The organism is Acidobacteriota bacterium, assembly GCA_016716715.1.
Taxonomy (GTDB): domain Bacteria; phylum Acidobacteriota; class Thermoanaerobaculia; order UBA5066; family UBA5066; genus Fen-183.
Genome location: JADJVE010000006.1, coordinates 229,801 through 334,799, shown reverse-complemented (window position 1 = coordinate 334,799; position 104,999 = coordinate 229,801). Strand labels below are relative to the sequence as shown.

Below are 104,999 nucleotides of genomic sequence, written 5' to 3'. Positions count from 1 at the left end.
CCCGAAAGGACGTTCATGACTCTCACCGGAAAACGACTCGATTTCCCGTCGCCGCCCCGCAGGAAAGCGCCGCTTGGCGCCTGGCCTGCCTTCGAGAGGAAGCTCGCCGAGACGCTCGGCGCGCTGGAAGAGGATCAGTATCTGGTCGTCTCGGCCAAGCGCGGCTGGGCCTACGTGCAGTTCGCCGCGCAGGGGTCGTTCGGGCTGCGCGCCGAGTGCGTCGGCAACAACTACCTCGACGAGGCTCACGCGCTGAGCGCCGGCCAGATGGCGCTGCTGCGGAGGATCGGCTGGTCGTCTCCCACGGGGGACGCGTGGCTCCCCGAACTTCTTCCGGGACTTCGACCGGCCGGTTCCGTGCGCCGACGCGGCCGGATGGCCGTGCGCGCGCTGACCGAGGTGTTCGAGATCCCGCATCCGGGGTCTCTCATGTACAAGGCGTTCGACAAGAAGCACCGGACGATCCTGGTCCCGACGCTGGGGCTGAAGCGAGAGGAGCCCGCGCCGCCGCCGGAGAAGCCCCGCGAGGACACGGTCGAGGGGCTGCGGAAGCTCGTTCTGGAGGCGATCCGGGAAGGGTCGGGGAACACGGACCTCGGGTTCACGCGGGACGGGGACGTGGCGCTGCGATTCGGGAGCGCCGCCGTGTACGTCCGCGTGCTGGACGATCCGCCGTGCGTGAGGATGTTCTCCCCGGTGCTGGAGGACGTGGAGGCCGACGACCGGCTCCTCGACCGCCTCAACGAGCTGAACGCCGAGATGCGCCTCGCGCGGTTCTTCGTGGTGGAGGGGAGGGTCATCGTGGCCGCGGAGATGTTCGTGGCGCCGTTCGTGGCCGAGCACGTGAAGAGGGCCTGCGTGGTGGTGGGCAGCCTCGCCGACGAGTTCGGCGGGATGCTGCAGAAGGAGTTCGGGGGGCGAAGGGCGTTCGAGGAGGGGGGAAGGGGGGGGGTGCAGTAGGGGTGGCCAGGCCTGGGCCTCTTCACCCGCCTTGCTTGCCGTCCGGGGTCCACCACGGTCCGCCTGCCGGCCAGCGTCCGGCGAATTCCGCTTTCCGCGAGAGAGCCGTCAGAGACCGGGCCGGCGAAGAAGGCGCAGCGCAGGACCCAGGCCTCGAACCCCATCGCGGCATCGATTCGGTTCTTTGAAACGAACGCCTCCCATTGCCGCTGCTTTCCCGCGTCACGGCCGAAACGACTCGTCAGGCCCGCCGGCATTGCGACGATGGGGGTGTTTCTTCGTTCGAATGTGTCCCGGATCGCACGGGCCATCGCCGCCCCGTCGAATTCCCGAATCCGCGCGAGCGTGGCCACATCGAAGTAGTCCTTCATTCTGGTGTTCGACTCGCCCAGAACCACCATCGCGTGGAGCTTCTCCGCAATCGACGTCTCGGCCTGATAGGTGCGGAGCATCGGCCTCGGGACGTCCAGAAGGGACGGGAACTCGAGCCATTCCGGTGGCGGATACACGGCGTCGCCGACGCCAACATCGACTTGGAGCGAGCTTCACGGTGCCGAGCCGCCCCCCGGCTCTTACCCTCTGACCTCCGTATTGGTCGGTTTCGCGGATCGCCGAAGCGGCGACAGTGTCAGGCAGAAAAGCCACGCCGTCGTCCGGGTCGCACGGGATGACGGCGATGTCCCGGAAGATCCGTTCGAGCTTCTCGGACGTGATCTCCCCGAAGCCGAGGAGATCCGCATCACGAGTCGCACGCACCGATTCGCCCGCCCAGACAAGCATCATGAGCGCACCCTTGAGGACGAACGAGTCGGCGTAGGTGGATTTCGACAGGCGATAGAGAAACCGCTCCAGCCCGAAGCGTGTGAAGAGGAGTGTGGGCTCGACCCGAAGCCCTTTCGCATGATTGACGATGCGCGCATGGAGGGACTGGACGAGGCCCGAGTTCGGCTGACTCATTCCACAAGCGCCTCGAGGTACGGACGCATCACCTCTCGAACCCTGCAGATGCGGGCGAAGGGGTCGATCTCACCGGGCTTGACCTTTCTCGACCTGATCGATTCACGGAGGGCCTCCACCGCGACCTCCAGACCCACTTTGTGCCGGTATTTGAAGAGATCGGCGATGGTCTTCGCGAGGCTGTAGATGCGAATGTGGCGGCCTTCTCAGGCGATTCTCTCGACACCTCGCGTAAACGCTCGACCCGAAAAGCGGAATACGCGCAGGGGCGGGTAGTCGAGCTGCGGCGCGCGGGATCGCCGCTCGATCGCCAGCCAGACTTCCGAAGGGTTCTGGGTCGTGACGTCGTGAAAGCGGAGCGCGGACAGCAGGCAGACGACGCCCTTCGGCACGGCTGACGCCGCCAGCGCGAGGCCATGGTGTTCGGTGATCTCTGCGTCCGGGAGACGGTACCTGCCATGGCTCACGCGCTCGACCGCGCCCCGGTCGACGAGCCGAGCAAGGGTCTGCGGGTGCACGCCGGCCGCGACCGCTTCGGCCGCGGAGAAGATGCTTCGACGAGCGAGCGTGCGCGGAACGGCGGGAGCGGCGGCCATGTGAGAGATTGTTGACATATAAGATAAAAATGTCAACGCTGGCTCACGCAAGCCGGCGAAGGGATCGTTCGGGCTGCGCGCCGAGTGCGTCGGCAACAACTACCTCGACGAGGCTCACGCGCTGAGCGCCGGCCAGATGGCGCTGCTGCGGAGGATCGGCTGGTCGTCTCCCACGGGGACGCGTGGCTCCCCGAACTTCTTCCGGGACTTCGACCGGCCGGTTCCGTGCGCCGACGCGGCCCGGATGGCCGTGCGCGCTGACCGAGGTGTTCGAGATCCCGCATCCGGGGTCTCTCATGTACAAGGCGTTCGACAAGAAGCAGCGGACGATCCTGGTCCCGACGCTCGGGCTGAAGCGCGAGGAGCCCGCGCCGCCGCCCGAGAAGCCCCGCGAGGACGCCGTGCAGGACCTCAGGGCGCTCGTCCTGGAGGCGGTCCGGGAAGGGTCGGGGAACCCGGACCTCGGGTTCACGCGGGACGGGGACGTGGCGCTGCGATTCGGGAGCGCCGCCGTGTACGTCCGAGTGCTGGACGATCCGCTGTGCGTGAGGATGTTCTCGCCGGTGCTGGAGGACGTGGAGGCCGACGACCGGCTCCTCGACCGCCTCAACGAGCTGAACGCCTCTATGCGCCTCGCGCGGTTCTTCGTGGTGGAGGGGAGAGTGATCGTCGTCGCGGAGATGTTCGTGGCGCCGTTCGTGGCCGAGCACGTGAAGCGGGCCTGCGTGGTGGTGGGCAGCCTCGCCGACGAGTTCGGCGGGATGCTGCAGAAGGAGTTCGGGGGGCGAAGGGCGTTCGAGGATGGGGCGGATGGGGTGGGGGTGCAGTAGGGATATGGCTGCGGGGGCGTGCGTAGAATGACCTTATGTCGAGGCAGCGAGCCCTCCTCGAGAAGATCCTGCGTGGGGATTCCGATGCGACGATCGGGTTCAATGACCTCTGCCGGCTTCTGGCGGGGCTGGGGTTCGACGAACGTACGAGCGGAAGTCATCACATCTTCCGGCAAGCAGGGATCGAGGAGAGAATCAACCTGCAGCGCGACGGAAAACATGCCAAGACTTATCAGGTCCGTCAGGTGCGTGCCGTGATCCTGCGCTATCGTCTTGGGGGAGACCTCTGATGCACCGCTACGAAATCATCATTTTCTGGAGTGCCGAGGATCGGGTGTTCGTGGCCGAAGTGCCGGAGCTCCCGGGCTGCGCGGCGCACGGGAAAACCCCCGCCAAAGCGCTGGCCGAGGCGCAGCATGCGATCTCCCTTTGGCTCGACACGGCGCGCGAGTTCGGAGATCCGGTTCCCGAGCCAAAGGGCCGGCGGCTCCAGTACGCCTGAGGCGAGCGCTACGATCGTTTCGTGACGCGTGAAGACCTTCTCGCCGCTGCCTTGAAGCTGCCTCTGGACGAGCGAGCCGCACTTGTGGAGCGCCTCCTGAGGAGCCTCGACGAGCTGCCAGTGCCCGAGCGGAAGAAGCTCTGGCTCGAGGTCGCGGACCGGCGCCTTCAGGAAATGCGAGAAGGAAAAGTACGCGAGATACCGGCAGACGAGGTATTCGCCCGTGGCCGGGCCGTCACGTCCCGCTAAGGCTCGCTTTCACCCCGAGGCGCAGGCCGCCCCCGGTCCCGGGGTTGGCGCGGCGCTTTACTTGCCCTGATTTCGAGCGATAGGATTTGCCCCGCCACCGGGGGTACATCGATGAAGCGGTCGCTCATATCGGCCTTGGCTTCGCTTCTCCTCGCAGTGGATGTCCGGGCGGCCGAGCCCCGCTGGACGGTCGAATTCAAGGAAGGCGCGTACACCTTCCTCACGGCGACGGGCCTCGAGGTCGGACAGAAGACAGGTCCCGGGGCGATCGCGGGATACCTCGTCGTCAAGCTTCCCGCCGACGTCGACCCCGCCACCACGAACCGCGGTGTCTTTCTCGGCCGCGTGCGCATCCCCGAGCGGCGCGTCACGTGGCTGAAGGGGGACGAGTTTGCGGCCGGCGAGCTGCTGCCCGCGCACCACCTCATCGCAATCACCCCGAACGCCGGCTTCGAGCCCGGGCTGTGGGCGGTGAAGGTCCGCGACACCGTCAAGGACCGGAGCGGGCGCCCGGTCAATTCCACCAACGCTACGTGGACGGTCGAGATCGGAGAACCGCGGCCGCGCCCGGACGACTCCGGCCCGGCGCGCAACACGCTCAAGCTGAAGTTCACGACCGAGGTCGACCCGGCGACGTACGCGGACGGGATCGTCGTGGAGAAACAGGTCGCGGGCGGCTGGGAGGAGGAGCCGCGGGGGAGCGCGACGATCGCACCCAGCGCGCACGGGGGCTCTGTCAACGAGATCGGACTGCGGCCCCTGGGCGGATGGGAGCGTGGGGCGACGTACCGCGTGCGCGTCACGGACGCCATCCGCGACGTGCGCGGGCAGCCGCTGACGAACGCCGAGGACTTCAGCTTCACGGTGCCGAAGTCGGGGCCGTTCGACACGCGCCACGAGCCGCGGCGGCCGGTGGCGCAGGCGAGCGTTCAGGCGACCTCGGCAGGGCCGGCGTTCCCGGGCGGGCAGGCGCTGGGCTGGCATGGGCACTGGACGGACCCCGTCACCGGCCTCATCTATATGCGCCACCGCTGGTACGACCCTCGGACGGGAACGTTCCTGTCGCCGGATCCGCTGGAGGACATCGACTCGCCGAATCAGTACCTGTTCGGTGGGGGCAGGCCGCACGAGGTGGTGGATCCGTTGGGGCTGTGCGTCGCGTGGGGATGTCAGCAGCAGTTCCGGTTCGCGTACCAGGATCCGAACCTGACCGCGGAGGTCCGGCAGGTCCAGGCCGCGGCGACAAAGGCGAACGCCGCAATGACCGCCGTCGCGAGACGCACCGTTCAGACGACCGCAGTCGCTTCTGGGGCGGCCCTTGCCCTCGGGGCCGCGCCGGTAGCGCCCCTGTTGTTAGGTGGCGGCCTCCTACTCGGGGGACAGTCGTTCCACGAGCGTTATGACATCCGACGCACACAGCAGCTGGCAGAGGGGCGCGGTAATCGGGCAGAAGCGTTCGGACTATCCGTTGCCGATGCAACGGGGCTGACCGGAGTTGCAGAAGGAGCCCTCGAATTCAGGGTTGGTTCCGGCTACGGAATGTCTAAAGCCGAGGCCGGGGACGCGTTCGGCGGTGGCGTAGCTGACCTCGGCCTGTCCGCTGCGGGAGTACTGTCCGCAGCTCGCCCCGGGGCGTCGTCAGCTTCGTACGTCGGAAACCTGGCCGCAGATACCTATCGTGGCATCAGCCTCAATTTCATAGTTCGAAAAGCGACAAGAAACGTGGATTCAGCGATTGCATCGGGGAGCATCGATTCGTTGGTGCGGCTCGGAGCAAAACCAGGCATGGCGGAACAAGCACTCTCGGGTGGAGATCTTGCTGGCGCGGCAAGGGGCACGGTCATTGACCTCGTTTCTAAATCGCGCGCGCAGACGCGATTCGGGCTCAGAGGTTTGCATTACACCGTTCCTTTCGAATACGGTCCGGACATGTGGAATCCAGGAACGAACCGGGGGTGGGACATCACGACGCCGGGTCAGTGGGATCGCCACATGCGGCAGTACGTGACCAGCCCGCCCCCGGGGAGGCCTGCGTGGCTCAGTCTGGATCCGCTCTTCACGAAATGAACGGTCTGACGGACCGCGGCGCCTCCATCGCAATGAATGGCACGGCGGCCGTGCAGCGGGTCAGATTTCCCGGGGGCTTTCGCTGGACGAGGCGGGTGAACGCGAACCGCTCGTTCGACGACACGGACCTCGGCGACGTACACGCCCGCCCGCGGCTCTGGGGTCATGCCTCCTTCGAAGGCTGCACGTTTCAGGGCCTGACGCTGGATGGGGCGCGGCTCGAACGAACGTCGTTCACGGGATGCCGGTTTGATCGTGTCAGATTCGGGCGTCGCCTGATGGGGCTTATCAAAGGCTGTACGTTTGAGCGCTCGACGTTCTCGGATGTGGCGTTCGGTGGGGCCCAGGTCATTGATTCCAGCTTCGTGGCATGCGAATTTGACCGAGTGGATGCGAGAGACCTCACTTTTCGGCAGACTCATATTCAGGGTCTCACGCTGTCTGGCAACGTGTCGTCCTGCAACTTAGTCGACTGCACTGTGTCGGATCTCGACGCCGGCAGAGCCTACGTTGAAGACCTCGGAATCGTCGGGGGCAGCCTGAGGGACGTGACTTGGCCACACCACGACTCGAACTTCGCGGTAGCCCCGTCCTCATTGATCGAGGTAATGGCAGAGGTGGAGCCGAAGCTCCGATTGGAGTCCCGGGCCCGCTACGAGGAAATGGCGCGTCTGTATTCCGCGTCATCGAGTCCGGTCGTGATGATTGCGAAGTCGGGCTTTAGGGAAATGACTGACGTGGAGTCGGACGCGGTCATAGGGGCTCTTCGGCGTTTCGGAGTCTCAAAGTCACCCGAGCCCAAGTGACTAAGCCAAACGTTCCCGCGCGGCACGCGTTCGCTCTTGCCACGTAAATATATTTAAACCATATTAACGTGGCTCAAGACATATGAGCGAAAAGACGGACAAGACTGGGTACGGCCAGACCGGGGGCTTGGGGATCCTGGGGGAGCTCGTGGATTCGGGCCGACCTATCTTCACCTCCGAGGAGGCGCCAGGAAGCCGGCAAGGGGAGGCGTCTCGACCCGGCTCGAACGAACATTCTTCTCGCCCTGATGGCCGACGCTGGGCTGATTCGCCGGCTGAAGCGGGGGCTGTACACCGTGACCGGCAAGCTGCCCGGAAGCCGCGCGCCTCACGACTTCGCGATCGCGACGGCGATGTTTACTCCGTCGGCCATCAGCCACGCCTCGGCCCTGAACTTTCACGGGCTGTCCGAACAAGCTCCGCAAGCCATCACGTGCATGACGACGAAGAAGATCATGACGCCATCCATGCGCGGCAAGGGGTCGCCCGCTCACGCGCCCCGGAAAACGCCGGGCGGGCCCCCGGGGCCCCCCCCCCGAAGGCGCCCCGGGGGGGGCCGGGACCCCGACCCCCAAAAACCACAGAACGAGGACGGGGCGCCGCGATTGGGGAGCCCCCCCCGTCCTGGGTGGTCGACGATCTCCGCATCTTCTTCTTCTCGGTGGCCGTCGCGAAGTTCATCGGAATTGAACAGGTGTGGGTGGACGCCGAGAACAAAGTGCCGATCACGGACAAGGAGCGGACGGTCCTGGAGATGTTCCTTTCTCCGAGAGCGTTCGGCGGTCTGGCCGAGGCGGTATCCGTGCTGGACGAACATCGCAAGGCGTTGGATCTGGAGAGGCTCGCTCGGTACGCCGTCGAGATCAAGGTCGCTGTCACAGCGAAGCGCCTCGGATGGGCGCTCGAAGCCGGAGGCGCCCCGCGCGCAATCCTCAATCGGCTGAGGGCGGTGCCGGTGACTGGGGTGCAGCGGCTGGACCCGGCGAGGCCGGCGCAGGGACCGGTCATCCGTGAGTGGATGCTGCAGGACAACTTCACGAGCGCCCGGTCGCGATCATCATCGTCATCATGATCCCGCTCCAGAAGACGCTCCAGCAGCGCGCACGCAAGCTCGGCCTTCCGCTCGACACGGTCGCGAAGGACTACGTGATCGGCCACCTTCTCGCGGCCGTAAGCGCGCAGCCCGGAGCTGAGATCAGCGCTGGTGTTCAAGGGCGGCACCGCCCTGAAGAAGCTGTACTTCGGCGAATATCGCTTTTCCGAGGATCTCGACTACACGGCGGTCGAGGCGCCATCCGGAAAGGCGCTCGAGGCGGTGCTGAGGGATGCCGTTGATGAAGGTGTGCGCACGCTTTCAGAGCGGGGGCCTTTCACCGCGGTCCTGGAGCGAGATGACCACCGTGATCCGCATCCGGGAGGGCAGAAGCGCGAGGAGAATTGACCCACCGCGGCTGTTCGCTATAATCACTATGTTTACGGAACCGTAAACACGACGATTGCGATGAACGCGCCGAGTATCGAAAGCCGCGGGCGGAAGGCCCTGGAGGCCTACCTTTCAGAGGCTGGCGCGGCCGTGCGCTGGGTGAAGGGGGGCCGCCATCAACAGTGGCGCCCCGACGCGGAGATGGAAGTCGAGCTTCCCGGCGGGGAGCGGAAGATGTGCGCCGTCGAGTTCGAGTCGAATGCGCGTCGTGTGCCGATCGAGCACGCGCTCCACCAGCTCCGAAGTCATTCAGAGCGTGAAGTGCAGCCCGTGATCTTTGCGGAGCATCTCGGGCGGCCGATGCGGGAGCGGCTTCGACAGGAAGGCGTGTGGTTTGGCGACCTGTCCGGGAACAGGTTCTTCAAGTCGCGCGGCTTTCTCGTGGACAGGGAGGTCGCGGAAAAATCGGCCCAGGCCAGGAGGCCTGCCGCGGGTGTTTTCGCGGATCGAAACTCGAAGTTGCTTCGCTACCTGCTCATGAGGCCCGCCCAACAGGTTGGTGTCCGAGAGCTTGCCGGAAGGATCGGCCTGAGTCCCTCGGCGGTCTCGAACGGCCTGGTCAGGCTGCGGGAGATGGGTTACCTGAAGTCGAATCAGCAACGGCTCGAGCTCGTCGCGCGAGAGGACCTTCTCGAAGAGTGGGTCTCCTTCTATCGGCCGCGGTTTCGAAGGCAGGACGAATCCCGGTACTACGTCCATGCGAGAAACGCCGAGGAATTGCTCGAGCGGCTGAAGGGGCTCCGGGGGGCTGCAGACCCGGCATGGGGTCTGAGTCTTCATGGGGGAGCGTCGCTCGTTGCAGGATTTGTTCAGTTCCGCGAGGTGCACCTTTACATCTCACCCGAGCAGCCGAAGCTCGAAGCGGAGTTCGCAAGAGCACTGCAGGCGAGACCGGCGGAAGGAGAGGCGAACCTCGTCGTCCTATCGCCCTTCTATCGGCACTCGGTCCTGTTCGAGTCGAGGGTCGTTGAAGGGCTCAGGGTGGTCAGCGACCTGCAGCTCTTCCTCGACCTGAGCTGCTTCGCCCAGCGAGGCAAAGAGCAGGCTGACGTCATCCTCGAACGCCGATTGCGGCCTGCGTGGGTGGCGAAATGAAGATTGGGGGATTCGTCCACGTCCTCAAGGCGCTCGAACCGCGGCTCGGCGAGGTGGTGATCGTCGGCGGTTGGGCGTGGTACCTCTATCGAAAGTATCTGACCGGTTCTGCCGGCTTGCCGGGCGAGTTCACGCTAGACGTCGACGTCGCGCTGCCGAGGCCGTTGCCGCATGGCCGCGGCCTCGATCTTCTCCTCGCGGAAGCCGCCTTCGAGGAAGAAATGGCCGGTGAGAACACCCCTCCTGTGACGCGATACGCATGGCCTTCGCGGGAGGCGCCCGAGGCGGTCGTCGATTTTCTGACCCCTGCGCGCGGAGCCGGAATTGAGGCGACGCTCAGGACGGGAGGCGTCGTCGCTCAGCAACTCAGGACGCTGGACGTTCTGCTCGAAGATCCGCTTGTCTTGCCCATCGACGAGAGGTCGGAGACGGAGAACTTCGTCGGAACCGTACGGGTGCCGCGGCTGGGCGCGTTCCTGCTTCAGAAGGTTCAGACGCTCTCGAGCCGGCGCGCGACCAAGCGAGACAAGGATCTTTTCTACATCTTCGATTTGGCCGACGAGGGCCGGGGGCTAAGGGAGAAGATGGAGGCCGACACCGAACAGATTCGCCTGAAACTCGGAGCGCCGAGCCTCGAGGCGGCGGCCTCGCTCTTGCGGCGCGATTGCGGCCAGGCGACTTCGTCGGCCGTGGCGAAAGTGATGGGGCAGATCCCGCGAGAGCAGCGGCCGTCGCGCGAATACGTCGCCGAGACGTTCAATCGGCTCGCCGTGATGCTCGAAGGCTGATCGCAGGAGGTGCCCCGGGGGCTCGTGCGGGTGGGGGCCGGGGAGGGGAGACAGCCGAAATCGCGCGCGCATTGAGCGCGATGGCCCAGGTTTTCGTCCAGCTTGAGCTTCAATGGGCGTCGCCGAGAGGTACCTCTACGTAGCGCTCGCGCGCCATTTCCGCCCCGTAGGCGATGCAGGCGCGGACGTCGGCCTCTTCGAGGTCCGGGTAGTCGCTCAGGATTTCTTGGCTGCTCATCCCGCTCGCGAGAAGGTCGAGAATCAGCGACACCCAGATCCTGTGCCCCCGGATGCACGGCTTTCCGAAGCAAACCTTGGGGTTGATCGTTATGCGGGAAAGCAACTCTTCTCTGGTCATGACGACACCGTCACCGTAAGTCTAGGCCCCTGCCTGCTTAACCGTAAGAGAGACGGACGAAGAGAGTGTCACCCGGCTTCGCCGAGCGCTGAAGAGCGTGTTCGACGACGACCCAAACGTGGACGAGATCACGGCGGCCGACCTCGGCGGGGACTAGGGGGGGCCGGGGCCGCCGCCGGGGGGGGCCCCGCCCGCGGCCGCGCGGCCCGGCGGCCGGCCGCGGCCCGCCCGGGGAAGGCGCGGCGGACCGCCCCCCGGGCGCCCCCGGCGGCCCCCCGCCGCCCGCGGGCCGAGCCCCGCGAAGGGCGCGCCGGGCGCGGGAAAACGCGAGGCCCTCCCGCGGTGGAGTACACGCCGCCCCACGGGCGGTATTCGATGGACATCCTGTCGCGCCTCGGCGAAGCGTTTCGCTACGAGGACCTCGAAGCGGAGGACGTGAACGTGGAGGGAGTCCGGGCGCGAGTGGCGACGCCGCGTATGCTTTACAGGATGAAGAAGGACACGGTCAGGCCGCAGGATCGGCTGGATGCCGAGACGATCCGCGTGCGCTTCGGCCTGAAGGACGAATGATGGGCGTGCGGAAGTTCCGCTCCGTGGAAGAGATGAAGGGCCAGCCGCCGCTCCGGCCGCTCGACCCCGAGAATCTCCGGATCGCCTGTGCGCTGTCGAGCCTCGAGAAGCTCGCGCCGGTGCGCCGCTCTCCGGGGGTTCGGAAGTTCAGGAGCATCGAGGAGATGTCCCGGCAGCGCGACCGCAACGCTGCCCGCTGACCGGGTGGACATTCGATGTCCGTTTCCTGACAGTATCTTCCGGGCAGATGTGGCTGATCACGACATCCGGCTTCCTCTCCATCGTCCGGAACCTGAATTCCACGCGCCCTGACGACGCGCTTCTCGTTCGTGGGCGCGTGCGGGCGGATCTCGAGCGGTTCGCCGACTTCGCGGCGCGGCGGGGCGCGCGGCCGACGGTGGTGGAGTCGCCCGACGCCGACTACGGCTTCCGGCTCACGACGTCGCGCGAGGTGCTCGCGGCCTTCGTCGCCGAGCGCGTGGCCGCGCTCGACTACCCGAACTTCAAGAGCGAAGTTGCAAAGGCGGACCCGCAGCGCGCGCACGCCTACATGGATGTCTGGTCCGCGCTCCGCGGGCTGCAGGGGAGGCGGGGATGAATCTCCCCATGCTCTCCGACCTGGAATCGCTCTACGGCAAGGACGCGCGCCGGGGCGAGGTCGTCGCGTTCGTGCGGCGCCGGCCTCTGCCGCCGGTGGAGCGAATGCGCCGAGCCGTCGAACGCGCGTGCCGTGGCATCGACCTCATCTGCGGCGACACCGTGTACGGCGATCCGCGACCTCGCGAGGAGGAATCGCCCGTCTTTCCCCGGCTCGCGGATCCCGACGAGTAGATCGGTCTGCCGGGTATCGACCCGCTAAACCTCTAGCACGGGGATTCCGGCGGCGATCGCCTGACGCGTCATGTTGCGCGTGCCCGAGGCCCCGGGGAAGGCCAGGAGAAGATCGGGCTTTCTGGAGATCATCGCCTCGTTGCGTCGGGGGCCCGCGGTCCTCCCGTATTTCTCCCAGTCCGCGGGGTACGCCTCCGTCGGGATGCCGAGTTCCCCCGCCACCTGTGCGGCGAGCGTGTCCGCGCCGACCGCGGCCCCGTGGAGGAGAAGCGTCGGCGTCGGATCCAGGCGGTACAGGGCGCGCCTGACCCGCTCGATGTCGTTGAAGTCTCTGCCCCCGGTGACGGCTACGATCATTCGGCTCCAGGATAAGGATTCCGCGAGGACAAGGACTGTCTGCGAGCGGACGCTTCTCGCGGCCGGCGAAATACCCCGACACGGGGCTGGCCGAGGGCCCGGGATTGCTGCGCCGCGGGGATACAATTCCCTTCGTGACGCGCGAAGACCTTCTCGCCGCCGCCCTGAAGCTGCCGTTGGACGAGCGGGCCGCCCTTGCGGACCGCCTCCTGAGGAGCCTCGACGAGCTGCCGGAGCCCGAGCGGAAGACGCTCTGGCTCGAGGTGGCGGAGCGGCGCCTTGCGGAAATGCGAGAAGGAAAAGTACGCGAGATACCGGCGACAGGTTCGCTGCCGGCCCGTCCGTCCCCAAGGCTCGCTTTCACCCCAGGCGCAGCACGACGCCTAACCAGCTTTGCCCCCACGTCCCCGCCAGATGAACCCCTTCTGAGGCTTGCCGCTCCTCCCGCCGGTCGATACTGTACGGGCAACACCGACGTCGGCTCGAGGGGAGGATGAGACCCATCGACAAGCGCACCCTGGTCGCCCAGTGGGCGTTCGACACCCGGCCGGTGCTTCTGCGTTTCCACCTGTGGCTGGAGGACGTCGAGCTCGAGCGCTCCCAGCCCGAGCCCGTCTCGGACCACTCGTTCACGCCCCGCGGCATCGCCCGGTGCCTCGCGATGACGTCGGCGGCCACGGCGCTCGGGACGCGCCTCTTCGGCGGCTACGGCGAGGGGGCCGGGGCCGACAAGGCGGCGCTGAACCAGGCGAAGAAGGCGGCGGACGCGATCAGCGCGTACGTGATGAGCGAGGGGCTCTGGCACCTGACGCGCACGCTGCCCGAGAACCACGCGATCATGGTCTGCCTCGGCGAGGGCCTGATGCCGAAGGCGGGCGAGACGGCGGAGATGGGCGCCAACCCGCTCCTCGGCTTCGGCCGCGTCTACGCGCGCCCCGAAGTCGCGCGCGTCGTGGACAAGAGGGTGCGCCGGCTGCTGAACGAGCCCGGGCACACGTTCGAGCACTTCCACGACTGGCTGAAGTCGCGCGGCATCACGATCTGGGGCGCCGCCGTGGACACGCTCGAGAACACGGTGCGCTTCGCCGAGGGGAAGAAGACGGGCCCGATGTCGGTCTTCCACCTCTTCGACTCGCCGCTCGTCCTCGCGCGGCCGTACGAGTCGTACATGGGCTGCCTCACGGTGCCGCGCCGCGTGGCCGAGGCGGCCGACCGCGCGTCGCTGCTGCTCGACTACCGCACGCCGCGCGCCGACGTGACGCGGGCGATCGAATCGGCCTACCCCGGCGTGAAGCGCGGGAACATCCACGTCTGGACGCTGCAGGGCAAGAACCGCGTGGCGCGCCTCGGTGCGCTCTGGGAAGAGTGGAAGGCGCTGGGCGTCCACCTCGTGGAGGACGGGTGGAAGGCGCCGTCGGGCCTCGAGGTGTTCACGGACTCGGGGACGTACGCGCCGACGTTCCTCATCGGGAGCTGGGCGGACAAGGCGGGAGAGACGCACGTCTTCCTCTGCGACGGCTACGCCGCGACGGCCGAGGCGATGCAGGCGGCCAGCCTCGCGGACGTGCTGGACGTGGACGCCTCGATGTCGCTCTTCTCGCCCGGCTTCGACTTCCCGTGTGGCGCCGAGGGAAGGCTCATGGCGCTCGACCCCGACAATTCCGATTTCGCACAGCGGGTGCGCGAGGTGGTGGGCGGCCGGGACGTCCAGGTGGGCCGGATTTCCTCGTACGCGGACGCGATCCGCGAGGCGAGGGCCTGCAACGTGCCGACGGGCCGCGCCGCGCTCAGGCCCGGCGACTTCGTCCCCGCCAAGAACTGGCGGGTGCTGGCGTCGACCGGCTACATCTGCGACGACCCGTACACGGGGACGCCCGGCGTCACGCGCGTCGCCGACGGGGTGTACAAGGTGACCACGAAGCTCGCCGCGCACCAGGCCTCGAGCCTCGTCACGTTCACGTTCCGGCTGATGGAGCCGCTCGACACGGCGCGCCACGTCTTCAGCCCTCTCCTCGTCCGCTTCATGTCGGGCGTGGACTACACGACGCGCCCGGTGAAGGTCTCCGACTCCGGCCGCATCCGCAACGAGCTGCAGACCATGCTCACCCAGGCGCTCGAGCACGACGGCGACACGATCCGGATCCACTTCGACCGCATCGACGACAAGGTCGTCCCGCGCGACAAGCAGAAGACGATCCGCAAGGTGCTGGAGTGGTACCGCGAGAACCACCCGGCGTGGTTCTCGTGGCTCGAGATCGGCGGGACGACGCCGCGGATCTGAAGTGGCGAACGTCAGCGTGAACAAGGGCTTCCTGATGGGAGTCGTGGCCGTGGCGGGCGCGGCGCTTCTCGCGCTGGCATACCAGCTGGGAAAGGCTTCCGCACCCGAGGCTGCTCCTGCGCCGCCGACGAAGATCGAGCGCATCGCCCCGCGAGCGCCGGAGCAAATCGTTCCACCGCCTGCGCGGGTTGCCGCGTGGAGCAACGATTACGATTCGCGCCCGGGCTCGGGGCCGACGCCGTCTGCCCCGGCGCAGGATGCCGCGCCGCAGGCGCCTGCCGGCCAGGTTCCGGCGGCGATCGAAGGCGAGCGGGGCGGCGGCGGGGACATTTCGATGCGAGCCGCCGTCGCGGCGTACTTCTTCGCGGTGGAGCGGATCCAGGTGGGATCGATGACGGGCAATGCGGAGAGCGTGGGCCAGGAGATGGCGGCGGCCCTCGCGAACGGCGACACGTCGAGCCTCGAGAAGATGATCCGGGAGACGGAGTCGGCAAGAGCGCGCCTTGCCGCGCTCAGCCCGCCCGCGCCGTGCGTCGCCCACCACCGCGAGAGCGTCGCGAGCCTCGACGACGCGCTGGAGGTGCTGCGATCGCTGAAGGCGGCGATGGAATCGCCCGAGCCCATCGGCCAGCTCGCGAACGTCACCACCCGCGCGCAGGCGCTGCGCTCGCGCGCCGAAGTGCTTCAGAAGGAAGAGCGGGCGATCAAGGAGCGGTACGGGCTGATGCGCTGAGCCCGTCGCCCGTCCGTCATAAACTCCCGTCATGAAGACATTCACGAGGTTTTTCGCGGCTCTCGCGCTCGCGACAGCCGCATCGGCGGCGGCCCAGACCGGCGACGATCCCTTCCAGTGGCTCGAAGACGTCCAGGGCGACAAACCCCTCGCCTGGGTCCGCGAGCACAACGCGAAGTCGACGGCGCTCCTTACGGCCCGCAAGGAGTACAAGCCGATCTACGCGAAGACGCTCGAGATCCTCGACTCGAAGGAGAAGATCCCGAGCCCCGAGCTTCTCGGCGAGACGGTCTACAACTTCTGGAAGGACGACGCGCACGAGAGGGGCATCTGGCGGCGCACGTCGCTCGCTTCGTACCGCTCGGCCTCTCCCGAGTGGGAGACGGTGCTCGACGTCGACGCGATCGCGAAGACCGACGGCAAGGCCTGGGTCTGGAAAGGCGCGTCCTGCCTCCCGCCGGCGAACGTCCGCTGCCTGGTCCGGCTCTCTCCCGGCGGCTCGGACGCCGCCGTGGTGCGCGAGTTCGACACGGCGTCCAAGCAGTTCGTGGCCGGCGGCTTCACGCTGCCCGAAGCGAAGCACCGCGTGTCCTGGCGGGATGAGGACACGCTCTGGGTCGGGACGGACTTCGGCCCCGGCTCGCGCACGGTCTCGGGTTACCCGCGGTTCGTGAAACTTTGGAAACGCGGCACGCCGCTCGCCGAGGCGAAGACCGTGTTCGAGGGCAGGACCGAGGACGTCTCCGTGGACGGCAACTCGGAGATCCAGGGCGACGGGCGGTACGACCTCGTCACGCGCACGCCCGCGTTCTTCAAGACCGAGGCGTACTTCTACCTCGGCGGCCGCCTCGTGAAGATCGACATGCCCGAGGACGCGCGGCTCCGCGGGTTCTTCCGCGACCGGGTCCTCCTTTCCCTGCGCAGCGACTGGACGACGGGCGGCAAGACGTACCGCGCGGGCTCGCTCATCGCCGGCACCGTCGACGACGTCCTCCGCGGCGTTCGCCGGTTCGACGTGCTCTTCGAGCCCGGCCCGCGTGTGTCGCTCGCGCGCGTGGATCGCACGCGCGACCGCGTGCTGATCCAGACGCTCGACAACGTGCGCAGCCGCATCACGGCGCTCTCCCTCGAGGACGGCGCGTGGAAGCGGTCCGAGGTGGCGCTGCCCGGCCTCGGCACGGCGTCGTTCGCGGCCACGAGCGACCTCACGAACGCGTACTTCTTCACGTACCAGGACTATTCGTCCCCGACGTCGCTGTGGCTGGCCGGAACTGCGGAGCCCGCGAAGGTCAAGTCCATGCCCGCCTTCTTCGACGCGACGGGAGTGAAGACCGAGCAGTTCGAGGCCGTGTCGAAGGACGGCACGAAGATCCCGTACTTCGTCGTGACGCCGAAGGGGTTCAAGGCCGACGGCACGGCTCCGGCGCTGCTCTACGCCTACGGCGGCTTCGAGCAGTCCGAGGTGCCGCGGTACAGCGGCACGCTCGGGGCCGCGTGGCTCGCGAGGGGCGGCGTCTACGTCGACGCGAACATCCGCGGCGGCGGGGAGTTCGGGCCCGAGTGGCACAAGGCGGCCGTGAAGGAAAAGCACATCCACAACTTCGAGGACTTCTCGGCGGTCGCCCGAGACCTCGCCGTCCGGAAGATCACCTCGGCGCGCCACCTCGGGATCATGGGCGGCTCGCAGGGCGGCCTCCTCGTGGGCGGGACGTTCACGCTCTACCCGGACCTCTTCCGCGCCGTCGTGGCGCAGGTGCCGCTCGCCGACATGCGGCGGTACAACAAGCTCCTCGCCGGCGCGAGCTGGATGGCCGAGTACGGAGACCCCGACAAGCCCGAAGACTGGGCATACATCAAGACGTGGTCGCCTTACGAGCTGCTGACGAAGGACGCGAAGTACCCGACGCCGTTCTACTGGACGAACACGAAGGACGACCGCGTGCACCCGGGCCACGCGCGAAAGATGGTCGCGAAGATGGAGTCCCTCGGCCACCCCGTCTACTACTTCGAGAACACCGAGGGCGGGCACGGGTCCGGCGCCGTCAACAAGCAGACGGCGCACGTCACCGCGCTCCAGTACGCGTACCTCTGGATGATGCTGCGGTGAGGGGCGATCCAGCGACCCCATGACGACAGACGACCCGATCGGCCTTCCTTCCGACGCAGAACCGACTCTCGACCGTGACCCGTCGCGCCCGCCCGCGGTCGCGGGTGCGGCGCCGTTGCCGAGCGAGATCGGCGGGTTCCGCATCCTCGGCAAGCTCGGCGAGGGCGGGATGGGGATCGTCTACGAGGCCGAGCAGCGGAATCCGCAGCGCCGCGTCGCGCTCAAGATCGTGCGCGGTGGGCACTTCGTCGACGATCAGTACCTCCGGATGTTCCGGCGGGAGACCGAGACGCTGGCCCGGCTCACGCATCCGAACATCGCGGCGCTCTACGAGGCGGGCCGCACGGATGACGGCCAGCACTTCTTCACGATGGAGCTGGTCCTCGGCGAAACGCTCGCCGCGTGGGCGCGACAGCACCTCGGCGGCGACCAGCCGAGCCCCTCGCAGATGCGCGAGCGCCTGCGGCACTTCGTCACCATCTGCCAGGCCGTCAACTACGCGCACCAGCGCGGCGTCATCCACCGCGACCTGAAGCCCTCGAACATCGTCGTCACGGACGCCGGCGCCAAGATCCTCGACTTCGGTCTCGCGCGCATCACGGACGCGGACGTGGCGGGGGCCACGGTGATGAGCGAGGTCGGGACGATCCACGGGACGCTCTCGTACATGAGCCCCGAGCAGACGCGCGGCGACAGCCGCGACATCGACCTCCGATCCGACGTCTACTCGCTCGGCGTCGTCCTCTACGAGCTTCTCTCCGGAAAGCTCCCGTACAACACGCGCGGCATGTCGGTGGTGCAGGCGATCCGCGTGATCTGCATGGAGCCGCCGAAACCGCTCGACCTCGACGCCGACCTTCAGACGATCGTGATGAAGGCGCTCGAAAAGGAGCCGGACGGCCGCTACCAGAGCGCCGCGGCCCTCGCGGAGGACGTGGAGCGGTACCTCGAGAACCAGCCCATCCTCGCGCACCCGCCGAGCACGATCTACCACCTCAAGAAGCTCGTCGCGCGGCATCGCGGGATGGTGGCGGCCGCGGGCGTGATCGCGGCGCTGCTGGTGGCGCTGGGCGTGACGATGGTGGTGCAGGCCGGGCGCGTGCGAAAAGAGCGCGACCGGGCGACGGCCGAAGCCGCGAAGGCCAGCGCGATCAACTCGTTCCTCATCGACGCGCTGGGTGCCGCGGACCCGTGGTCGAAGGGCTCGCGAAACGTGTCGCTGCTGGACGCGCTGCGCCAGGCGCAGGAGAAGGCGCTCGTCTCGCTCGCGAGCCAGCCGCTCGTCGAGGCGGCGGTGCTGCAGACGATCGGGACGACGTTCTCGAACCTCGCGGAATTTCCCGAGGGCGAGAAGGCGCTGAAGGCGTCGCTCGAGCTGCGCGTCAAGGCGGCGGGCGCAAAGAGCGCCGAGGCCGCGGAGTCGCTCTCCGCGCTCTCGGAGATGTACACGCTTTCGAAAAAGTACGCCGAGGCCGAGACGTGCGCCCGCGAAGCGCTCGAGATCGTGCGCGGCATACACGGCGCCGAAAGCGTCGAGGCCGCAGCGGCGATGTACGGCCTCGGGATGGCAGAGAGCGGAGGCGGGAAGATCAAGCAGGCGAAGGTGACGGCCGAGGAGATTCTCCGGATCGTCCGCGGGCCCGCCGCCGCCGGAAAGCCGCAAGCCGCGAAGGTGGAAACCGACGCGCTTCTCATCCTCGTCTATGTCGCCACCACCGAGGAGGACTATCCGAAGCTCCTCGCTCTGACGCGCGAGCGCCTGGCGCTGACGAAGAAGAGGCAGGGGGACCGGCACCCGGAGGTGGCCCAGGCCCTGAGCGATTTCGCGCTGGGGCAGATGTATGCGGGCGATCTCGCCGGCGCCGAGCGCACGTATCTCGACGTGGTCGACCTCGACATCGCGCTCCTCGGGCCGGATCACCCGGAAGTCGCGTCCGCGCGCGAGAACCTCGGGAACGTCTACTTCCGCAGCGGCCAGCTGGACAAGACCGCGAAGAACCTCGAGGTCGTGCTCGCGATGCGCCGCAAGGCGCTGGGCGACGACTCGGAGCCCGTGGCGCGGACGCTCGCGAACATCGGGACCGTCTACCTGCGCGCGGGGAACTACGAGGCGTCGGTGACGAACTATCGCGAGGCGATCGAGCGCCTCTCGAAGAAGCTCGGCCCCGACCATCCCGACGTCGGCACGACGCTCTCGGGCCTCGGCCAGGCGTATCGCAAGCTCGGGAAGTTCCCGGAATCCGAAGCCGCGTTCAAGCGCGCGCTGAACATCCAGGTGAAGGCCCTCGGCGAGGACCACGCGGTTTCGCAGAGGACGATCAAGGCGATCGCCGGCCTGTACACCGACTGGAAGAAGCCCGCCGAGGCGGCGGCGTACACGGCGAGGCTGAAGCCGGCGGAGACGAAGGCGGCGGGGAAGTAGGCGATTCCAACGCCTCGGCCTAAGAAGCCACCGAAATCCTGAAATTCCACCGGGGTTAAAAAGGCTTCGCCAGCTGTCGGAACTATTGGGGGGGCCTGCCCTTGGGGCCGGCTCGCCCCGCAGAATCACGATGCCTACATATTGGAGGCCTCCATGAAGAGAGTGGTCCTAGCCACCGGCTTGGCCCTGCTGCTGGCGGGGTGCACGGGGATCGAGTTCGCCCCCGTCCCGCTGAACAACGCACTTCCCCAAAGCTTCAAGGAACGGACGCTCTACCCGCGCACAGAGATCTTCCGACACCAGCTACCGGAGCTCGCCGGGTCAATCCTGTACCGCAAGGGCGGTACGAACGAATTCGACCGCGGCGCCCGTGTCATCAAGCCGGGCGTCGAGGTGCCACTTCAGACGATAAAGGAGACGGATGCAGCGGTGTATTCGTCCAAGATCGACCGGGGCGCGTCGGTCCAGGGTTCGTACCTCGCCTTCGCGGCGTCCCTTGGAGAAGAGCAAACCGCTTCCGTCGACATGCGGGACACGGTCATGGTCTTCATTCACTGGAACGACGTGCCACTGGACGAACTGTCGAAACTGGTGCAGAGCCCGAACCCGAATCCCGGCACGCATCGATACTGGGTGCAGGCGGCGCTGGTCACGGCCATCACGATTGACAACTACGCTGAAATTTCCACCAGCGCCTCCGGAGTCCTCGGTGAAACGTTCGGGGCGAAGGGCAACGCATACAACAAGCAGGGTGCGACGACTCACGATTACTGGATCTCGATGGAGCTGCTCGACCTCGAGAAGCTTCTCGGGAACACCAAAGGAATCGCAGCCTTACCGGCGCCTGGTTCGAGTGAGCGCCAGGAGTTCGTCAAGAAGCTCAAAGCGGATACGGTGAAGATCGAGAAGGTGAAGTGGACGAAGGCGAACTAAATTCCTCCCCTGCCTGTCCGCCTCAATGGCGGGCAGAGGGAGCCCCGCGCCGCTTCCCCGTCACCGCCCCGTCCCCATCTGCAGCACGATCGGTGACGCCTCCGCTTCGCCGACCGTGACGATCGCGAGGATGCGTTGGCCGTCGGCGGAGACGCCGAACGGGGTGTTTCCCGAGACGGAGGCGAGGCGCAGGGCGGGGTTCCGGAAGAGCGGCTTGGCGGTGCCGGCCGTGAGCGCGCCCTGCGTGAGCGTGATCGGGACGGCGACGAGCGTGCGGTCCGGGGCGAGGTAGAAGAGTTCCTTCCCGTCGCGCCGCCACATGGGCGAGGCGCCGCCGCCCGTGGAGACCTGCCACTTGGCCGTCGACGACGGGAAGGCGCGGACGAAGACCTCGGAGCGGCCGGACTCGTCGGAGACGTACGCGATGAAGCGCCCGTCGGGCGAGAACATCGATCCCCACTCCTCGGCGGGCGTCTGCAGGAACGGGAGCGGTGCTCCTCCGCCCTTCAACGGCAGGATCCAGATGTCCCGAGGCTTTCCGGGCTCGCTCTGTGTGTAGCTCAGGAAGCGCCCGTCGGGCGAGAAGCTCTCCGGAAACTTCCAGACTGGGTTCTCGAGGAACGGCGTCGCCTCCGCGCCGGAGCCGATGTCCCTCGTATACAGGTCGAACGCTCCCTTGACGTCGGACGCGAACGCGATCGACTTTCCGTCGGGGGAAAAGAGGCCCGCGGAATTGTTGGCGACGCCGAGCGTCACGCGCGTCGTCCCCGTGGCGGCGTCGATCACGTAGAGAGCGCTGACGTCGCGCACGGGGTCCGTGATGTCGACGAGGACGCGGCGATCGTCCCGCGAGAGGTCCATGTCCCCGAGGACCGACGGCGCCCCGACGGTTCCGAGCGGCCGCCCCTGGCGGTCGAACCACGTGAGTTGGCTCTTGAGGATGCCGCCGCGGCGGAACGCAAGCGTTCCGTCTTCCGCCACCGAGTAGGCCGTGAGCCCGTCCGTGTTGAGGTTGCGCCAGACGTCCTCGGCCGCCGGCGCCGGCTCGCCGGAGACCGCGAGAGTGCGGAGGTCGAACGCCTGGGCGAGGAGCGTCGCCTCGCGCACGAAGTAGAGGCGCCCGCGCGCGTAGGCGCCGCCGGTCGAGGATTCGACGAGACGGGTCCTCTTGCCCCCGTCGACGGAGCCTGCCTCGACCATGAGCCGGCCCGGAGGCTTGGGCCTGCGGCTCATGAAGAGGAAGCGCTTGCCGTCCGGCAGGAAACGCGGCCAGCGGTGCGAGGTCTCCGCCGTGGCCGGATCGAACGTCGTGACGGGTTTGGCGGTTCCGCCGGACGCGGGGATGCTGAAGATCGCTCCGCCGCCCTCCGGGGCGAAGACGATCACGTTCTGCGAGCCCCAGCTTCCGCCGCGATGCTCGGGCGCGTCGGCGAGTTCGCGCGCCGGCCCGCCGGCGAGGTCGACGCGTTTCAGCTTCCCGGCCGCGAAAAAGCCGATCGAGCGGCCGTCGGGAGAAAAGAAGGGCGCGTCCGCGTCGTCGGTGCCGGGCAGAGCCTTCGGCTCGAGGGAGTCGAGGCTCCGGACGTAAAGCTTCGTGTGGCCGTCGGGGCCGGCTGCCGTGAAGGCGATCTGCTGGCCGTCCGGCGAGAGGTCGATGGGTCCCGACGACTGCGTGCCGGCGGGCGGGAGGACCGCGAGCTTCAGGGCGCGCGCGGGCGTCGCCTCCGGCGCGCGAGCGCGAAGCGCGAGCGCCCCCGCAGCGGCCGCGAACGCGGCCGCAAGCACCCAAGAGAGATAGAGGAGGTTCTTGCTCCCTCTCGCGGACGTCGGCGCAGCGCTTCGACCTACAGTGGGGTTGGGCGCCGGGGGATTTTCTTCGAAGGGTAATTGGCCGGAGGAACTGGACGTTGCGGCGATCTCCTCCTCGAGGGTGATGCGCGCATCCCCGATGTCGCGCAGGCGCTGCTTGACGTCGCGCTGGAGGCACCTGCGCAGCAGCTCTCTCACCTTCAAAGAAATCGGCGCGCGAAGCGCGCTCCAGTCCGGTTCTTTCATCAGGACCGCCGCGAGGACGTCGCTCACGGTTTCGCCGTCGAAGGCTCTCTTCCCGGTGAGCATCTCGTACAGCACGCAGCCGAACGCCCAGACGTCCGTGCGCTTGTCGACGGGCTTGCCGCGCGCCTGCTCGGGGCTCATGTAGGCCGCGGTCCCGAGGATCATTCCGGCCGCGGTGCCGCGTGCCGTGAGCGTCGGGGACTCGGTGACGCCCGCCCCCGAGCCGGGCTTTCCAGGGTCTCCCTCGAAGATCTTCGCGAGGCCGAAGTCCAGCAGCTTCACCTTGCCGTCGGGCGTGACCTTGACGTTCGCGGGCTTGAGGTCGCGGTGGACGATGCCCTTCTCGTGCGCCGCCTCGAGCGCTTCGGCGATCTGCCGCGCGTAGGAGAGGGATTCTTCGAGGGGAAGAGGGCCAGAGGCGATGCGCTGCGCGAGGTCTTCGCCGTCGACGAGCTCCATCACGAGGAGGTGGCGGGAGGAAGAAGAAGAGGAAGAGGGGATTTCTTCGAAGGAATAGATGGCGGCGATCGCGGAGTGATTGAGCGCTGCGAGGAGGCGCGCCTCCCGCTCGAACCGCTGCCTTCTCTCTTCACCTTCGAAGAACTCTTCGGGCAGGACCTTGATTGCGACCTCTCTCGCGAGGCGCGGGTCCCTCGCCCGGTAGACCTCTCCCATCCCGCCGGCGCCGAGCGGGGCGAGGATTTCGTACGGTCCGAGCCGGGTTCCTGCGGTGATGGTCATCGAGGTGTGGCGGGAGTGTAGCCGGAGCGAATCCGCGACTTACTCCCCGTGCCCCTCCCCGTGCTGGCTCACGTTGTCGCCGTCCTCCGGCCTCAGCTCCCGGAACACGACGGCCGAGAGGACGGTCATCGCGCCGAGGACGAGGAGCGCGAGGTGGATGCCGTGGAGCAGCTCGTGGGGCTGCGACCGGAACCTGTCCGGAATGAAGATGGCCGTCACGAGCGAGGCGGCGGCGACGCCGAAGCTGAGGGACATCTGCTGCATGGTGCTGGAGATGGTGCTGGCCATGCTGGTGTCGGGCGCGGCGACGTCGGCGTAGGCGAGCGTGTTCATGCTGGCGTACTGCAGGGACGCCGCGGCGCCGAAGACGACCGAGAAGACGACGATGAGGACGACGGGGGTGCCGGTGCCGATCGTGGCGAAGAGCGCGATGGCCGCGCCCATCAGGATCGTGTTGGCGAGCAGCACGCGCCGGTAGCCGAGACGCCTCAGGATGCGCGGCATCACCGCCCTGATCCCCAGTGCCGCGATGGACTGCGGCATGAGCAGGAAGCCCGACTGCACGGCGGTATAGCCGAGGCCGACCTGGTAGAGGAGCGGGAGGAGGAACGGAATGCCGCCCGCGCCGAGGCGCGTGATGAAGCTGCCGGCGATGGACGACCGGAACGTGCGGATGCGGAAGAGGCCGAGGCGGAGGAGCGGGTGCGGGGCGGCGAGCGCGTGCCGGAAGTAGCTCGCGAGGAGGACGAGCGAAAGGACGAAGAGGCCGAGGATCGCGCTCGCGCCGAGCGCGTGCTCGCCGAAGACCTCGAGGACGTAGGAGAGAAGACCGATGCCCGTGCCGAAGAGGACGCCTCCGAAGACGTCCAGCTTCGGGACGCTCCCGGAGCGGTAGTCCGGGAAGCGGCGGAGGATGAGGGCGAGGCCGAGGAGGCCGATCGGCAGGTTGACGAAGAAGATGACCCGCCAGTGGAAGTAGCCCACGATGAGACCGCCCACCACGGGCCCAAGCATGGGCCCGATCATCGCGGGGATCGTCACGAAGGTCATCGCCTTCACGAGCTCGGACCGCTCGAACGTGCGCACGATGGTGAGGCGGCCGACCGGCACCATCAGCGCGCCGCCCATGCCCTGCAGGATGCGGCAGGCCACGAGGAAGTGGATGCTCGTGGAGAGGCCGCAGAGAAGCGAGCCGAGTGTGAAGATGCCGATCGCGGTGGCGAAGACGCGGCGCGTGCCGAACTTGTCCGCGATCCACCCGCTGACGGGGATGAAGACGGCGAGGCTGAGCGTGTAGCTCGAGAGGACCGACTTCATGGAGAGCGGCACGACGCCGAGCGCGTCGGCGATGGTGGGGACGGCCGTGTTGAGGATGGTGGTGTCGAGAGACTCCATCAGGAACGCCACCGCCACCATCCACGGCAGCAGGCGCTTGACGGAGGGGTCCTGGCTCAGCTCTTCCCCCTCCGGATCCCCTCGATCGCCTTTTCGCAATCGTCGTTGATGCGCTGGCGGTCGACGAGGTACTCGGCCTCGGCCTTCGCGCGCATCTCCGGGTCGGGCGTCTTCCTCATCGAGTCGCGGAACAGGATCTCGCGCTCGGCGAGGCGCGAGGAGGCGACACGCCGCGCCTCGGCGATGGCTTCCTTCTGCTTCGCGCTGAGCGGCGCCTCTTTCTTCGTGCCCGCCTCGCGGTCCTCGGCATTCAGGCGCTCCATCGCGAGATCGAAGGCGGTTTTCGGCTTGTCGCTCATGAAGTGGCTCCGGGAGCGTGCGTGCGCGAGGCGGCTTTTCGGGCTGCCTCGCGGCGCCCGAGGGGGGCGCGGGCTCGAACGCGGCGGCGAGGCTCGGGTCGCCGCGCGAGCCTGGCCTTGTTGAGTTCGTAGTCGGCCTCGAGCCGGATCCAGAGTTCCGCGCTCGTTCCGAGGGCGTCCGCCAATTCGAGGGCGGTCGCCCCGGTGATCCGTTTCCGGCCCCGGACGATCTCATTGACGGCCTGGAGTGGCCGATGCATCAGTTGCGCGAGGCGAGACTGGGTGAGGCCTCGCGCCTCCAGCTCCTCGGCGAGGACGGCACCCGGAGGAATTGCAACGTCGGGCCACGCGCGTTCAGTCGCCATAGTGCTTACTCACTTCCTCGACGCTGACGATCGTCCACGCGTCGTCTTCGAAGGCCACGATGAGTCTTTCTCGATCGCCGAGCCGAATCGCGTATTGGCCGCGACGGGCGCCCTTGAGAGGATGCACGTCCAGTGCCTTCAACGCGAAAAGGTCCCGTCCGTCCCTTGCCGCCCAGAGAGTGTTGACGCGCTGGATGTACGTCCTTCCCCCCCTCGAGCCCCATTCCCGCTGAGCCGTTCGGATCTCGTGGTAACAGCGCTCGAGCCGGCTGGTGACGAAACGGACGACCACTTCCGAAATATACCCTTTCACCCTAAAGGTGTCAATGCTTCTCCGGCGGTCGGGCCGGCGGGCCGTCCCAGGAACACTCTGGCCCGCCGCTTCAGCGCCTCGACCTCTTCTTTCGACCACGCGGAGGACGTCCGGAACGTCCTCTGGTCCTTCGTCACGACGTTCAGGGAGTAGCTCGGCGCGCCGTCGCTCCATTCGTGGGTCTGGATCTCGATGGCGGCGATCGCGTCGAGCGGGCAGCGGGACGTGTGCGTTCCCATCGCCGGAGCTGACGCCGTGTAGGTGAAGAGGCCGCGCGCGCGGTCGAAGCGCATGCGCGACCGGATTCCCGCGACGGCCGCGAAGACGAAAAAAGCCGTGACAGAGAGCGCCCCGAGCGAGATCGCCGCCGCGAAGAGGAAGAAAACGTTCGCGTAGCCGGTCCAGCGCGGCTTGAGGAGAAGCTCGTAGGGCGCGATCAGGGGGAAGAGGCCGAGGAGAAAGAAAAGGATCCTCTTCCCGACGAGCATCGGGGATTCGATCTCGAGGGCGTCCGCCGTCTCGACGACCGGAAGCTCGGGCGTGGCGGTCATCGCCGATATTCTCCGCCCGCGGGCGCGGAGACCTATACTCCTTCCGTTCGACCTCCCTTCCCTTGGCGGAGCGGACCGAGAACCGAAAGGTCCCCGCGACCCCAACCTGCCCCTCCCCACCATCTTCCAGCCGTGTCGTCCCCCGGGATGCGCGATCTCTCACAGAGGAATCTCATGAAGCTCTACGTTGGAAACCTGTCCTATTCCGTCAACGACTCCGTCCTCAAGGAACTCTTCGGCGCCTACGGCAACGTCGAATCCGCCCGTGTGATCTCGGACCGCGACAGCGGCCAGTCCAAGGGCTTCGGGTTCGTCGAGATGGCGGACGCCGACGCGCAGAAGGCGATGAGCGCCCTCAACGGCAAGGACCAGGACGGCCGTGCTCTGAAGGTCAACGAGGCCAAGCCCCAGGAAGCCCGCACCGGCGGCGGCGGCTTCGGCGGCGGCGGCGGCCGCCGCTACTGATCCGTATCTCGATCTGATTCTTCGGCGCCGGAGTGGAAACGCTCCGGCGCCTTTTCTTCAGGCGGCGGGTTCGGGCGAATCGCCCTCGGCGCTCGCCACCCGGTCCCGGCCCGCCCTCTTCGCCTCGTAGAGCGCCTCGTCGGCGCGCTTGAGGCAGGCCGCGAAGGTCTCGGCCGGGTCGTGGAACTCCGCGATGCCGATCGAGATGGTGGCCCGGGCGGGCGCCCCGTCGCGGCCGTCGACGATGGACTCGGCGAACGCAAACCTCCAGATCTCCGCGCGCTTCAGGGCGCCCTCGACGCTGGCGCCCGACATCACGACGACGAACTCCTCGCCGCCGACGCGGCACACGAGGTCGGAGGAGCGCACGTGACCAAGGAGCACCTCGGCGAGCCGCAGGAGGACGCGGTCGCCCACGGCGTGGCCGTGGGTGTCGTTGACGGACTTGAAGTGGTCGACGTCGATGACGGCGACGACGATGGACTCGCGGGTCCGCCGGGCCCGCGAGATGTCGCGCTTCATCGTCTGCTCGAGGTAGCGTCGGTTGTGAAGACCCGTCAGCGGGTCGCGCACGGCCTGCTCGCGGAGCTGCGCGTTCAGGTTCTCGATCTCCACCATGCGCGTGGCGAGCTCGGCCTGAATTCGGCGCTGTTCGGTGACGTCCTGCTTGATCGCGATGAAGTGCGTGATCGCGCCGCTCTCGTCGAGAACGGGCGCGATCGTCTGCTCCTCCTGGTACTCGGTGCCGTCCTTGCGCCGGTTGACGATCGTGCCGGACCACGACTCGCCGCGCGTCACGGTCCGCCAGAGGTTGGCGTAAAACCCGGGCTCGTGGCGGCCCGACTTCAGGACGCGCGTGTGCTTGCCCACGAGCTCTTCGGCGGAATACCCGGTGATGGCGCAGGCCGCCGGGTTGACCCACGTGATCGTGCCCTCGCGGTCGGTGATGACGACGCCGTTCGCGGCGGAGCGCAGCGCCGTGGCCTGGACGCGGAGCGCGTCGGGTCCGCGCGACGTGCCGCGCTGGTCGCGAATGGCGCAGGCGACGAAGGCGCGGCCTTCCATGGTGAACGGACTCAGCGAAATGTCGACGGGGATCTCCCGCCCGTCGGCGTGGAGCGCGAAGAGCTGGAGCCCGCGCCCCATGGGGCGCGGATGCGGGCGCTCGGCGTAGTGCTGCCGCTGCCGGACGTGGGAGCCGAAGCGGCCCGGCACGAGCGTTTCGACAGACCGGCCGGTGAGCGCGGCCGGGTCGTGCCCGAAGAGGGGGCCGCACGCCGGGTTGGCGAGGACGATCGTTCCGGAATCGTCGACGACCACGGTTGCGTCCGCGGAGCTCGAGAAGAGCGCGCGAAAGAACGTCCCGTCTGCGATCGCCTTCTGCGACATGGAGCGCGGATCTTAGCGTCGCGGTCGTCTGGTCGGCCGGCTTTTTGCGGCTCTTTGCGGGGCCGGCCCGCGGGCGATCTTCGCGGCGCTCTGGCCCGCGGCGGCGCCGCGGTACGCCTCGGCGAGAAGGCCCGCGAGCACTTTCCAGTTCGTCCTCCCGTCCAGCTTCACGCCCACCCATCCTCCCTTTCCGACATAGGGAGGGACATAGAAGCGCTTCGGGTCGGAGGCGACGAGCTCCTCCTGCGCGCCCTCGGGAGCCTTCAGCCACACGCCGGTAAAGCCGGCGCCGTGGTGGTCGTCCGCGAACATCGCGAACTGGCGCTCGCCCACCCGGAACGTCGGCGCCATCCACGCGACCTTCTCGTACGCCCCGGGAAATGCGAGACAGACGGCGCGGAGGCGGTCGAGGAGGTTCACGCGAGGACCCTGCGGCCGGTCAGTTCCCGCAGCCCGGGCCCGCCGCAGCGGACTTCGCCGGGAGCGCGAGGTCGAACGTGGCGTCCCACGAGTACTTCTCCCCGTCGCTCGTCTTTCCGCCCGTGGCGCGGCCGGAGATCCTGCCGCCCGGATCGATGGCGCCGGCGAGCTTCTGGAACGCGAGGTTCGCCTTCTCCGTGGGCAGCTTGAAGACCCACTGGCGGCTGATCATGACGGAGCCCGCGTGGTTGACGCTCAGCTCGACGCTCTTGACGGCATCCGGGCTCGCCTCGGGCTTGCCGGCGCCCGGGCAGAACGCCATGTGCATCATCGTGCGCGGCTTGCCGGCCTCGTCCTTGTCCTTCGCATAAGAGTTGAGGTGGAACATGTCGACCTCGGCGGCCGTGAACGGGGCGTCCGAGAACCAGAGCGTGACGCTGTGCTCGTCCTCGTAGACCGCCACGGCGCAGTGCTTCATCGTGACGGGCTTTCCGCCGAGGACCGCCTTGACGGTGCACGTGTCCTCGGCGAAGGCCGGGGAGGCGAGGGTGGCGAGAAACCCCAGGGCGAGGGCGCCGGTGCAGGACTTGTTCATGCACGGAGCCTATCCCCGGGCTAGACTGATTCTCAACCTGTGAGACGCGTCCTCCTCCATGACTCCCGGCGCCCGGTCCTCGTCGCCTTCGCCCTGGCGGCGGTTCTGCCCCTTGCGGCCGGAGCCGGGGACGCTCCCGCGCGGCTCGAGCCGTGGACGAAGGGCACGCTCGACGTCCACCAGATTTCGACGGGCCGCGGGAACGCGGCGTTCGTCGTCTTCCCCGACGGCACGACGCTGCTCTTCGACGCGGGCGACGCCGGGGACGGCATCCCGCTGGCCACCGCTCTGCCCGACGCCTCGCGCAGCGCCGGGGAGTGGATCGCGCGATACGTGCGGCGTGCGGCGGGAGAGAACGCCGTTCTCGACTACGCGGTCGTCTCGCACTTCCATCCGGACCACGTGTCCGGTCTCGGCAAGGTCGCCGAGCGACTGCCGATCCGAAAGCTCATCGACCGCGGCTACCCGGACTACGGCGAGCCCGCGGCGCCCAGGGGCGCCGTGTTCGACGGCTACAGGCGCGCCGCGGAGGACGCCGCGAGGAAGGGAACCGTCCGGGAGCGGGCGCGCGCCGGCCGCGCGGACCAGATCGTCCCCGTCCGCGCGCCGGGCCAGACGCCTGGGTTCGCGGTGCGCGTCGTCGCCGCGAACGGCGAGGTGTGGACGGGGAAGGGCGATGCGATCGCGCGCCGCTTCCCGGACCTCGCCGGCGTGCCCGCCGAGGACCGTCCGCCCGAGAACCCGTGCAGCATCGCGCTGCTGATCCGGTACGGATCCTTCTCGCTCTATACGGGCGGCGATCTCTACGGTGTTCCGGAGCCCGGAGCGCCCGCGTGGTGGGACGTCGAGACGCCGATCGCAAACGCGATCGGGAAGACGGACGTGATGGTCGTGGACCATCACGGCTCGATCGAACCCGCGAGCCCGTTCTTCCTCGCCACGCTCGCGCCGCGCGTGATCGTCGTGCCGGCGTGGTCGCCGACGCACCCGTCGCCCGACGTTCTGAAGCGCCTTCTTTCGAAGCGGATCTGGCCCGGCCCGCGCGACGTTTTCGTGACGAACCTCCGGGACGCCACGAAGGCGGCGATCGGTCCGCGCGCGTCGCAGGTCGCGTCGGACGAAGGTCACGTCGTCGTGCGCGTCGCACCCGGCGGGGCGTCGTACCACGTTTACGCCGTGGACGACCGAAGCGAGAGCGGCGCCGTGAAGTCCGTCCACGGGCCGTACGCGTCGTACGGCGCGCGCTGACGCGCCGACGGGCCCGGTCTCAGCGGCTGGCGGGAGGCAGCGGCGGCGGGTCGATCCGCGTGGCGGGAATCGGAGGCTCGGCCGCACCCATCTTGCGCGTCGCGAGGAAGACCGCGATCGTCCACGTGGGCGCGAGGTCGACGGCGGGGACGAGCTCGAGCGCGAACGCGGGCAGGAACGCCCAGTGCCAGCCGACGAGCGCGACCATGGCGATGCCGACGGCGACGTCGAGCACGGCGTCGAAGCCCGTGGCCGCACCGCCGGCGAAGAGCGGCAGGAGGCCGAGCTGCACGGCGTCGGCGGCGACCGCGAGGACGCGGGCGGCGAGGATGCGACGGCGGGACCGTTCCACGCGCCGACGTTAGGCCCGAACGCGCGGCACGGTCAACTCACGGCGCGTGACCCACCATGTCCGCGCGCGCGAACTGGGCGACCCCTGCGAGCGCCTCGCCGAGCGTGGACCCCGTCGCCTCCTCGTAGTCCTCGCCGCGCTTTGCTTCGGCGCGCCAGGCGAGGCCCCATTTGACCTTCCAGCCGTCGTCCTCGAGCTGCTTGAGCGTCAGCTCCCAGCGACGGTCCTTCTCCGCCCGGAGGGCGGCAATCGCCTGGAACGTGGCCTTCAGAAGCTCGAGGTCGAGGGCGTCGAGCTTCAGGTTGTCCGGAATCGGGACCTCGAGCGTCCTGCGGGCATGCATGGCGCCTCCTCCGGTCTCTGCCTAGAGGCCGTATCTCTCCACGATCTCGTTTTTCGACTTGCCGAGAATGTCGTGCTTCTTTCCCACCTTGCGGAACGCCTCGATGGCCCGGTCGAGCTGCGCGGTCGTGTGTGCGGCCGAGAGCTGCGTGCGGATGCGGGCCTGGCCCTTGGCGACGACCGGGAAGAAGAAGCCGACGACGTAGATGCCTTCGGCGAAGAGGTCGCGCGCGACGTCCTGCGCGAGCTTCGCGTTGTAGAGCATGACGGGGACGATGGGGCTCTCGCCCGCCTTGATGTCGAAGCCGGCCTCCGTCAGGAGCCGCCGCCAGGTCTTCGCGTTCTGCTCGAGCCGGTCTCGCCGCTCGGTCGAGGCCGAGACGAGGTCGAGCACCTTGAGCGTGCCGGCCACGATGACCGAGGCGAGGGTGTTCGAGAAGAGATACGGCCGCGCCCGCTGGCGGCACATCTCGACGATCTCCTTCCGGCCGCTCACGCAGCCGCCCGACGCCCCGCCGAGCGCCTTGCCGAAGGTCGTCGTGAGGATGTCGATCTTTCCGAGGACGCCGAAGCGCTCGGGCGTGCCGCGCCCCGTCTTGCCGATGAAGCCGGTGGCGTGCGAGTCGTCCACGAAGACCATCGCGCCGTGCTTCTCGCAGAGGGCCACGATCTCGTCCAGCTTCGCGAGGTCGCCGTCCATCGAGAAGACGCCGTCCGTGATCACGAGCCGGAGGCGTTTGTCCTTGTGCTCGACGAGCTTCTCCTCGAGGTGGCCCATGTCGGAGTGCTTGTACGTGTCCTGCGCCGCCTTGCAGAGGCGCATCCCGTCCACGATGGAGGCATGGACGAGGCGGTCGGCGATCATGACGTCCTGGTCGGACAGGATCGCCTCGAAGACGCCGGCGTTCGCGTCGAGGCAGGACGAGAAGAGAATCGTGTCCTCGGTCCCGAGGAACGTCGTGAGGCGGCTCTCGAGCTCGCGGTGAATGTCCTGCGTACCGCAGATGAAGCGGACGGAGGACATGCCGTAGCCCCGCCGCTCGAGGCCGAGGTGCGCGGCGGCGAGCACGTCGGGGTGGGACGAAAGGCCGAGGTAGTTGTTCGCGCAGAGATTCAGGACTTTCTTCGGCGGAGCGCCAGCGGGGAACTCGACCTCGATCTCGGCGCCCTGCGGCGCGTGGATGAAGCGTTCTTCCTTGTAGAGGCCGGCGGTCCTGAGGGCTTCGAGCTCGGCGCCGAGGACGTCGCGGAACGTGGCGGGGAGAGTTGCGGTCGTCATGTCACACCTTCACGGCGGTGAACCGCTCGACGAGGGCGGCGATCTTGTCGACGCTGTCGAAGGCGGCGGGAGAGGCGTCCGCGTCGGGGATCGTCACGGCGTATTTCTTCTCGATGAATCGCTTGAGGGAGACCATCGAGAAGGAGTCGACGATGCCGCCCGTGATGAGCGGCGTGTCGGTCCTGAGCTCGCGGTCGTCCCCCTCCTCGATGTACTCGCGGCGGACGTATTCGAGAATCGTCTTCTTGAGGTCGTCCATTCAGTCCTCCATGAGGGTGGAAAGGTCGCCGACGGGCTCGCCCCACTCCGGCGCGCGGAGGACCCGGCGCAGGATCTTGCCGCTCCGGGTGCGCGGGAGCGACGCCACGAAGGCGATCTCCTGCGGCATCGCGAGGGGAGAGAGGCGCTTGCGGACGAAGTTCATGATCTCGAGCTCGAGGTCGTCGCCGGCCGTGAAGCCGGGCTTGAGGGCGACGAACGCCTTCACGACTTCCATGTTCACGGGGTCGGGCTTGGCGACCGCCGCCGACTCGGCGACGGCGGGATGCTCGAGGAGCGCCGACTCGATCTCGAACGGGCCGACGAGGTGCCCGCCCGTGTTGATGACGTCGTCGTCACGGCCCACGAACCAGAAGTAGCCGTCCGCGTCCACGGTGGCGCGGTCGCCCGTGAGGTACCAGCCGTTCGCGAACTTCTTCGCGTAGCCGGCGGTGTTGTTCCAGTAGCCGCGGATCATCGAGGGCCACCCGGGCTTGAGGCCGATGACCCCGACGCGCCCCGGCGCCTTTCGGGGCTCGAGCGTCGCCGGGTCCAGTACGGCGGCCTTGATGCCCGGGAAGGGCTTGCCCATCGAGCCCGGCTTGACCGGCATGCCGGGGTAATTGGAGATGACGATGCAGCCGGTCTCCGTCTGCCAGTACGTGTCGTGGAACGGCAGCCCGAACGCCTCGCACCCCCAGTGGACCGCCTCGGGATTGAGCGGCTCGCCGACGCTCGCGAGGTGCCGTAGCGAGGAGAGGTCGTGTTTCAGCGCCGCCGGCGTCCCCTCGCGCATGAGGAGGCGGATGGCCGTGGGAGCCGAGTACCAGACGCTGATCTTTCGCTTCTCGATGAAGCCGTACCACCGGTCTGCGTTGAAGCCTGAGTCGAGGACGGCCTGCGTGATGCCGTTCGACCAGGGGCCGATGATCCCGTACGACGTCCCGGTCACCCAGCCCGGGTCCGCGTTGCACCAGTAGACGTCGTCGGGCTTGAGGTCGAGCACCCACTTCGCCGTCAGGTACTGCGACACGAGCGAGGCGTGGACGTGTTGCGCGCCCTTGGGCTGGCCGGTCGTGCCGGACGTGTAGTGGAGGACCGAGGCCGTCTCCGGCGCCGCGGGGAAGATGTGGAAGCGTTCGAGGCGCGGTTCGGAGTCGAGGTCGAGCGCGACCTCGCCGTCTTCCGCTTTGAGCGCGAGGCCCTCCGCGTCGACGACGACGACGGTGCGGAGGGCCGGGAGCTGGGCGCGGATGCGCCGGACCTTGGGCAGGTGCTTCTTCTGCGTGAGGACGGCCGCGGTTCCGGCGTCGAGAAGGCGCGTCGCGAGCGACTCCTCGCCGAACGCGGAAAAGAGAGGCTGGGCGACCGCCCCCATCTTGAGGATTCCGACGAACGCGATGTAGAGCTCCGGCACGCGGTCGAGGAAGAGGCAGATCCTCTCGGACGGCGCGAGGCCGAAGCGCGCGAGAGCGGCGGCGACGGCGTTGGAGAGGAGGCGCAGGTCGTCGAAGGTGTACGTCCTCTGGTTTCCGCCCGCGCCTTCCCAGAGGAGCGCCGGTTTCCTCCCGAGGCCGAGCCGGCAGAGCCGGTCGCTGAGGTGCCAGCCGATGTTGACGGGATCGCCGTGGCCCCACCCCATTTCCTTCTCGGCGATCGCCCAGTCGAAACCCCGGAGCCGTTCCTCGTACGAGCCGATGTTGTGGAGCCGTCTTTCCTCGAGGGTCTCCGTTACGTACATGCGTTCACCCCTGAAGCACGACGCTCGCCGAAGCGAGGCTGTCGGTGTGCGAAAGGGAAACCAGGACGCTCTTGACGCCGAGGCGGTCGGCCGCCTCTTTCGCGCGGCCGTGCAGGATGAGGCGCGGCGCCGCGTCACCCGTCCGCTCGACCTCGGCCTCGCGCCAGAAGTCGTCCGACGCCGGGCCCGCGAGCGCCTTGAAGAGCGCCTCCTTGGCCGCGAAGCGGGCCGCGAAATGCCGCGCCGGGTACCGCCGGGCCTCGCAGTACGCGATCTCGGACGGCGTGAAAACCCTGTCCCGGAACCCGGCTCCGTCCTTCTCCAGCTCCCTCGCCATGCGGGCGACGTCGAGGAGGTCGGTCCCGATCCCGAGGATCATGGGCGTGGCTCTTCCTACCTAGAGAGCTGGGTCTCCCGATGGCCAGCCGCCATGATTCAAGCTGCTCATGCGGGTAGGCTAGGCGCCATCCGGAAGCTCGCGCTCCTCGCCGCCCTTCTTCTCGCCTCGCCCCTTGCGGCGGTCGAGCCGACGCGTCTCGTCTTCGACCCGCAGCCCGGCCTCCCGCGCTCCGCGAACCGCCTCGCGGCCGGGCAGCGGCCGTGGATGTGGAGCGTGATGGACCTCGTGGGGCTCGACGCGCCGGGGCCCGACATCCGCGTCGTCCTCGCGCCGGAGTCGTCGCCGCTCGCGCGCGACGCGCCGGCGTGGGTGACGGGCTACACGGACGGCGTCTCGAACGCGGTCGTCATCCTCGCCGAGCGCACGCCGTCGTATCCGGACGGCGGGCTCGAGGAGGTGCTGGCGCACGAGGTGGCGCACGTCCTCATCCACCGCGCGGCGGGCGGAAGGCGCGTGCCGCGGTGGTTCAACGAGGGGCTCGCGATGCTCGCGGCCCGGTCGTGGCGCTTGCGCGACCAGACGGAGCTCGCGGTGGGGCTGCTGTCGGGTCCGCGCGTGCCGCTCTGGAAGCTCGACGACCTCTTCCAGGGCGACCGGCGGCAGGTTGAGCACGGGTACGCGCTCGCGGGCACGCTCGTGCAGGATCTCCTCGAGCGCTACGGCCCCGCCGTCCCGCGCATCGTCCTCGCGCGCCTCGCGCAGGACGACACGTTCGACCAGGCGATCCGCGGCGCGACCGGCGCGTCGCTCGTCGACGTGGGCGAGGCGTTCTGGGAACGGCAGGGCACGCTGAAGCGCTGGATTCCCATCCTCACGAGCACCGCGGTCCTGTGGTTCGGGGTCTCCGTGCTCGCGATCGCCGCGGGAATCCGGAAGAGAAGGCAGCGCGCGGCGCAGGCGAAGGCGATGGAGGAGGCGGAGGTTCCGGCGGCCGGCCCGGGCGAGGAGCCGCCACCGGACGAGATCGTGAACTGACGAGCCGCCCCTAAGTGACTATCCATGTTCAAGTTACATCATTTTGCGGGCACGAATCCGGAAATGGCCTTATACTTTCCCCGTTCGCACTCCTTTCTATATGACGGAGCGGACCGAGACCGAAAGGTCCCCGTCGACCTCAACCGTACCCTCCCAACCATCTTCCAATCGCGCACGTCCAACCGGCCGCGCGTTTTCCTAAGGAATCTCATGAAGCTCTACGTTGGAAACCTGTCCTACTCCGTCAATGACTCGACCCTCAAGTCTCTGTTCGAGCCCTTTGGCAACGTCGAATCCGCCCGCGTGATCTCGGACCGCGACACCGGCTCCTCGAAGGGCTTCGGCTTCGTCGAGATGTCCGACGAGGACGCCAAGAAGGCGATGGGCGCCCTCAACGGCCGCGAGCAGGACGGCCGCGCGCTCAAGGTCAACGAGGCCAAGCCCCAGGAGAACCGCGGTGGTGGCGGTGGCTTCGGCGGCGGCCGCAACCGTTACTAACCTGTAACGACTCGACCTGTTTCAATTCGGCGCCGGGCGGAAACGCTCCGGCGCCGTTTTCTTTTTCCGGAATAGACTCCCCACCGCGGGAGGGCCCCATGCCGTATCGCCTCGTCTATTCCTCCGAAGCGGCGCCGGATCTGACCCCGGCCGAACTCGAGGGGATGCTCGCGGAGTCGCGGATCCGCAACAAGGCGCACGGGATCTCGGGCGTGCTCGTTTTCGTAGACGGCGCGTTCCTGCAGGTTCTCGAGGGCGAGAAGAACGACGTGCTCGACCTGATGGGCCGGATCGACCGCGACCCGCGGCACCGCGGCGTGAAAGTGTTCTACGAGCAGGACACCGACGAGCGCGCGTTCACGTCGTGGAGCATGGCGTACCTCTCCCCGAGCGCCGCGGAGGTCGCGAAGTGGGCCGAGCTCGAGGGCGCGACGACGATCGGGGACGTCCTCGCTTCGGTCGAGGCGCACCCGGGGCAGCTGCCCGGGATGGTCGTCAACATCCTGAAGGCGCTCGCGAAGAACTAGGAGTTCCCGGATCAGCGCTGCGCCACGGCCGACAGGTTCGCGGCGTGAGTCTTGCCTTGGACGCTCCGCGCGGCGGCGACGAGCTGGGCGACGCGGTCGGGCGTCGGCGTAGGTGTGGGAGTGGCGGCCTTTGCGCCTGACGCCTGATTGATTTCCCTGATCAGCCCGCGTTGCTGCGTTTTCGCGCTGTTGATCGCCTTCACCTGGCCCATGATCGCCTTGAGGTCCTCCCGGGCGGACTTCGCCGCCTCCATCATCACGAGGAAGGCGATCGCCATGATGTCGCCGTCCCCGATGGCGCCCAGGTTTGAGTAGGCCCCGGCCCCGGTCGAAGTCGTCGCCCTGCCTGCCGGGGCTCGTTTTGCAACGAAGCGTGACCGGATCGTCTGCTCGAGCGCTGCGAGGTCGACCGGCCCGTTCTTTCGCGCCAGCGCCACCCCCTGGTCGTGCACCCAGGCGAGCATCTGCGGCGACGCCTGCCTCTGGAACTCGGCGGCGCGCGCCTCGAGGTCGGGCGGAATCGTGGCGGCGGCAGTGGAGAACGACGCGGCGAGCACGAGAGCGAGAACGCTGCTCACCTGGTACCTGCGAGGGCCTTCAGCGAGAAGGGTGGGGGTGGCGGCGCGTTTACGCATCGCGGGGCCTCCAGTTCCAGTCCATTCTCTCCCGATGCCTCTCGGGCCGAAATTCAGCCTCGCCTTCGGTCGACGACGTACGAGCGGTCGATCTTCGCGAGGCTCGTCGTGCCCGCCTGGCGCATGACCATCTCCAGCTCGCGCCGCAGGATGTCGAGCGCGGCCTCGACGCCCGCCTGCCCGAACGCGGCGAGGCCCCACACCTGCGGCCGCCCGATGCCGACGGCGGTCGCGCCGAGCGCGAGCGCCTTGAAGATGTCGGTTCCGCGGCGGATGCCGCCGTCGAGGATCACGGGGACGCGCCCCTTCACGGCCGCTGCGACCTCGACGAGGCTGTCGATCGAGGGGCGGAGGCTCTCCTCGGCGCGGCCGCCGTGGTTCGAGACGACGATGCCGTCGACGCCTCCGGCGAGGCAGAGCTCGGCATCCTCGCGCGTGACGATGCCCTTGAGGAGAAGCTTCCCTCTCCACGCGGCTCGGATGCGCGCGACGTAGTCCCACGTCGCGTCGGGCGGGAAGATCCACGTGACCTTCGAAACGTCGAGCCCCCTGAACATCGCCCGGCGGGGGAGCGCACCGGCGACGTCGAACGGGTCGGCCGCGTGGCACGACGAGCAGTCGCGCGTGTCGAGGCGTCGCCCGCGCACGACGGTCTCGCGGTTGGATCCGCCCTGCAGGTCGACGGTCAGAACGAGCGCGGGGCAGCCGGCGGCCTCGGCGCGCTTCATGAGGCCCTGCGCGACGGACCACTGATCGGTCGGATAGAGCTGATACCAGACCGGGCCGCCGCGCGCGGCGGCGACGTCTTCGACGCCGGTGGACGAGAGCGTGGAGAGGATCTGCAGGGTCCTCCGCGAGCGCGCGGCGCGCGCCGTCGCGATTTCGGCGTCGTCGTGGAACGCGCGCTGGCTGGAAACCGGGCAGAGGACGATGGGCGTTTCCCACGTCGTGCCGAAAAGGGAGACAGACGTATCGGGGGCGCGGACGCCAGCGAGACGGCGGACGCGCAGCGCGAGGTTCGCGAAGCCCTCGCCGTTCGCCCGGAGCGTCGCGTCGCCGTCGACGCCGGTCGCCATGTAGCCCCAGTGCGCGGGCGGAAGGTTCTTCTTCGCGATGGCCTCGAGCTCGAAGACGTCCAGCGCCTTCGCGGCGGAGTCGGCGAGCGGCTCGACCCCGTCGGCGAAGACGTCGAGGCTGCCGAGCCCGGCGAGGAGCGGGCTGGCCGCGAGAAAGCGCAGGAAATCGCGGCGGGCGACGTCGTTCACGAAGACCTCCCGGATGCGGCGGAGCGGCGGCGGATCAGCCGGGCGATTCCAGTGGCGAAGGGCGCGACGGGGAGCGGGTTGCGTGCCTACTTCATCGGCGGCGTTGTTGGGGTGCCGTTGCGGTTGATGGCCGCGGGATTGACGAGGCACACGCCCATGTTCGTGGCGCCGTGAGCGAGCTCGTTCTTGAACGTTGCGAGATTCTCGTACTGGCACTGGGGCGCAATGTAGTGGTGCGTGTGGCCCGCGTAATCCTTCTGGACCGTCGCAAGCTTCGCCTCGAGCCTATCGACGCGATCCTGGAGTGCGGAGATGAGCATGTAGTTCGCATCTTTCAACTGCGCGTAGGGGACAGCGGGCTTGATGGTCTGCGTCTCCTTTGAGACCTGTGCGGCCGAAGGCCGCGAACCGACGACGAGCGTCGCGGCAAGAAGGACGGCTCCGCACACTTCGAGAATGACGCGCAGATATTTCATTCATTGTTCTCCTGTCTGCGCGAACGATACCGCGTCTCACCGGAGCCCGGAAGGTTTTCCCCTCTTCGCGCCGGCCTCAGCGCCTCTGCGGCTGGGCGACGCAAATGCGCGCTTCCTCCAGGTTCCTACTTCATGTTCTGGATGATGGCGTCCTGGGTCGTCGACATCTTCTTCATCAGGTTCGAGAGCGTCGACATCATCTTGCTCAGGCGGTCCATCGCCATCTGGAGGCGCAACGACTCCATCTCGCCCATCTCCGACATGGAGTCGAGGTCGCTCTTGGCCTGCAGGCTCCTCGAGGCCTCGTAGAGCAGGAGGAACGAGAGAGAGTCAGCGGCGCCGCCGCCTCGGGTGTGAGCCGACCGGGCCTGAGCGGCGGCGTGAGCGAGGGCCTCGGGGTCGCCGGGTCCCTTCGCGACCTGGGGCGCGTTCTGGCTCGCCCAGGCCTTCACCGCGGGTGACGCCGCATTCCAGAGTCGGTCGCCGCGGGCCTTTACGTCGGGAGGAAACTGCGGAGTTCTCGGCCGCACTTTGACGAGATTTCCGCGGGACATGGTTCGCGGAGTCGGGGTGCTGTCGGCCGCGAGCGCCGCGGAAGCGCCGAGGCCGAAGAGTGCGAAAAGCACGAGCGCGGCGAGGCGACGTTGGCGCATCTGTGTTACTCCGGGGCGGCGCATGCGCGCCTCCTTCTGTCGTTGCAAGAGCGAGTCGCAATCTATGTCGCGGATCGAGCGCGCGCCAGAAGAAAGCCCGGGAAGCGTTAACGCGACGGGACTACTTCGGCGGCACCGCCCCGCCCGCGGGCCACGTCGTGTCGCCGATGCGGGTGAGCGTCATCTCGAAGAAGCGGACGGGGTCCTTGCCGGTCTCGAGGCGGTCGCCGACTTCCTTGAGCGTCCCGTCCTTGATGACGGCCGTGTACCGGATCGTCATGGGCCCGGCCGGGATTTCCCAGATGTAGCCGTCGGGCGTGGGCTTGATGACGAAGTCGCCGGCGTTGCCCATCGCGTACGAATGAAGCGTGTAGGCGTTCTTCGCGGGGTTGAAGGAGATCGTCCCGAACGCGTTGAACGAGACGCGCCCGTCCGCCTCATAGCCTTTCCCCTCGATGACCTTCACGGCGCCGTCGAGGAACGGTCCGATGCGCTCGGTCTGCGTGATCGTGTGCTTCTCGCCCGACGGGAGGATCGTCCACGCGGGGCCCCGCCAGACGCCGTCCATGGCCGCGAAGGCCTTCAGCGCGTCCTTCTGGGCGGTGAGGAGGGCCGCCGGATCAGGCCGGCCCTGCGCGAGGGCGGGGGCGGCCAGGCAGAGGGCGAGCATCAGCGGGAGACGGCGAGGTGTTTGCATGAGACGGATTCTCTCTCACTCCGGGTACGGCGCCGTGAGGAGCGCTGCCATCGAGCGCATGCCGCTCAGGTAGTGGCCCATGCGCAGGTTCTCGTCGTACGCGTGCTGGTTGTTGTCGGCGTTCACGACGGGGACCTGCACGAACGGCGCCTTCAGCGGCCCGACGATCGCGTGCGTCGGGAGCGTGCCGCCCATCATCCGGATGCGCACGAGCGGCGCGGCGGGCCATGCGCCGCCGAGCGCCGCCGCCGCCCAGCGGCCCACCGGTGCGTCGAACGGCTGCCGCGCGGCCTCCTCGGGTGCGTGCGCGTCGAATCGCGCGAGCTTCGGCCAGCGCGCGCGCTCCTCGTCCGTGGGGTCCTTCTCGACGAGGTGCCAGCCCTGCGCCTCGACGTGCTTCTTCAGGAGGCCGACGAGGAACGCCGGGTCGGACTCGACGGTCGTGCGCAGATCCAGCTCGGCGACGGCGTCGCGCGGGAGGACGTTCGCCGCCTTCTCGCCCACGCTCGCCGACGCGAGGCCGCGCACGTTGAGGGACGGGTACTGGAGCGACTCCTGGTACGTGACGCCGACCTTTTCCTGCTGCGATATGCCGACCCTCTGTTTCAGCGCGGCCTCGTCGTCGGGCACCTCGGCGAGCGCCTTGCGATCCGCTTCGGTGAGGTTCGTGCGCCCGTAGTACCCGGCGACCGTCACCCGTCCGTCCTCGTCCTTCATCGACGCAAGGAGTTTCGCGAGGCGCAGCGCGGGGTTGGGCACCCAGTTGCCGAAGTGCCCGCTGTGCAGCGGCGCGCGTGGCCCGTAAACGGTGAGCGTCACGGCGACGACGCCGCGGTTGCCGAAGGCGAGCGTCGGGCGGCTCGAGGCGTGGACAGGCCCGTCGAGGAGGACGACGGCGTCGGCCGCGAGGAGCGCGGCGTTGCCGGCGACGGCGGCGGCGATGCCGGGCGAGCCGACCTCCTCCTCGCTGTCGAGGAGAACCTTCACGTGGAAGGCCGGGTCGATCTTCTTCGCGCGCAGGAGATCGAATACGGCGAGGAACATCACGATCGGGCCCTTGTCGTCGGAGGACGAGCGCGCAAAGACGCGCAGCTCCGGGTCGAAGCCGGGCTTCAGGAGCTCGGCGCGGTCCACCTCGGCCCACTTCCCGTCGGGCCCGCGCCGCTTGACGACGGGCAGCCACGGGTCCTTCTGGGCCCACTGCGACGGGACGACAGGCTGGGCGTCGAAGTGGATGTAGAAGAGGACCGTCTTCTGCGCGGGGCGGGCCTTGCCGTACTCGGCGAAGACGAGCGGGCGGCCCTTGTTGTCGAGGAGGCGCGTCGTGAAGCCGCGCCGCGCGAACGCCGACTCGAGCCACGCGGCGTTGCGCTGGATGTCGGCGGGCTTCGCGGAGTCGTTCGGGAGGGAGAGGAACTCGAGGAACTCCGGGAAGGTCGCGACGGCGGCGGCGGCGATCGAAGCGTCGTCGACGCCCGGCGGAAGGACAGCGTGCGCCGGGAGCGCGGCGCCGGAGAGAGTTGCCCCGAGGCACATAGCGAGGGCGGGCGAGCGCATGCGAAGGCCTCCGGGAGGCACTCTACCGCCCTTGGCGTCCTAGACTGTGCCCGAACGGAGGGACCATGGCACGCCTCTCAGTCCTCGCTCTTTCTTTTGTCCTCGCGCTTCCCCTTTCCGCCGCGAACGCTTCGGCGCAGGCTCCCGCGAAGGAAGTCCTCGCCGCCGACTCGCCCCGCACCACGGCCGCGGGCGCGACGTTCACGGCGCCGGCGGGCTGGACGATCACGACGAAGGGCCCGCTCGTGGTGCTGGACCCGCCCGAGGGGGATTCGCATCTCGCGCTCGTGGACGTCGAGGCGAAGGACGCCGAGGCCGCGGTCGCCGCGGCGTGGTCCGCCTACAAGCCCGACGCGAAGCGGCCGCTGAGGCTCGCGACGCCGGGCGCCCCGCGCAACGGGTGGGAGGAGCGGAAGAGCTTCGAGTACGAGACCTCGCCGAACGAGCGCGTCGTGGTCGTGGCCGGCGCGTGGCGCGCCGGGAAGGCGTGGATCGTCTTCATCCTCGACGCGACCGAGCCGACGGCCGAGAAGCGCGGCGCGCCGATCGGTCTCGTCCTGCAGAGCCTCCGGCCGAAGGGTTACTCGCGCGAGACCTTCGCGGGGAAGAAGGCTCATCCGCTCGACGCCTCCCGGATCGCGGTCCTGAAGGCGTTCGTCGAGGACGGCATGAAGCAGTACGCGGTGCCGGGCGTCGGCCTCGCCTTCCTCGACGGCGGCAAGGTCGTGTGGGAAGGCGGCCTCGGCGTGAAGGAGCTCGGCAAGCCGGACAAGGTCGACGCGGACACGCTCTTCATCGCGGCGTCGAACACGAAAGCGCTCACGACGCTGCTCCTCGCCGAGCTCGCCGACGAGAAGAAGCTCGGCTGGAACCAGCCCGTCACGGGGGTCTATCCCGCGTTCCGGCTCGGCGACGCGGCGACGACGAAGCAGGTGCTCGTGAAGCACCTCGTGTGCGCGTGCACGGGTCTCCCGCGGCAGGACATGGAATGGCTCTTCGAGTACCGGAGCGCGACGCCCGCGTCGGCGCTCGGCCTCCTCGGCACCATGCAGCCGACGAGCAAGTTCGGCGAGGTCTTCCAGTACAGCAACCTGATGGCGGCCGCGGCGGGGTTCATCGGAGGAACGCTGTCGTATCCCGGACGCGAGCTGGGCGCCGCCTACGACGAGGCGATGCGGGTGAAGGTCTTCCTGCCCCTCGGAATGAAAAACACCACGTTCGACTTCGCCCGCGCCCTCAGGGGAAACGTCGCGCAGCCGCACGGCGACGACCCGGACGGGAAGACCGTGCGGGCCCGGATGGACCTGAACGAGTCCATCGTGCCGGCCCGGCCGGCCGGAGGCGTGTGGACGAGCGCCCGCGACCTCTCGAAGTACGTGGCGATGGAGCTGGCGAAGGGCGCGCTTCCGGGCGGCAAGCGCCTCGTCTCGGAGGAGAACCTCCTCGCGCGGCGCGCGCCGCAGGTGGCGGTCGGCGAGGACGTCACGTACGGGATGGGCCTCTTCGTGGACAAGAAGTGGGGAATCCCGATCGTGCACCACGGCGGCGACCTCGCCGGGTACCACAGCGACATGATCTGGCTGCCCGAGCACGGCGTCGGCGCCGTCATCCTGACGAACTCGGACGCGGGCGTCTCGCTGCGCGGGCCGCTCCTGAGGCGCCTCGTCGAGGTGCTCTTCGACGGCAAGCCGGAGGCCGAGGAGTCGATCCGCGTCGGGGTCAAGCAGCGGGCGGCGGCCATCGCGAAGGCGCGCGAGCGCCTCGTGATCCCGGCCGACGCCTCCGCGGCGGCGAAGCTCGCGCCGCGCTACGCGAGCAAGGCCCTCGGCGATCTCGCCGTGAAGAAGGGCGCGGGCGGCGCCGTCGTCTTCGACGTTGGCGAGTGGCACAGCGTCGTCGCGTCGCGCAAGAACGACGACGGGACGATCTCCTTCATCACGATCGACCCGACGATCGAGGGCTTCGAGTTCGTCGTGGCGGACAAGGACGGAAAGCGCTCCCTCGTCCTGCGCGACGCGCAGCACGAGTACGCGTTCGACGAGGCGAGGGCGAACTAGGCATGGTCCGGGGAGCCGCGTGCGCGGCGCTCATCCTGTTCGTGTCGTGCGGGGCGGCCGCCGCGCCGGGGGCCGACGCCCAGGCGCCCGACCCGCTCGCCGCGGAGGCGAAGAAGCGCAACGCCGCGCTCGTCGCCGACGGGTTCAACATGACGCAGGGCTTCAGCCTCGGGCAGAAGCCCGTGCGCTTCGAGTTCCTGCTTCCGAAGGCCAGCGACCGGCACCGGCTCAGCTTCTGGATGGAGACCCGCGAGGGCGAAGCCTCGGTGACGCTCGTCGGGCCGGACGGCGCGCCGGTCCTCGCGTGGGCCGGGCGCCGGGGCGAGTCCGACGTCACGCGTGTGCTCGCGGCGGGGAAGTACGTCCTCGAGATCGATCCCTCGAAGGCGTCCGGGGGCCGCGCCCTCTTCGGCGTGAAGGGATTCCTCGTCCATCGCTGCGAGATGAACGCCGCGCTCACGTCCGAGCAGCCGGCGGCGCCCGCGCGGGGCTTCCACTGGCCGTACTTCCTTTACGTGCCGAAGGCGCCACGCTCGGGGCACCTCCTCGTGGTCCCGAACAACACGGGGTACACCACCGACGACGTGGAGATGATCCGCGCCGCGTCCACGTGCGAGGTGCGCCGGCAAGCGGCGCTCGCCGATGCGCTCGGCGCGCCGCTCCTCGTGCCGCTCTTTCCGCGGCCGCCGATCGGGGGCGACGAAAACCTTTACCTCCACGCGCTCACGCGCGCGGCCCTGCAGACGGAAGCTCCCGCGTTCCGGCGTGTCGACTTGCAGCTCCTTGCCATGGCGGACGACGCGCGGGCGGTTCTCGCGGCCAGGGGAATCACGGTCGACGCAAGACTCCTCCTGCGCGGTTTCTCGGCGTCGGGTTCGTTCGTGAACCGCTTCGCCGTCCTTCACCCCTCGCGGGTCCTCGCGGTGGCCTGTGGGTCGCCGGGCGGCTGGCCGATCGCGCCCGTCGAGAAGGCCGACGGCAAAACGCTGCCGTACCCCGTCGGCGTGGCCGACGTCCGCGCGCTCGTGGGAAGGCCCGTCGACGAGAGCGCGTTGAAGGCCGTCGCGTGGCTCTTCTTGCTCGGCGACAAGGACGCGAACGACGCGGTGATCTACCGCGACAGCTTCTCGAAGGCCGACGAAGATCTCGTCTTCCGTCTCTTCGGCCCGACGCCGGTCTCCCGCTGGAAGGGGGCCGAGGGCCTCTACCAGAAGGCGGGCCTCGACGCGCGCTTCGTCCTCTACCCGGGCGTCGGGCAGCGCGGGAGGACGCGGACGCGCGCCCCGCGCCGCCCCCCCCCCCCCCCCCCCCCCCCCGGGGGCGCGAGACTGACGGCTCGCGGCCCGCCTCCCCCCGCGAGTCCCGCCGCCGGACATGGACGCGGACGTCGCGAAGTTCTTCCCCCCCCCACCCCCCCCCCCCCAGCGGGAGGACCCCCGGAGATTCCCCGGGGTGGCCGCCGCGCGTTCACCCACGGCACGCTGACACCGACGTCCGTCGCCTGAGACCCGGAAATCCCCCGGCCGCCGCGTTTCCCGGGGCCGGTTCGCCAGCGGAAATACCGCTTGCCGTAAATGGTGGAGGCGGGGGGAGTCGAACCCCCGTCCGAAGCGCCCGAACGTCGAGATTCTCCACGCTCAGTCCGGACTTGTTTTTTTTAACCACCGCGTCTTCAGGTCCGGACGACCGGGCGCGGCGGCGATCCTGAGCTTCTCGGGCCATCTCTTCAGGCGGCGGAGATGATCCCCAGTCCGGATTTCGCGTCAAACGCCGAGGCGCCCCGGACAGGCTCCCCGGCGCCCGTCACGGCTAATTAAGCCGCGAGAGCGTAATCGCTGTTGGCGATTGAATTTGACCGTCGTTTTTACGAGCGAACGGCCGTGCTCGGCGTGCTCCTCGATCGCTGAATGCCCCGTCGAAACCGGGACGCCCCCAATCGTGATCGATGAGGATAACAGGTCGGCACCCGGGCGAAAAGACCCGGGAGTCGCCATAATTCGCGGGTGACGCGCGCGACGGCCCGGTTCCTCGTTCTTCTCGCCGCCGCGGGATTCTCGTTCCTGTCCGGCGCCCGCTCCGTCGAGGCCCAGGACGCGTCCCTCGCGCGGGACGCCAAGCCGCCCGCGTCGATCCGCGCCGAAGAGCGCGACGGGCGGACGTTCCTTCTCGTCAACGACGCCGTTGCCGCCCTCGACGGGACGATCGCGTGGGACGAACGCACGCGCTCGTACGAGGTGAAGGTCAAGGGCCGCACGGCCGTCTTCGGCGCCGAGTCGCCGATCGCGGTCGTGGACACGAAGGTGGTGAACCTCGCGTCGCCCGTGCGCGCGTCGAGCCTCGGCGCGTGGGCCGAGCCGGAGTTCTTCGTGAGGGTTCTCGGTCCGCTCACGGGCCAGGCGCTCGCGTGGGACAAGGGGACGCGCACGCTCTCGGCGAAGAAGTCGGATTTCGTCGAAGTCGGCGTGGAGCCCTCCGTCGCGGAGCTCGGCGACGTCACGAAGATCGTGCTCCGATTCTCGCAGTCGCCGTCGTACGCGGTGGAGGCGACGCCGGAACAGGTCGTCCTGCACTTTCCGGGCACGCGCCTCACCGCGCCGTCGCCCGAGCGCGTCCTCGATTCGCCGCGCGTCGCGCGGCTCCTCGTGCGCGGCGGCGAGGTGACGATCGTCTTTCGCGAAAAGGGCCTCGCCGCGAACGTCTATGCGCTCGGGACGCCGCCCCGCCTCGTCGTGGACGTCGCCCGCAAGGCCGGAGCCGCGCCCTCCGCCGCGCCCGCCGCGCCGGTCCCGGCGCCCGCCGCCGCGAAGAACGTGAAGACGATCGTCGTCGACCCCGGCCACGGCGGAACCGAGGAAGGGGCGAAGGGGCCGGGCGGCTCGCTCGAGAAAGACGCGACGCTCGCGCTCGCGAGGACGGTCGTCGAGACGCTCCAGCGCCGCGGGTACCGCGTCCTCATGACCCGGACGACGGATGCGACCGTGGGCCTCGACGACCGCGCCGCCGCCGCGAACGCCGCGAAGGCGGACGTCTTCCTCTCCATCCACTGCAACGCGTCGCGCGCGGCCTCCGCGCACGGCACGGAGGTCTACTACCTGTCGCTCGACGCGTCGGACCGCGCGGCGGCCGCGCTCGCCGAGAGCGAGAACCGCGCCGCGCCCGGGGCGGCCAGCGCGGAGAAGAACGCCGCGGTGCGCGACCTCGACCTCATCCTCTGGGACCTCGCGCAGAACCAGCACCTCGGCGCGTCCGCGCGTCTCGCCGAGATCGTGCAGGCCGACTTCAACCGCCTGCTCGGGATCACGACGCGCGGCGTGAAGCAGGCGCCGTTCCGCGTCCTCATTGGTGTGAACGCGCCCGCGGTGCTCGTCGAGGTGTCGTTCATCACGAACCCCGACGAGGAGAAGAAGATCAATTCCGAGGAGTTCCGCCGGCAGGTCGCGGACACGCTCGCGGGCAGCCTCGAGACGTACTTCCGGTCCGCCGACGGCGCCGCGCCCGTGCCGTACGCGCCGAAGAACGGCAAGAGCTGAGTCCCGTGGCCCGCCGCTTCGCGCTCGCGCTCGTCGCGATCCTCGCCCTGCTCCTCGGTGCGTTCGTCGTGATGCGGAGCGTCAGGAGCCCGAAGGCCGGCGCGCCGCCCGCTCCCGCGCCTCGCCCGACGGCCGTCGTGCCGCCGACACCGATCCCCGCGCGCAACGTGACGCTGTTCTTCGAGTCGAAGGAGGGCGACGGCATGCTGCACCCCGAGGCGCGCGACGTGCCCGTGGCCGCGGACGACGTCGCGTTCCTGCGGGCGGTGGCGTCCGGCGTCGTCGAGGGGCCCCGCAGCGCCGACCTCGTCAAGCCGTTTCCCGAGGGCTGGACGCTGCGCGGGGCGTACCTCCTGCGCGACGGCGTGGCCGTCCTCGACGTCGCGCCGCCCGCTCTCGTGAAATGGCAGGCGGGCGCGCACGAGGAGGACGCCGCCGTGCAGGCGCTCGCCGTCACGGTCGGCAAGAACATGACGGGCGTGACGCGCGTCGTCTTCCTCGTGGCGGGGGAGCCCGCCGAGACGCTCGCGGGGCACGTGGACCTCGCGCACCCGATCGCGCCGGACTTCACGCGCGCCGCCGCGGAGACGCCGCGCCCGGCGCAGCCGCCGCCGGCGGCGACGCCGACGCCGGCTCCGACGCCCACGGCGACGTCGACGCCGGCGCCGCGGCCTCCGAAGCCGGCGAAGCCGCCCGCGAGGCCGAAGGGGGAAACGACGTGAGCGACGAACGGCCCATCGGCCTCTTCGACTCGGGTGTGGGCGGGCTGACCGTTCTCGACGCGATCGCCCGCCGGCTCCCGCACGAGCGGCTGCTCTACCTCGGCGACACGGCGCGCCTTCCGTACGGGACGAAGTCCGCCGAGACCGTCCGCCGCTACGCCCGCCGCGCGGTCGGCTTCCTCCTCGACCACGGCGTGAAGGCCGTCGTCGTCGCCTGCAACACGGCCTCGGCGCTCGCGCTCGACGCGATCGTCGAGATGTCGCCCGTGCCCGTGATCGGCGTCGTGGCGCCCGGCGCCGTCGCCGCCGTCGCCGTGGCGCGGGCGCGCGAGGCGGCGGGAGAGCCGCGCGGGCCGATCGCCGTCCTCGCGACCGAGGCGACCGTGGCGTCCGACGCCTACGGCCGCGCGATCCGCGCGCTGGATCCGGAGCGCGAAGTGCTCCACACGGCGTGCCCGCTCTTCGTGCCGCTCGCCGAGGAGGGCTGGACCGGGAACGAGGTCGCCCGCGCGGCCGCGGCGCGGTACCTCGGGCCCGTGGGCTCCTCGGGCGCGCGCATCGTCGTCCTCGGCTGCACGCACTACCCGCTCCTCGCGGGGACGATCGCGGCGGCGCTCCCGCCCGGAACGGAGCTCGTCGACTCGGCGCACGCGGCGGCGGACGCGCTCGAAGCGGCGCTCCCGCCGGCCGCCCGCCGCGAGGGGAACGAGCCCGGCGAGACGCGCATTCTCGTCACGGACGCGTCGGATCGGCTCCGCCGCGTCGCGGGCCGCTTCCTCGGCCGGCCCGCGGCGGACCTCGCGCTCGTCGACCTGCCGATGTGAAGGTCCGCGGGCGCCCTGGTCGCGATAAGAGGACAATCCCCGCGTGAAGAACCCCAACGCCCTCTCCCGTGCCGGCGGCCGCGCCGCGCTTTCGCTGCGTCCCGTCTCGATCGTCTGCGACGCGGTGCCCCACGCGGAGGGCTCGTGCCTCATCACGCAGGGCAAGACCCAGGTGCTCGTCACGGCAACCGTCGAGGCGAAGGTGCCGCCCTTCCTCCAGAAGACCGGCCTCGGCTGGATCACCGCCGAGTACGGAATGCTCCCGCGCGCGACGCACGAGCGGACGGCGCGCGAGGCCGCGCGCGGGAAGCAGACGGGCCGCACGCTCGAGATCCAGCGCCTCATCGGGCGCGCGCTGCGCGGCGTCGCGGATCGCTCGATCCTCGCGGACCGGACGATCACGCTCGACTGCGACGTCCTCGTGGCCGACGCGGGGACGCGCTGCGCGTCCGTGACGGGCGCGTACGTCGCCCTGATGCTCGCCGCCGGCACGCTCTTCAAGGCGCGGACGATCCGCGGGAACCCGCTGCGCGAGGCCGTGGCGGCGATCTCCCTCGGCGTCACGGCCGGGGCCGAGCCGGACGCGCGCACGATTCTCCTCGACCTCGACTACTCCGAGGACTCGACCGCCGAGGTCGACCTGAACGTCGTCGGGACGTCGTCGGGACGCTTCGTCGAGATCCAGGGCACCGCGGAGAAGGAGCCGTTCGACGAGGCGATGCTCGGCGAGCTTCTCGCCGCCGCGCGGCGCGGCCTCTCCGAGCTCTTCCGCGTCCAGTGCGCGGCGCTCGAGGGTCGCGTGCCGGACGCGTGGCTGCCGGACCTGCCTCAGGCCCGCGCGAAGAATCCGCGCAAGACTTCGGCGAGCCGGCCCGGATCTTCCAAGAGAGCGTAGTGCCCCCGGCCCGGGAGCTCGAGGAACGTCGCGTCCGGGCGGGCCTTCAGGATCGCCCGCGCGTCTTTCGGCGGCACGAGGGGATCGCGCTCGCCGGTCACGACGAGGAGCGGCATCGTCGTCCCCCTGAGGCGCTCGGAGAGCGGGGGCGCCCCGAGGACGCCGTCCACGGACTTCTCGGTCGCGAAGGAAACGTCTTTCTTCGACGGGCCGGTCTGCGCCTCGACGGCCCGCGCGACGAGCGCCTTCTTGCCGGGGGCGTCGCCCTCGAAGCCGTACGCGGCGGCGCTTCTGAGGGAGGACTCGGGGACGCTCTCGAGGACGGCGCGGCGCGACATCGCCTTCCACTTGAGCGTGTCCGTGAAGCCGTAGGGCGCCGCGCCGAGGGGCGAGACGAGCGCCACGGCGGCGACGCGTTCCGGCGCAAGGGCCGCGATCTCGCCGGCGACGCGCCCGCCGAGAGAGTGGCCCACGAGGAAGACGGGCTGCTTCGGCAGAACGCCGAGGACCCATCGCGCGAGCGCCGCCGGGTCGTAGCCGTCGGGGGATTTCGGCCCGCGGAAGGAGCCCGGGAGGTCGAGCGCCTGGATCGCGTAGGTCTTCGCGAGCGGGACGCCGGCGTCGGCCCAGTCGGCCGCGCAGCCGCCCAGACCGTGGAGGAGGACGAGGACGGGTTTCGACTTCTTGGCGGCCATCGCGGAGAATGCTAACGGAATCGGGGCGTAGCGCAGCGGTAGCGCGGCTGCTTTGGGAGCAACAGGTCGCCGGTTCGACCCCGGCCGCCCCGACCATTTGACTCGAGGAGACACACCGAAACGTGCCGACACGCCGGAGGATTTTCCGCGGCCTCGTGATCGCCGTGCTCGTCGTCATGGCGGTCGGAGCGGTCGCCGTGTGGAACACGCTCGCTCTTCTGGACGCCGCCCGGCGCCAGGAGGCCGCGCTCGCGCAGGCCCACCGATCCGACGACTACGCCGGAGACCTCCGGGCTCTGGCGGAGCGGACCACACGCGAAGCGCGCATTGCGATCGCGACGGTCGCCCTCGGCTCGACCCTGACCGTCCTTCTCCTCGCGCTCGCGTGGAGGCGGATCGTCCGCGACATGGACGCGCGCAGACGCGCGGATCGCGAGATGCGCGCGAGCGAAGCGCGTTTCCGCGGCCTCGTCCGCGACGTCCCGGTGGGCGTCGTCGTGCAGGATTCCGAAGGGCGGGTCGCGCTCGCGAACCCGAAGGCGCGCGAGCTGCTCGGGCTGACCGAGGCCGAGCTCCTCGGGAAGACGTCCTACGACCCCGCCTGGAACGTCGTCGACGAGGACGGCCGTGTCCTGCAGGGCTCCGAACACCCCATCCCGAAGGCGATCGCGACGCGTCAGGCCGTGCGCGACGCCGTGGTCGGCTTCCAGCGCCCCGGCGGCGGCGAGCGGATCTGGCTTCTCGTGAACGCGGACCCCGAATTCGCGGAGGACGGGACGCTCCTGCAGGTGCTGTGCACGTTCCACGACATCAGCGAGCGCAAGGCCGCCGAGCTGCGCCTCCAGCAGGCCAACGTGGTGCTGCAACGCCTCTCCCTCGTGGACGCCGTGACGGACGTCGCGAACAGACGCCAGTTCGACCGGGCGCTGGCGGACGAGTGGGCGCGCGCGATCCGCGCGGGAACCTCGATCGCGCTCGTCCTGGTGGACGTCGACCACTTCAAGCCCTACAACGACCGCTACGGCCACCCCGCGGGGGACGACTGCCTCCGCCGGATGGCCGCCGTGCTTGCCCGCACGCTGCTCCGGGCCGGCGACGTCGTCGCGCGTTACGGCGGCGAGGAGTTCGCGGCGATCCTGCCGCTGACGGACGCGGAGGCGGCGACGGCGATCGCCGAACGGATGCGCAAGAGCGTCGAGGCCCTCAGGATGCCGCATGGCGCCGTGCCGCTCGGCGTCGTGACGATCAGCGGCGGCGTCGCGGCGGCCCGCCCCGAGATGGGCGCGAACGCGCTCGACCTCGTCGCCCGCGCCGACGCCGCGCTCTACGAGGCGAAGGCCGCGGGCCGCAACCGGGTCGTGACGGCGAGCGACGCGGACGCCGTGCCGGTCAGACCTTCAGGAGGTTGAGCGGCAGGGGAGCGCCCGTGACGTCCCGGATCGCGGGGCCGACGACGGACACGTCGTCGCTGATCACGCTGGCCGCGCCGAGCCGTGCGAGCTGCGCGGCGAACGCCGGGTCGTTGACGGTCCAGCAGTGGACGCCCAGCCCCTCGGCCTTCGCCCGGGCGAAGAGCTCGTCCGTGACGAGTCCGGCCTGCGGGCCGATCGCGCGGCAGCCCTTCGGAAGATCGGGCCAGAGCGCGCCTTCGGGGCGGCGCGCCGTCGCGTCGTAGTTGAGGCACGTCTCGATGCGCGGCTCGATCTCGCGGATCTTCCGGAGCATGTCGCCCGAGAAGGAGAGCACGATCGCGCGGTCGAAGAGGTGCATCTGGGCGATGAGGGCCGCGACGCGGAACTCGAGGAGGCCGGGCCGCGGCGACGGGCCCGCCTTGAGCTCGACGAGGTAGCGGCCGGTCGAGCCGTAGCGCAGGAAGAGATCGCGGAGCGTCGGGACGAAACCCCGGAATCCGCCGCGCTCGACGGGCAGCTCGGTGAGCTCGGGGATCGTGACGGTCGCCAGCGGGACGCGGCGCCCGAGGAGAACGATCTCCGGGTCGTGCTGGACGACGGCCTCGCCGTCCAGCGTGAGGCGGACGTCGAGCTCGAAGGCGTCGGCGCCGTCCGCCTCGGCCCGGTCGAAGCTTTCGAAGGTGTTTTCGAGCGCTTTCGTCGGGGAGCCGCGGTGCCCGACGACGCGCGTGACGCCGCTCGCGAAGAAGTTCATCGGAGGGATTATCCTCGCCTCCCATGCCTCGCGCTCCGCGTCCTCCCGCCGAGGGTCCTTTCCCGGTCCCGCTCGCGACGATCGACTGGCTCGTCTCGCGCGAGAACCCGGGTGTGCGGGCCGTCGCCCTGCGCGACCTGCTCGGGCGCCCGCCCAAGGATCCCGACCTCCGGCGCGCTCGGCAGGCGGTCGTCCGCGACCCGTTCCTGCGCGATCTTCTCGCGCTCGTCCGCGCGCGCCTCGTGCCGGCGCCGCAGGTCCCGCTCGAGCGGCGGTACGACGGCGGGATGTGGCTCGCGCTGTTTCTCACGGAGTTCGGCGTGGACGAGGCGCAGCCCGCGCTCAAGCACGCGGCCGACGTCCTGCTCGCGAGGTGGGAGAAGGCCTTCGTCGAGATCGAGCGCGGCGGCCGGACCGGCGACCTCGACGTCCCGCTGTTCTCGGCGGCGCTCCGCGTCCTGGCGCGGACCGGCCGCGGCGGCGACCCGCGCGTCGTGGGCGGGGCCGAGGAGATCGCCCGGCGTTCCCGGGCCGGCAAGGGCCGCACCGTGAAGGACCTTCTCCTTCTCGGAGAGCTGCCCGAGAAGGCGCGGACGGACGTGATCAGGGGCGCGATCGCGTTCCTCGAGACGCGGCTCGTCGAGGCGGAGATTCCCGCCGCGCTCGCCGCGGGCGCGACGCCCGAGATCCTGAAGGCGGGCTACCCGTGCGCGGACGAGACGGACCTCTTCGAGATGCTTGCGGCGTTGAAGGCCGTGCGCCCCGCGGGAAGGCCCATCGAGCCGAACGTCGCGCGCGCCCTCGCGGAGCTGGCCTCCCAGGCGGACCACCGCGCGCGCTGGAAGCTGGAGCGCCCGCGGCCCGAGCGGATGCCGCTCGCTCCCGAGCGCACGGGCGACCCGTCGCGCTGGGTCACGCTGCGCGCGCTCACAATCCTCCAGCACTTTCGCGGGCTCGCCGTCCCCAGCACCGCTCCCGCCCGGAGGGCCACGTCGAAATGAGACGTTCCGCTTCCGCGCTGCTCGCCGCCTGCTGCGCCGGGGCGACGCTCGCCGTTCTCGCCGGCTGCTCGTCCGATCCGCTCCCCGGTCCCCCGCGCGCCGCGACCCACGGCTACCGCGCCCGCGTCACGTTCAAGACGGACGGGCTCGAGACGGCTTCGTACGAGATCGCCGTGCGCGGAGGCCTGAGGCGCAAGGGCCTCGGCGACGGGCCCGCGCTGATCCTCGACACGGAGGCGAAGAAGGCGTGGCGCGTCGCCGCCGGCGGGAAGAGCGCGTCGCCCGTGGAGTTCTCCGAGGCGGAGAAGGAGATGCCCGCCGGCATCCCCCTGACGACCGGCTTCGACGAGAAGAAGGAAGCGGCCCGCCGGAACCTGACCCTCTACCACCGGGAGGGCGACGAGGTGTTTGCGGGACACGTGTGCGCGATCTGGCGCTTCGACGACGACCCGTCCGCCCTGAACTCGCCGACGACGACGTACTGGGCCGCGAACGACCTCGACGGCCTCGTCGTCCGCTGGGAGCGGGAGCTCCCGTCGCCGGGCGGCAAGGGGACGAAGTTGGTGATCAACCTCACGGACGTGCGCGTCGGGGCTCCGCCGAAGCTCTTTACCCCGCCTTCCTGAGACACAGGCTCGGCGTCGCTGCTATGCTCCGCGCCCTCCGGCGCGCCGGAGGATTCTCCAGAGGAGTGTTCCCGATGCAGCTGGTCCGAAATCTCGCGGCCGCCCTCACCCTCCTGGCGCTCGCCGTCCCGGCGTCCGCCGAGACGCCGAAGGACCCGAAGTCGCCGATCGCCGGAGTCCCGGACGGACGCGGACCTTCTGGCCCGGTCACGCTCAAGATCCTGTCGCCGAAGGCGGACGACGTGATCGCGATCCCGCCCGCCGAGGCCGGCCAGCCCGCGGCGACGGGCGCGCCCGTCGAGGTGAAGATCGAGCTCACGGGTTACGAGACGTTCCAGGATCCTGCGACGAAGCAGGGCCAGTACGTCGCCCTCATGCTCGACAACTTCGCGACCGTCTTCGCCTACTACGACGTCACGAAGCCGTGGGTCTTCAAGAAGATTCCGAAGGGCACGCACACGCTGCGCGTGTTCCCGATGCGCCCGTGGGGCGAGTCCATCAAGGAGGACAGCGCGTTCGCGACCGTCACGTTCCACGTCGGGGAGAAGGACGGAAAGAACGTGGTCGAGAGCGGCACGCCCGTCCTCACGGTCGTCTCGCCGCGCGGCAAGGTGAAGGGCGAGACCGGGAAGGTCCTGTTGGACTTCCTCGTCACGGGCTGTCCGATCGCCGAGAAGGGCACCTCCGACAACACGTGTCGGGTCCGCTACAAGGTCGACACGGAGAAGGAAGTCACGCTCGCGAAGGAAGAGGCCGTGTGGCTCGAGAACGTGGCCCCCGGCAAGCACGCGTACGTCGTCGGGATCACGAAGGACGACAAGATCGTTCCCGGCTCGCACGCGCTCGTGCAGGGCTCCTTCGATCTCGAGGCCCCGGGAAACCCCGCCGCGCCCGCCGCGGCGCCGCAGGGGAAGGCCACGGGCCAGTAAAATCCCCCGGATGAGCCTCGTGTACGGCGGCGCGGGGACGCGTCCCTGCGCCGTCGATCCCCCCCTCGTCCTCGCGCCCATGGCGGGGATCACGGACATGACGTACCGGCTGCTCCTGCGCCGGATCGGAGGGGTGGGCCTCGTCACCATGGAGTTCGTCTCGTCGGAGGGGCTGACGCGCGGCAACAAGCGGACCGAGCGCCTCCTCCGCTGGGACCCGGCCGAACGCCCGCTCTCGGTCCAGATCTACGGAGCGGACGCCGAACGGATGGCGGTCGCCGCGGCCCGCGTCGAGGAGATGCAGGTCGACGTCTGCGACATCAACATGGGCTGCCCCGCGAACAAGATCCTCAAGGGCTGCTCCGGGGCCGGCCTCATGCGCGACCTCGACAAGGCGCGCGCGATCATCGCGGCGTGCCGGAAGGCGCTCCCGACGACGCCGCTCACGGTGAAGTTCCGGCTCGGGATCAACGACCAGACCGAGAACTACCTCGAGCTCGCCCGCATCTGCGAGGGCGAGGGGGTCGCGGCCGTCGCGCTTCACGCCCGCACGGCCAAGCAGATGTACACGGGCCGCGCGGACTGGTCGAAGATCGCGCGCCTCAAGGAAACCGTGTCGATCCCCGTCGTCGGGAACGGCGACGTGAACACCGCCGACGACGTCCTCGCGATGTTCCGCCAGACCGGCTGCGACGCCGTGATGTGCGGCCGCGCGACGATGAAGAACCCGTGGATCTTCAAGCAGGCCGCCGAGCTTCTCGCGGGCCGGCCGTGGCGGGAGGCCACGCTCGCCGAGCGGCGCGAGGTCATCCTCGAACACTTCCGCCTCATCCAGAGGGACCAGTCCGACGCGCCGAAGGCGATGATGTCCAAGCTCCGCACGTTCACGTCGTGGTACACGCACGGCCTGCCGAACGGGTCGGAGCTGCGCCGCCGCATCGCGAGCCTCGACGGTCCGCAGGCGTTCCTCGACGCCGTCGAGCACTTCTTCGAGACGCACGCGGCGAGAGTGGCGGCCTGAGGGCCCGCGCGCGCGGCGTGACGCGCCTCAGTACGTCTTCGGCTTCGCGTCCGGCGCGAGAGGAGTGACGTAGGGCTTTCCGGCCGTCGTCCTCGCGAACTCGGCCTTGGCTGCCGCGACGGAAGAGGGATCTCTCAGGAGGTCGGCCGTCGACGCGGCGAGGACCTTCGCGGCGACGAGCATCCCCTTGACGCCCATCGGGGCCGCTGCGCAGGACGCGACGTCCCAGTGGTGCCACGGCGCGCCGCTCGGCGCCGTCTGGACGCCCAGCTCGATGAGCGGGTAGGCGGCGCTCACCTCGCCCGTGTCGGACGACGCGGAGGCGCCGCGCCCTTTCGCCCACGGGAGGACCTCGGCCGAGAGCCCCTTTTCCGGGATCCCGACCTCCTTCTGGATCGCCTTCGCGAGCGCCTCGTCCGCCGCGTCCCACTTCGGGGCGCCGACGCGCTCGAGCTGCTTCTGGACGAGCCTCGAGAGCGCCTCGTTGTAGATCGGCTCGCGCGTCGTGGCGAGGAGCGTCACCTTCGCCGTCGTCTCGGTCGCGAGGCCGGCGCCCTCCGCGGCCTTTCTCAGCCGGCCGACCATCTCGTTCATGCGCTCGCCGTTCGTGTCGCGCACGAACCACTGCACGCGCGCGTAGTCGGGGATGATGTTCGCGGCGAGACCGCCGTCCTTCACGACGCGGTGGAGGCGGGCCGTGGGGAGCACGTGCTCGCGCATGAGGGACATCGCGTGCTCGAAGACCTCGAGTGCGTCGAGGGAGCTGCGGCCGAGCCACGGATTCGCGGCGGCGTGCGCCGTCCTCCCGAAGAACTCGACGTCCAGCGCCGTGATCGCGAGGCGCCCGCCGGAATAGACGTAGCTCTCGGCCTCGGGGTGCCACGCGAGGACGACGTCGGTTCCCGCGAACACCCCGTCCCGCAGCATGAACGTCTTGCCGAGGATCTGCTCCTCGGCGGGCGTCCCGTAGACCCGGATCGTCCCGGGCAGCTTCTGAAGGGCGCGCTCGCGGTTCGCGGCCACGGCTGCCGCGACGGCGGCGGTCCCGAGGAGGTTGTGCCCGCACCCCTGGCCCGGCGCTCCGGCGACTGCGGGGGACTTCCTGGCCTCGCCGGCCTTCTGCGAGAGGCCGGGGAGAGCGTCGTACTCGGCGAGGATCGCGACGACGGGCGCGCCGGATCCCGCGGTCGCGACGAACGCGGTCGGCATCCCGGCCACGCCGCGCGTCACGGCGAAGCCTTCCTTCTCGAGAACGTCCTCGAGGAGGGCGGCGGACTTCGTCTCCTGAAGGGCGGTCTCGGAGTAGTCCCAGATCTTCCGGGACACGTCTTCCCAGCGCGCCGCCGTGGAGTCCAGGTACGCGTCGGTCCCGGCAGGCGCAGCCGCCAGAGAGAAGCCGAGAGTCAAGCCGAGCACGAGAGCGGCGGGGCCGCGGAAAGGAACTTGCATCGGGAGCCTCCGAACGGGGGATGTGTCGCTTGAGGAAGACAGCATACGATGGGGGAATGCGAAAGAGTCTCGCGCTGCTGGCGGTTCTTCTCGGCCTTTCGAGGGCCGCTTCCGGGCAGCCGGCTCCTCCGGCGGACGCCCAGAAGAGCCGGATCGACGCCCCCGGGGTGTCCATTCCCCTCGACGTGCGCGAGCAGTACCTCGGGAAGACCGGGTCGAAGACGGCCGTCAAGTTCATCCTGTCGGTCGCGCGCGGCGACCTTCGGGGGCCGGCGAGCACGCCGCGCGTCGTCTCGTTCACGCTGTCGGGGGTCGTGAGCGACCCGAAGGGCGCGAACGTCGACGCCTTCCGGATCCCGGCCGACGTCGACCTCGGCGCCGACGCCGGCAAGCCCGTCTCGATCACGTTCCTGCGTTCGCTGCCGCCGGGAACCTACGAGATCCAGTTCCGGCTCGAAGGCGCCGCCGGCCGCGCGGTCGCGACGCGCGCCGTGACGATCACCGTTCCGGCGATGACGTCCGAATTCCGCGCCGAGGACGCCGGCACCGACGCCGGAGGGCTGCCGAGCGCGGCGGCCGTCGTCCTCGAGTCCGAGAACCGCCAGATGCCGCCGCCGAACGCGGGAAACCTCGTGAAGATTCTCGCGCCCCCGCAGGAGGTTCCCGTCGGCCTCCTCCGGATCGGATGCGAGGTGAAGCCGCCCGTCACGCGCGTCGAGTTCTGGCTCGAGGAGAAGAAGATCCTCGTCAAGAACCGCGCACCCTACGAGGTCGAGCTGGACCTCGGGAAGGTCCCGAAGAAGCAGACGCTCAAGGCCCTCGGCTTCGACGCGCAGGGCAATTTCCTGGACGCGGACGCGTGGGCGATCAACGAGAAGGACTCGCGGCTGTCCGTGCGCCTCATGGAGCTCCCGAAGCAGAAGGGGGCGGGCGACACGGTCGAGCTCAAGGTCGCCGTCCAGTCCATGGCGGGCGGCGTCGCGAAGAAGCTCGAGCTGTACCTCGACGACCGGAAGGTCCGGGAGTGGACCCAGCCGCCGTACGTCGTGACGGTTCGCGTCGCCGAGATCCAGAAAGCGACGCTCATGCGCGCGACGGCGACGGACGAGGACGGCAAGGAATTCACGGACATCAAGCTCCTCAAGGGCGAGTCGCGCTTCATGTCGAAGGTGGAAGTCGACCTCGTCGAGCTGCCGGTCTCCGTCTACGACGGGGAGGGCCGCCTCGTGAAGACCCTCGCCAAGGAGGACTTCACGGTCACGGAGGACGCGGCGAAGCAGGAGCTCACGAGCTTCGAGTTCGCCGAGTCGCTCCCGCTCTCCCTCGGGATCGTGATCGACGGGTCGGGCTCGATGAAGGACGCGATGCCGATCGTCCACCAGGCGGCGTCCGAGTTCGTCCAGAAGCTCGTCTCCAAGGAGAAGGACCAGGGCTTCGTGATCGAGTTCCGCGAGCGCCCGGCCCTCCTCGCCTCGATGACGCACCGCGCGACGGACCTCGAGCGCGCGATCGCCGAGACGCACGCGAACGGCGCGACCGCCCTCTTCGACTCCGTGGTCATGGCGCTCTACCAGTTCCGCGCGACGCCGGGCCGCAAGGCCGTCGTCGTGCTGACGGACGGCGACGACAACCACTCCTGGAGCGACTACGCGACGCTCCGGCGCTACGCGCGCTCGGCGGGTGTCCCGATCTACTTCATCGGGCTGAACCTCTCGTTCCTCGACACGGGAATCAAGGGGCGGATGAACGAGCTCGCCGCGGACACGGGGGCCGAGGCGTTCTTCATCGGAAAGGCGTCGGCCCTGCCGGAGGTCTACCGGAAGATCGAGACGGAGCTGCGCTCGCAGTACTTCCTGCGCTACCTCACGAACTCCACGAAGGGCGAGAACCAGTTCCGCGCGATCGAGGTGAAGCTCAAGGACCCGAAGCTGCGCGCCAAGACGATCCGGGGCTACTTCCCCTGAAGCGAGCGGGCGACCGCGGCCGTGTGCGCCGTCGTCGTCCCGCAGCAGCCGCCGACGAGGCGCGCGCCGAGGCGGACCCATTCGGTGGCGTGAGCCACGTAGTCCTCCGGCGCTACCGGTGTCGAGAAGACGTTCCCATAGGCCGCAAGCGGAACGCCGGGCGCCGCCGCCGCGAGGCGCGTCAGGTCGCCGGCGAGCGAGCGGGCGGCCACGCAATTTACGCCGAGGGCGTCGGGCGGCGAAGGCAGCAAAAGAAGCGAGCGCGCGAAATCCTCGACGGGCTCTCCGGACAGCAGGCGGCCGCCTCCGTCCGTAACGCAAGAGACGACGACCGGCAGCCCCGTGGCCACCGCGCCGCGCGCGGCGGCCACGGCCTCGCACACGGTGTTCATCGTCTCGACGAGGATGAGGTCGACGCCGGCGGCGGCGAGCGCCGCCGCCATCTCGGCGTGCTCGGAGAAGAGAATTTCTTCTTGCTTCGGAACGAGATCAGGCCGGTAGCAGTCAGACAGAGGTGCGAGAGACCCGGCGATCCAAAGGCCGTCCGCCTGCCCGGCGCGCCAGAGCCACCGCGATTTCGATGAGCTGCCTGCGAGAGGGAGCAAAAAGATCCTCTTAGATTTCTTCCATGCAGCCGGAAGCTGGCGATCGTGAGGACGTCGGCCCCTGCCTCCGCGTTCTCCCGGTGGATCGCCTCGACGAGCTCCGGCGCGTCGAGGAGGGCCTGCGCGCTCCAGAGCGGCGCGGGAAGAAGAGCGCCGCGGGCGAGGAGGTCCGTGCCCAGCGCCGCATCGAGAACGAGCGGCGGCCGAGAGCGCAGTCTCGCGCGGAAATCCGGGGCGGGCGGCACGGACACGGCGGTCTCCCGGGGACGAGGATAGCGGGGCGGGCCTGCTAGCATCCGGCCCATGGCAAACCGCTCGTGGGCCCTCGTTCTCGGGGCCTCCTCCGGATTCGGGGAAGGCACGTCCCTCGCCCTCGCCCGCGCGGGCCGGAACGTCTTCGGCGTCCATCTCGACCGCAAGTCGACGCAGCCCAACGTCGAGCGCATCACGGGGGAGATCACGGCCGCCGGATCGCGGGCGCTCTTCTTCAACATGAACGCCGCGGACGACGAGAAGCGCGCCGAGGCCATCGCGGAGATGACGAAGGTCCTCGACGCCGAGGGGCGCCGGGCCGGAATCGACGTCGTGCTTCACTCGCTCGCGTTCGGGACGCTGAAGCCGTTCCTCGCAGACGCGCCCGCCGACCGGATCGTGCGCGCCCAGATGGACATGACGCTCGACGTCATGGCCCATTCGCTCGTCTACTGGGTGCAGGACCTTCTCGCGGGGGGCCTCCTCGCCGAGGGCGGGCACGTGTTCGCGATGACGTCCTCCGGCGGGCACCGCATCTGGAAGTCCTACGGCGCGGTCTCGGCCGCGAAGGCCGCCCTCGAGAGCCACTGCCGCCAGCTCGCGGTCGAGCTCGTGACCCGGAAGATCGCCGTCAACGCGATCCGCGCGGGCGTCACGGACACGCCGGCTCTCCGCAAGATCCCCGACAACGCCGCGATGATCGAGCGCTGCCTCGCCATCCACCCGGCCGGCCGGCTCACGACCCCCGACGACGTCGCGCGCGTGATCGTCGCCCTCTCGAAGCCCGAGACGGTCTGGCTGTCGGGCAACGTGCTCGGCGTCGACGGCACGGAAGACGTCATCGGCTGACGCCGCCATGAAGGACGCACGCTTCCTGTCCGCGGCGGCCTGCGCGGCGCTGTCTCTCGCGCTGATGGGCGCCTCCTGCGAGACCGTGCGCCCGAACGTGAAGGCGCAGTCGGACGTCCCGTCCGCCGGGAAGTTTCCGCACGGGATCTTCGGCCGCTTCCTCGAGAAGGTCGTCCAGGACGGGCTCGTCGACTACGCGGCGGCGTCCCTCGAGGAGTCGACGCTCGAGCAGTACCTCGCCGAGGTCGCGCGCGTCTCGCCCGAGACGCACCCGCACCTCTTCCCGACGGAGCCGGACCGGCTCGCGTACTGGATCAACGCCTACAACGCCTGCGCGATTCGAGGCGTCCTGCGCTTCAACCGCCCCCAGAGCCTGAAGGAGATCGGGCACAGGTTCGACTCCGAGACGAAGTACGTCTTCGGCGGGCGCGAGCTCTCCCTGAACCAGATTTCGTCGCTCGCGTGGAAACGTTTCACCGACGCGCGCATCCACTTCGCGCTCGTGAAGGCGCGCCGCGGCGGGCCGCCGCTCGCGAAGGACGCGTGGGACGCGGCGGACCTCGAGGACCGCCTCGAGGCCGCTGCGAAGGCGTTCGTCGCCGATCCGCGCAACGTCGACTGGAAGGCGCCGTCGCTCAAGGCCGGGCTCTCGCGCGTGATCCTCGATTTCCGCGGCGACTTCGAGCGCGAGGTCCCGTCGACGGTGTCCGGGGATCCGCGCCTCATCGGGTCGATCAACCGGTGGCGCCCTCGCACGGAAAAGGTCACGGCGACGTCGATCTATCCGATCCCGCTCGACGAGCGCCTGAACGACGCCGCGAACCGCTGAGCCGATGCGCTTCCCGCGCCGCGCCGCCCCGGCCCTTCTCGCGGCCGTCGTCGTCGCTGCGTGCGGGAAGCCGCCCGCGCGCGAGGCGACGGCTCCGCAGTCGGCTCCCTCCGTCCTGGAAGGCGGCATCCCGCTCGCAGCCGGCCTCGAGCTGACGCTCGTCCCGAACCTGCCGGGCGTCGACGGCGGGGACGTGCCCGACCTCGCGCGCCGCGAGGTGGAGGTCCTCGAGGTCGACAAGGGGAGACTCCGCCTGAGCTGGACGGGACAGGTGCGCGTCGAGAAAGCCGAGTCTGCGCGCCGCCGCGAGGACTGGGCGCGGGCGAGGGCCAACGCACCGCGCGGCGCGACGCCCGAGCCGGCAATCCAGGCCGTCTACGAGACCCGCGAGGTCGGAGGCACGCTGTCCTTCCCCGACTTCGGGACCGCGACGGAGCTGCTCCTCCCCGGCCTGTGGCCCGAGGGCAACGCGACGATCCCGGGGTCCACCGCGCTCTGGATCTCCACGAACGCCCGCTCCGAACTCAAGGGCGGCGGCAGCGCTTCGGTGCCGCTCGCGGCGTCCGCGGTCTCGCTGCGCGAGCCCGGCGCGACGCTCCTGCGCCGCGCGATCGAACTTTCCTCGGGGGGCGCGGGCCGTCCGGGGGTCTGGACGGCCGGGCCGCCCGCCCCGTTCGCCCTGCGCGTCGATGGCGAGGACGTGAGGGTCCCCGCACTCGGCGCGCGTGACTGGTTCGCGGCGTACGTCGTCCTCGACGGGAGCTCTCCCGCGCTCGTCCTCGCGGCGCTGCCGCAGGCGGCCTCCTCGCCGCCGGCGGACGTCTTCGCCCCCGCGCACGCGATGCGGAGCCTGCTCGGCTACCGCGTCGCCGAGGTGGTGCGCCCGAAGGAAAAGAAGTGAAGGACAGCGGCCTCGCCGTCGTCACGGGCGCGTCGTCCGGAATCGGCGCCGCGTTCGCGCGCGAGCTTGCGGCCGAGGGCCGGCCGGTCCTGCTCGTCTCCCGTTCGGGGGACAGGCTGGAGGCGCTCGCGACCGGGCTGAACGCCGGGCGGGGGGGCCGCGCGGAAGTCCTCGCGGCCGATCTCGCGACGCCGGAAGGGCGTGACGCCATGTGGAACGCGACGGAGGGCGCGGGGCGGCACGTCGCGCTCCTCGTGAACAACGCGGGATTCGGCCTGAACGGACCCGAGACCGATCTGCCGTTCGAGAGGGTGCACGCGCTGCTCGAGCTGAACGTCGTCGCGACGGCGGAGCTCACGCACCGGTTCCTCGTCGCGATGAAGGCGCGGGGCGCGGGGGCGATCCTGAACATCTCCTCGACGTCGGCCTTCTACCCGACGCCGTATTTCTCGCTCTACGGCGCGAGCAAGGCCTTCATCCTGAACTTCACAGAGGCGCTGCACGAGGAGGCGAAGCCGTTCGGCGTGACCGTGACGTGCCTCTGCCCGGGATTCACGAAGACGAACTTCGCCGCCGTCGCGGGAATGAAGGAAGGGAAGGACACGCCGTTCCCCGAGATGACGCCGGAGGCGGTGGCGAAGATGGGCCTCGAGGCCGTGCGGAAGAAGAAAGCGGTCGTCGTGACGCACCCGCTCGACCGGCTTTGGATCGCGGCGGGCAAGCTCGTCCCGCGGTGGGTGCCGGCGAAGTTCGGGTCGCACTTCTTCAAGAAGACAAAGATTTCTTAGAAGTGTGCCCGCGCATTCACCTTCTAAGAAATCCGAATCCGAATCCCCGGGTCAGTGGCTGCCGGCCTTGTCGCCCCACAACTGCTTGAGCCGCGAGTCGCGGCCGCAGCCGGAGCGGTAGAAGTTGTACCGGACCGGGTTCTTCTTGTAATAGCTCTGGTGATACTCCTCGGCCTTCCAGAAGGGTCCCGCCTTCACGATCTCGGTCACGATCGGCGCCTTCAGCACCTTCGAGGCCTCGAGCGCCTTCATGGAGGCCTCGGCCGCCGCGCGCTGCGCGTCGTCGTGGACGAAGATCGCGGTCGTGTACGAGAAGCCCGAGTCGCAGAACTGGCCGCCCGCGTACGTGGGGTCGACGTTGTGCCAGAAGACGTCGAGGAGCTTCTCGTACGAGACCTTCTTCGGGTCGAAGACGACCTCGATGGCCTCGCGGTGGCCCGTGCCGCCCGCCCCGACCTCGTGGTAGGTGGCGCCGGCCTTCTTGCCGCCCGTGTAGCCCACGGTCGTGGAGACGACGCCCGGGACGGCGTCGTAAGGCCCCTGCATGCACCAGAAGCAGCCGCCCGCGAACGTCGCCTTCGCGAGGCCGGCCGGCGCCGGCGGCGTAGCCTGCGTGGGCTCTTCCGCGCGGGCGAGAGACGAGAAGAGGACGAGGCCGAGGAGGGGCAGGAGGAATCGGGCGTTGCGGCGCATGTGGTCTCCAGAAGGGATACGCGGGGTCTCCCCTCCGTGGATGCCGAAAGGGCGCCCGCCCATTCCCTTCAGAGAACGTACGGACGAAGGAAGAGTTTCGTCAGGGCGTCGGCGACCGACTGGAAGGCGAGGTCGAGGCCGGCAGCCTCCTCCGGCGTGAACCACCCGACCTCGAGCGTCTCGTCGCCCGCGTGCGGCTCGCGGCTGCCGGGGGCGAGGAGCCCGCGGTAGACCGCCACGACGACGGGCCGGCCCGGATACGAGAAGAGGCCGAGGAGCCCGTCGAGGTCGGCGATCGCGCCGCACTCCTCGAGCGTCTCGCGCAGGGCCGCCTCCTCGACGGTTTCGCCCCGGTCCACGTGGCCGCCCGGGAACGTCCACTTGCCGTAGCCGGGCTCGATCGCGCGCTTGACGAGGAGGACGCGCTCGTCGCGGACGATCAGGACGCCCGCGGCGACCTTCGGGTCGATCCAGTGCACCGCGCCGCAGGCCGGGCACACCGGCACGCTGCGCCCCGGGCCCAGTTCCTTCGATTCGAGCTTCCGCGCGCACTGCGTGCAGAAGACCGGCAGCTCGTACACCGGCGTCAGGCTATCGCGTTTTGGCGGCCCTTGACGGATCACGAAGACGTAACCAGAATCCACCGTCCTTGCGGGCCTCTGGCCCGCTTCCCCGGAGGGCCCTTGACCAACAAAAGCAAGTGGACCGAAGACGACGCCCGGTGGCTCAAGGCCAACTACGGGCGCATGGACTCCCAGACGCTCTCGCGCAAGCTGGGCCTCTCACTCGAGGATCTCGGGAAGAAGGTCAAGCAGCTCAAGCTCGTCGCACACGAGCCCGACAAGACGCGCAAGGCGCCGGCATCGCTCAAGGAAGCGGTGCGCGAGTCGTCCGCGACGCGCAAGGAGTACGAGAAGGCCATCGACCTCTTCCACAGGCGGCACTTCGACGAGGCGGCCCGGAAGTTCGAGGACCTCATCGTGAAGCATCCCGACGAGAAGGAATTCCTCGACCGCGCGCGCATGTACCTGACGGCGTGCCGCAACGGGAAGAAGGGCAAGGCCTCCGCCGGGGACAGTCCGGAGGAGATCTACCACGCCGCCGTGTTCGAGAAGAACCGCGGCAACGTCGAGAAGGCCCTCGAGCTGCTCAAGAAAAACGCGGGCAAGAAGGACGGAGACGGGCGCGGCCACTACCTCGCGGCGTGCTGCTTCGCGCTGCAGGGGGACGCCGAGCAGGCGCTCCAGGCGCTCAAGAGGGCGATCGCGGCCGACGACCAGAATCGCATCCAGGCGCGCCTCGAGGCGGACCTCTCGGTCCTGCGCGGCACGCAGGGGTTCACGGAGCTCGTCGCGGGAGGCGTGTGACCTCCGTCGTCCTCCTGGCCGCAGGCCGCGGCGTGAGGATGAGGTCGTCGCGGCCGAAGGTGCTCCACGAGGCGGCGGGCCGGCCGCTCCTCGACCGCGCGCTCGACACGGCGTTCGCCGTCGCGGGCGATCCCGCGAAAGTCGTCGTCGTGATTTCGAAGAAGGACGCGGAAAGAGATTCTTCGAATGAAAGAGCGACGGTCGGCGCTTTTCTCGCGGCGAATCATCCTCGGGTGAGGATCGCGATCCAGGATCCCCCGCGCGGCACGGGCGACGCGGTGCGCGCCGCGGCCGCCGCGGGCGCGTTCGGCAAGGCGAAGACGGTCGTCGTGCTGTCGGGCGACGTGCCGCTCCTCGAGGCAGGCGCGGTGAAGGCGCTCGTCGACGCGCTCGCCAAGGACAAGAAGGCCGCGGTCGCCGTCCTGACGGCGACGCTCGCGAACCCCACGGGCTACGGGCGCATCGTGCGGGACAAGAAGAAGTCCTTTGTTCGGATAAGAGAAGAGAAAGATTCTTCGAGTCGTGAGAAGAAGATTTCCGAGATCAACACCGGGACGTATGCGTTCGACCGTGCATTTCTGGATAAGTCCCTTCCCCTCCTCACCTCAAAGAACTCCCAATCCGAGTTCTATCTCACGGACGTGCTCTCGCTCGCGCTGAAGGCAAAGCGCAAGGTGGTCACGGTCTCCGGCGATCCCGCGGCGGCGCTGGGGGTCAACTCTCGCGAGGACCTCGCCGTCGTGGACCGGCTCCTCCGCGAGCGGGCCGCCGTCGCGGCGATGCGCGGCGGGGCGACGATCCTGCGCCCCGAGACGGTCACGCTGGACGAGACCGTCGTCCTCGAGCCGGACACGACGATCGAGCCCTTCGTGACGCTCCTCGGGAGGACGCGGGTGGGCCCCGGGACCGTCATCGGCCAGGGCTGCGTGGTCCGCGACAGCGTGTTCGGGAAGAACGTGGCCGTGAAGCCCTACTCCGTCATCGAGTCTGCCGTCGTGGGCGACGGCTGCATCGTCGGGCCGTTCGCGCGCTTGCGCGAGGGGACGGATCTCGCCGCCGGCGTCCACGTCGGGAACTTCGTCGAGACGAAGAAGGCGAAGCTTCACGCGGGCGTCAAGGCGAACCACCTGACGTACCTGGGCGACACGGAGATCGGCCCGCGCACGAACGTGGGCGCGGGCGTCATCACGTGCAACTACGACGGCTTCGCGAAGCACCGGACGACGATCGGCGCGGACGTGTTCGTCGGGTCGGACGTGCAGCTCGTCGCGCCCGTGACGGTCGGTGACGGCGCGATCATCGGGGCCGGCACGACGGTCACGGAGGACGTCCCGAAGGACGCCCTCGCCGTCGCCCGCGTCCCGCAGAGGAACCTCGAGGGCGGCGGCGCGGCCTACCGGGCGCGGAAGAAGAAGAGCTGACGCGATGTGCGGCATCGTGGGCTACGTCGGCCCGCGCGAGGCGACGCCGATTCTGCTCGACGGGCTGAAGCGCCTCGAGTACCGCGGCTACGACTCGGCCGGCATCGCGGTCGTCGGGGACGACGGCCAGGTGCGCGTCGCCCGGAGCGAGGGCAAGCTCGGGAACCTGACGGAAAAGATCGCGAGCGCGCCGCCCCCCGGCCGGTTCGGCATCGGGCACACGCGCTGGGCGACGCACGGCCGACCGTCCGAGGAGAACGCCCACCCGCATCGCGACGCGAGCGGCCGGATCGTCGTCATCCACAACGGGATCATCGAGAACTTCCTGCCGCTCAAGCAGGGCCTGCAGAAGGCGGGCGTGGAATTCCTGTCCGAGACGGACACGGAGGTCGTCGCTCACGCGCTCGCGGCGGCGCGCCGCGCCTCGCCGGGCAAGCCCTTCGCCACGGTCGTGCGCGAGACGGTGTCGGGCCTCAGGGGCATGTACGCGCTCGTCCTCTTCTCGGCCGACGAGCCGGGCGTCCTCTACGCGCTCAAGTGGGGGCCGCCGATCGTCCTCGGCATCGGAAAGGGCGAGAACTTCGTCGCGTCGGACGCGACGGCGCTCCTCCCGCACACGCGTGACCTGATCTTCCTCGAGGACGGGGACCTCGCGCGGATCACGGCCGACGCCGTCACCGTGACCGGCTTCGACGGAACGCCGCGGGAGAGGCCCGCGAGCCGCGTGCCGTGGGACGCGGTCTCGGCCGAGAAGGGCGGCTACCCGCACTTCATGGCCAAGGAGATCGCCGAGCAGCCGACGGTCGTCGTCGAGACGATCGGCAACAAGCTCTCGCTCGAGACGGGCCTCTTCAACGAGGAGGAGATGGGCGTCCCGAAAGCGCTCCTCCGCGAGATCGACCGCATCCAGATCGTGGCCTGCGGCACGAGCTGGCACGCCGGCCTCGTCGCGAAGTTCCTGCTGGAGGAGATCGCGCGCGTCAGGACCGACGTGGACTACGCGTCCGAGTTCCGTTACCGCGCGCCGCTCGTCGACGCGCGGACGCTCGTCGTCGGGATCTCGCAGTCGGGCGAGACGGCCGACACGGTCGCGGCCCTCAAGGAGGCGAAGGCGCTCGGCGGCCGGACGGTCGGCGTCGTGAACGTGCCCGGCTCGGCGATCGCGCGTCTCGTGGACGGCGTCCTCGCGACGCACGCGGGGCCGGAAGTCGGGGTCGCCTCGACGAAGGCGTTCACGACGCAGCTCGTCGCGCTCGTCCTCTTCGCGCTTTACGTGAGGGCCGTGCGGTCGGGCGGGAAGGGCCAGGAGACGCCCGTCGACGAGGACTTCCTGACGGCGCTCGCGCGCCTCCCGGCGGCGCTCCGCGAGACGCTCGCGCTCGAGCCCGCGATCGAGAAGCTCTCCGCCCGGTTCGAGAAGGTCTCCCACGCGCTCTTCCTCGGGCGCGGCGCGCACTACCCGATCGCGCTCGAGGGCGCGCTCAAGCTCAAGGAGATCTCGTACATCCACGCCGAGGGCTATCCCGCCGGCGAGATGAAGCACGGGCCGATCGCGCTCATCGACGAGGCGATGCCGATCGTCGGGATCGCGCCCATGGACGCGCTCTACGAGAAGACGGCGTCGAACCTCCGGGAGGTCAAGGCGCGCGCGGGAATCCTCTTCGCGCTCGTGAATCCCGGCGACGCGGACGTCTCGACGTTCGCGGACGAGGTTCTCGTGATGCCGAAGGTCCACCCGGCACTCCAGCCCGTCGTCTCCGTCGTCCCGCTCCAACTCCTCGCGTACCACGTCGCCCGCCGCCGCGGCTGCGACGTCGACCAGCCCCGCAACCTCGCGAAGTCCGTCACGGTGGAGTGACGCCCCGCCGCGTCAGCGCGGCAGGATGGTCCGCGGGTCGTTCGTGACGTTGTCGATGACGGAGGCGTAGGCCGCGACGAGGCCCCCGGGGGTCGGCGTCGAGACGGAGATGCGGCCGAGATTGACCGATGCTCCCGCGAGCGCCCACCCGACGCCACCGATCTGCGTCGCGCTGAGGGGAAAGAGGTTCACGTCGCGCGAACCGAGAAGGGCGCCGCTTACGTCGAAGAGCCCCACGTGGACGGTGACAAATAACTCGGTGGCATTCGAAAGGACGAGGTTCGTCCGGAATTGGGAGTCGTCGCGGACCGGAACGATGGACCGTGGCGCGGCGCCGATGAGGTCGGCCGCACGCACCACGGCGACGGTCTGGCCGACCGTCCCGCCCCCGGCGGTCGGCGTCGAGGTTTCCGCCGTGACGGCAATGCTCCGCGAAGTGGTAGTAATGTGGATCGGTCCCCAGGAGGGGCCCTGGCCCGAGCGGGTCGCGAATCGTCAAGGTCTCGCCTGCGGAAACGGCTCTGACCCAGTTGATGGCGCCGCCTGACGAGGCGAAGCACCTGAAGTAGGTGGTTGCGTCAGAGGTCCAAGCGTTTGCAAGCGTCAGGTCAGTTGTCCAGTGGCTACCACCGCTGCCGAAGGTCGACGCGGCGGACTGTATGAGCCACGGTCCTGGCGTAGAGGGGCTGACATCCTGCGGCAGGAGTGTGCGTGGGTCATTCGTGACGTTGTCGATGATGGAGGCATAGGCCGCGACGAGGCCGCCGGGCGTGGGCGTCGAAACCGCGATGCGACCCGCGTCGAGCGTCGCCGCGCCGAGGGCCGAGGCGACGCGGTTGATTTGCGTCATGCCGAGGGGCGGGAGGTCGATGTTGCGCGAGCCGATCTGCGTTCCGTCGGCCGCATACAGGACGACGTGAGCCGTGAGCGGCGCCTCGGTGGCGTTCGAGAGGACGAGGTTCGTGCGGAAGGAGGTGTTCTCGCGGATGGGCACGAGCGTCCTCGGCGTCGCGCCCGCAAAGTCGGCGGGGCCGAACGCCGGGAGAGCCTGGCCCACAGTGCCGCCGCTGGGGCTCGAAGTTGAGGTCTCGCTCTGGAGAAACACCGACGGCGACGACGAGGTCACGAGGATCGCGCCATAGTCCTCGGGAAACCACAGCGACGACCACAAGTTGGGGGCGACGATCTCACCAGCACGAACGACGTACGTGAACTCGGGGCCCCCGCGTCCGTCCGCGTCGTGGCCGAGCCATTTGAGCTTGACCGTGGCGTCGGTTGCTCCGGGGTTGGACAGCCAGATCTGCGTCGACCACCAGATGCCTCCGGCCCCGTGGACCCAGGCGGCGGACGGGAGGATCGACGAGGTCAGCGTAGCGGGTGCTGTCGTCGCATAGACATCGTCCGCGATCGCGTCGACGTAGCCGGACCCGTAGTACCCGACCCCAACGGAGCTAGCGGTGACACTGACGCGCATCGAGCGGCTGCCGGGTGACGAGAGGACCGCCGCGGAGGCCGGCAACCAGAGGCCCTGCGAGCTCATTTCGGGGTAGCCGACGAGTCCGGAGGACGTTGCCTGCGCGGAGCCGAGCTGGGACCCGCCGCAGGCTGGCGAGTCGAAGAACGCGACGTCGACGGACGCGCTCGATTCCCCGAACTGACGGGTCGTCAGGAACTTCGCGCCGAAGGAGACGAGGCGGCCTGCCGACGTGTCGAAGCACTGATCCAGCGAAAGCTGCGCGATCTGGTGGTATCCCGTCGTCGCATGGAGCGCAAGCCCGCCGGATGCCGCGCTGCCCGTCGCATCGGTCGCCGTCCAAGTCGCGGAAGCGTCCCCGTGCGTCGGGTCGGGATACGAGTAGGTCCGGGGCGTCCAGCCCGCGACGTCCCGGTCGAACCCGGGATTCACGAGGATGTTCTGCGAAAGGGCGGGAGCGGCGAAGAGGAGAAGGAGAAGAGAGAGGGGAAAGAGCCCGCGAAGGGTTCGCCGGCGGATGTGCATGACGGTCCTCGGTCCTTAGGAAGTGCCCGCCGATTCGGCCACCTTTCTAAGAATTCTTCTCTTCGACCTCCGGCGCCATGAGCAACCTGCACGGGCCCAGCGCCTGCGCTACCATCGCGCCCCTTGGTCGCCCGCCCGGAAGATCTCCTCGAAGGCCTCAATCCCGAACAGGCCGCCGCCGTCTCGCACGGCGAAGGGCCGCTCCTCGTCCTCGCGGGGGCCGGCTCGGGGAAGACGCGCGTCCTGACGCGCCGCCTCGCGTGGCTCGTCGCGCACGGCGTCCCGCAGGAGGGGATCGTCGCGGTCACGTTCACGAACAAGGCCGCCGGCGAGATGAAGGAGCGCGTCGCGAACCTCCTCGGCACCGAGCGCCCGCGCTCGTACGTCGGGACGTTCCACTCCTGGGGCGTGCGCCTTCTGCGCCGTTTCGCGGACGAGGCGGGCCTCCCGCGCGGCTTCGTCGTCTTCGACTCTGACGACCAGCTCGCCGTCGTCAAGCGCGTCATGAAGGAGGTCGCGATTCCGGAGAAGTCGGCGACCCCGCGCCAGATCCAGTCGAAGATCTCCGCGGCCAAGAACGAGGGCATCTCCCCGGACGACTTCCCGCGCCGCTTCGGCGACTTCCTCGGCTCGCGCCTCGCGGACGTGGCGCGCCGCTACGAGAAGACGCTCCGGGCGTCGCAGGCCCTCGATTTCGACGACCTCCTCGTCCTCTCGGCGAAGCTCGTCGGGTCGAACGAGAAGGTGCGCGATCTCCTCCGCCGCAGCATCCGGCACCTCCTCGTCGACGAGTACCAGGACACGAACCGCGTCCAGGCGAAGCTCGTGAAGCTCGTTACGGGCGAGGCCGGGAACCTCTTCGTCGTGGGCGACGAGGACCAGTCCATCTACCGCTGGCGCGGGGCGGACGTCTCGAACATCCTGGAGTTCACGCGCGACTTCCCGACGGCGAAGACGGTCCGCCTCGAGCGCAACTACCGCTCGACGGCGCCGATCCTGAAGGCCGCGGGCGCCGTCGTCGCCGAGAACAAACGCCGACTCGGGAAGACGCTCAAGGCCACGAAGACGGGCGGGGAGAAGGTGCGGCTCGTGGCGTTCGACGAGGAGCGCGACGAGGCCCGCGAGATCGTCGCGCGTGTCGCCGCGGCGCGGCGCGCCCGGCCGCAGGGCGAAGTGGCGGTCCTCTTCCGCACGAACGCGCAGTCCCGTCCGTTCGAAGACGAGCTTCTGCGCGGGAACCTGCCGTACATCCTCGTCGGCGGGACGAAGTTCTACGAGCGGGCCGAGATCAAGGATCTCCTCGCGTACCTGCGGCTTGCGCGGAACCCGGCGGACGGGGTTTCATTCCGCCGGGTCGTGAACGTGCCGGCGCGCGGCGTGGGCGCGGCGACGCTGGAGGCGCTCGAGGCCCACGCGGCGGAGAAGGACCTCTCACTCCTCGCGGCTCTCGACGAGCTGCCCTCCGGCATGACGGAGCGGGCGCGGAAGGCTCTGACCGAGTTCCGGGACCTCGTGAAGCGCCTCGCGGAGTTCGGCTCGGCGGAGAACACCGGCGCGGCAGCGGTGATGGCGTTCGCGCTGGAGGAGACGGGCCTCACGAAACTCTACGAGAACTCCCTCGACCCGCAGGACGAGGCCCGCCGCGAGAACCTCGACGAGCTCCTCGCGGCCGCCCGCGAGCACGAGCGCGCGGCGTCCTACGGCGGAGAGGGCGACGACCCGACGATCGCGGGCTTCCTCGACGCGGTGACGCTCCGGGCCGACGCCGACGAGGCCGACGAGAAGAAGGGAATCCTCCTCATCACGCTCCACGCGGCCAAGGGACTGGAGTTCGACGACGTCTTCCTGGCGGGCGCCGAGGACGGCTCGCTCCCGCACGCCTCCTCGCGCGACGACGACGACCAGTTCGAGGAGGAGCGCCGCCTCGCGTACGTCGGGATGACGCGTGCCAAGGAGCGCCTCACGATCTCGTGGGTACGGCGCCGGATGGTGCGGGGCGAGTGGATGAGCCGCGACCGCTCTCCGTTCCTCGACGCGATCCCCGGGGAAGTCGTCCAGTACGAGGACATGACGTCTGGCTTCGGAGGGAGACCGGGGACGGGGACCGGGGATTCTGATTTCTTAGAAGGTAATAGGGGGAGGGGGTACGGCGGGCGGCAGCCTTACGGCGGCGGGGCGTTCGGTGGCCGAGGCGGCGCCTCGTCCGGCGGTTCGCTGTTTCCCGACTACGAGAACGAATCCCAGGAAATCTCCCCCCTCTTCACCTTCGAAGAAATCTCTCTTCGGCCGCCCCCCGATGCGGAACATCACCCCCGTCAGGGGGGTGATGAAGCGCACGCCGCCCCCGCCGACGGCTTCCGGCTTCCGGCGCGGGTCGAAGGTGCTGCACCCCGATTACGGAGTCGGGGTGGTTCTCACGGTCGAAGGCTCCGGCGACGCCGAAAAGCTGGTCGTCTACTTCGACCGGGCGGGCCGCAAGAAGTTCGTCGCGAAGTTCGCGAACCTGTCGCCGGTCTAGCCGGGATCTTTCGCCAGCGCTGCGACCGCCCTGCGGAGCTTGCCGTGCGCGTCGAAGAGGCGGACGAAATCCGACTCGCGCCGCCCGCCCTTGGCCCGGATCACGGCGGCGAGCGCGCGCCTTTCCGCCGCCGACCAGGCCCTTACGTTCGGCAGGATCGAGACGAGCGGCGCCCAGCGCCGGAAGGCGAGGCGCTCGGCCGGCGTCCACGCGTTCGTGCGCGCGCCGAGCAGGCGCGCCGCCTCCGCCGTCAGGACCGCCTCCGCCCTCTCGCGATCCGACCCGAAACGCGCGGCCACCATGTCGACGACGCGCAGGCCCACGTTCGGCAGCTCGACGAGGCCGATCGCGTCGCTGCGTTCCCGTCCGCCGAACCAGTAGAGGTTTTCCGAGGCGAGGACCTTCAGGTCCGGGAGGGACGTGCGGTGCTTCGGGTCCGCGGCCATCCGCCGCTCTTCTGCCTCCATGAGAGCCACGGCGCGCGGGGCGCGGGGCGCAAAGCCGAGCTTGCGGTAGAACCACCACGCGCCCGACTGAAGCGCCTCGGGGTTGCCGTAACCACCGAGCTGGTACGGAAAGATCGTGAAGACGTCCGAGCCGAAGAGGGCGCGCGACATCGAGAGGACCTTGCCGTAGACGAGGCCCGACTCACCGCCGCGGAACGACTCGAAGACGTTGTAGGCGATCTCGGAGGAGCCGAAGAGAGCGCTCGTGAGGACGTAGCCGATCGGGACGCCGTTCTTCAGCGTCAGGAACCCGTAGACCGACTCGAGGAGCAGCCGGCGCTCGGGAACGACGCCGATCGCGGCGAACGACAGGCCGTCCGGATACGTCACGAGGCGGACGTCCTCCGGGTCGCCCCACTGGAAGGCATCGAGGTCCCGTGCCCTCGCGACCATGGCTTCCTTCGCGAGGTCGAGATAGCGCTCGGCGTCCCGGCGGGGGACTGCCTCGACGGAGAGCGGCGGCCGGGCGATCTCGCGGCGGACGTCGGGGCGTCCGCGGTCGAGGGGCGTGGTCTGGAAGACGACGGGCGCCGTCCGGATGCACGCGTTCGTGCGGGCGGGCGTGCCGGGGCCGGGCTCGAGGACGAGCGGCAGCTCGAGCCCCTCCCAGGCCGCCTCCTGCTCGAACGTTCCACGGCCCAGCCTGGAAAGGCGGCGGATGAGGAACGCGGCGTCGGTCTCCTGCGGCCCCTTGAGGCGCTTCACCCAGCCGCGCGTCCCGAGGTCGAGCTCGTCGAGGGCGGGCGTCTCGGCCCAGAGCGTGACGAGGGGGAGGAGGCGCTCGAGGGCGGCGCCCTTTTCGAACCGCCGCCAGTCCACGCGGAGATGTTTGCCCCAGCGCGCGGCGAGCCAGCGCGCGGTGCCGGCGAAGAAGGGGAAGCGCGTCTTCGTGCCCGCGATGCCGCTGTCTTCCAGCGCGGCGCGGTGACGAGCGAGGTCGGGCCGCCGGGCGAAGCGCGCGAGGAGAACCTCGGTCCGCGCGAGGACGGCCGCGTCGTCCGGATAAGCGCGCAGGAAGCACAGCGCCTCGTGCAGACGCTCGACCTGCCTGGCGGTGACGAGCCGGGCGCGCGAGACGACGTCCAGCGCCGCGAGCCGCCGGGCGGCGGCGGAGGGGCCCCGCTCGGTCCGCGCCGCTTCGAGGACGCCGAAGGCCTCGCGGGCGGTCACGCGCGCTCCTTCGCGGCGGGGCCGAGCGAGCGGCCCGCGAGGAGCGCGGCCGACTCCGCGTCTGCCCACGCGAGCTCCGTCTCGAGGAGGACGCGGCGCCGCCGCCGCGCGGCGGTCGTGCCGGTCGCCGCGCGCTTGAGCTCGTCGGCGAGGAGGCCGCGGTATTCCTGCAGGCGCCGCACGCGGTCGGGTGGGAGGCTGCGCTCGAGAAGGGCGAGCCGCGCGAGCGTCCCGTCGTGCGGGCGGGGGAGCGCGTAGGGCTCGGCGAGCCACTCCTTCAGCTCGCGGCGGCCGGACGGCGTCACGCGGTACTCCCTCCGCGGAGGTCCCTGCGGCGAGCGCCGCCGCTTGAGGGAGACGAAGCCGCCGCGCAGGAGACGACGCAGAGCCGGGTAGATCTGGGAGAGATCCGCGTCCCATCCGCGCGCGGGATCCTCGCCGAGGCGCCGCTTGAGGTCCCACCCGCTGGCCGGAGTCGTCGAGAGAAGACCCAGCAGGACGTGTGAGAGCGACATGCCGCGAGTATATGAGACTTCACATACCGCCGTGCAAAACCCGAGGAATACGCTGTGGAAATCTCGGGGTCCGGAAAACGCCAGGATGGCGTCCGGACAAAAAAATAAGGGGGCTGGTGTAGCCCCCGAATCCCGGAAATACCTTGGATTGGAATGGTTTGAAGTAACTAAGTTACTTCTTACCCTTCTTCGCCTTCTTGGTGCTCTTCTTAGCAGCTTTCTTCTTGGCCGGCATGGTTTCTGTCACCTCCTTACTGGCAGGTTTCGTTGACAGTGCCGGAAGCTGCATGCTAGGTTGTCCGCCCCTCGAAGGACGGGGACTAGCGCTTCCGGATTCTGTCGACTGCCCTGAGTCACTTGAGAGTCGATCGATTTCAAAAGATCTGGTTCCCGTGAGACGGCATCGTGAATCGATCACGGCGCCGTCTCTTTTTTTCTGCTGAGTGAATTGTATAGAGCCTCGACGGCACGAATCAAGAATTTTTTTCTTGACGGACGAAGTTTTTTTCACCCGCTCGTTTGCCGCCTCGCCGGGGGTCTCGCGCGCATCCGGGCTAGGATCGCGCGCGGAGAGAATCGGAGACCTCACATGACGGACGCACTCGTTCTCGCTCACTCGCCCGACTCCGACGACGCGTTCATGTTCTACGGACTGCGCGCGAACGCCGTGGACACCGAGGGCGTCACCTACACGCACACGCTCGCCGACATCGAGACGCTCAACCGGCGCGCTCTCTCGGGCGAGCTCGCGATCACGGCCGTGTCGTTCCACGCCTACGCGTACCTCGCGGACCGCTACCTGCTCCTTCCGCACGGCGCGTCGTTCGGCGACGGTTACGGCCCCTGCGTCGTCGCGCGGCGCGAGGGCGGGCCGCGCACGCTCGCCGACCTGGCCGGAAAGCGCGTGGCGGTTCCGGGGAAGCTCACGTCCGCCGCGATGTGCCTCTCGCTCTACGCGAAGGATGCGACGCCCGTCGTGATGGCCTTCGACAAGGTCGGCGACGCCGTGAACGCCGGCGAGGTGGACGCGGGCGTCGTGATCCACGAGGGCCAGCTCACCTGGAAGGACGAGGGCTTCCACCTCGTGGCCGACTTCGGCGTCGTCTGGAAGGAGGAGACGGGCCTTCCGCTCCCCCTCGGAGGCAACGCCGTCCGCCGCGACCTCGGGCCCGAGCTCATCGCGCGGGTCTCCCGCGCCCTCGGGCGCTCGATCGAGTACGCCCTCCTCCACCGCGAGGACGCCCTCACGGACGCGATGCGCTTCGCGCGCGGCCTCCCGCGCGAGAAGGCCGACCGCTTCGTCGGGATGTACGTGAACGACTGGACGCGCTCCTACGGGCCGAGGGGCCGGGAGGCCGTGCGCCTCTTCCTCAGGCGCGGCCACGACGCCGGGATCCTTCCGACGCTCGTCGAGCCGGAGTGGGTGGCGGAGGGTTGAGGGCGTGACGAAGCGGACGCGAGTTCTCGCCGGCGGCTTCCTCTTCCTGGCCGCCCTCTGGTGCGGGATGCTCGCGTTCTTCGGCGCCTTCGGCGCCCGGGTCGTCCTCGAGACGTCGCCGAGCCGCCACGCGGCGGGCGCCGTGAACAAGGTTCTCCTCGACGTGCTCGACGCGGCGACCCTGGGCTTCGCGCTTCTCCTCGGGCTCCTCCTCTTCCTGTGGAACCGCGCTCGCCCCTGGACCGCGGGCGCAAGGGGCTACGCCGTCCGCTTCCTCGCGATCGCGGCGGTGGCGGCCGCGGCGTCGCTCTTCGTCGTGACGCCCGAGATGATGGAGCGGCGCGCCCGCATGGGCCCGATCGACCTCGTCTCGAAGGAAGATCCCCTGCGCAAGGCCTGGGGGCGCCTCCACGGCGTCTCGTCGCTGACTCTCCTCGTGCGGATCCTCGCCTCGGCCGGCGTCTTCGCCGCGGGCTTCGGGCAGCTGCCGAAGGGCGACGCCTGAGGCTCTACGGGACGTTCTCGAGGAAGAACTCCGTCCAGCGCCGCTCGTACTCCGCCGGAAGGACGGCCTGCGGCTCGTCCGCGTGGTGGCAGTGCCCGCACGCGGGAACTCGCCAGAACGTCTTCGGCCCCGCGAGCGCCTCGTAGAGGCGCGGCGAAAAGCGGATCGGCACGAGTTCGTCCGTCTCGCCGTGGACGACGGTCGTCGGGCACGTCACGCGCCGGGCCGCCGCGACGGGGTCGGCCTGCGAGAGATCGAGCTTCTCCGTCCTCTCGATCCGGCGGACGAGGAGACGCACCGGCCCCTCGAGGAGGATGCGAGGCAATCCGGTCGCGCGGTGAAGGTAGTGGACGGCCATCGCGCGCAGGTCGCCGAACGGGGACTGGAGCCAGAGCGCCGCGGGCGTCCGCGCCGCCGCGAGCTGCAGCGCGAGGAGCGAGCCGAGAGAGCAGCCGTCGATCCCGAGGCGCGCGGCCTCGACGCCGAATCGCTCCCGCGCGAGGTCGAGGAGGAGCAGGAGGTCGTTCGTCTCGCGGATGCCGCACGTGATCCGCGCGCCCGTCGACGGCGGGTGGCCGCGCAGCTCGGGGACGAGCACGTTGAAGCCGAGCCTCAGCGAACGCACCGCGTCCTTCGTCCACTCGGCTCCGCCGCCGCCCTTGCCATGCAGGAAGAGGAGCGTCGGCCGCGTCTCGGGCCGTCCCGGCGAGGCGAAGAGGGTCACGAGGCGGGCGGGCTCCTCCGGGTCGCCGTCGTGCACGAGCATCTCCACGATGCCGGCGTCGCCCGCGGCGGCCGCCACGGCCATGCGGAACGCCTCCGTCGACGCGGTGACGGGCGCGAGGCCGACGGGTGAGAGGAGGATCTCCGCGAGCGATCGCATGCGCGGAGGCGAAGGCTCAGGAGGCCTTCGCGGCCTTCTTCTTCGCGCCGGTCTCCGCCCCGGCGCGGTACTCGGCGTTCTGCGGGTCGAGCTCGGCGGCGCGCTTCCAGGCGGCCGACGAGCCGGCGGCGTCGCCCGAAGCGCGGAGCGCCTGCGCGAGCGCGGCCTGCGCGGCCGCGTCCTCGCCCTGCGTGAGCTCCACGGCGCGGCGGGCCTGCTTGACGGCCTCCGGGCCGTCCTTGAGCGCGAGCGCGGCGCGCGAGGCGCGCGTCGAGAGGCCCGCGTCCAGCGCCCCGGCGCCGAGCTCGAGCGCGGAGGCCCAGGCCTTCTTCGCCTCGGCGGGGCGGCCCGCGGCGGCGTTCGCCTCCACGAGGTCGAGCTGGCGCTCGACGCGCACGCCCGGGGCGGCGCCGTTCTTCGTGGCGGCGTCGGCCGCGCGCTGGTACGCCGCGAGAGCCTCGGCCGTGCGGCCGGCCTTCTTCTCGGCGCCGCCCAGCGCGGCGAGGACGTCGGCGTTGTAGGGCCCGCCCTCGCCGACGGCGGCCAGCGTCTCGGCGGCCACCGAGCGGGCCGTCGCGACGTCGCCGCGCTTGCCGAGCGCCGTGACGTACGCCGCCGCGAAGAAGCCGCGGCGCGGGTCGGTGCCGAGGCGCGGGAGGAACGTCGCGATGAGGTCGCCGGTCTCGGGCGAGAAGTCGTCGTCGAGCGTTTCGATGGCGACGAGCTGCGCGAAGAGCTGGAAGACCTCCGGGCGCGAGAGCTCGCCCTCCTCCGAGACGACCCGCAGCGCGATCGGGCGCAGCCGCGCGCGGTCCCGCCGCAGCGCGAGGGCGCTTCCGAGGCGGATCCCTTCCTCGTGGTCCCACTTCGCCTTGAGCTTCGAGAGGCCGTCGAGGAGCGGCGTCTTCCCGCCGAGAACGGCCTCGCCGCCGCGCTGGAAGTCCGCGGCCTGGTAGGCGCCGACGAGGCGGTCGATCTCGTTCCCGTCGCCGTCGAGGAAGACGACTGTCGGGAAGGAAAAGGCCTGGTAGCGGGCGGAGACTTTCCGGCCCTCGCCCTTCTCGGCGTCGACGCGGGCAGGGACGACGAACTTCTTCGACCACGCGACGACGCTCGCGTCGGCGAACGTCGTCTTGTCCATGATCTTGCACGGGCCGCACCACGCGGCGACGACGTCGAGCATGACGGGCTTGCCTTCGGCCTTCGCGCGCTTCAGGACCTCGGCGAACGGTTTGCCTTCGACGAAGGGAACGTGGACACCGGCGGGTTTCGCGGTCTCGGCCCCGGCCAGCGGCAGCGGGGCGGCGAGCGCGGCGGCGAAGACGGGGGCGAGGAGGAACGAGGCAGGTCTCACCCGCGGATTCTGCCTCAGAAGCCGGGGCGGAAGGGGTCGATGGGCGGCGGCGGGGGATCCCCCGGGTACGTCACGGACTCGAGGAAGAGACCGGACGGCGGCGACGTCCAGGCGGCGCTCTTCGCCGTGCGCGTCGTCAGCATCTCCTTCACGTCCTTCACGCCGAGCCGTCCCGTGCCGACCTCCACGAGCGTCCCCGTCAGGCGGCGCACCATCTTCCAGAGGAAATGCGACGCGCCGATCCGGAAGATCAGGAGGTCGGGCGCCTCGGGCGGCGTCTCGAGGCGGGCGAACGCGACCTCGACGAGCGTCGAGTCGTGCCCCTCGGAGTTTTCGCAGAAGCTCCCGAAGTCGTGGCGGCCCGGGAAGAGGTCGGCGGCGGCCTGCATGGCCTTCGCGTCGAGGCGGTCCTTGATCCACCAGACGTAGCGCTTGCCGAACGCCGTGCGCCGCCGCGAGATGCGGTAGCGGTAGATGCGCTCGCCCGCGTCGTGGCGCGCATGGAACGTGCGGCCCGCGGGCTGGAGATTCAGGACGTGGATGTCCGGCGGGAGGCGGTCGTTGAGAGCCTGCCGGATTCTCCCGAGCTCGGAAGCGGGGGCCGTGAACGGGCCGTGGAGCGAGGCGACCTGCGCGAAGGCGTGAACGCCGGCGTCCGTGCGGCCCGCGCCGTTCACTTTGACGTCCTTGCCGAGGACGTCGCGGCAGGCGGCGTAGAGCTCTCCCTGAACCGTGCGGGCGTTCACCTGCGACTGCCAGCCGCGGTAGCGCCCGCCGTCGTACTCGAGGGTCGCGCGGAGGACGCTCGGGGCGGTCATGCCCCCATTGTCGCCTCGAACCCGTTATCCTGACGCTGCTCGTGACGAGCGAGACGCTGGAAGCCGCCCGCCCCTTCACGCGTGCCCGCGACGCCGGCGCCGAAGCGCGCGCGGCCGCGAGCCTGAGGGCGCTTCTCTCCGCCCTGAAGGACGCCGCCGGAGACGCGTGGGCCGGGGCCGCGCTCGGCGGGGCGCTGGGCCGCGGCGAGGGGGCGACGCTCGTCGGGCGCGACGGAAGCGGCCACCCGGCCGACCCGTTCGAGATCCTGGCCGTCCTCGACGCGCCGGTGCGCGAGGTCCCCGCGATCTCCCGCCGCCTCGCGAAGGCCGCCGCCGACGCCGCGCGTGCGCGGAAGATCCAGGCCTCCGTCGACGCCGTCGCGCGCCGCGCCCTCGCGCTCCTCCCGCCGACGCTCGCGAACATGGAGCTCCTCGCCGCCCGCCGCGTCGTGGACGGGCCGGAGGACCTCCTGCCGCCCTTCGCGGACGTCTTTCGCGGCGGACCCGACCGCTTCGAGGGCCTGCGCCTTCTCGCGCGGACGGGCGCTCACCTGCTCGCGGCCGAGCGCCTCGTGGACCGCTCGACGACCGGAACACGCGCACGGGAGGCGCTGCGCTTCGTGCAGGGCGCCGACCTCGCCTGTGGCGAGGCGGTCCTGATCTCGGCGGCGCGGTGGTCGCCGGGCGTCGCCGCGCGCGAGGCCGAGCTCAGATCGCTCGGCGCCGAGTCGCCGGACGGGCCGCGCCGCCCCGGCTTTCACGTGAGGATGAGCTGGACGCGGTTCAAGGACCTCGTGGAGAGGCACCGGGCCGCGGCGGCCGCGCTCCAGGCGCCCGCGGGCCCGGAGAACGTCGACGCCCGCCGCCAGGTCGCGCGCGCCGGGGACCGTTTCATGGAAGTCCTGCGCCTCTTCGAGGAAGAGCGTCTCGGCGTCGACCTGCCGAACTGGACGGAGTACGCGATCGCGCTCGCGCGGCGGCGCAGCGGGGCCGCGGTCTCCGAGCTCTTCGGCGAGGACGAGGAGATCGAGGATGCCGCGGGCGCCGGGCGCGTCGCGCGCAAGTCCGCGCGCACCTGGCCGCTCGCCGAACGCGTCGCGCCCGCGGCGGCGGCGCTCATCGACTGGGACCCGGGCGACCTGCCGATCGTGCCCGTCCTGCTGGACCTGCCGGACACGGCCTCGCGCGACGCGCTCCGCCAGCGCGCCATCGCGTGGGGCGAGACCGCCTGACGCCTAGAGGCGCGAGCGCCCGCGCGTGAGCGCGAGCGAGAAGTCGAGAAGCGTGTTCGTGCCGCGGACGGCGACACGCTTGAGGCGGAAGGGGTCGGACAGGTCGGGCGGGATGCCGCCGCGGATGACGGTGGCGGCGCGGTAGCCAGCGGCGCGCACGGCCTCGACGCTGCGTTCGTCGAACGCGCCGTACGGGTAGCAGAAGGAGACGACGGGCGCGCCGATCACGGCCTCGAGTGCCGCCTTGCTCCCGGCGACCTCGGCGGTGAGGTCGGCGTCCGAGAGCTCCGGCAGGGCCCGATGCGTGGCGCCATGGGAGCCGATCTCGATTCCGGCCGCATGGAGCGCGCGAACTTCGTCGGCCGAGAGGAGCGCGTCGCCCGGCGTCTCGCCGTCCCAGTCGTTGACGCCGCCGAGCTTTCCCGAGACGACGAAGACCGTGGCCGAGAAGCCGTGGGTCCCGAGGAGCGGGAGGGCGCTCGCGAGAACGCCCGCATAGCCGTCGTCGAACGTGAGGACCGCGCGCTTCCCGTCCGCCGAGGGGACGTCGAGGAGGTCGCGCAGCGCAGCGCCGCGATATCCGCGCCGCGCGAGGTGGGCGAGCTGGCGCGCGAAGTCTTCCGGGAGGACGCGCCAGTGGTTGAGCTTCGAGCCCCCGCGGTGCGGCCCGACCTCGTGGTACATGAGGATGGGCGTGCCGGGGCGCCTCGGACGCCACCAGTTGAAGCGCAGCGAGAGGCCGATCCCGGCGGCGAAGAGCGCGGCGGCGAGAGCGCCGTCCATCAGCGGAACCGCATGAGCGCCCGGATGCGCAGGACGGCCGTGTCCTCGACGCGGGCATTCGCGGGAGGCAGGCGTTCGCCGCGCGCGATGGCGTCCTCGAGCTCGCGGAGCTTGAGGTACTTGACCAGCGTGTTCGCGGACGAGAGGGCCGCGAACGTGAGGCCCGCGGTGCCGTCGAGGACCCCGAGCCTGAGGATCGCGCGGTCGAAAAACTCCCAGACGACGCGGACGGGGAGGAACGGCATGGCGCCCTTGCGGGCCGCCCACTTCGCCTCCGCGGCGAGCGTCGTGTAGCGGTCGAGCTTCTCGAGGTAGTGCGTGAGGTCGCGGTACGAGCGGTGGAGGATGGACTCGTCGAGGGCCTCGACGGGGCCGGTCGCGACGACTTTTTCGTGCACGGGGTCCTCGGAAAAGCGCGCGCGCGTGCGGTCGTAGAGGCGCGCCGGCCGCACCACCGTATCGCGCCCGAAGTGGAGCTCGCGCCCGAGGAACTCGAGCCGGATCGGGATGCGGAACGCGGCCGGCGGGCTCTTCTCCAAAACCGTGGCCGCGAGGCGGGAGCGGATCTCCACCGCCAGGGCGGGCGAGACGACCTCGTCGGCGTCGATCGAGAGGATCCAGCGGTGCGTGGCGAGCGCGGCGGCCGCGTTCTTCTGCGTCCCGAAGCCGTCGAACGCGCGGACGAGGACGTGCGCGCCGGCCGCCTCCGCGATCTCGGCGGTCTTGTCCGTCGTCGCGGAGTCGACGACGACGACGATCTCCTCGGCGAACGCCACGGCGGCGAGCGCCTCGGGGAGGCGGTCCTCCTCGTCGCGCGCGATCAGTGTGACCGTGAGGGGCGGACCGGCCGGCTCGGGCATCGGGGAAAGAGTATGGACCGTCCGTATACTCCGACTCGTGTCCGCCGGGCGTCCGTCTGAAGATCCCGAAGCGTCCGGCCGCCTCCTCTTTGCGGCGGCGCTGGCGGCCGGGGCCCTGCTCCGGCTGATCCTCCTCGGGCGGCCGGACCTCTTCGCCGCCGACGAGGGCCGCTGGGCGGTCGGGGCGCGCAACGTCCTCGAGGGCGGCGCGCAGGTGCTCGCGCCGGGGACGACGCCGCTCGGGGACCCGGCCGGCACGCCGATCCTTTTCCCGTGGCTCCTCTCCGGGATGGTGCGCGTGTTCGGCGCCGAGGAGTGGGCCGTGCGGTTCCCGTCGGCGATCCTCGGCCTCGTCGCGGCCTTCGTCGTGGAGCGGATCGTGCGCCGCGGCTGGGGGCAGCCGGCGGGCCACCTCGCGGGCGCGTTCGTCGCGCTGTTCCCGCCTCTCGTCGCGGCCTCGCGCGTCGCGACCGTGGAGACGACGCTCGTGACGCTGGGCTTCGCCGGGATCATCTTCGGCCTGCGCGCGTTCGAGGAGGACATTCCGTGGGAGGGCGCGCTCTCCGGCGTCTTCTTCGGCCTCGGCTTCCTCGCGAAGGGGTACGCGGTCGCGCTCTTCCTCCTCCCGCTTCTCCTCGCGCTCGCCGCCCGCCCGCGCCTCTTCGCGCTCGGGCGCACGAAGCGCTCGCTGCTGTTCCTCTTCGCGGCGTTCTTCCTCGTGGGCGGGTCGCACCTGCTCGCCGTCCTTCTCCTGCGTCCCGACACGTTCGCGTTCCAGGTCGCGACGGCCTTCGGGGCCTCCGAGGCCGCGGCGCGGACCGCCGCGCTTCCGACGGCGTTCTCCGCCGACCTCCTGTCGATCCTCCGGCCCGTCTTCTGGTTCCTGCCGGTGACGCTCCTCGGCGTCGCGTTCCTCTGGCGGAACGTCGGCGAGGACGAGATCGCCTCGGGCGCGACCGGCGGGGACCGCCGGCTCGCGCACGGCCTCCTCTGGGGCGGCTACTTCGTCGAGCTCGTGATCGTCGTCGTGGTCGCGGGGCGCTACCGGCTTTCGTCGATCCCCGTCATGCCGGCCATCGCGACGCTGACGGGCCTCGGAGCCACCGCCGTCGTCGTCTCGGCGCGCGCGCGCGCCTCGCGGACGACGCAGCGCGTCGCGGCGGGCGCGATGGGCGCCCTCCTCGTCCTCGGCGGCATCGAGGCGGCGCGCCGGATCCGGCACGACCTCCTGACCCACCGGACCGGCGCGCGTGAGCTCGCCGAACAGATCGCGCCGGCGGTGGCGTCGCTGTCGCCGCGCGCGGTCGCGTTCCGCGCGCCCGAGCCCGACGCGGTGGCGTTCCACCTCTTCCGGACAGGCCTCGCGTGGAACGGAGAGGAGACACCCGTCTCGCTCGACGCCGAGACCCGCGGCGGCCTGCGTTGCTGGGCGTGGCGCGAGGCGGACGCCGCGCCCGCGGCGCCCTCCGCGGACGCGCGGGCGTGGATCGCCGGACACGCGCGGGACGTCACGGCCGACGTGAACGCCCGCGCGGGACGAACGACGGGGCTCGCCGTTTTCGTCCCGGAACGCGCCGTTCCCGCCCCGGGCGCCTCCCGGCCATAATCGGCCCCCCATGACGACCGTCCTTCTCGCCGACCGCGACGGCACGGCCTTCGGGCCGCTCGCCTCGCGCGTCGTGCCCGCCCTCCTGCCGCTCGCGGGCGTCCCGCTCCTCGAACGCGCATTGGAGGCTCTCGTCGGCGCCGGCCGGCGGTCGGCGCTCCTCGTCGTGGGCCCGCGCGCGGGCGAGGTCGAACGCCGCTTCGGGAAGGGCATCCGCTGGGGCATCGCCCTCGAGATCGTCCGGCGCGAGGACGGAGAGAGCGCGGGCGACGTTCTGCGCCGTCTCGAGCACCGCCTCGACGGCGAGACCGTCGTCGTGCGCGGCGACGTCGGCGTCCACGCCGCCATCGGCGAGTTCCTCTCGAAGGTGGAGGACGCGCGCGGCCCGGTCGTGGAGGCGACGATCGGCGGCCGCCCCGCGGGCATGTGGCGCATCCTGCCGGGAGCCCTCAAGAAGAAGGACTTCCCGCGCGAGCCCGGCGCGCCCGACTGGGCGCACGACCCGGACTTCGCGGCGCTGCCGCTCGCGGCCGCGCCCGTCCTCGTCGACTCCGTGGCGGCCTACCGGCGCGCGGACGCCGCGCACGCGAACGGCGCCACCGCATTCGCGGAGCGCGCGCGGGCCGAGGGCGGCGCGAAGCTCGAGGGCTCGACCACGGTCGGCGAGGAAGCGGCGGTCCTCTCGGGCGCGCGCCTCGTGAACACGAGCGTCCTGCCGAAGACCGCGATTCCGCCCGGCGTCACGCTGGAGAACGCGGTCGTCTCGGGAAACCTCGTCGTCGACGCGGCGACGGGGCGCGCGAGCCTCCTGACCGACCAGCTCCCGGCCGCCGCGGGGACGCACGGGAGCGGCCGCGCGCTGGGCGTCGCGGCGCTCGCGCTCTCCCTGCCTCTCTGGCCGGTCGCGGCCGCGTGGAGCGCGATCGCGAACGCGGGCCACGCGACGGGGCCCGTCACGCTGGCCGGGAACGCGCCCGGCGGCGGGCGCGCACCGTTCACGACGTTCCGCTTCGAGACGGCCGTGCCGGTGCTCCGCGACCTCCCGCTCCTCCTCGCGGTCGTCAGGGGCCGCCTCGCGCTCACGGGCGTCACGCCGCTCACGCCGGCGGAGGAAGCCGCGCTCACCGAGCCCTGGGAGAAGGTGCGCGGCGAGGCGCCCGCCGGTCTCGTGTCTCTCGCGCGCCTCGCGGTCCCCGCCTCGGCGCCCCCGGAGATCTCCCGCGTCGTCGACGCGTTCGAGGCCCGGCGCCCGTCGGCGCTTCTCGGCCGCGCCCTTTCGACGCTGTTTTCGGCGCGGGCATGGACGGCCCCGAAGGGTTGGAACCCGGACGAGCTCAAGGACGAGAAGTCGTGAGCGACCTCTCCGTTCTCGTCGTGCGCGCCCCGTTCGACGGGGCGGAGATCGCGCGCGTCCCGCGCCCGTCGGCGGCGGAAGTCGACGCGGCCGTCGCGAAGGCCGTGGCCGTCTTCGAGGAGACGCGCGCCCTCCCGACGTACGTGCGTGTCGCGATCCTCAGGCGCGTCGCGGCGACTCTCGAGGCGCGCCGCGACGAACTGGGGGCCGTGATCGCGCGCGAAGCCGGCAAGCCGCTGAAGGCGGCACGCACCGAGGTCGAGCGCGCCGCCGCGACGTTCTCGGCGGCGGCGGCGGCGCTCGAGGCGTGGAAGGGCGAGATGCTGCCGCTGGACGTGAACGCGGCGTCGGTCGCGCGCTGGGGTGTCGTCAAGCGCGTGCCCCTCGGACCCGTTCTCGCGATCACGCCGTTCAACTTTCCGCTCAACCTCACGGCACACAAGGTGGCGCCCGCGATCGCCGTCGGCGCCCCCGTCGTCCAGAAGCCGGCGTCGCAGACGCCGCTCTCGGCCCTCGCGCTCCAGTCGATCGTCCGCGATGCGGGCTGGCCGGCGGATGCCTACGCGGTTCTCGCGATCTCGGGCCGCGAGGCCGAAGCGCTGGTCACCGACCCGCGGCTCCCAGTGGTCTCGTTCACCGGCTCCGGGGCCGTCGGCTGGCGCCTCCGCGAGATTGCGCCCCGAAAGCGCGTCGGCCTCGAGCTCGGCGGCAACGCGGCCGTGGTCGTCCACTCGGACGCGGACCTCGACGACGCGGCCTCGCGGGTCGCGGCCGGCGCGTTCGGCTACGCGGGGCAGTCGTGCATTTCCGTCCAGCGCGCGCTCGTCCAGAAGGACGTCTTCGAGGCGTTCCGCGCGAAGCTCCTCGCGAAGACGGCGGCCCTCGCCGTCGGGGACCCGCTCGACGCGAAGACGGACGTCGGGCCGATGATCGCTCCGGAGGAGGCTTCGCGCGCGGCGGCGTGGATCGAGGAGGCGGTCGCGGGCGGCGCGCGCGTCCTCGCGGGCGGCACGCTGACCGGCTCCGTGGTCGCCCCGACGATCCTCGCGGGCACGACACGCGACATGAAGGTCGAGGCGCAGGAGGTCTTCGCGCCGATCGTGACGCTTTCGTCCTACGAGTCGTGGGACGAGGCTCTTTCGCGCGTGAACGATTCGAAGTACGGCCTGCAGGCCGGGATCTTCACGAACGACCTCGGGCGCATTCAGCGCGCCTTCGACGTTCTCGAAGTGGGCGCGGTTCTCGTGAACGACGTCCCAACGTGGCGCGCCGACCGCATGCCGTACGGCGGCGTCAAGGAGTCGGGTGTCGGGCGCGAGGGCCCGGCCTACGCGATGGAAGAGTTCACGGAGCCGCGGCTCCTCGTGCTCCGGCCCTGAACGGCCCCGAAAGGACAGCGATGGAAGGCGTCACGACCTTTTCGATCTCGGCATCCTGGGACTCCTCGGCCAAAGAGGGCCGCCTCGCTAACGCAGACGGCTCGTTCGCGGCCGTACACACCGGGGCGCCGGCCCTCGACGGGAAGGGGGGCACGGCCAACCCCGAGGAGCTCCTCCTCGCGGCGGTGACGACCTGCTTCCTCCAGACGTGGGCGATCTTCGTCGAAAAACTGAAGCTCGGGATCGCCGAGCCGCGCCTCGACGCCGAGGCCCGGCTCGAGAAAGATCCCGCGGGCGGATTCCACGTCACGCGGATCGACCTCTTTCCGCACGTCCCGGCCGCGCTCCTCGAAGGGCGCCGGGCAGACGTCGAGAAGTCGCTCGCCCTCGCGGAGAAGTACTGCATCGTCTCGAAGGCGGTGAGGGGCTCCGTCCCGGTCGCCGTGACGCCGAAATCGGCCTGACGAGCGGTCCCCCGGCCCGTGCCGGCTCGGGCCACCTGTAGTACGCTTCTGTAGTACGGAGGCGGCCATGCCGACCAGCGTGAGGCTCGACGAAAAGACGGGGCGGCTCGTGGAACGACTGGCCCGGGACGCGGACAGGACGAAGTCCGACGTGATCCGGGAGGCAATCGCGGCATACGGGCGCCAGCGAAAGGCGCGGCGCGCTCGCAATCTCTACGACGCCATTGCGCCCTGGGTGGGGGTCGCCACAGGGGGACCGGCGGACCTCTCGGAGAAGACGGGCGAGCGGTTTCACGATGCGCTGCTGGCCCGCGAGAAGGGGGCCGCAGGCGCCGCCGCGCCGCGCCCCCGGCGGAAGAAGGCCCGATGATCCTGACGGACGCCGGGCCTCTCGTCGCGCTCGTCCACGCCGGCGACCGCAACCACGAGCGGTGTGTCGCGGCCACGCGAACGCTGCAGGGCCCGATGGTCACCGTCTGGCCGGCCCTCACGGAGGCGATGTACCTGCTGCGTTTCTCCTGGCCCGCCCAGCGCGCTCTCTGGTCGATGCTCGAGGAGGGTTCGCTGCGGCTGCTTCCTCTCGACGAGGCTGACGCCCCCCGGATCGGGGAACTGATGCGGAAGTATCGCGATCTGCCCATGGACCTCGCGGACGCGGCTCTCGTCCGCGTCGCCGAAAGAGAAAAGATCCGGCGCGTCTTCACGCTGGACCGACGCGACTTCTCTCTTTATCGGCCGCTCCGCCTGGGGCGCTTCGCGATCGTCCCATGAGGGTCGCTGCCCGAGCCCGATCCCCGCGAACGGGTTCTCGGCGAGGGACTCACATGCCTGCTCCTGAGACGATTTCGTTCCGAACCTGGTCTCTGTTTTTGAGATCGAGAAGATGCTGCGCGATCTCTCCAGGCTGGCGAATTCCCGAGAATGTCAGTGCAATGCGGTCTCCGAGGATCGTGACTTCGCCGATGTCCATGGCTCTCTCTGGGAAGTTCGGATAGACCGCGAATTCGACGCGCTCGATCTCTTCAAAGGGGATTTCGATGCGTCTTTCTCCGAGAATGCCGGACCGACTGACGATGCGCCGCGGTGTTGCGAAGTCCCGGCGATTCCACATCTCCACGAGGACGAGCGCGCAGAGCACAGGCAAACCGACGAGACCGCCTTCGGGCCCAAAGAGGGCGAGCAGAGAAAGTAATACGACGAAACCGAGCAGGAAGGAACGCCAAGGAAACGTCTCGAACGCGACGTTCACCTGCAGCGCTCCGCTCAACACGAACCTGCGGAACTCGAAGAGGATCGGCTCGCCCGTTTTCCGGTCCACTTTCATGGCGCTCGATTCCTTCTGTCTTCAAGAATCCTGCGGCGCTCCCGGCCGGTTCTGGGTTCCTCCCCTAAAGGTTCTGCTCGAACCACTCCACGAGCCGCTGGTTCCGGTAGAGAAGCGCTTCGCCGCGCGGGCCGTGGGCCTGGCGCGGGAGCGGCACGAAGACGAAGTCCTTGCGCGCCTTCATGAGCTCGTCGGCGAACCTCATCGTGTTCTGCATGTGCACGTTGTCGTCCGACGTCCCGTGGAAGATCACGAGCTTGGCCCCGAGGTTCTTCGCGGCCAGGAGCGGCGACGACGCCTTGTACCCGTCGGGGTTCTCCTTCGGCGTCTTCATGTAGCGCTCGGTGTAGATCGAGTCGTAGAGCGTCCAGTCCACGACGGGCGCGCCCGCGGCCGCGCACTTGAACGTCGCGCCCGCGTGCGTCGCGGCGTAGAGCGTCATGTACCCGCCGTACGACCAGCCCGTGATTCCGATCCGCGCGCCGTCGACGTACGGCCGCTTCTTCAGCTCGGCGACGCCCTCGAGCTGGTCCTTGAGCTCCTGCGCGCCCATGTTCCTCAGAAGCGACGTCTCGAACGCGTGCCCGCGCCCCCATGAGCCGCGGTTGTCCATCGTCCAGACGAGGAAGCCCTTCGAGGCGAGGTACGAATCGAGGACCGGCGCCCACGCGTTCTGGACGAGCTGCGTGTGCGGGCCCCCGTAGACGTACACGACGACGGGGTACTTCTTCGACGGGTCGAAGCTCGACGGCTTCACGAGGCGGGTGTAGAAGAGCGTCCCGTCGGACCCCGTGAAGGTGCCCAACTCGACCGTGCCGGTGTCGAACTCGGCGAGCGGGTGCGGCTTGTCGTCCACGACGGCCGCAACGGCTCCGGAGGCCGAGCGCACGACCGTCCGGGGCGGCGCCGTCGCGCTCGAGGACGTGTCGACGAAGTACGCCCCTCCCGGCGCGAAGACGGGCGTGTGCACGCCCGGCTCGGCGGTCGCGCGCGTCGTGGACGAGCCGTCCAGCTTCGCGACGAAGACCTGCCGCTCGCGCGGGTCTGCCGTCGTCGCGCGGAACCAGACGTTGCCCATCCTCTCGTCGACGCTCCACGGAACGTCCAGCCTTGTGGCATCCACCATCCACGCGCCCTTCGTGATCGCGTTCTTCACGGAGCCGTCGGCAGCGTGGCGGTAGAGGTGAAAGTAGCCGCTCCTCTCGGAGAGGAGCACGAAGGAGCCGTCCTTCAGGAAGTGCGGCGGAGTAATCGCGTTGATCCACGCGGTGTCGCTCTCCTCGAGGAGCCTCTTCGGCGTCCCCCCCGCCCGCGGGAGGAGCCAGACGCCGAGGTGCGTCTGCGGGCGGTCGAGGAGCAGGAAGCAGAGGTTCTTGCCGTCCTGGGTCCAGGACATCTCGGGGGCGACGTAGACGTCGTCCGGCGACGGCGCGAACGAGGCCGTCTCGTTGCCCGCGAGGTCCACGACGTGGACGGACGGCACGGCGTTCGGGTCGCCGGCCTTCGGGTAGCGCTGCGTCTCGAGCTTTCCGTTCGTCGGCGTGTAGTCGACGATCGGGTACGTCGGGACGCGCGCCTGGTCGAGCGCGAGGTACGCGATCGCCGACGAGTCGGGAGACCAGAAGAACGAGCCCTTGCCGCGGCGCCCGGCGAGCTCCTCGCCGTAGACCCAGTCGAGCGACCCGTTCAGGACGGTGTCCGAGCCCGTCTTCGTCAGGCGCGTCTCCCTGCCCGTCGCGGCTTCGGCGACCCAGACGTCGTGCTTCTTCACGTACGCGAGACGCGCTCCGTCCGGCGACCACGCCGGGACCGTCTCGTCCTCGGCGTCGTTCGTGAGGCGTTTTGCCTCGCCGCCCGGCGTGACGAGCCAGAGGTCGTTGTCGAAGGAGATGGCGAACGCATCGCCCTTCGGAGTCCAGACGGCTCCGCGCAGGGAGAGCCTCTTTTCCTTGCCGTCGCGGGCCGCCACGGCAGGGGCGTCGAAGAGCTTCGCCTTCTTCCCCGTGGCCGCGTCGGCTTGCCAGAGCGCGGCCGGCGCGTCGGGTCCGCCGGGTCCGCCGCTCTCGACCCACACGACGCGCGTCGCGTCGCGCCACGTGTAGGCGACCGGCATGCGCAGCTCGGAGACCTTCTCGAGCGTGAGGGCCTGAGCGGCCAGAACGGCGGCGAGAAGGATCACTTCTTCTCGCCCGGAGCCGGCGTCTTCGCGACGGGCTGCATCGTGAGCGGGTCGCGCAGGGGAAGCTCGACGAGCTTGCCGCCGGTGAGATCCTGGAATTGCACGGGATGCTTCGGGTCGGGGCTCAGGAGCTCGGACTTGCGGCCGACGACGAGGATCGTCGCGGACTCGGGCTTCAGGAGACGTTTCGCGGCGCGCGAGACGTCCGCCTTCGTCACCTTCTCGACCTTCGCCTGGTACGTGGCCCACCAGGCCGGGTCGGACGCGTAGCGGCCGGTGAACTCCTCGTCCGCGAGGCCGTCGACGACCTGCACGGGTGTCGCGAAGCGGCGGGGGAGCGTGTCCACGAAGGCGCGCCTCGCGGTCTCGAGCTCCTCGTCCGAGACCTCGCCGTCGCGCAGCTTCTTCATCTCCTGAAGGACGATCTCGGACGCGTACGCGGACGTCCGCACCTTCGACTGGAAGGCGGCGCCGAAGCGCCCGGGGTACCAGATGCCGCCCACGAGGGCGGAGCCGGCCGAGTAGGCGAGGCCTTCGTCGGAGCGGACGCGGTTCGTGATGCGGCTCGTGAACCCGCCGCCCCCGAGGATGTCGTTCATGACGGAGGCGGGAATGAAGTCCGGGTCCGTCCGCATGAGCCCGGGAAGGAGGATCGAGACGCGGCCCTGGTTCACGTCCTTGTCGACGAGGAAGGTCCCGGGTTCGAGCGCGTGAGACGGCTTCGGAACGGGCGGCGCCGCCTCGCCCTTGAACGGCCAGTTCGCGAGGAGCGCGTCGAGCTTCGCGGCCATGTCGGCCTTCCTGAAGTCCCCGGCGGCCGCGACGATCATGTTACGGGGCGCGACCCAGCGCGCGTGGAACGCGGCGAGGTCGGCCTGCGTGAGGGAGTCGACGGAGGCCTTCGTCTCCCACTTGTTCAGGTAGAAATCGGCGCCGCTGAGGAGGACGGAGCGCTCGCGCCCCTCGATCGATGCGGACGAGTCGTTCCGCTGCTTCATCTCCGCGACGAGCTGCTCCTTGCGGAGCCTCAGCCGGTCCTCCTGGAACGCGGGCTCCGTGAGGACTTCGCGGAGGATCGCGAGGCCCTCGTCGAGATCCTTCGAGAGAAGGTTCAGCGTGACGACGCCGCGGTCGTCGAGGTATCCCGTGGGCCGCCCGCTGCCGGGGCGTCCGCCGGCCTGCTCGGGGTTGAGCTGCGCCGCGAGGAACGCGAGGCGCTCCTCGAGGTCCTCGGCCTTGCGCTTCTTCGTGCCGCCGCGCGCGAGGAGCCAGCCCGTCGCCTCGGCGAGCCCCTCCTTGCCGGGCGGGTTCAGGTACGTGCCGCCCTTGAGGAGAATCTGGACGTTCACGAGCGGCAGGTCGTGGTTCTCGGCGAGGTACGCCACGACGCCGGACCGCTTGAGTACGACACGGCGGTCCTTTGCGGCGGGCGGCGCCCACGCAAGCGGCTTGACGGCGATCTGCTCGGGCCGCGCGGGAATCGCGTCGGCGGCGAGGACCGCGCCGGAAGGGACGAGGGAGGAGACGGACACGAACGCAAACAAGACGGCCGCGGCCTTCAGGACGTTCTTCATGGCTTACTTCGCCTCCATGCCGGGGGCGCCGGCGGCCGGCGGCGGGCCTCCGGGTCGGCCCGGCCGTCGCGGCGCGGCGCCGCCCTTGCGGGTGTACGTCGCGACGCCGCGGTTTTCCTTCGTGAGGTACGTCTGCGCGACGCGCCGGACGTCCTCGGCCGTGACGGCCTGGATCTTCTTCGGCCCCTCGCGGAACTCCTTCCAGTCGCCGCGCCCGTCGTTCCCCATGAGGTTGTAGAGGATGCCCATGTTCGTTTGCATCGAACGGAACGCCTGCGCGGCCGAGTTGTTCTTGACCTTCTGGAGCTCCTCGGCCGGGACGACGTCCTTCTTGATCCTGTCGAGCTCGGCGTAGATCGCGCGCTCGGTCTCCTCGGGGGCTCGCCCGTCCTTGACCTGCGCCTCGACGCCGAACTCGCCCGCGTACTTGCGCTCGAACGCGCTCGCGCGGGCGCTCGTCGCGACCGGGCTCTCGCCCGCGACGAGACCCTTGTAGAGGCGGCCCGTGCGCCCGTTCAGCAGCTGCGCGAGGACGGCGAGCGGGTACGAATCCTTGTGCCCGAAGGGCACGGTGTGCCAGCTCACCTCGACGCGCGGGTTCGTGTCCGCCTCGCCGTTCATCCGCATCTCGGCCTCCCACTTCGGCGGGAGGAGCGTCATCTCGGGCGGCGGGTTCTTGCCGCGCGGGATGCGCCCGAAGTACTTCGCGGCGAGCGCGAGGGCCTCCTTCGGGTCGAAGTCGCCGACGAGGACGGCCGTGATGTTGTTCGGCGCGTAGAAGAGCGCGTAGTACTCGTCCGCCTGCGCCTTCGTGATCGCGGGGATGTCCGAGGCGTACCCGACGACCGGCCAGGAGTACGGGTGGCCGTGCCAGAACATCTCCTCGAAGGCCTCCTCGAGACGGCCGGTCGGCGTCGACTCGGTCCTGAGGCGCCGCTCTTCGAAGACGACGTCGCGCTCGGAGTAGAACTCGCGGAAGACAGGCGCGCTCAGGCGGTCCGATTCCATCCAGAACCAGAGCTCGAGCTTGTTCTTCGGCACGGTGATGAAGTACTGCGTGAGGTCCGTGTTCGTCGAGGCGTTCATGCCCGACGCGCCGCCCTTCGTGTAGATCCGGTCGAACTCGTTCTTCACGAGGAGGTCGCGCTGCTCCTTCACGAGCGCGTCGAACTCCTTGTCGAGCTCCTTGTACCGGGCCGTCTTGTTCTCGGGCTTCGTGACGTCGTCGATCTCGCCGCGCCGGAGGGCGGCACGCAGTTTCGCGTCCTCGTCGCGCATGAGGCCGCGCACGCGCTCCTGCTCGTCGATGAGCTTCTGGTCGCGCGCCGGATCTTTCGACCCGATCGTCTTCGTCCCCTTGAACATCATGTGCTCGAAGAGGTGGCTGATGCCCGTGATGCCGGGGCGCTCGTTCGCGCTCCCGACGTGGGCCACCCAGCCCGCGGCGACCGACGGCTCGTCGGCGCGCGGGACGAGGACGAGCCGCATCCCGTTCGGGAGGACGTGCTCTTCGACCTTCAATTCCTGCGCGCGGACGGGGAGCGCGAGGGCGGCGAACGCCGCCGCGAGAATGATTCTGTTTCGCATGAAATCTCCTGTGGACACGGCGTGGGGACCGATCCTACGCCGGAACCAGCCCGCGGAGACTCAGCGGCGCGTCGTGTCCCGCCGCCAGACGGTGCGCCCCTTCCGGACCTCCTCGACGACCTTGATCGCGGCGCGCCGGGCGGGGTCCGCGGCGGCCGGGTCGTCCGAGAGGACGGACATGTCGGCCGGGCGGCCGATCTCGAGCGCCGACGTCCCGGCGAGGACGTCCGCGACGAGCGCGGCGAGGGCCTCGGACCCCGCGTCGCGCGCCGCGGGCGCGGGCTCCGTCGCGGCCGCGGCGACGGCCGGCGTCGGGGCGGGCGTCGGGACCGGAGCGGGCGCGGGGGTCTGGACGACTACGGCCACGGCCGGCGCGGCCTCGGGCTCCTCGGGCGTGTTCAGCCGGACACTCTCCGCGTGGAGGCGGGCGCGTTCCTTCTCGTCGAGGCGCGGAACGAGCTTCGCGAAGGCCGCCGCGTGCGCGGAGCCCGTGAGGGCGCCGTTCGGCTCCTGGATGCGCCCGCGGCGGACGATCGTGCCGCCCGGCGGGTCCTTCGTGCGCCACGAGATCCCGGCCCGCTGCAGGGCGAGCGTGTTGTACGCGCCGGCGTCTCCGGTTTTCGACACGACGATGACGGGCAGGGTGGCGGAGACCGTGTCGAGCTCCTCGCGCGTGGGCGGGCGGTTCTCCGCGAGCTTCGTCTCGTCGTAGCCGAATCCGACGACGACGCGATGCCGCTTCGGGAGGCTCGAGCGAAGGACCCACATCTTGAGCGCGTCGCGGACCGATGCGATCGTGTAAGGGAGGCCGGGCGGCGGCGGCGACACGTCGGCCCCCAGCGCCTCGAGCGGCGGAGCGGGTTCCCGCGGCTGCGAGGGCGTCGGCGTCGGCTTCGGGGCCGGCGTGGGCGTCGCCCGGACCGGCTTCTCGATGCGTGCCGCGCTCTTTGCTTGACCCTTCGGCGGCGCGGCGGGGGGCGGCGTCGGCACGGGCGTCGGGACGAGGCCCGCGACGAGGGTCTGGCCGTTCAGGTCGATCGGGAGGGTCGACTTTCCCTTCCACTTCTTCTCGACGTCGGCCCGCGTCCCGAGCGCCACGATCTTCCCGTCCTTCACGGCGAGGGCTTCGGGACGCGCGTCCCTGCCCGCGAGGATCGAGCCGCCGTACCACACGAAGTCCGCGTTCTGGGCCCGGGCTGGCAGGGCGAGGGCGGTGAAGAGGGCGGAGAGGACGGCGGCGGCGCGGGCGGTCCGTGAGGCGGGGCGCGTCATCGAAGCGCCGATGGTAACGCCGGCTGCGGCTGGTGAGAGAATTGGATACAGGTGACTTTGTTTCGTTCAGGCGAAGAACTGACCCTGCCGGAGCTGGCACGGGCGCAGGGGCTCGCCTCCAACACGTTCACGGTCGTCGACGTCATCCGCGGCGGGATGGGCGTCTGCGCGAAGGTCCGCCAGGGCCAGGGCCCGGCGTTCGCCGTGAAGGCGCTGCCGGCGGGCGAGAAGCAGGGCGAGGCCTTCGAGCGCTTCCTCGTCGAGCTCCAGACCTGGCTGAAGCTGTCGGTCTGCGACGGAATCGTCGAGGCGCTCTGCGTTTTCACGTACAAGGACACCCCGGTCGTGTGCTCGCGCTGGATGAACGGCGGGAACCTCCGGCCGCACCTTTCGGAAAAGGACCCGGAGGTCTTCTACCGGACGATCGTGCGCATCGCGGGTGCGCTGGAGTGGGCCCACCGCGAGCACGGAATCCTCCACCTCGACCTCAAGCCCGAGAACATCCTGATCGACGACCTGCACCGCGCCGCGGTGTCGGACTGGGGGATCGCGGGGACGCGCGGCGAGATCGACCCGGCCGCGGCGGACGGCTCGATGGTCATCTACGGCACCGCGGCGTACGCCTCGCCCGAGCAGCTCCTCGGGGGCGTGCCGCTCGACGTGCGGTCGGACATCTACAGCCTGTGCTGCCTCATGTACGAGTGGGAGACCGGGCGCGTCCCCTTCACGGGCGACTGGCACGAGATCCGCGGCGCAAAGATCCGCAACGAGCCTTCGCGCCTCGCCTCCGGGATGTTCCGCCGCTCCACGTTCGGCGCCGACGACATCATCATGCGCGGGCTCGAGCGCGAGCGGCACGGCCGCTACCCGGACTGGAAGTCGTTCGCCACGGACGTCCTGAACGCGTCCCTCAGGCGCGAGCTGAAGATCGGCCGGTTCGTTCCGAAGATGCGCTACCAGGCCTCCGAGGTGCGCAGCGACACGCTGCGCGCGAAGGTCGCGACCGGCGCCATGGTGACGGGCCGCGGCGGCTCGACGGTCGACATCCGCGGCGCCAAGAAGGAGCTGGACGAGGCGCTGCGTTTCGCGGAGAAGGAAGACTGGGCCGGCGCGGTCGCGATTCTCTCCCGCGTCGTCCTTCCGTCGGTCGTGCGGGAGCACCCGGACGACCCGCTCCAGCAGACTTCGGCGATCACGCTCGCGCGAAGCCTCCTGAAGCTCGACCGCCCCGCCGAGGCCGTCACCGCCCTCGACGCCCTTTCGGCCGCGACGGACAAGCCGTCGGACATGTTCGCGCTCCTTGCGGACGCGCACCTGCGCCTCGGCAACCCGAGCCTTGCCGAGCGCGCGGCACGCACGGGCCTCCTCCTGCACAAGACCGACGCGGGCCTTCTCGACCTTCTCCTCGCCGCGCAAGGCGCCCAGGGTCTCTCGTCGGACGCGGTCGCGACGGCGCGCCAGAGGCTCGCGGGTCGGCGGGACGCCGGAACGCTCCTCGACGCGGCTGCACAGCTCCTCCACCAGGCCGCGGCCGTCCCGGAGACCCGTCTGCCGGAGCAGCTCGCGGGGCTCCACGAGGCGCTCGCGCTCGCCGCGGAGGCGCGGAATCTTTCGCCGAGGGACCCCAGGCCCCGGGTGATCCGGGCGCGCGCCCTGCAGGGCCTCGAGCGCTGGGCCGAAGCGAAGGCGGAGCTCGCCGGGTTCCCCGAGGGCGGCGACGCCGCACTGAGGCGCGCGGCCGCCGAGACCGAGGCGCGCGGTCTCCTGCGCCTCAAGGAGTACGCGGGCTGCCTCGCCCTGTGCAACAAGGCGCTCGCGGCGCACCCGGAGAGCACGAGCCTCGCGCGAACGCGCGCGCTCGCGTTCGCGGAGGGTTTCATCCTGGGCGTCGAGACCGGGGGGCGCCGCGTCGTCGACGACACGGCGATGAGCTTCTTCGAGCGGGCGGTCGCCGATCCGGCGGTGCGCGAGCCGGGCGACTTCGTGACGCTCGCGCGCTACCGCGAGTGGACGGGGCGTGCCGAGACCGCGGTCTCGGTGCTGAGGGACGGGAAGGACGCCTTCCCGAAGTCGTGGGAGATCGGCGTCGCGCTCGCGCGCCTCCTCGAGAGGCGCGGCGACTTCGAGGAGTCCCTCGAGGCGGCGCAGGAGACGACGCGCAGCGCCCCGTTCCGGCCGGAAGCCTGGCGCGCGCTCGCCGCGGTCAAGGGCGTCCTCGGGCCGAAGGCCGAGGCGGACGAGGCGCGGCAGAAGGGCGCCCAGGCCGAGAAACGCCTCAAGGAGCTTCGCGCGAAGCCCGCCTGACCGCCCGGGTCAGATGAAGCGGCGGACGTGCTCGTTCCAGAACGGCCAGTCGTGCCCGAAGACGCCGGGCCAGAACTCGGCCTGGATTCTCTGACCCTGCCGCGAGAGCAGCGCCGCGAAATCGCGGTTGTCGCGGATCAGGGAGTCCTGCTCACCCGTCGCGACGACCCATTCGACGGCCCGCAGCTTCTCCTTCCACGCGTCGTCCATGTTTGCAATGTAGGCGTTGGGCGTGTGGTAGTAGCAAAGGTCGTCCCAGTAGCCGTCGAGATAGCGCGACACGTCGTAGAGGCCGGAGAAGCAGATCGCCTTCGTCACGCGCCCGGGGTACCGGCCCGCGAGGTTCGCCGCGTGGTACGCGCCGAAGCTCGCGCCGACCGTGACGACGTTCCCGCCGGCGCGGCTCTCGATGTACGGGAGCATCTCGTCGCGCAGGTAGCGGTCGTAGTCGTCGTGGCGCCGGGCGCGGTCGCGCGGGTGCGCGTTCTTGTTGTACCAGCTCTCCTCGTCCACGGAATCCACGCAGACCAGCTGGAGAAAGCCGGCGTCGACCTTGTCGGCGAGCGCGCCCGTGAGGCCGAAGTCCTCGTTCTGGTAGAAGCGCCCCATCGAGGTCGGGAACATGAGAACGGGGCGCCCGCGGTCCCCGAACCAGAGGTATTCCATCGGGCGCGAGAGCGCGGAGCTTTTCCACGAGCCGTATTCGCGTTTCATGGGGGCGCAGTCTAGCGCGGCGCGTTTGCGGCCCGTCGCGCGCCTCCGCTAGGATGCGGCGCGCGACGCGAGGGGGCACTCATGGCACGAAAGAGGATCGGCGTTCTGTTCGGGATGGAAGACACGTTCCCGTGGGCGCTCATGAACGAGATCAACGAGATGGCCGCGAAGAGCGGCGACGACGTCGAGGCGGGGCCCGTCAAGATCTCGGTCCTCGTCCAGGAGCAGTCCTTCGAGGACGCCGTGATCCTCGACCGCATCAGCCACGAGGTTCCGTTCTACCGGACGTTCCTCAAGTGCGCGGTCGCGCGCGGAGCCCAGGTCGTGAACAACCCGATCTGGTGGTGCGCCGACGACAAGTACTTCGACAACCTCGTCGCGCTCGCGGCGGGCGTCGCCGTCCCGAAGACGGTCCTCCTCCCGCACAAGGAGAACCCGCCGAACACGACCGCCACGTCCTTCCGGAACCTCGACCTCGTGGACTGGGACCGGGTGTTCGCGTATCTCGGCTTCCCGATCTTCATGAAGCCCGCGAACGGGGGCGGGTGGAAGGACGTCTACAAGTGCGACACGCCGGAGGACTTCTTCGCGGCGTACGACAAGACGCGGGACCTCGAGATGATGGCGCAGGAGGCCATCGAGTTCACGGACTACTACCGCTGCTACGTCGTGGGACGCTCGCGGGTGAAGATCATGCCGTACGCGCCGAAGGAGCCGCACGCGATGCGGTACGCCGCCGTGCTGGGAAAGCCGGTTCCGGCGGCCATGGCCGAGCGGGTGACGCGCGATGCGCTCGCACTCTGCAACGCTCTCGGGTACGACCTCAACACGGTGGAGTTCGCCGTGCGCGACGGAGTGCCCTACGCGATCGACTTCATGAACTGCGCACCCGACGCGGACCGCGCGTCGGTCGGCGAGGAGAATTTCCAGTGGATCGTGAAGGCGATGGCGGAGTACCTCGTCGACCGCGCGAAGAACTCGCGGCCGTTCGAGGCGACCGGCACGTGGCCGGCCCTCCTCGGCCTCGTGAAGTGAGACGGAGAGCCACGCCATGGGCGCGCCCCGCCCGTCCTTCACCCTCGGAATCGAGGAAGAGTTCCAGATCGTCGACCCCGAGACGCGAGCGCTGAAGGCCCACATCCAGGAGCTCTTCGCGGAGGGCGAGTCGCGCCTCAAGGACAAGATCAAGCGCGAGTTCCACCAGTCCGTCATCGAGGTCGGGACGGGAATCTGCCGCAACATCGCCGAGGCGCGCGCGGACTCGACGAACCTCAGGCGCGAGCTCGTGCGCCTGACGGGCGAGGCGGGCCTCGCGATCGGCGCCGCCGGGACGCACCCGTTCACGCACTGGTCCGAGGTTCCCGTGACGCCGAGCCCGCGCTACGAGCGCATCCTCTACGACCTCGGGACCGTCGCGCGCGGCAACCTCATCTTCGGCCTGCACGTCCACGTCGCGGTCGAGCACGACGAGACGCGGATCGCGCTCCAGAACGCCGCGCGCTACTTCCTCCCGCACGTCTTCGCGCTCTCGACGAACTCGCCCTTCTGGGGCGGGCGCGACACGGGCTGGAAGAGCTACCGCGCGAAGGTGTTCGACCGGTTCCCGCGCACGGGCATCCCGGACCAGTTCGCCTCGTGGGCCGACTACATGGGCTACGTCGAGACCCTCGTGAAGACGAACTGCATCGACAACCCGAAGAAGATCTGGTGGGACGTGCGCCCGCACCCGTTCTTCCCGACGCTGGAGTACCGGATCTGCGACATCCCGATGCGCGTGGACGAGACGATCTGTCTCGCCGCGCTCTTCCAGGCCATCACCGTCAAGCTCTGGAAGCTCCACGACAAGAACCTCTCGTACCGCCTCTACTCGCGCGCCCTCATCAGCGAGAACAAGTACCGGGCCGCACGCTTCGGGATCGACGGGAAGCTCATCGACTTCGGCAAGAAGGAGGAAGTCCCGTTCACGGACCTCCTCGGCGAGCTGCTCGAGTTCGTGGACGACGTCCTCGACGAGCTCGGCTCGCGGAAGGAAGTGGAGTACGTCCACACGATCGTGCAGAGAAGGACCGGCGCGGACCGCCAGCTCGAAGTGTTCGAGCGGACGAAGAGCCTCCCGGCCGTCGTCGACTACATCCTCGAGGAGACGCGCCACGGCCTCGACTGAGCCCCTCTTCTCCGCCACGGACGTCGCGGGCGCGCTCGGCGCCCCCGCGCCCGCGGGCGCGCCGGCGGCCTTCCCGTCCGTCTCGACGGACACGCGCGCGATCCCGCCCGGCGCGCTGTTCGTCGCCCTGAAGGGTGAGCGCTTCGACGCGCACGCGTTCCTCGCAGAGGCGAAGGCGAAGGGCGCCGGCGCGGCCGTCGTCCGGAAGGGCACGCCGGCCGTGCCGGGTCTTCCTTTCTTCGAGGTGGACGACACGCTCCGGGCCCTCGGCGCGCTCGCGGCGTTCCACCGCCGGCGCTTCGCGATCCCCGTCGCGGCGGTCGCGGGCTCCAACGGCAAGACGACGACGAAGGAAATGCTCGCGTCGATCCTGAGGACGCGCGGCCCGGCGCTCGCGACGGAGGGAAACCTCAACAACGAGATCGGCGTCCCGCTGACGGTCTTCCGGATGGCGCCGGAGCACCGCGCGGCCGTCCTCGAGCTCGGGATGTCGGCGCCGGGCGAGCTGGCGCGGCTCACGGCGATCGCGCGGCCGGACGCGGGCGTCGTCACGCTCGTCGCGGCCGAGCACCTCGAGTTCCTGAGAGACCTCGACGGCGTGGCGGACGCCGAAGGGGAGCTCTATCGCGGCCTCCTCCCGGGCTCCTTCGCGGTCGTCAACGCGGACGACGCGCGCTGCGTGGCGCAGGCGGACCGCGCCGCGGTCGGCGTGAAGAAGATCTTCTTTGGCCGGAGTCCCTTGGCGGACGTTCGTCTTCTCGAGTCGACTTCCCTCGGAATGGAAGGCCAGAAGATTCTCTTAGAAGGTGAAGAATGGGAGGGGGATGCCGGAGCGGCCCGTTCGCTCGGCGGCATGAAGCTGCAGCGCAGCAGGTGCGAGGTCACGCTGGGGTTCGTGGGGGAGCACAACGCGATGAACGCGGCCGCAGCGGCGGCCGTGGCGCGGGCGCTCTCTTTCACTTTCGAAGAAATCTCCCGGGGTCTCTCCTCAGCCCGCCCGTATTCGCACCGCTCACGTGTCGTCGCGGGCATTGGCGGGGTCACGATCCTCGACGACTGCTACAACGCCTCGCCCACCTCCATGGAGGCCGCGCTCGCGACGCTGGCGTCGCTCGTGGCAGGTGGGAAAGGGAGGGCGGTCGCGGTGCTCGGCGACATGCTGGAGCTGGGGAGCGCCGAAGAGGAGGAGCATCGAAGGCTGGGGAGAAACGCGCTGAAGTGCGTCGAGCTGGCGGCATTTTTCGGGCCGCGTTCCTCCCTCACCTTCGAAGAATTCCGCTCTTCTTCTTCCTCGTCATCTTCCGCGCATTTCACCGAGATGGAGCCGCTGCTCGCGTGGCTCCGCCCGTGCCTCGCGCCGGGTGACGTGCTTCTCGTGAAGGGGAGCCGGGGAATGAAGCTCGAGCGCGTCGTGGACGCGCTCGCCGCGGGCCCGGCAGCCTGAGGGCTACTTCGCGCCCTTCGCGGCGGCCGCCGGTGTCTGGTCCATCACGCGCAGGGCGGCCTTCTCCATTGCGGAGCTCTTCAGGCCGGCCTTCTTTCCCTCGGCGATTGCCTCGTCCTTCGAGCGCCCCCTCCGGTACTCGATGACGGCGATCACGCCCCCGACGCGGTTGCTCGAGGAGCAGAAGAGGAGGACGGGCGCGGCTTTCTGGTCGCCGAGGACGGCCTCGACCTTCTGGACGTCGGCCAGCGAGAACGTGTCGGGGGAGACGGGGACGGAGGCGAAGGCCAGACCCTGCGCCTCGACCGCCTCGCGCGTGATCGAGACGCCCTCGGCGGGCTGTCGCAGGTCGATCGCGGTCCGGAAGCCGGATTCCTTGAGCTTCGCGAGGGCCTCGGGCGACGGCCTGCCGGCGACGGCGAGGCTCGGCGAGAGGCGCCTGTAGTTCGTGGCGTCGAGCGTCTCGGGGATGCCGGCGGCCGCGGCGAGGCCGGAGCCGAGCAGGAGAGCGAGAGCGAGCGGCGTGCGTTTCGTCATGGCCCGGCGAATTTAGCGCAGGAGGGACGCCCGCGCGTCGAGCGCCTTTCGGCGCGCCTCCTCGGGTGACGCTGCGAGAGCCGTCAGGTGGCCCATCTTCCGGCCCGGCCGGGGCTCCTTCTTGCCATAGAGGTGGAGGGCGACGCCCGGCACGGCGCAGGCCTTCTCCCAGCGCGGCGGGCCGCCGGCCCAGAGGTCGCCGAGCAGGTTCGCCATCGCGGCAGGACGGAGCAGCTCCGTCGAGCCGAGCGGCAGGCCGCAGACGGCGCGCAGCTGCTGCTCGAACTGGCTCGTCACGCAGGCGTCGATCGTGAGGTGCCCGGAGTTGTGCGGGCGCGGCGCGATCTCGTTCACGAGGAGGCGGCCGTCGGCGGTGTGGAAAAGCTCGATGCAGAGGACGCCGACGTAGGAGAGCGCGTCGAGGATCGTCCTTGCGATCTCGTGAGCAAGAGTTTCTTCTGAATGGGTAAGAGGGGCGGGGGCCGTCGTCACGTCGAGGATGTGGCGGGAGTGTTCGTTCTCAAAGACGGGAAAGAAGGCGACTTCGCCGTCGAGACCGCGTGCCGCGATGACGGAGACCTCGCGCTGGAAGTCCACG

At 69.9% G+C, this 104,999-nt stretch carries 107 protein-coding genes, 1 tRNA gene, 1 other RNA gene and 2 pseudogenes (1 of these 111 running past the window's edge); 61 read left to right on the top strand and 50 right to left on the bottom strand.

Annotation, left to right across the window (positions count from 1 at the left end; all coding sequences use genetic code 11):
• The first annotated feature begins 15 nt into the window (after window positions 1-15).
• Window positions 16-960, top strand: coding sequence for a YbjN domain-containing protein (locus tag IPL89_12165; protein MBK9063930.1), 945 nt, complete (start codon window positions 16-18; stop codon window positions 958-960).
• 222 nt (window positions 961-1,182) lie between these two features.
• On the opposite strand, the gene IPL89_12160 is transcribed toward IPL89_12165, so the two are convergent.
• Both IPL89_12160 and IPL89_12155 read right to left on the bottom strand, forming a co-directional pair.
• A complete protein-coding gene (locus IPL89_12160) occupies window positions 1,183-1,917 on the bottom strand; it encodes a nucleotidyl transferase AbiEii/AbiGii toxin family protein (GenBank protein ID MBK9063929.1) in 735 nt (244 codons plus the stop codon).
• Window positions 1,914-2,513 (bottom strand): annotated as a pseudogene (locus tag IPL89_12155) (type IV toxin-antitoxin system AbiEi family antitoxin domain-containing protein). Before IPL89_12155 ends, IPL89_12160 begins: the two are co-directional and overlap by 4 nt.
• Window positions 2,514-2,695: 182 nt before the next feature.
• On the opposite strand from IPL89_12155, the gene IPL89_12150 reads away from it, so the two are divergent.
• The 10 genes from IPL89_12150 to IPL89_12105 all read left to right on the top strand — a co-directional run bounded on the left by IPL89_12150 (window position 2,696) and on the right by IPL89_12105 (window position 10,333).
• Window positions 2,696-3,343, top strand: coding sequence for a YbjN domain-containing protein (locus IPL89_12150; protein ID MBK9063928.1), 648 nt, complete (start codon window positions 2,696-2,698; stop codon window positions 3,341-3,343).
• A 35-nt stretch (window positions 3,344-3,378) separates the two neighbouring features.
• The gene (locus IPL89_12145) at window positions 3,379-3,633 is read left to right on the top strand and encodes a type II toxin-antitoxin system HicA family toxin (GenBank protein MBK9063927.1); all 255 of its coding nucleotides are present in this window, start codon (window positions 3,379-3,381) and stop codon (window positions 3,631-3,633) included.
• Window positions 3,633-3,845 (top strand): type II toxin-antitoxin system HicB family antitoxin, encoded by a 213-nt coding sequence (locus tag IPL89_12140; protein ID MBK9063926.1) that lies wholly within the window; start codon window positions 3,633-3,635, stop codon window positions 3,843-3,845. The genes IPL89_12145 and IPL89_12140 overlap by 1 nt, the downstream gene beginning before the upstream one ends.
• 21 nt (window positions 3,846-3,866) lie before the next feature.
• The gene (locus IPL89_12135; GenBank protein MBK9063925.1) at window positions 3,867-4,094 is read left to right on the top strand and encodes an addiction module protein; all 228 of its coding nucleotides are present in this window, start codon (window positions 3,867-3,869) and stop codon (window positions 4,092-4,094) included.
• A 111-nt stretch (window positions 4,095-4,205) separates the two neighbouring features.
• Window positions 4,206-6,161: an Ig-like domain-containing protein gene (locus IPL89_12130; GenBank protein MBK9063924.1), complete on the top strand. Its 1,956-nt coding sequence runs from the start codon at window positions 4,206-4,208 to the stop codon at window positions 6,159-6,161.
• Window positions 6,158-6,967, top strand: a complete 810-nt coding sequence (locus IPL89_12125; protein ID MBK9063923.1) for a pentapeptide repeat-containing protein — start codon at window positions 6,158-6,160, stop codon at window positions 6,965-6,967. The genes IPL89_12130 and IPL89_12125 overlap by 4 nt, the downstream gene beginning before the upstream one ends.
• Window positions 6,968-7,595: 628 nt before the next feature.
• Window positions 7,596-8,039, top strand: a complete 444-nt coding sequence (locus IPL89_12120; GenBank protein MBK9063922.1) for a hypothetical protein — start codon at window positions 7,596-7,598, stop codon at window positions 8,037-8,039.
• Between the two features lie 132 nt (window positions 8,040-8,171).
• Window positions 8,172-8,408: a nucleotidyl transferase AbiEii/AbiGii toxin family protein gene (locus IPL89_12115; protein MBK9063921.1), complete on the top strand. Its 237-nt coding sequence runs from the start codon at window positions 8,172-8,174 to the stop codon at window positions 8,406-8,408.
• Between the two features lie 60 nt (window positions 8,409-8,468).
• Window positions 8,469-9,545, top strand: a complete 1,077-nt coding sequence (locus IPL89_12110; GenBank protein MBK9063920.1) for a hypothetical protein — start codon at window positions 8,469-8,471, stop codon at window positions 9,543-9,545.
• Window positions 9,542-10,333 carry a hypothetical protein gene (locus IPL89_12105; GenBank protein ID MBK9063919.1) on the top strand — a complete coding sequence of 264 codons (792 nt, stop codon included), beginning with the start codon at window positions 9,542-9,544 and terminating at the stop codon, window positions 10,331-10,333. The genes IPL89_12110 and IPL89_12105 overlap by 4 nt, the downstream gene beginning before the upstream one ends.
• Before the next feature lie 109 nt (window positions 10,334-10,442).
• On the opposite strand, the gene IPL89_12100 is transcribed toward IPL89_12105, so the two are convergent.
• Window positions 10,443-10,691 (bottom strand): DUF433 domain-containing protein, encoded by a 249-nt coding sequence (locus IPL89_12100; protein MBK9063918.1) that lies wholly within the window; start codon window positions 10,689-10,691, stop codon window positions 10,443-10,445.
• A gap of 342 nt (window positions 10,692-11,033) precedes the next feature.
• Here IPL89_12100 and IPL89_12095 point away from each other — a divergent pair, with 342 nt between their 5' ends.
• From IPL89_12095 to IPL89_12080, 4 genes are read left to right on the top strand one after another with little or no spacing between them, the layout of a single operon-like run.
• Window positions 11,034-11,261 carry a hypothetical protein gene (locus IPL89_12095; GenBank protein MBK9063917.1) on the top strand — a complete coding sequence of 76 codons (228 nt, stop codon included), beginning with the start codon at window positions 11,034-11,036 and terminating at the stop codon, window positions 11,259-11,261.
• Between the two features lie 5 nt (window positions 11,262-11,266).
• Window positions 11,267-11,461 carry a hypothetical protein gene (locus tag IPL89_12090; protein MBK9063916.1) on the top strand — a complete coding sequence of 65 codons (195 nt, stop codon included), beginning with the start codon at window positions 11,267-11,269 and terminating at the stop codon, window positions 11,459-11,461.
• Between the two features lie 47 nt (window positions 11,462-11,508).
• Window positions 11,509-11,859 (top strand): hypothetical protein, encoded by a 351-nt coding sequence (locus tag IPL89_12085; protein ID MBK9063915.1) that lies wholly within the window; start codon window positions 11,509-11,511, stop codon window positions 11,857-11,859.
• Between the two features lie 8 nt (window positions 11,860-11,867).
• On the top strand, window positions 11,868-12,092 hold the full coding sequence (locus IPL89_12080) for a hypothetical protein (GenBank protein ID MBK9063914.1): 225 nt from the start codon (window positions 11,868-11,870) through the stop codon (window positions 12,090-12,092).
• A gap of 24 nt (window positions 12,093-12,116) precedes the next feature.
• Here IPL89_12080 and IPL89_12075 read toward each other — a convergent pair whose 3' ends face one another.
• The gene (locus IPL89_12075; protein ID MBK9063913.1) at window positions 12,117-12,449 is read right to left on the bottom strand and encodes a DUF2493 domain-containing protein; all 333 of its coding nucleotides are present in this window, start codon (window positions 12,447-12,449) and stop codon (window positions 12,117-12,119) included.
• Window positions 12,450-12,583: 134 nt separating this feature from the next.
• On the opposite strand from IPL89_12075, the gene IPL89_12070 reads away from it, so the two are divergent.
• From IPL89_12070 to IPL89_12045, 6 genes are all read left to right on the top strand, one after another.
• Window positions 12,584-12,946 (top strand): addiction module protein, encoded by a 363-nt coding sequence (locus tag IPL89_12070; GenBank protein ID MBK9063912.1) that lies wholly within the window; start codon window positions 12,584-12,586, stop codon window positions 12,944-12,946.
• Window positions 12,943-14,730 carry a hypothetical protein gene (locus IPL89_12065; GenBank protein MBK9063911.1) on the top strand — a complete coding sequence of 596 codons (1,788 nt, stop codon included), beginning with the start codon at window positions 12,943-12,945 and terminating at the stop codon, window positions 14,728-14,730. The genes IPL89_12070 and IPL89_12065 overlap by 4 nt, the downstream gene beginning before the upstream one ends.
• 1 nt (window position 14,731) lies before the next feature.
• On the top strand, window positions 14,732-15,463 hold the full coding sequence (locus IPL89_12060; protein ID MBK9063910.1) for a hypothetical protein: 732 nt from the start codon (window positions 14,732-14,734) through the stop codon (window positions 15,461-15,463).
• Window positions 15,464-15,494: 31 nt separating this feature from the next.
• Entirely contained in the window at window positions 15,495-17,570 is a 2,076-nt protein-coding gene (locus IPL89_12055) for a S9 family peptidase (protein ID MBK9063909.1), read from the top strand.
• Window positions 17,571-17,589: 19 nt separating this feature from the next.
• Window positions 17,590-19,992, top strand: coding sequence for a serine/threonine protein kinase (locus IPL89_12050; GenBank protein ID MBK9063908.1), 2,403 nt, complete (start codon window positions 17,590-17,592; stop codon window positions 19,990-19,992).
• A 153-nt stretch (window positions 19,993-20,145) separates the two neighbouring features.
• Window positions 20,146-20,925, top strand: coding sequence for a hypothetical protein (locus IPL89_12045; GenBank protein ID MBK9063907.1), 780 nt, complete (start codon window positions 20,146-20,148; stop codon window positions 20,923-20,925).
• Window positions 20,926-20,985: 60 nt separating this feature from the next.
• Here the strand turns inward: IPL89_12045 and IPL89_12040 are convergent, their stop codons facing one another.
• The 6 genes from IPL89_12040 to IPL89_12015 are packed head-to-tail and all read right to left on the bottom strand — an operon-like array spanning window position 20,986 to window position 26,704.
• Window positions 20,986-23,721 (bottom strand): serine/threonine-protein kinase, encoded by a 2,736-nt coding sequence (locus IPL89_12040; GenBank protein ID MBK9063906.1) that lies wholly within the window; start codon window positions 23,719-23,721, stop codon window positions 20,986-20,988.
• Window positions 23,722-23,760: 39 nt separating this feature from the next.
• Window positions 23,761-25,137, bottom strand: a complete 1,377-nt coding sequence (locus IPL89_12035) for a DHA2 family efflux MFS transporter permease subunit (GenBank protein ID MBK9063905.1) — start codon at window positions 25,135-25,137, stop codon at window positions 23,761-23,763.
• Window positions 25,138-25,172: 35 nt separating this feature from the next.
• The gene (locus tag IPL89_12030; protein ID MBK9063904.1) at window positions 25,173-25,475 is read right to left on the bottom strand and encodes a hypothetical protein; all 303 of its coding nucleotides are present in this window, start codon (window positions 25,473-25,475) and stop codon (window positions 25,173-25,175) included.
• Window positions 25,472-25,840, bottom strand: a complete 369-nt coding sequence (locus IPL89_12025; protein ID MBK9063903.1) for a HigA family addiction module antidote protein — start codon at window positions 25,838-25,840, stop codon at window positions 25,472-25,474. Before IPL89_12025 ends, IPL89_12030 begins: the two co-directional genes overlap by 4 nt.
• Window positions 25,830-26,132: a type II toxin-antitoxin system RelE/ParE family toxin gene (locus IPL89_12020; GenBank protein ID MBK9063902.1), complete on the bottom strand. Its 303-nt coding sequence runs from the start codon at window positions 26,130-26,132 to the stop codon at window positions 25,830-25,832. Before IPL89_12020 ends, IPL89_12025 begins: the two co-directional genes overlap by 11 nt.
• A gap of 17 nt (window positions 26,133-26,149) precedes the next feature.
• The gene (locus IPL89_12015) at window positions 26,150-26,704 is read right to left on the bottom strand and encodes a hypothetical protein (protein MBK9063901.1); all 555 of its coding nucleotides are present in this window, start codon (window positions 26,702-26,704) and stop codon (window positions 26,150-26,152) included.
• 174 nt (window positions 26,705-26,878) lie between these two features.
• Between IPL89_12015 and IPL89_12010 the strand changes: the two genes are divergently transcribed.
• The gene (locus IPL89_12010) at window positions 26,879-27,169 is read left to right on the top strand and encodes an RNA-binding protein (protein ID MBK9063900.1); all 291 of its coding nucleotides are present in this window, start codon (window positions 26,879-26,881) and stop codon (window positions 27,167-27,169) included.
• Between the two features lie 57 nt (window positions 27,170-27,226).
• Here IPL89_12010 and IPL89_12005 read toward each other — a convergent pair whose 3' ends face one another.
• From IPL89_12005 to IPL89_11995, 3 genes are all read right to left on the bottom strand, one after another.
• Complete coding sequence (locus IPL89_12005) at window positions 27,227-28,558, bottom strand: diguanylate cyclase (protein ID MBK9063899.1); 1,332 nt, start codon at window positions 28,556-28,558, stop codon at window positions 27,227-27,229.
• A 12-nt stretch (window positions 28,559-28,570) separates the two neighbouring features.
• Window positions 28,571-28,909, bottom strand: coding sequence for an MmcQ/YjbR family DNA-binding protein (locus IPL89_12000; GenBank protein ID MBK9063898.1), 339 nt, complete (start codon window positions 28,907-28,909; stop codon window positions 28,571-28,573).
• An 88-nt stretch (window positions 28,910-28,997) separates the two neighbouring features.
• On the bottom strand, window positions 28,998-29,573 hold the full coding sequence (locus tag IPL89_11995) for a hypothetical protein (protein MBK9063897.1): 576 nt from the start codon (window positions 29,571-29,573) through the stop codon (window positions 28,998-29,000).
• 39 nt (window positions 29,574-29,612) lie between these two features.
• Between IPL89_11995 and IPL89_11990 the strand changes: the two genes are divergently transcribed.
• Entirely contained in the window at window positions 29,613-30,821 is a 1,209-nt protein-coding gene (locus IPL89_11990; protein ID MBK9063896.1) for an MBL fold metallo-hydrolase, read from the top strand.
• A gap of 19 nt (window positions 30,822-30,840) precedes the next feature.
• On the opposite strand, the gene IPL89_11985 is transcribed toward IPL89_11990, so the two are convergent.
• The 6 genes from IPL89_11985 to acpS are packed head-to-tail and all read right to left on the bottom strand — an operon-like array spanning window position 30,841 to window position 35,172.
• Window positions 30,841-31,173, bottom strand: coding sequence for a hypothetical protein (locus IPL89_11985; GenBank protein MBK9063895.1), 333 nt, complete (start codon window positions 31,171-31,173; stop codon window positions 30,841-30,843).
• A gap of 37 nt (window positions 31,174-31,210) precedes the next feature.
• Window positions 31,211-31,516, bottom strand: a complete 306-nt coding sequence (locus IPL89_11980) for a hypothetical protein (protein ID MBK9063894.1) — start codon at window positions 31,514-31,516, stop codon at window positions 31,211-31,213.
• A 21-nt stretch (window positions 31,517-31,537) separates the two neighbouring features.
• Window positions 31,538-32,794 (bottom strand): glycine C-acetyltransferase, encoded by a 1,257-nt coding sequence (gene kbl, locus IPL89_11975; protein MBK9063893.1) that lies wholly within the window; start codon window positions 32,792-32,794, stop codon window positions 31,538-31,540.
• Window position 32,795: 1 nt separating this feature from the next.
• Window positions 32,796-33,053 (bottom strand): acyl carrier protein, encoded by a 258-nt coding sequence (locus IPL89_11970; protein MBK9063892.1) that lies wholly within the window; start codon window positions 33,051-33,053, stop codon window positions 32,796-32,798.
• Entirely contained in the window at window positions 33,054-34,793 is a 1,740-nt protein-coding gene (gene acsA / locus IPL89_11965) for an acetate--CoA ligase (protein MBK9063891.1), read from the bottom strand.
• Window positions 34,794-34,797: 4 nt separating this feature from the next.
• Complete coding sequence (acpS, locus tag IPL89_11960) at window positions 34,798-35,172, bottom strand: holo-ACP synthase (protein ID MBK9063890.1); 375 nt, start codon at window positions 35,170-35,172, stop codon at window positions 34,798-34,800.
• Between the two features lie 51 nt (window positions 35,173-35,223).
• Here acpS and IPL89_11955 point away from each other — a divergent pair, with 51 nt between their 5' ends.
• The 3 genes from IPL89_11955 (at window position 35,224) to IPL89_11945 (ending at window position 37,193) form a co-directional block, all read left to right on the top strand.
• Window positions 35,224-36,168 carry a hypothetical protein gene (locus IPL89_11955; protein MBK9063889.1) on the top strand — a complete coding sequence of 315 codons (945 nt, stop codon included), beginning with the start codon at window positions 35,224-35,226 and terminating at the stop codon, window positions 36,166-36,168.
• Window positions 36,169-36,378: 210 nt separating this feature from the next.
• Window positions 36,379-36,666, top strand: a complete 288-nt coding sequence (locus IPL89_11950) for an RNA-binding protein (GenBank protein MBK9063888.1) — start codon at window positions 36,379-36,381, stop codon at window positions 36,664-36,666.
• Window positions 36,667-36,764: 98 nt separating this feature from the next.
• Entirely contained in the window at window positions 36,765-37,193 is a 429-nt protein-coding gene (locus tag IPL89_11945; protein ID MBK9063887.1) for a BLUF domain-containing protein, read from the top strand.
• A gap of 11 nt (window positions 37,194-37,204) precedes the next feature.
• Here the strand turns inward: IPL89_11945 and IPL89_11940 are convergent, their stop codons facing one another.
• The 6 genes from IPL89_11940 to IPL89_11915 all read right to left on the bottom strand — a co-directional run bounded on the left by IPL89_11940 (window position 37,205) and on the right by IPL89_11915 (window position 42,476).
• Window positions 37,205-37,750, bottom strand: a complete 546-nt coding sequence (locus IPL89_11940; GenBank protein MBK9063886.1) for a hypothetical protein — start codon at window positions 37,748-37,750, stop codon at window positions 37,205-37,207.
• A 131-nt stretch (window positions 37,751-37,881) separates the two neighbouring features.
• Window positions 37,882-39,108 (bottom strand): alpha-hydroxy-acid oxidizing protein, encoded by a 1,227-nt coding sequence (locus tag IPL89_11935; protein ID MBK9063885.1) that lies wholly within the window; start codon window positions 39,106-39,108, stop codon window positions 37,882-37,884.
• 71 nt (window positions 39,109-39,179) lie between these two features.
• Entirely contained in the window at window positions 39,180-39,569 is a 390-nt protein-coding gene (locus tag IPL89_11930) for a hypothetical protein (protein ID MBK9063884.1), read from the bottom strand.
• Between the two features lie 125 nt (window positions 39,570-39,694).
• Window positions 39,695-40,222, bottom strand: a complete 528-nt coding sequence (locus IPL89_11925; protein ID MBK9063883.1) for a hypothetical protein — start codon at window positions 40,220-40,222, stop codon at window positions 39,695-39,697.
• Window positions 40,223-40,343: 121 nt separating this feature from the next.
• Window positions 40,344-40,919 carry a DUF1579 domain-containing protein gene (locus IPL89_11920; GenBank protein MBK9063882.1) on the bottom strand — a complete coding sequence of 192 codons (576 nt, stop codon included), beginning with the start codon at window positions 40,917-40,919 and terminating at the stop codon, window positions 40,344-40,346.
• Window positions 40,920-40,934: 15 nt separating this feature from the next.
• A complete protein-coding gene (locus tag IPL89_11915) occupies window positions 40,935-42,476 on the bottom strand; it encodes a M20/M25/M40 family metallo-hydrolase (GenBank protein MBK9063881.1) in 1,542 nt (513 codons plus the stop codon).
• A gap of 65 nt (window positions 42,477-42,541) precedes the next feature.
• Between IPL89_11915 and IPL89_11910 the strand changes: the two genes are divergently transcribed.
• Entirely contained in the window at window positions 42,542-44,533 is a 1,992-nt protein-coding gene (locus IPL89_11910) for a beta-lactamase family protein (GenBank protein MBK9063880.1), read from the top strand.
• A gap of 2 nt (window positions 44,534-44,535) precedes the next feature.
• Complete coding sequence (locus tag IPL89_11905) at window positions 44,536-46,038, top strand: hypothetical protein (GenBank protein ID MBK9063879.1); 1,503 nt, start codon at window positions 44,536-44,538, stop codon at window positions 46,036-46,038.
• Between the two features lie 70 nt (window positions 46,039-46,108).
• Here the strand turns inward: IPL89_11905 and ssrA are convergent.
• Window positions 46,109-46,467: a transfer-messenger RNA gene (gene ssrA, locus IPL89_11900) on the bottom strand.
• Between the two features lie 69 nt (window positions 46,468-46,536).
• Between ssrA and IPL89_11895 the strand changes: the two genes are divergently transcribed.
• The 3 genes from IPL89_11895 to rph all read left to right on the top strand — a co-directional run bounded on the left by IPL89_11895 (window position 46,537) and on the right by rph (window position 50,504).
• On the top strand, window positions 46,537-48,063 hold the full coding sequence (locus tag IPL89_11895; protein ID MBK9063878.1) for an N-acetylmuramoyl-L-alanine amidase: 1,527 nt from the start codon (window positions 46,537-46,539) through the stop codon (window positions 48,061-48,063).
• Between the two features lie 403 nt (window positions 48,064-48,466).
• Window positions 48,467-49,609 carry a glutamate racemase gene (locus IPL89_11890; GenBank protein MBK9063877.1) on the top strand — a complete coding sequence of 381 codons (1,143 nt, stop codon included), beginning with the start codon at window positions 48,467-48,469 and terminating at the stop codon, window positions 49,607-49,609.
• 43 nt (window positions 49,610-49,652) lie between these two features.
• On the top strand, window positions 49,653-50,504 hold the full coding sequence (gene rph, locus IPL89_11885) for a ribonuclease PH (protein MBK9063876.1): 852 nt from the start codon (window positions 49,653-49,655) through the stop codon (window positions 50,502-50,504).
• On the opposite strand, the gene IPL89_11880 is transcribed toward rph, so the two are convergent.
• Window positions 50,438-51,199, bottom strand: a complete 762-nt coding sequence (locus IPL89_11880) for an alpha/beta hydrolase (protein MBK9063875.1) — start codon at window positions 51,197-51,199, stop codon at window positions 50,438-50,440. The two genes, rph and IPL89_11880, sit on opposite strands and share 67 nt — an antisense overlap.
• 21 nt (window positions 51,200-51,220) lie before the next feature.
• Here IPL89_11880 and IPL89_11875 point away from each other — a divergent pair.
• Both IPL89_11875 and IPL89_11870 read left to right on the top strand, forming a co-directional pair.
• A tRNA-Pro gene (locus IPL89_11875) sits at window positions 51,221-51,295 on the top strand.
• A gap of 26 nt (window positions 51,296-51,321) precedes the next feature.
• Window positions 51,322-52,608 (top strand): sensor domain-containing diguanylate cyclase, encoded by a 1,287-nt coding sequence (locus IPL89_11870; GenBank protein ID MBK9063874.1) that lies wholly within the window; start codon window positions 51,322-51,324, stop codon window positions 52,606-52,608.
• Here IPL89_11870 and IPL89_11865 read toward each other — a convergent pair.
• Entirely contained in the window at window positions 52,589-53,365 is a 777-nt protein-coding gene (locus IPL89_11865) for a glycerophosphodiester phosphodiesterase (protein ID MBK9063873.1), read from the bottom strand. The two genes, IPL89_11870 and IPL89_11865, sit on opposite strands and share 20 nt — an antisense overlap.
• 23 nt (window positions 53,366-53,388) lie before the next feature.
• On the opposite strand from IPL89_11865, the gene IPL89_11860 reads away from it, so the two are divergent.
• From IPL89_11860 to dusB, 4 genes are all read left to right on the top strand, one after another.
• On the top strand, window positions 53,389-54,366 hold the full coding sequence (locus IPL89_11860) for a hypothetical protein (protein MBK9063872.1): 978 nt from the start codon (window positions 53,389-53,391) through the stop codon (window positions 54,364-54,366).
• Window positions 54,363-54,992 (top strand): hypothetical protein, encoded by a 630-nt coding sequence (locus IPL89_11855; protein ID MBK9063871.1) that lies wholly within the window; start codon window positions 54,363-54,365, stop codon window positions 54,990-54,992. Before IPL89_11860 ends, IPL89_11855 begins: the two co-directional genes overlap by 4 nt.
• A 74-nt stretch (window positions 54,993-55,066) precedes the next feature.
• Window positions 55,067-55,921: a hypothetical protein gene (locus tag IPL89_11850; GenBank protein ID MBK9063870.1), complete on the top strand. Its 855-nt coding sequence runs from the start codon at window positions 55,067-55,069 to the stop codon at window positions 55,919-55,921.
• 10 nt (window positions 55,922-55,931) lie between these two features.
• Entirely contained in the window at window positions 55,932-56,942 is a 1,011-nt protein-coding gene (gene dusB / locus IPL89_11845) for a tRNA dihydrouridine synthase DusB (protein MBK9063869.1), read from the top strand.
• A gap of 27 nt (window positions 56,943-56,969) precedes the next feature.
• Here the strand turns inward: dusB and IPL89_11840 are convergent, their stop codons facing one another.
• A complete protein-coding gene (locus IPL89_11840; protein ID MBK9063868.1) occupies window positions 56,970-58,391 on the bottom strand; it encodes an amidohydrolase in 1,422 nt (473 codons plus the stop codon).
• Between the two features lie 56 nt (window positions 58,392-58,447).
• On the opposite strand from IPL89_11840, the gene IPL89_11835 reads away from it, so the two are divergent.
• Entirely contained in the window at window positions 58,448-60,355 is a 1,908-nt protein-coding gene (locus IPL89_11835) for a VWA domain-containing protein (protein MBK9063867.1), read from the top strand.
• Here IPL89_11835 and IPL89_11830 read toward each other — a convergent pair.
• A complete protein-coding gene (locus IPL89_11830; GenBank protein ID MBK9063866.1) occupies window positions 60,343-60,798 on the bottom strand; it encodes a homocysteine S-methyltransferase family protein in 456 nt (151 codons plus the stop codon). The genes IPL89_11835 and IPL89_11830 overlap by 13 nt on opposite strands.
• Window positions 60,744-61,211 carry a homocysteine S-methyltransferase family protein gene (locus IPL89_11825; protein ID MBK9063865.1) on the bottom strand — a complete coding sequence of 156 codons (468 nt, stop codon included), beginning with the start codon at window positions 61,209-61,211 and terminating at the stop codon, window positions 60,744-60,746. The genes IPL89_11830 and IPL89_11825 overlap by 55 nt, the downstream gene beginning before the upstream one ends.
• 52 nt (window positions 61,212-61,263) lie before the next feature.
• Between IPL89_11825 and IPL89_11820 the strand changes: the two genes are divergently transcribed.
• From IPL89_11820 to IPL89_11805, 4 genes are read left to right on the top strand one after another with little or no spacing between them, the layout of a single operon-like run.
• Window positions 61,264-62,061, top strand: a complete 798-nt coding sequence (locus IPL89_11820; GenBank protein MBK9063864.1) for an SDR family oxidoreductase — start codon at window positions 61,264-61,266, stop codon at window positions 62,059-62,061.
• A 7-nt stretch (window positions 62,062-62,068) separates the two neighbouring features.
• A complete protein-coding gene (locus tag IPL89_11815; protein MBK9063863.1) occupies window positions 62,069-62,890 on the top strand; it encodes a DUF547 domain-containing protein in 822 nt (273 codons plus the stop codon).
• A 4-nt stretch (window positions 62,891-62,894) separates the two neighbouring features.
• On the top strand, window positions 62,895-63,791 hold the full coding sequence (locus IPL89_11810; GenBank protein MBK9063862.1) for a hypothetical protein: 897 nt from the start codon (window positions 62,895-62,897) through the stop codon (window positions 63,789-63,791).
• Window positions 63,788-64,579: an SDR family oxidoreductase gene (locus IPL89_11805; protein MBK9063861.1), complete on the top strand. Its 792-nt coding sequence runs from the start codon at window positions 63,788-63,790 to the stop codon at window positions 64,577-64,579. The genes IPL89_11810 and IPL89_11805 overlap by 4 nt, the downstream gene beginning before the upstream one ends.
• A gap of 51 nt (window positions 64,580-64,630) precedes the next feature.
• Here the strand turns inward: IPL89_11805 and msrA are convergent, their stop codons facing one another.
• Together msrA and IPL89_11795 are read right to left on the bottom strand one after the other, a co-directional pair.
• A complete protein-coding gene (gene msrA / locus IPL89_11800; GenBank protein MBK9063860.1) occupies window positions 64,631-65,272 on the bottom strand; it encodes a peptide-methionine (S)-S-oxide reductase MsrA in 642 nt (213 codons plus the stop codon).
• Window positions 65,273-65,340: 68 nt separating this feature from the next.
• Entirely contained in the window at window positions 65,341-65,853 is a 513-nt protein-coding gene (locus tag IPL89_11795; GenBank protein ID MBK9063859.1) for an NUDIX hydrolase, read from the bottom strand.
• 102 nt (window positions 65,854-65,955) lie between these two features.
• Here IPL89_11795 and IPL89_11790 point away from each other — a divergent pair, with 102 nt between their 5' ends.
• Genes IPL89_11790 through glmS form a run of 3 tightly spaced genes read left to right on the top strand, consistent with a single transcriptional unit; the run spans window position 65,956 to window position 69,918 of the window.
• Window positions 65,956-66,639: a tetratricopeptide repeat protein gene (locus IPL89_11790; protein ID MBK9063858.1), complete on the top strand. Its 684-nt coding sequence runs from the start codon at window positions 65,956-65,958 to the stop codon at window positions 66,637-66,639.
• Complete coding sequence (gene glmU, locus IPL89_11785) at window positions 66,636-68,060, top strand: bifunctional UDP-N-acetylglucosamine diphosphorylase/glucosamine-1-phosphate N-acetyltransferase GlmU (GenBank protein ID MBK9063857.1); 1,425 nt, start codon at window positions 66,636-66,638, stop codon at window positions 68,058-68,060. Before IPL89_11790 ends, glmU begins: the two co-directional genes overlap by 4 nt.
• 4 nt (window positions 68,061-68,064) lie before the next feature.
• Window positions 68,065-69,918 carry a glutamine--fructose-6-phosphate transaminase (isomerizing) gene (gene glmS, locus IPL89_11780; GenBank protein ID MBK9063856.1) on the top strand — a complete coding sequence of 618 codons (1,854 nt, stop codon included), beginning with the start codon at window positions 68,065-68,067 and terminating at the stop codon, window positions 69,916-69,918.
• Between the two features lie 12 nt (window positions 69,919-69,930).
• Here glmS and IPL89_11775 read toward each other — a convergent pair whose 3' ends face one another.
• On the bottom strand, window positions 69,931-70,278 hold the full coding sequence (locus tag IPL89_11775; protein MBK9063855.1) for a hypothetical protein: 348 nt from the start codon (window positions 70,276-70,278) through the stop codon (window positions 69,931-69,933).
• Between the two features lie 563 nt (window positions 70,279-70,841).
• Here IPL89_11775 and IPL89_11770 point away from each other — a divergent pair.
• Entirely contained in the window at window positions 70,842-71,060 is a 219-nt protein-coding gene (locus tag IPL89_11770; protein MBK9063854.1) for a hypothetical protein, read from the top strand.
• Window positions 71,061-72,025: 965 nt separating this feature from the next.
• Here the strand turns inward: IPL89_11770 and IPL89_11765 are convergent.
• Window positions 72,026-72,694 (bottom strand): hypothetical protein, encoded by a 669-nt coding sequence (locus IPL89_11765; GenBank protein MBK9063853.1) that lies wholly within the window; start codon window positions 72,692-72,694, stop codon window positions 72,026-72,028.
• A 48-nt stretch (window positions 72,695-72,742) separates the two neighbouring features.
• Between IPL89_11765 and IPL89_11760 the strand changes: the two are divergent.
• Window positions 72,743-73,897 (top strand): annotated as a pseudogene (locus IPL89_11760) (UvrD-helicase domain-containing protein).
• 346 nt (window positions 73,898-74,243) lie between these two features.
• Window positions 74,244-74,435 carry a hypothetical protein gene (locus IPL89_11755; protein ID MBK9063852.1) on the top strand — a complete coding sequence of 64 codons (192 nt, stop codon included), beginning with the start codon at window positions 74,244-74,246 and terminating at the stop codon, window positions 74,433-74,435.
• On the opposite strand, the gene IPL89_11750 is transcribed toward IPL89_11755, so the two are convergent.
• Both IPL89_11750 and IPL89_11745 read right to left on the bottom strand, forming a co-directional pair.
• Window positions 74,432-76,111 carry a hypothetical protein gene (locus IPL89_11750; protein MBK9063851.1) on the bottom strand — a complete coding sequence of 560 codons (1,680 nt, stop codon included), beginning with the start codon at window positions 76,109-76,111 and terminating at the stop codon, window positions 74,432-74,434. The two genes, IPL89_11755 and IPL89_11750, sit on opposite strands and share 4 nt — an antisense overlap.
• Entirely contained in the window at window positions 76,108-76,626 is a 519-nt protein-coding gene (locus IPL89_11745) for a PadR family transcriptional regulator (GenBank protein MBK9063850.1), read from the bottom strand. The genes IPL89_11750 and IPL89_11745 overlap by 4 nt, the downstream gene beginning before the upstream one ends.
• Before the next feature lie 589 nt (window positions 76,627-77,215).
• On the opposite strand from IPL89_11745, the gene IPL89_11740 reads away from it, so the two are divergent.
• Together IPL89_11740 and IPL89_11735 are read left to right on the top strand one after the other, a co-directional pair.
• Window positions 77,216-78,064, top strand: coding sequence for an ABC transporter substrate-binding protein (locus tag IPL89_11740; protein ID MBK9063849.1), 849 nt, complete (start codon window positions 77,216-77,218; stop codon window positions 78,062-78,064).
• 4 nt (window positions 78,065-78,068) lie between these two features.
• Window positions 78,069-78,569, top strand: coding sequence for a DUF4149 domain-containing protein (locus IPL89_11735; GenBank protein MBK9063848.1), 501 nt, complete (start codon window positions 78,069-78,071; stop codon window positions 78,567-78,569).
• Window positions 78,570-78,573: 4 nt separating this feature from the next.
• Here IPL89_11735 and IPL89_11730 read toward each other — a convergent pair whose 3' ends face one another.
• Genes IPL89_11730 through truA form a run of 3 tightly spaced genes read right to left on the bottom strand, consistent with a single transcriptional unit; the run spans window position 78,574 to window position 81,624 of the window.
• A complete protein-coding gene (locus IPL89_11730) occupies window positions 78,574-79,452 on the bottom strand; it encodes an alpha/beta hydrolase (GenBank protein ID MBK9063847.1) in 879 nt (292 codons plus the stop codon).
• A 16-nt stretch (window positions 79,453-79,468) separates the two neighbouring features.
• The gene (locus IPL89_11725) at window positions 79,469-80,806 is read right to left on the bottom strand and encodes a thioredoxin family protein (GenBank protein MBK9063846.1); all 1,338 of its coding nucleotides are present in this window, start codon (window positions 80,804-80,806) and stop codon (window positions 79,469-79,471) included.
• Window positions 80,807-80,820: 14 nt separating this feature from the next.
• Window positions 80,821-81,624 carry a tRNA pseudouridine(38-40) synthase TruA gene (gene truA / locus IPL89_11720; protein ID MBK9063845.1) on the bottom strand — a complete coding sequence of 268 codons (804 nt, stop codon included), beginning with the start codon at window positions 81,622-81,624 and terminating at the stop codon, window positions 80,821-80,823.
• Between the two features lie 41 nt (window positions 81,625-81,665).
• On the opposite strand from truA, the gene IPL89_11715 reads away from it, so the two are divergent.
• Window positions 81,666-82,856: a hypothetical protein gene (locus IPL89_11715; GenBank protein ID MBK9063844.1), complete on the top strand. Its 1,191-nt coding sequence runs from the start codon at window positions 81,666-81,668 to the stop codon at window positions 82,854-82,856.
• A gap of 3 nt (window positions 82,857-82,859) precedes the next feature.
• Here the strand turns inward: IPL89_11715 and IPL89_11710 are convergent, their stop codons facing one another.
• Both IPL89_11710 and IPL89_11705 read right to left on the bottom strand, forming a co-directional pair.
• Window positions 82,860-83,639, bottom strand: a complete 780-nt coding sequence (locus tag IPL89_11710) for a polysaccharide deacetylase family protein (GenBank protein ID MBK9063843.1) — start codon at window positions 83,637-83,639, stop codon at window positions 82,860-82,862.
• Window positions 83,639-84,499 (bottom strand): glycosyltransferase family 2 protein, encoded by an 861-nt coding sequence (locus IPL89_11705; GenBank protein ID MBK9063842.1) that lies wholly within the window; start codon window positions 84,497-84,499, stop codon window positions 83,639-83,641. The genes IPL89_11710 and IPL89_11705 overlap by 1 nt, the downstream gene beginning before the upstream one ends.
• A gap of 37 nt (window positions 84,500-84,536) precedes the next feature.
• On the opposite strand from IPL89_11705, the gene IPL89_11700 reads away from it, so the two are divergent.
• The 6 genes from IPL89_11700 (at window position 84,537) to IPL89_11675 (ending at window position 90,073) form a co-directional block, all read left to right on the top strand.
• Window positions 84,537-86,105, top strand: coding sequence for a glycosyltransferase family 39 protein (locus tag IPL89_11700; GenBank protein MBK9063841.1), 1,569 nt, complete (start codon window positions 84,537-84,539; stop codon window positions 86,103-86,105).
• 10 nt (window positions 86,106-86,115) lie between these two features.
• A complete protein-coding gene (locus IPL89_11695; GenBank protein ID MBK9063840.1) occupies window positions 86,116-87,459 on the top strand; it encodes a hypothetical protein in 1,344 nt (447 codons plus the stop codon).
• The gene (locus IPL89_11690) at window positions 87,405-88,838 is read left to right on the top strand and encodes an aldehyde dehydrogenase family protein (GenBank protein MBK9063839.1); all 1,434 of its coding nucleotides are present in this window, start codon (window positions 87,405-87,407) and stop codon (window positions 88,836-88,838) included. Before IPL89_11695 ends, IPL89_11690 begins: the two co-directional genes overlap by 55 nt.
• A gap of 20 nt (window positions 88,839-88,858) precedes the next feature.
• Window positions 88,859-89,302, top strand: a complete 444-nt coding sequence (locus IPL89_11685) for an OsmC family protein (protein ID MBK9063838.1) — start codon at window positions 88,859-88,861, stop codon at window positions 89,300-89,302.
• Between the two features lie 67 nt (window positions 89,303-89,369).
• Window positions 89,370-89,672 (top strand): CopG family transcriptional regulator, encoded by a 303-nt coding sequence (locus IPL89_11680; GenBank protein ID MBK9063837.1) that lies wholly within the window; start codon window positions 89,370-89,372, stop codon window positions 89,670-89,672.
• Window positions 89,669-90,073: a PIN domain-containing protein gene (locus IPL89_11675; GenBank protein MBK9063836.1), complete on the top strand. Its 405-nt coding sequence runs from the start codon at window positions 89,669-89,671 to the stop codon at window positions 90,071-90,073. Before IPL89_11680 ends, IPL89_11675 begins: the two co-directional genes overlap by 4 nt.
• Window positions 90,074-90,122: 49 nt before the next feature.
• Here the strand turns inward: IPL89_11675 and IPL89_11670 are convergent, their stop codons facing one another.
• The 5 genes from IPL89_11670 to IPL89_11650 form a co-directional block, all read right to left on the bottom strand.
• Window positions 90,123-90,626, bottom strand: a complete 504-nt coding sequence (locus tag IPL89_11670; protein ID MBK9063835.1) for a PH domain-containing protein — start codon at window positions 90,624-90,626, stop codon at window positions 90,123-90,125.
• A gap of 64 nt (window positions 90,627-90,690) precedes the next feature.
• Window positions 90,691-92,805: a DPP IV N-terminal domain-containing protein gene (locus IPL89_11665; GenBank protein MBK9063834.1), complete on the bottom strand. Its 2,115-nt coding sequence runs from the start codon at window positions 92,803-92,805 to the stop codon at window positions 90,691-90,693.
• Window positions 92,802-94,379: an insulinase family protein gene (locus IPL89_11660; protein MBK9063833.1), complete on the bottom strand. Its 1,578-nt coding sequence runs from the start codon at window positions 94,377-94,379 to the stop codon at window positions 92,802-92,804. Before IPL89_11660 ends, IPL89_11665 begins: the two co-directional genes overlap by 4 nt.
• 3 nt (window positions 94,380-94,382) lie before the next feature.
• On the bottom strand, window positions 94,383-95,966 hold the full coding sequence (locus IPL89_11655; protein MBK9063832.1) for an insulinase family protein: 1,584 nt from the start codon (window positions 95,964-95,966) through the stop codon (window positions 94,383-94,385).
• Between the two features lie 60 nt (window positions 95,967-96,026).
• Entirely contained in the window at window positions 96,027-97,238 is a 1,212-nt protein-coding gene (locus IPL89_11650) for an amidohydrolase family protein (protein ID MBK9063831.1), read from the bottom strand.
• A gap of 51 nt (window positions 97,239-97,289) precedes the next feature.
• Between IPL89_11650 and IPL89_11645 the strand changes: the two genes are divergently transcribed.
• Complete coding sequence (locus tag IPL89_11645) at window positions 97,290-99,542, top strand: protein kinase (GenBank protein ID MBK9063830.1); 2,253 nt, start codon at window positions 97,290-97,292, stop codon at window positions 99,540-99,542.
• 9 nt (window positions 99,543-99,551) lie between these two features.
• Here IPL89_11645 and IPL89_11640 read toward each other — a convergent pair whose 3' ends face one another.
• Window positions 99,552-100,256, bottom strand: a complete 705-nt coding sequence (locus tag IPL89_11640; GenBank protein ID MBK9063829.1) for an esterase family protein — start codon at window positions 100,254-100,256, stop codon at window positions 99,552-99,554.
• Window positions 100,257-100,337: 81 nt separating this feature from the next.
• Between IPL89_11640 and IPL89_11635 the strand changes: the two genes are divergently transcribed.
• The 3 genes from IPL89_11635 to IPL89_11625 all read left to right on the top strand — a co-directional run bounded on the left by IPL89_11635 (window position 100,338) and on the right by IPL89_11625 (window position 103,864).
• Complete coding sequence (locus tag IPL89_11635; GenBank protein MBK9063828.1) at window positions 100,338-101,291, top strand: hypothetical protein; 954 nt, start codon at window positions 100,338-100,340, stop codon at window positions 101,289-101,291.
• 16 nt (window positions 101,292-101,307) lie between these two features.
• A complete protein-coding gene (locus tag IPL89_11630) occupies window positions 101,308-102,420 on the top strand; it encodes a carboxylate-amine ligase (GenBank protein ID MBK9063827.1) in 1,113 nt (370 codons plus the stop codon).
• 100 nt (window positions 102,421-102,520) lie between these two features.
• Window positions 102,521-103,864, top strand: a complete 1,344-nt coding sequence (locus tag IPL89_11625; GenBank protein ID MBK9063826.1) for a UDP-N-acetylmuramoyl-tripeptide--D-alanyl-D-alanine ligase — start codon at window positions 102,521-102,523, stop codon at window positions 103,862-103,864.
• A gap of 3 nt (window positions 103,865-103,867) precedes the next feature.
• On the opposite strand, the gene IPL89_11620 is transcribed toward IPL89_11625, so the two are convergent.
• Together IPL89_11620 and IPL89_11615 are read right to left on the bottom strand one after the other, a co-directional pair.
• The gene (locus IPL89_11620) at window positions 103,868-104,401 is read right to left on the bottom strand and encodes a hypothetical protein (protein ID MBK9063825.1); all 534 of its coding nucleotides are present in this window, start codon (window positions 104,399-104,401) and stop codon (window positions 103,868-103,870) included.
• 12 nt (window positions 104,402-104,413) lie between these two features.
• On the bottom strand, window positions 104,414-104,999 hold the 3' portion of the coding sequence (locus tag IPL89_11615; GenBank protein MBK9063824.1) for a 5-(carboxyamino)imidazole ribonucleotide synthase. 554 nt of this gene lie beyond the right edge of the window; 586 of the gene's 1,140 nt are visible here — the last part of the coding sequence; its start codon lies beyond the right edge, outside the window; it ends in the stop codon at window positions 104,414-104,416.

Bases quoted from the DNA above. Each gene is read 5' to 3' on its own strand.
- IPL89_12165 (MBK9063930.1), top strand. From the start codon at position 16: ATGACTCTCACCGGAAAACGACTCGATTTCCCGTCGCCGCCCCGCAGG.
- IPL89_12160 (MBK9063929.1), bottom strand. From the start codon at position 1,917: ATGAGTCAGCCGAACTCGGGCCTCGTCCAGTCCCTCCATGCGCGCATC.
- IPL89_12145 (MBK9063927.1), top strand. From the start codon at position 3,379: ATGTCGAGGCAGCGAGCCCTCCTCGAGAAGATCCTGCGTGGGGATTCC.
- IPL89_12140 (MBK9063926.1), top strand. From the start codon at position 3,633: ATGCACCGCTACGAAATCATCATTTTCTGGAGTGCCGAGGATCGGGTG.
- IPL89_12130 (MBK9063924.1), top strand. From the start codon at position 4,206: ATGAAGCGGTCGCTCATATCGGCCTTGGCTTCGCTTCTCCTCGCAGTG.
- IPL89_12125 (MBK9063923.1), top strand. From the start codon at position 6,158: ATGAACGGTCTGACGGACCGCGGCGCCTCCATCGCAATGAATGGCACG.
- IPL89_12110 (MBK9063920.1), top strand. From the start codon at position 8,469: ATGAACGCGCCGAGTATCGAAAGCCGCGGGCGGAAGGCCCTGGAGGCC.
- IPL89_12105 (MBK9063919.1), top strand. From the start codon at position 9,542: ATGAAGATTGGGGGATTCGTCCACGTCCTCAAGGCGCTCGAACCGCGG.
- IPL89_12100 (MBK9063918.1), bottom strand. From the start codon at position 10,691: ATGACCAGAGAAGAGTTGCTTTCCCGCATAACGATCAACCCCAAGGTT.
- IPL89_12085 (MBK9063915.1), top strand. From the start codon at position 11,509: ATGTGGCTGATCACGACATCCGGCTTCCTCTCCATCGTCCGGAACCTG.
- IPL89_12080 (MBK9063914.1), top strand. From the start codon at position 11,868: ATGCTCTCCGACCTGGAATCGCTCTACGGCAAGGACGCGCGCCGGGGC.
- IPL89_12075 (MBK9063913.1), bottom strand. From the start codon at position 12,449: ATGATCGTAGCCGTCACCGGGGGCAGAGACTTCAACGACATCGAGCGG.
- IPL89_12065 (MBK9063911.1), top strand. From the start codon at position 12,943: ATGAGACCCATCGACAAGCGCACCCTGGTCGCCCAGTGGGCGTTCGAC.
- IPL89_12055 (MBK9063909.1), top strand. From the start codon at position 15,495: ATGAAGACATTCACGAGGTTTTTCGCGGCTCTCGCGCTCGCGACAGCC.
- IPL89_12050 (MBK9063908.1), top strand. From the start codon at position 17,590: ATGACGACAGACGACCCGATCGGCCTTCCTTCCGACGCAGAACCGACT.
- IPL89_12045 (MBK9063907.1), top strand. From the start codon at position 20,146: ATGAAGAGAGTGGTCCTAGCCACCGGCTTGGCCCTGCTGCTGGCGGGG.
- IPL89_12040 (MBK9063906.1), bottom strand. From the start codon at position 23,721: ATGACCATCACCGCAGGAACCCGGCTCGGACCGTACGAAATCCTCGCC.
- IPL89_12035 (MBK9063905.1), bottom strand. From the start codon at position 25,137: ATGGTGGCGGTGGCGTTCCTGATGGAGTCTCTCGACACCACCATCCTC.
- IPL89_12030 (MBK9063904.1), bottom strand. From the start codon at position 25,475: ATGAGCGACAAGCCGAAAACCGCCTTCGATCTCGCGATGGAGCGCCTG.
- IPL89_12025 (MBK9063903.1), bottom strand. From the start codon at position 25,840: ATGGCGACTGAACGCGCGTGGCCCGACGTTGCAATTCCTCCGGGTGCC.
- IPL89_12015 (MBK9063901.1), bottom strand. From the start codon at position 26,704: ATGACCGCCACGCCCGAGCTTCCGGTCGTCGAGACGGCGGACGCCCTC.
- IPL89_12010 (MBK9063900.1), top strand. From the start codon at position 26,879: ATGAAGCTCTACGTTGGAAACCTGTCCTATTCCGTCAACGACTCCGTC.
- IPL89_12005 (MBK9063899.1), bottom strand. From the start codon at position 28,558: ATGTCGCAGAAGGCGATCGCAGACGGGACGTTCTTTCGCGCGCTCTTC.
- IPL89_12000 (MBK9063898.1), bottom strand. From the start codon at position 28,909: ATGGCGCCGACGTTCCGGGTGGGCGAGCGCCAGTTCGCGATGTTCGCG.
- IPL89_11995 (MBK9063897.1), bottom strand. From the start codon at position 29,573: ATGAACAAGTCCTGCACCGGCGCCCTCGCCCTGGGGTTTCTCGCCACC.
- IPL89_11980 (MBK9063894.1), bottom strand. From the start codon at position 31,516: ATGCATGCCCGCAGGACGCTCGAGGTCCCGATTCCGGACAACCTGAAG.
- kbl (MBK9063893.1), bottom strand. From the start codon at position 32,794: ATGACGACCGCAACTCTCCCCGCCACGTTCCGCGACGTCCTCGGCGCC.
- IPL89_11970 (MBK9063892.1), bottom strand. From the start codon at position 33,053: ATGGACGACCTCAAGAAGACGATTCTCGAATACGTCCGCCGCGAGTAC.
- acsA (MBK9063891.1), bottom strand. From the start codon at position 34,793: ATGTACGTAACGGAGACCCTCGAGGAAAGACGGCTCCACAACATCGGC.
- acpS (MBK9063890.1), bottom strand. From the start codon at position 35,172: ATGATCCTCGGGATCGGGACCGACCTCCTCGACGTCGCCCGCATGGCG.
- IPL89_11955 (MBK9063889.1), top strand. From the start codon at position 35,224: ATGATTCAAGCTGCTCATGCGGGTAGGCTAGGCGCCATCCGGAAGCTC.
- IPL89_11950 (MBK9063888.1), top strand. From the start codon at position 36,379: ATGAAGCTCTACGTTGGAAACCTGTCCTACTCCGTCAATGACTCGACC.
- IPL89_11945 (MBK9063887.1), top strand. From the start codon at position 36,765: ATGCCGTATCGCCTCGTCTATTCCTCCGAAGCGGCGCCGGATCTGACC.
- IPL89_11930 (MBK9063884.1), bottom strand. From the start codon at position 39,569: ATGAAATATCTGCGCGTCATTCTCGAAGTGTGCGGAGCCGTCCTTCTT.
- IPL89_11925 (MBK9063883.1), bottom strand. From the start codon at position 40,222: ATGCGCCAACGTCGCCTCGCCGCGCTCGTGCTTTTCGCACTCTTCGGC.
- IPL89_11920 (MBK9063882.1), bottom strand. From the start codon at position 40,919: ATGCAAACACCTCGCCGTCTCCCGCTGATGCTCGCCCTCTGCCTGGCC.
- IPL89_11915 (MBK9063881.1), bottom strand. From the start codon at position 42,476: ATGCGCTCGCCCGCCCTCGCTATGTGCCTCGGGGCAACTCTCTCCGGC.
- IPL89_11910 (MBK9063880.1), top strand. From the start codon at position 42,542: ATGGCACGCCTCTCAGTCCTCGCTCTTTCTTTTGTCCTCGCGCTTCCC.
- IPL89_11905 (MBK9063879.1), top strand. From the start codon at position 44,536: ATGGTCCGGGGAGCCGCGTGCGCGGCGCTCATCCTGTTCGTGTCGTGC.
- IPL89_11890 (MBK9063877.1), top strand. From the start codon at position 48,467: ATGGCAGGCGGGCGCGCACGAGGAGGACGCCGCCGTGCAGGCGCTCGC.
- IPL89_11880 (MBK9063875.1), bottom strand. From the start codon at position 51,199: ATGGCCGCCAAGAAGTCGAAACCCGTCCTCGTCCTCCTCCACGGTCTG.
- IPL89_11865 (MBK9063873.1), bottom strand. From the start codon at position 53,365: ATGAACTTCTTCGCGAGCGGCGTCACGCGCGTCGTCGGGCACCGCGGC.
- IPL89_11860 (MBK9063872.1), top strand. From the start codon at position 53,389: ATGCCTCGCGCTCCGCGTCCTCCCGCCGAGGGTCCTTTCCCGGTCCCG.
- IPL89_11855 (MBK9063871.1), top strand. From the start codon at position 54,363: ATGAGACGTTCCGCTTCCGCGCTGCTCGCCGCCTGCTGCGCCGGGGCG.
- IPL89_11850 (MBK9063870.1), top strand. From the start codon at position 55,067: ATGCAGCTGGTCCGAAATCTCGCGGCCGCCCTCACCCTCCTGGCGCTC.
- dusB (MBK9063869.1), top strand. From the start codon at position 55,932: ATGAGCCTCGTGTACGGCGGCGCGGGGACGCGTCCCTGCGCCGTCGAT.
- IPL89_11840 (MBK9063868.1), bottom strand. From the start codon at position 58,391: ATGCAAGTTCCTTTCCGCGGCCCCGCCGCTCTCGTGCTCGGCTTGACT.
- IPL89_11835 (MBK9063867.1), top strand. From the start codon at position 58,448: ATGCGAAAGAGTCTCGCGCTGCTGGCGGTTCTTCTCGGCCTTTCGAGG.
- IPL89_11830 (MBK9063866.1), bottom strand. From the start codon at position 60,798: ATGGCGGCGGCGCTCGCCGCCGCCGGCGTCGACCTCATCCTCGTCGAG.
- IPL89_11820 (MBK9063864.1), top strand. From the start codon at position 61,264: ATGGCAAACCGCTCGTGGGCCCTCGTTCTCGGGGCCTCCTCCGGATTC.
- IPL89_11815 (MBK9063863.1), top strand. From the start codon at position 62,069: ATGAAGGACGCACGCTTCCTGTCCGCGGCGGCCTGCGCGGCGCTGTCT.
- IPL89_11810 (MBK9063862.1), top strand. From the start codon at position 62,895: ATGCGCTTCCCGCGCCGCGCCGCCCCGGCCCTTCTCGCGGCCGTCGTC.
- msrA (MBK9063860.1), bottom strand. From the start codon at position 65,272: ATGCGCCGCAACGCCCGATTCCTCCTGCCCCTCCTCGGCCTCGTCCTC.
- glmS (MBK9063856.1), top strand. From the start codon at position 68,065: ATGTGCGGCATCGTGGGCTACGTCGGCCCGCGCGAGGCGACGCCGATT.
- IPL89_11755 (MBK9063852.1), top strand. From the start codon at position 74,244: ATGAAGCGCACGCCGCCCCCGCCGACGGCTTCCGGCTTCCGGCGCGGG.
- IPL89_11745 (MBK9063850.1), bottom strand. From the start codon at position 76,626: ATGTCGCTCTCACACGTCCTGCTGGGTCTTCTCTCGACGACTCCGGCC.
- IPL89_11740 (MBK9063849.1), top strand. From the start codon at position 77,216: ATGACGGACGCACTCGTTCTCGCTCACTCGCCCGACTCCGACGACGCG.
- IPL89_11730 (MBK9063847.1), bottom strand. From the start codon at position 79,452: ATGCGATCGCTCGCGGAGATCCTCCTCTCACCCGTCGGCCTCGCGCCC.
- truA (MBK9063845.1), bottom strand. From the start codon at position 81,624: ATGACCGCCCCGAGCGTCCTCCGCGCGACCCTCGAGTACGACGGCGGG.
- IPL89_11710 (MBK9063843.1), bottom strand. From the start codon at position 83,639: ATGGACGGCGCTCTCGCCGCCGCGCTCTTCGCCGCCGGGATCGGCCTC.
- IPL89_11705 (MBK9063842.1), bottom strand. From the start codon at position 84,499: ATGCCCGAGCCGGCCGGTCCGCCCCTCACGGTCACACTGATCGCGCGC.
- IPL89_11695 (MBK9063840.1), top strand. From the start codon at position 86,116: ATGACGACCGTCCTTCTCGCCGACCGCGACGGCACGGCCTTCGGGCCG.
- IPL89_11690 (MBK9063839.1), top strand. From the start codon at position 87,405: ATGGACGGCCCCGAAGGGTTGGAACCCGGACGAGCTCAAGGACGAGAA.
- IPL89_11685 (MBK9063838.1), top strand. From the start codon at position 88,859: ATGGAAGGCGTCACGACCTTTTCGATCTCGGCATCCTGGGACTCCTCG.
- IPL89_11680 (MBK9063837.1), top strand. From the start codon at position 89,370: ATGCCGACCAGCGTGAGGCTCGACGAAAAGACGGGGCGGCTCGTGGAA.
- IPL89_11675 (MBK9063836.1), top strand. From the start codon at position 89,669: ATGATCCTGACGGACGCCGGGCCTCTCGTCGCGCTCGTCCACGCCGGC.
- IPL89_11670 (MBK9063835.1), bottom strand. From the start codon at position 90,626: ATGAAAGTGGACCGGAAAACGGGCGAGCCGATCCTCTTCGAGTTCCGC.
- IPL89_11660 (MBK9063833.1), bottom strand. From the start codon at position 94,379: ATGAAGAACGTCCTGAAGGCCGCGGCCGTCTTGTTTGCGTTCGTGTCC.
- IPL89_11655 (MBK9063832.1), bottom strand. From the start codon at position 95,966: ATGCGAAACAGAATCATTCTCGCGGCGGCGTTCGCCGCCCTCGCGCTC.
- IPL89_11650 (MBK9063831.1), bottom strand. From the start codon at position 97,238: ATGACGCGCCCCGCCTCACGGACCGCCCGCGCCGCCGCCGTCCTCTCC.
- IPL89_11640 (MBK9063829.1), bottom strand. From the start codon at position 100,256: ATGAAACGCGAATACGGCTCGTGGAAAAGCTCCGCGCTCTCGCGCCCG.
- IPL89_11635 (MBK9063828.1), top strand. From the start codon at position 100,338: ATGGCACGAAAGAGGATCGGCGTTCTGTTCGGGATGGAAGACACGTTC.
- IPL89_11630 (MBK9063827.1), top strand. From the start codon at position 101,308: ATGGGCGCGCCCCGCCCGTCCTTCACCCTCGGAATCGAGGAAGAGTTC.
- IPL89_11620 (MBK9063825.1), bottom strand. From the start codon at position 104,401: ATGACGAAACGCACGCCGCTCGCTCTCGCTCTCCTGCTCGGCTCCGGC.